The sequence below is a fragment of the Mycobacterium sp. MFM001 genome, from assembly GCF_003402475.1.
Classification (GTDB): Bacteria; Actinomycetota; Actinomycetes; order Mycobacteriales; family Mycobacteriaceae; genus Mycobacterium.
This window is the reverse complement of record NZ_BFAB01000004.1, coordinates 1-115343: the sequence shown is the minus strand read 5'-3', so window position 1 is coordinate 115343 and position 115343 is coordinate 1. Positions and strand designations below refer to the sequence as shown.

The 115343-nt window shown below is 65.8% G+C and carries 113 protein-coding genes, 1 tRNA gene, 3 pseudogenes and 2 riboswitches (1 of these 119 running past the window's edge); of the genes and pseudogenes, 59 read left to right on the top strand and 58 right to left on the bottom strand.

The annotated features are described in order from the left end of the window. From MFM001_RS08645 to MFM001_RS08625, 5 genes are all read left to right on the top strand, one after another. Positions 1-40: the 3' portion of a hypothetical protein gene (locus tag MFM001_RS08645; RefSeq protein WP_371685458.1), read on the top strand. It extends 425 nt beyond the left edge of the window; 40 of the gene's 465 nt are visible here — the last part of the coding sequence; its start codon lies off the left edge, out of view; it ends in the stop codon at positions 38-40. A gap of 7 nt (positions 41-47) precedes the next feature. After that, positions 48-581: a DUF3093 domain-containing protein gene (locus tag MFM001_RS08640; RefSeq protein WP_116374855.1), complete on the top strand. Its 534-nt coding sequence runs from the start codon at positions 48-50 to the stop codon at positions 579-581. Further along, positions 568-822 carry a hypothetical protein gene (locus MFM001_RS08635; RefSeq protein ID WP_116374854.1) on the top strand — a complete coding sequence of 85 codons (255 nt, stop codon included), beginning with the start codon at positions 568-570 and terminating at the stop codon, positions 820-822. The genes MFM001_RS08640 and MFM001_RS08635 overlap by 14 nt, the downstream gene beginning before the upstream one ends. A 9-nt stretch (positions 823-831) precedes the next feature. Further along, positions 832-2901, top strand: a complete 2070-nt coding sequence (locus tag MFM001_RS08630; RefSeq protein ID WP_116374853.1) for a cation-translocating P-type ATPase — start codon at positions 832-834, stop codon at positions 2899-2901. Positions 2902-3085: 184 nt separating this feature from the next. Next, positions 3086-3388: a hypothetical protein gene (locus MFM001_RS08625; protein WP_371685455.1), complete on the top strand. Its 303-nt coding sequence runs from the start codon at positions 3086-3088 to the stop codon at positions 3386-3388. A 67-nt stretch (positions 3389-3455) separates the two neighbouring features. Here MFM001_RS08625 and MFM001_RS08620 read toward each other — a convergent pair whose 3' ends face one another. Together MFM001_RS08620 and MFM001_RS08615 are read right to left on the bottom strand one after the other, a co-directional pair. Further along, positions 3456-4310, bottom strand: coding sequence for an alpha/beta hydrolase family protein (locus MFM001_RS08620; RefSeq protein WP_116374852.1), 855 nt, complete (start codon positions 4308-4310; stop codon positions 3456-3458). A 74-nt stretch (positions 4311-4384) separates the two neighbouring features. Then, on the bottom strand, positions 4385-5167 hold the full coding sequence (locus MFM001_RS08615; protein ID WP_116374851.1) for a class I SAM-dependent methyltransferase: 783 nt from the start codon (positions 5165-5167) through the stop codon (positions 4385-4387). A 102-nt stretch (positions 5168-5269) separates the two neighbouring features. Between MFM001_RS08615 and MFM001_RS08610 the strand changes: the two genes are divergently transcribed. The 5 genes from MFM001_RS08610 (at position 5270) to MFM001_RS08590 (ending at position 10369) form a co-directional block, all read left to right on the top strand. Then, positions 5270-6118 (top strand): oxygenase MpaB family protein, encoded by an 849-nt coding sequence (locus MFM001_RS08610; RefSeq protein WP_116374850.1) that lies wholly within the window; start codon positions 5270-5272, stop codon positions 6116-6118. Further along, entirely contained in the window at positions 6096-6698 is a 603-nt protein-coding gene (locus MFM001_RS08605; RefSeq protein ID WP_116374849.1) for a TetR/AcrR family transcriptional regulator, read from the top strand. The genes MFM001_RS08610 and MFM001_RS08605 overlap by 23 nt, the downstream gene beginning before the upstream one ends. 130 nt (positions 6699-6828) lie before the next feature. Continuing rightward, entirely contained in the window at positions 6829-7125 is a 297-nt protein-coding gene (locus tag MFM001_RS08600) for a PE family protein (protein ID WP_116374848.1), read from the top strand. Between the two features lie 13 nt (positions 7126-7138). Next, complete coding sequence (locus tag MFM001_RS08595; protein ID WP_116374847.1) at positions 7139-8530, top strand: PPE domain-containing protein; 1392 nt, start codon at positions 7139-7141, stop codon at positions 8528-8530. 33 nt (positions 8531-8563) lie between these two features. Then, positions 8564-10369, top strand: a complete 1806-nt coding sequence (locus tag MFM001_RS08590; RefSeq protein ID WP_116375073.1) for an amino acid permease — start codon at positions 8564-8566, stop codon at positions 10367-10369. A gap of 10 nt (positions 10370-10379) precedes the next feature. Here the strand turns inward: MFM001_RS08590 and car are convergent, their stop codons facing one another. The 3 genes from car to MFM001_RS08575 are packed head-to-tail and all read right to left on the bottom strand — an operon-like array spanning position 10380 to position 14733. Then, positions 10380-13919, bottom strand: a complete 3540-nt coding sequence (gene car / locus MFM001_RS08585; protein ID WP_116374846.1) for a carboxylic acid reductase — start codon at positions 13917-13919, stop codon at positions 10380-10382. Positions 13920-13949: 30 nt separating this feature from the next. Beyond that, complete coding sequence (locus tag MFM001_RS08580) at positions 13950-14336, bottom strand: nitroreductase family deazaflavin-dependent oxidoreductase (RefSeq protein WP_116374845.1); 387 nt, start codon at positions 14334-14336, stop codon at positions 13950-13952. 1 nt (position 14337) lies between these two features. Beyond that, positions 14338-14733, bottom strand: a complete 396-nt coding sequence (locus MFM001_RS08575) for a nitroreductase family deazaflavin-dependent oxidoreductase (RefSeq protein WP_116375072.1) — start codon at positions 14731-14733, stop codon at positions 14338-14340. A 100-nt stretch (positions 14734-14833) separates the two neighbouring features. On the opposite strand from MFM001_RS08575, the gene hemL reads away from it, so the two are divergent. From hemL to MFM001_RS08540, 7 genes are all read left to right on the top strand, one after another. Beyond that, on the top strand, positions 14834-16123 hold the full coding sequence (gene hemL / locus MFM001_RS08570; protein ID WP_116374844.1) for a glutamate-1-semialdehyde 2,1-aminomutase: 1290 nt from the start codon (positions 14834-14836) through the stop codon (positions 16121-16123). Then, positions 16123-16725, top strand: a complete 603-nt coding sequence (locus MFM001_RS08565; RefSeq protein WP_192886893.1) for a histidine phosphatase family protein — start codon at positions 16123-16125, stop codon at positions 16723-16725. Before hemL ends, MFM001_RS08565 begins: the two co-directional genes overlap by 1 nt. 1 nt (position 16726) lies before the next feature. After that, entirely contained in the window at positions 16727-17335 is a 609-nt protein-coding gene (locus MFM001_RS08560) for a TlpA disulfide reductase family protein (RefSeq protein WP_116374842.1), read from the top strand. Then, the gene (locus MFM001_RS08555) at positions 17332-18093 is read left to right on the top strand and encodes a cytochrome c biogenesis CcdA family protein (RefSeq protein WP_116374841.1); all 762 of its coding nucleotides are present in this window, start codon (positions 17332-17334) and stop codon (positions 18091-18093) included. Before MFM001_RS08560 ends, MFM001_RS08555 begins: the two co-directional genes overlap by 4 nt. Positions 18094-18191: 98 nt before the next feature. Continuing rightward, positions 18192-19703: a cytochrome c biogenesis protein ResB gene (locus MFM001_RS08550; protein ID WP_116375071.1), complete on the top strand. Its 1512-nt coding sequence runs from the start codon at positions 18192-18194 to the stop codon at positions 19701-19703. After that, complete coding sequence (gene ccsB, locus MFM001_RS08545; protein WP_116374840.1) at positions 19700-20650, top strand: c-type cytochrome biogenesis protein CcsB; 951 nt, start codon at positions 19700-19702, stop codon at positions 20648-20650. The genes MFM001_RS08550 and ccsB overlap by 4 nt, the downstream gene beginning before the upstream one ends. A gap of 55 nt (positions 20651-20705) precedes the next feature. Beyond that, the gene (locus MFM001_RS08540) at positions 20706-21989 is read left to right on the top strand and encodes a MinD/ParA family protein (protein ID WP_192886892.1); all 1284 of its coding nucleotides are present in this window, start codon (positions 20706-20708) and stop codon (positions 21987-21989) included. Here the strand turns inward: MFM001_RS08540 and MFM001_RS08535 are convergent. Beyond that, positions 21986-22147 carry a hypothetical protein gene (locus tag MFM001_RS08535; RefSeq protein ID WP_116374838.1) on the bottom strand — a complete coding sequence of 54 codons (162 nt, stop codon included), beginning with the start codon at positions 22145-22147 and terminating at the stop codon, positions 21986-21988. The genes MFM001_RS08540 and MFM001_RS08535 overlap by 4 nt on opposite strands. Positions 22148-22193: 46 nt before the next feature. Between MFM001_RS08535 and MFM001_RS08530 the strand changes: the two genes are divergently transcribed. After that, positions 22194-22508: a DUF4229 domain-containing protein gene (locus MFM001_RS08530; RefSeq protein WP_116374837.1), complete on the top strand. Its 315-nt coding sequence runs from the start codon at positions 22194-22196 to the stop codon at positions 22506-22508. 85 nt (positions 22509-22593) lie between these two features. On the opposite strand, the gene MFM001_RS08525 is transcribed toward MFM001_RS08530, so the two are convergent. Next, positions 22594-23466 (bottom strand): 1,4-dihydroxy-2-naphthoate polyprenyltransferase, encoded by an 873-nt coding sequence (locus MFM001_RS08525; protein WP_116374836.1) that lies wholly within the window; start codon positions 23464-23466, stop codon positions 22594-22596. Between the two features lie 87 nt (positions 23467-23553). Here MFM001_RS08525 and MFM001_RS08520 point away from each other — a divergent pair, with 87 nt between their 5' ends. Then, positions 23554-24330 carry an S-methyl-5'-thioadenosine phosphorylase gene (locus MFM001_RS08520; RefSeq protein WP_116374835.1) on the top strand — a complete coding sequence of 259 codons (777 nt, stop codon included), beginning with the start codon at positions 23554-23556 and terminating at the stop codon, positions 24328-24330. Then, positions 24327-25361 carry an NAD(P)-dependent oxidoreductase gene (locus tag MFM001_RS08515; protein ID WP_116374834.1) on the top strand — a complete coding sequence of 345 codons (1035 nt, stop codon included), beginning with the start codon at positions 24327-24329 and terminating at the stop codon, positions 25359-25361. The genes MFM001_RS08520 and MFM001_RS08515 overlap by 4 nt, the downstream gene beginning before the upstream one ends. On the opposite strand, the gene MFM001_RS08510 is transcribed toward MFM001_RS08515, so the two are convergent. Next, positions 25358-26872, bottom strand: coding sequence for a hypothetical protein (locus MFM001_RS08510; protein WP_116375070.1), 1515 nt, complete (start codon positions 26870-26872; stop codon positions 25358-25360). The two genes, MFM001_RS08515 and MFM001_RS08510, sit on opposite strands and share 4 nt — an antisense overlap. Positions 26873-27036: 164 nt before the next feature. On the opposite strand from MFM001_RS08510, the gene MFM001_RS24615 reads away from it, so the two are divergent. The 3 genes from MFM001_RS24615 (at position 27037) to MFM001_RS08490 (ending at position 30480) form a co-directional block, all read left to right on the top strand. Then, complete coding sequence (locus MFM001_RS24615) at positions 27037-28896, top strand: hypothetical protein (RefSeq protein ID WP_192886891.1); 1860 nt, start codon at positions 27037-27039, stop codon at positions 28894-28896. Between the two features lie 274 nt (positions 28897-29170). Further along, entirely contained in the window at positions 29171-29821 is a 651-nt protein-coding gene (locus MFM001_RS08495; protein ID WP_192886890.1) for a glycosyltransferase family 2 protein, read from the top strand. Beyond that, positions 29818-30480, top strand: coding sequence for a DUF2064 domain-containing protein (locus tag MFM001_RS08490; RefSeq protein WP_116374832.1), 663 nt, complete (start codon positions 29818-29820; stop codon positions 30478-30480). The genes MFM001_RS08495 and MFM001_RS08490 overlap by 4 nt, the downstream gene beginning before the upstream one ends. A gap of 5 nt (positions 30481-30485) precedes the next feature. Here the strand turns inward: MFM001_RS08490 and MFM001_RS08485 are convergent, their stop codons facing one another. After that, a complete protein-coding gene (locus MFM001_RS08485) occupies positions 30486-31838 on the bottom strand; it encodes a hypothetical protein (protein WP_116375068.1) in 1353 nt (450 codons plus the stop codon). Between the two features lie 175 nt (positions 31839-32013). On the opposite strand from MFM001_RS08485, the gene MFM001_RS08480 reads away from it, so the two are divergent. Next, complete coding sequence (locus MFM001_RS08480; RefSeq protein ID WP_142760684.1) at positions 32014-32634, top strand: hypothetical protein; 621 nt, start codon at positions 32014-32016, stop codon at positions 32632-32634. A 221-nt stretch (positions 32635-32855) separates the two neighbouring features. Then, the gene (locus tag MFM001_RS08475; RefSeq protein WP_116374830.1) at positions 32856-33341 is read left to right on the top strand and encodes a hypothetical protein; all 486 of its coding nucleotides are present in this window, start codon (positions 32856-32858) and stop codon (positions 33339-33341) included. Between the two features lie 97 nt (positions 33342-33438). On the opposite strand, the pseudogene MFM001_RS08470 reads toward MFM001_RS08475, so the two are convergent. The 10 genes and pseudogenes from MFM001_RS08470 to MFM001_RS08425 all read right to left on the bottom strand — a co-directional run bounded on the left by MFM001_RS08470 (position 33439) and on the right by MFM001_RS08425 (position 40534). Continuing rightward, a pseudogene (locus MFM001_RS08470) lies at positions 33439-33718 on the bottom strand (YbaB/EbfC family nucleoid-associated protein). Positions 33719-33763: 45 nt separating this feature from the next. Continuing rightward, complete coding sequence (gene menE, locus MFM001_RS08465; RefSeq protein WP_238159034.1) at positions 33764-34846, bottom strand: o-succinylbenzoate--CoA ligase; 1083 nt, start codon at positions 34844-34846, stop codon at positions 33764-33766. A 50-nt stretch (positions 34847-34896) separates the two neighbouring features. Then, positions 34897-35199, bottom strand: coding sequence for a DUF3349 domain-containing protein (locus MFM001_RS08460; protein ID WP_116374828.1), 303 nt, complete (start codon positions 35197-35199; stop codon positions 34897-34899). A gap of 60 nt (positions 35200-35259) precedes the next feature. After that, entirely contained in the window at positions 35260-35544 is a 285-nt protein-coding gene (locus tag MFM001_RS08455) for a hypothetical protein (RefSeq protein ID WP_116374827.1), read from the bottom strand. Continuing rightward, positions 35541-36761 (bottom strand): inorganic phosphate transporter, encoded by a 1221-nt coding sequence (locus tag MFM001_RS08450; protein ID WP_116374826.1) that lies wholly within the window; start codon positions 36759-36761, stop codon positions 35541-35543. Before MFM001_RS08450 ends, MFM001_RS08455 begins: the two co-directional genes overlap by 4 nt. Before the next feature lie 96 nt (positions 36762-36857). Further along, entirely contained in the window at positions 36858-37265 is a 408-nt protein-coding gene (locus tag MFM001_RS08445; RefSeq protein WP_116374825.1) for a VOC family protein, read from the bottom strand. Positions 37266-37278: 13 nt separating this feature from the next. Next, positions 37279-38163, bottom strand: coding sequence for an SDR family oxidoreductase (locus tag MFM001_RS08440; RefSeq protein WP_116374824.1), 885 nt, complete (start codon positions 38161-38163; stop codon positions 37279-37281). Between the two features lie 96 nt (positions 38164-38259). Continuing rightward, entirely contained in the window at positions 38260-39162 is a 903-nt protein-coding gene (locus tag MFM001_RS08435; RefSeq protein WP_116374823.1) for a 1,4-dihydroxy-2-naphthoyl-CoA synthase, read from the bottom strand. A gap of 2 nt (positions 39163-39164) precedes the next feature. Further along, positions 39165-39620 (bottom strand): nitroreductase family deazaflavin-dependent oxidoreductase, encoded by a 456-nt coding sequence (locus MFM001_RS08430; RefSeq protein WP_116374822.1) that lies wholly within the window; start codon positions 39618-39620, stop codon positions 39165-39167. A gap of 11 nt (positions 39621-39631) precedes the next feature. Next, positions 39632-40534 carry an aldo/keto reductase gene (locus MFM001_RS08425; RefSeq protein WP_116374821.1) on the bottom strand — a complete coding sequence of 301 codons (903 nt, stop codon included), beginning with the start codon at positions 40532-40534 and terminating at the stop codon, positions 39632-39634. 77 nt (positions 40535-40611) lie between these two features. On the opposite strand from MFM001_RS08425, the gene MFM001_RS08420 reads away from it, so the two are divergent. Further along, a complete protein-coding gene (locus MFM001_RS08420) occupies positions 40612-41154 on the top strand; it encodes a TetR/AcrR family transcriptional regulator (protein ID WP_192886889.1) in 543 nt (180 codons plus the stop codon). A gap of 76 nt (positions 41155-41230) precedes the next feature. Here the strand turns inward: MFM001_RS08420 and fadD8 are convergent, their stop codons facing one another. Further along, the gene (fadD8, locus tag MFM001_RS08415) at positions 41231-42832 is read right to left on the bottom strand and encodes a fatty-acid--CoA ligase FadD8 (RefSeq protein WP_116374819.1); all 1602 of its coding nucleotides are present in this window, start codon (positions 42830-42832) and stop codon (positions 41231-41233) included. 54 nt (positions 42833-42886) lie between these two features. Beyond that, positions 42887-43294 (bottom strand): YciI family protein, encoded by a 408-nt coding sequence (locus MFM001_RS08410; RefSeq protein WP_116374818.1) that lies wholly within the window; start codon positions 43292-43294, stop codon positions 42887-42889. Between the two features lie 78 nt (positions 43295-43372). On the opposite strand from MFM001_RS08410, the gene MFM001_RS08405 reads away from it, so the two are divergent. From MFM001_RS08405 to MFM001_RS08365, 9 genes are all read left to right on the top strand, one after another. Next, entirely contained in the window at positions 43373-44977 is a 1605-nt protein-coding gene (locus MFM001_RS08405) for an amidohydrolase (RefSeq protein ID WP_116374817.1), read from the top strand. Then, the gene (locus MFM001_RS08400) at positions 44974-45924 is read left to right on the top strand and encodes an o-succinylbenzoate synthase (protein WP_116374816.1); all 951 of its coding nucleotides are present in this window, start codon (positions 44974-44976) and stop codon (positions 45922-45924) included. Before MFM001_RS08405 ends, MFM001_RS08400 begins: the two co-directional genes overlap by 4 nt. Positions 45925-45970: 46 nt before the next feature. Continuing rightward, a complete protein-coding gene (locus MFM001_RS08395; RefSeq protein WP_116374815.1) occupies positions 45971-47116 on the top strand; it encodes an LLM class flavin-dependent oxidoreductase in 1146 nt (381 codons plus the stop codon). 68 nt (positions 47117-47184) lie between these two features. Then, positions 47185-48147, top strand: coding sequence for a GlxA family transcriptional regulator (locus MFM001_RS08390; RefSeq protein WP_116374814.1), 963 nt, complete (start codon positions 47185-47187; stop codon positions 48145-48147). A 10-nt stretch (positions 48148-48157) separates the two neighbouring features. Beyond that, on the top strand, positions 48158-48892 hold the full coding sequence (locus MFM001_RS08385) for a DJ-1/PfpI family protein (RefSeq protein ID WP_116374813.1): 735 nt from the start codon (positions 48158-48160) through the stop codon (positions 48890-48892). Positions 48893-48896: 4 nt separating this feature from the next. Next, positions 48897-49601, top strand: a complete 705-nt coding sequence (locus tag MFM001_RS08380) for a sensor domain-containing protein (RefSeq protein WP_116374812.1) — start codon at positions 48897-48899, stop codon at positions 49599-49601. 34 nt (positions 49602-49635) lie between these two features. Next, the gene (locus tag MFM001_RS08375) at positions 49636-50424 is read left to right on the top strand and encodes an alpha/beta fold hydrolase (protein WP_116374811.1); all 789 of its coding nucleotides are present in this window, start codon (positions 49636-49638) and stop codon (positions 50422-50424) included. Between the two features lie 23 nt (positions 50425-50447). Then, complete coding sequence (gene menD / locus MFM001_RS08370) at positions 50448-52067, top strand: 2-succinyl-5-enolpyruvyl-6-hydroxy-3-cyclohexene-1-carboxylic-acid synthase (protein WP_116374810.1); 1620 nt, start codon at positions 50448-50450, stop codon at positions 52065-52067. Continuing rightward, positions 52064-52579 (top strand): DUF3592 domain-containing protein, encoded by a 516-nt coding sequence (locus MFM001_RS08365; RefSeq protein WP_116374809.1) that lies wholly within the window; start codon positions 52064-52066, stop codon positions 52577-52579. The genes menD and MFM001_RS08365 overlap by 4 nt, the downstream gene beginning before the upstream one ends. On the opposite strand, the gene MFM001_RS08360 is transcribed toward MFM001_RS08365, so the two are convergent. Beyond that, positions 52549-53166: a thioredoxin domain-containing protein gene (locus tag MFM001_RS08360; RefSeq protein WP_238159033.1), complete on the bottom strand. Its 618-nt coding sequence runs from the start codon at positions 53164-53166 to the stop codon at positions 52549-52551. The genes MFM001_RS08365 and MFM001_RS08360 overlap by 31 nt on opposite strands. An 86-nt stretch (positions 53167-53252) precedes the next feature. Here MFM001_RS08360 and MFM001_RS08355 point away from each other — a divergent pair, with 86 nt between their 5' ends. Further along, entirely contained in the window at positions 53253-54410 is a 1158-nt protein-coding gene (locus MFM001_RS08355) for a glycosyltransferase family 1 protein (protein WP_116374808.1), read from the top strand. Here the strand turns inward: MFM001_RS08355 and MFM001_RS08350 are convergent. Then, entirely contained in the window at positions 54332-55171 is an 840-nt protein-coding gene (locus MFM001_RS08350) for an SDR family oxidoreductase (RefSeq protein ID WP_116374807.1), read from the bottom strand. The genes MFM001_RS08355 and MFM001_RS08350 overlap by 79 nt on opposite strands. Positions 55172-55239: 68 nt before the next feature. Here MFM001_RS08350 and MFM001_RS08345 point away from each other — a divergent pair, with 68 nt between their 5' ends. Next, complete coding sequence (locus tag MFM001_RS08345) at positions 55240-55926, top strand: demethylmenaquinone methyltransferase (protein ID WP_116374806.1); 687 nt, start codon at positions 55240-55242, stop codon at positions 55924-55926. Positions 55927-55991: 65 nt separating this feature from the next. Here the strand turns inward: MFM001_RS08345 and MFM001_RS08340 are convergent, their stop codons facing one another. The 4 genes from MFM001_RS08340 to menJ form a co-directional block, all read right to left on the bottom strand. Further along, a complete protein-coding gene (locus tag MFM001_RS08340) occupies positions 55992-56351 on the bottom strand; it encodes a DoxX family protein (RefSeq protein WP_116374805.1) in 360 nt (119 codons plus the stop codon). Further along, positions 56351-56794, bottom strand: coding sequence for a nitroreductase family deazaflavin-dependent oxidoreductase (locus MFM001_RS08335; protein ID WP_116374804.1), 444 nt, complete (start codon positions 56792-56794; stop codon positions 56351-56353). The genes MFM001_RS08340 and MFM001_RS08335 overlap by 1 nt, the downstream gene beginning before the upstream one ends. Before the next feature lie 4 nt (positions 56795-56798). Continuing rightward, positions 56799-57482, bottom strand: a complete 684-nt coding sequence (locus MFM001_RS08330) for a class I SAM-dependent methyltransferase (protein ID WP_116374803.1) — start codon at positions 57480-57482, stop codon at positions 56799-56801. Between the two features lie 71 nt (positions 57483-57553). Then, on the bottom strand, positions 57554-58765 hold the full coding sequence (menJ, locus tag MFM001_RS08325; protein ID WP_371685438.1) for a menaquinone reductase: 1212 nt from the start codon (positions 58763-58765) through the stop codon (positions 57554-57556). Between the two features lie 21 nt (positions 58766-58786). Between menJ and grcC1 the strand changes: the two genes are divergently transcribed. Both grcC1 and htpX read left to right on the top strand, forming a co-directional pair. Beyond that, on the top strand, positions 58787-59794 hold the full coding sequence (gene grcC1, locus MFM001_RS08320; protein ID WP_116374801.1) for a nonaprenyl/(2E,6E)-farnesyl/geranylgeranyl diphosphat synthase: 1008 nt from the start codon (positions 58787-58789) through the stop codon (positions 59792-59794). Between the two features lie 67 nt (positions 59795-59861). Then, positions 59862-60725, top strand: a complete 864-nt coding sequence (gene htpX, locus MFM001_RS08315; protein ID WP_116374800.1) for a zinc metalloprotease HtpX — start codon at positions 59862-59864, stop codon at positions 60723-60725. A gap of 1 nt (position 60726) precedes the next feature. On the opposite strand, the gene MFM001_RS08310 is transcribed toward htpX, so the two are convergent. Both MFM001_RS08310 and MFM001_RS08305 read right to left on the bottom strand, forming a co-directional pair. Next, a complete protein-coding gene (locus MFM001_RS08310) occupies positions 60727-61416 on the bottom strand; it encodes a YoaK family protein (protein ID WP_116375066.1) in 690 nt (229 codons plus the stop codon). Between the two features lie 674 nt (positions 61417-62090). Then, a complete protein-coding gene (locus MFM001_RS08305) occupies positions 62091-63113 on the bottom strand; it encodes an NAD(P)H-dependent glycerol-3-phosphate dehydrogenase (protein WP_116374799.1) in 1023 nt (340 codons plus the stop codon). Between the two features lie 129 nt (positions 63114-63242). On the opposite strand from MFM001_RS08305, the gene MFM001_RS08300 reads away from it, so the two are divergent. Next, positions 63243-65114 (top strand): alpha/beta hydrolase, encoded by a 1872-nt coding sequence (locus MFM001_RS08300; protein WP_116374798.1) that lies wholly within the window; start codon positions 63243-63245, stop codon positions 65112-65114. Between the two features lie 70 nt (positions 65115-65184). Further along, positions 65185-65643, top strand: a complete 459-nt coding sequence (locus MFM001_RS08295) for a hypothetical protein (RefSeq protein ID WP_116374797.1) — start codon at positions 65185-65187, stop codon at positions 65641-65643. Between the two features lie 2 nt (positions 65644-65645). On the opposite strand, the gene MFM001_RS08290 is transcribed toward MFM001_RS08295, so the two are convergent. The 4 genes from MFM001_RS08290 to MFM001_RS08275 all read right to left on the bottom strand — a co-directional run bounded on the left by MFM001_RS08290 (position 65646) and on the right by MFM001_RS08275 (position 68690). Further along, positions 65646-65954 (bottom strand): hypothetical protein, encoded by a 309-nt coding sequence (locus MFM001_RS08290; protein WP_192886887.1) that lies wholly within the window; start codon positions 65952-65954, stop codon positions 65646-65648. 32 nt (positions 65955-65986) lie between these two features. Then, positions 65987-67498, bottom strand: coding sequence for an NAD(P)/FAD-dependent oxidoreductase (locus MFM001_RS08285; RefSeq protein ID WP_116375065.1), 1512 nt, complete (start codon positions 67496-67498; stop codon positions 65987-65989). Positions 67499-67680: 182 nt separating this feature from the next. After that, positions 67681-68187: a hypothetical protein gene (locus MFM001_RS08280; protein WP_116374795.1), complete on the bottom strand. Its 507-nt coding sequence runs from the start codon at positions 68185-68187 to the stop codon at positions 67681-67683. Positions 68188-68198: 11 nt separating this feature from the next. Next, complete coding sequence (locus MFM001_RS08275; protein ID WP_116374794.1) at positions 68199-68690, bottom strand: YajQ family cyclic di-GMP-binding protein; 492 nt, start codon at positions 68688-68690, stop codon at positions 68199-68201. An 80-nt stretch (positions 68691-68770) separates the two neighbouring features. On the opposite strand from MFM001_RS08275, the gene MFM001_RS08270 reads away from it, so the two are divergent. After that, positions 68771-68856: transfer RNA gene (locus MFM001_RS08270), tRNA-Tyr, on the top strand. Between the two features lie 341 nt (positions 68857-69197). On the opposite strand, the gene MFM001_RS08260 is transcribed toward MFM001_RS08270, so the two are convergent. Further along, positions 69198-69683 carry a hypothetical protein gene (locus MFM001_RS08260; protein ID WP_116374792.1) on the bottom strand — a complete coding sequence of 162 codons (486 nt, stop codon included), beginning with the start codon at positions 69681-69683 and terminating at the stop codon, positions 69198-69200. An 82-nt stretch (positions 69684-69765) separates the two neighbouring features. Between MFM001_RS08260 and MFM001_RS08255 the strand changes: the two genes are divergently transcribed. The 3 genes from MFM001_RS08255 (at position 69766) to MFM001_RS08250 (ending at position 71575) form a co-directional block, all read left to right on the top strand. Then, positions 69766-70056 carry a hypothetical protein gene (locus MFM001_RS08255; protein ID WP_116374791.1) on the top strand — a complete coding sequence of 97 codons (291 nt, stop codon included), beginning with the start codon at positions 69766-69768 and terminating at the stop codon, positions 70054-70056. A 74-nt stretch (positions 70057-70130) separates the two neighbouring features. After that, positions 70131-70508, top strand: a complete 378-nt coding sequence (locus tag MFM001_RS25170; protein WP_371685518.1) for a hypothetical protein — start codon at positions 70131-70133, stop codon at positions 70506-70508. Positions 70509-70765: 257 nt separating this feature from the next. Then, positions 70766-71575 (top strand): DUF5995 family protein, encoded by an 810-nt coding sequence (locus MFM001_RS08250; RefSeq protein ID WP_142760683.1) that lies wholly within the window; start codon positions 70766-70768, stop codon positions 71573-71575. Between the two features lies 1 nt (position 71576). On the opposite strand, the gene MFM001_RS08245 is transcribed toward MFM001_RS08250, so the two are convergent. Together MFM001_RS08245 and MFM001_RS08240 are read right to left on the bottom strand one after the other, a co-directional pair. Continuing rightward, positions 71577-73280: an FAD-dependent oxidoreductase gene (locus tag MFM001_RS08245; protein WP_116374789.1), complete on the bottom strand. Its 1704-nt coding sequence runs from the start codon at positions 73278-73280 to the stop codon at positions 71577-71579. Further along, entirely contained in the window at positions 73277-76462 is a 3186-nt protein-coding gene (locus tag MFM001_RS08240) for an adenylate/guanylate cyclase domain-containing protein (protein ID WP_116374788.1), read from the bottom strand. Before MFM001_RS08240 ends, MFM001_RS08245 begins: the two co-directional genes overlap by 4 nt. A gap of 133 nt (positions 76463-76595) precedes the next feature. Between MFM001_RS08240 and MFM001_RS08235 the strand changes: the two genes are divergently transcribed. Beyond that, on the top strand, positions 76596-77396 hold the full coding sequence (locus MFM001_RS08235; protein WP_116374787.1) for a family 16 glycosylhydrolase: 801 nt from the start codon (positions 76596-76598) through the stop codon (positions 77394-77396). On the opposite strand, the gene MFM001_RS08230 is transcribed toward MFM001_RS08235, so the two are convergent. Next, positions 77371-79422 carry an FUSC family protein gene (locus MFM001_RS08230; protein ID WP_116375064.1) on the bottom strand — a complete coding sequence of 684 codons (2052 nt, stop codon included), beginning with the start codon at positions 79420-79422 and terminating at the stop codon, positions 77371-77373. The genes MFM001_RS08235 and MFM001_RS08230 overlap by 26 nt on opposite strands. A gap of 119 nt (positions 79423-79541) precedes the next feature. On the opposite strand from MFM001_RS08230, the gene galT reads away from it, so the two are divergent. From galT to MFM001_RS08210, 4 genes are all read left to right on the top strand, one after another. Beyond that, positions 79542-80618: a galactose-1-phosphate uridylyltransferase gene (gene galT / locus MFM001_RS08225; protein WP_192886886.1), complete on the top strand. Its 1077-nt coding sequence runs from the start codon at positions 79542-79544 to the stop codon at positions 80616-80618. After that, on the top strand, positions 80615-81691 hold the full coding sequence (locus tag MFM001_RS08220) for a galactokinase (protein ID WP_116374785.1): 1077 nt from the start codon (positions 80615-80617) through the stop codon (positions 81689-81691). The genes galT and MFM001_RS08220 overlap by 4 nt, the downstream gene beginning before the upstream one ends. A gap of 201 nt (positions 81692-81892) precedes the next feature. Further along, positions 81893-82258 (top strand): hypothetical protein, encoded by a 366-nt coding sequence (locus MFM001_RS08215; RefSeq protein ID WP_116374784.1) that lies wholly within the window; start codon positions 81893-81895, stop codon positions 82256-82258. Positions 82259-82399: 141 nt separating this feature from the next. Continuing rightward, entirely contained in the window at positions 82400-83176 is a 777-nt protein-coding gene (locus MFM001_RS08210; RefSeq protein ID WP_116374783.1) for a Mut7-C RNAse domain-containing protein, read from the top strand. Here MFM001_RS08210 and MFM001_RS08205 read toward each other — a convergent pair. From MFM001_RS08205 to MFM001_RS08185, 5 genes are all read right to left on the bottom strand, one after another. Continuing rightward, positions 83142-83621 (bottom strand): hypothetical protein, encoded by a 480-nt coding sequence (locus tag MFM001_RS08205; RefSeq protein ID WP_116375063.1) that lies wholly within the window; start codon positions 83619-83621, stop codon positions 83142-83144. The two genes, MFM001_RS08210 and MFM001_RS08205, sit on opposite strands and share 35 nt — an antisense overlap. 22 nt (positions 83622-83643) lie before the next feature. After that, a complete protein-coding gene (locus tag MFM001_RS08200; RefSeq protein WP_238159030.1) occupies positions 83644-84054 on the bottom strand; it encodes a type II toxin-antitoxin system VapC family toxin in 411 nt (136 codons plus the stop codon). Between the two features lie 17 nt (positions 84055-84071). Further along, entirely contained in the window at positions 84072-84341 is a 270-nt protein-coding gene (locus MFM001_RS08195; protein WP_116374781.1) for a hypothetical protein, read from the bottom strand. Positions 84342-84483: 142 nt separating this feature from the next. Then, a complete protein-coding gene (locus MFM001_RS08190) occupies positions 84484-85110 on the bottom strand; it encodes an RES domain-containing protein (RefSeq protein ID WP_116374780.1) in 627 nt (208 codons plus the stop codon). After that, the gene (locus MFM001_RS08185; protein ID WP_116374779.1) at positions 85103-85618 is read right to left on the bottom strand and encodes a hypothetical protein; all 516 of its coding nucleotides are present in this window, start codon (positions 85616-85618) and stop codon (positions 85103-85105) included. Before MFM001_RS08185 ends, MFM001_RS08190 begins: the two co-directional genes overlap by 8 nt. Before the next feature lie 69 nt (positions 85619-85687). On the opposite strand from MFM001_RS08185, the gene MFM001_RS08180 reads away from it, so the two are divergent. After that, the gene (locus tag MFM001_RS08180) at positions 85688-86626 is read left to right on the top strand and encodes a class I SAM-dependent methyltransferase (RefSeq protein WP_116374778.1); all 939 of its coding nucleotides are present in this window, start codon (positions 85688-85690) and stop codon (positions 86624-86626) included. A 3-nt stretch (positions 86627-86629) separates the two neighbouring features. Here MFM001_RS08180 and MFM001_RS08175 read toward each other — a convergent pair whose 3' ends face one another. Next, on the bottom strand, positions 86630-88996 hold the full coding sequence (locus MFM001_RS08175) for a lysylphosphatidylglycerol synthase transmembrane domain-containing protein (RefSeq protein WP_116374777.1): 2367 nt from the start codon (positions 88994-88996) through the stop codon (positions 86630-86632). 51 nt (positions 88997-89047) lie between these two features. After that, positions 89048-89542, bottom strand: a complete 495-nt coding sequence (gene tpx / locus MFM001_RS08170; RefSeq protein ID WP_116374776.1) for a thiol peroxidase — start codon at positions 89540-89542, stop codon at positions 89048-89050. A 92-nt stretch (positions 89543-89634) separates the two neighbouring features. Here tpx and MFM001_RS08165 point away from each other — a divergent pair, with 92 nt between their 5' ends. The 7 genes and pseudogenes from MFM001_RS08165 (at position 89635) to MFM001_RS08135 (ending at position 96394) form a co-directional block, all read left to right on the top strand. Continuing rightward, positions 89635-90513: a hypothetical protein gene (locus MFM001_RS08165; RefSeq protein ID WP_202864132.1), complete on the top strand. Its 879-nt coding sequence runs from the start codon at positions 89635-89637 to the stop codon at positions 90511-90513. A 39-nt stretch (positions 90514-90552) separates the two neighbouring features. Beyond that, positions 90553-92850 (top strand): annotated as a pseudogene (locus tag MFM001_RS08160) (GH92 family glycosyl hydrolase); the annotation flags it as partial. Between the two features lie 69 nt (positions 92851-92919). After that, entirely contained in the window at positions 92920-93216 is a 297-nt protein-coding gene (locus MFM001_RS08155; protein ID WP_116374774.1) for a toxin-antitoxin system HicB family antitoxin, read from the top strand. After that, positions 93213-93647, top strand: a complete 435-nt coding sequence (locus MFM001_RS08150) for a type II toxin-antitoxin system VapC family toxin (RefSeq protein ID WP_116374773.1) — start codon at positions 93213-93215, stop codon at positions 93645-93647. The genes MFM001_RS08155 and MFM001_RS08150 overlap by 4 nt, the downstream gene beginning before the upstream one ends. Positions 93648-93724: 77 nt before the next feature. After that, positions 93725-93836, top strand: a riboswitch (SAM riboswitch). Positions 93837-93869: 33 nt separating this feature from the next. Then, on the top strand, positions 93870-94652 hold the full coding sequence (locus MFM001_RS08145; RefSeq protein ID WP_116374772.1) for a hypothetical protein: 783 nt from the start codon (positions 93870-93872) through the stop codon (positions 94650-94652). Between the two features lie 45 nt (positions 94653-94697). After that, positions 94698-94810: riboswitch (SAM riboswitch) on the top strand. A 33-nt stretch (positions 94811-94843) separates the two neighbouring features. Continuing rightward, positions 94844-95434: a hypothetical protein gene (locus MFM001_RS08140; RefSeq protein WP_116374771.1), complete on the top strand. Its 591-nt coding sequence runs from the start codon at positions 94844-94846 to the stop codon at positions 95432-95434. 9 nt (positions 95435-95443) lie between these two features. Beyond that, entirely contained in the window at positions 95444-96394 is a 951-nt protein-coding gene (locus tag MFM001_RS08135; RefSeq protein ID WP_238159028.1) for an ADP-ribosylglycohydrolase family protein, read from the top strand. 176 nt (positions 96395-96570) lie between these two features. Here the strand turns inward: MFM001_RS08135 and MFM001_RS24325 are convergent, their stop codons facing one another. The 10 genes from MFM001_RS24325 to dndB form a co-directional block, all read right to left on the bottom strand. Then, complete coding sequence (locus MFM001_RS24325) at positions 96571-97485, bottom strand: hypothetical protein (RefSeq protein ID WP_142760682.1); 915 nt, start codon at positions 97483-97485, stop codon at positions 96571-96573. A gap of 115 nt (positions 97486-97600) precedes the next feature. Beyond that, positions 97601-98302: a hypothetical protein gene (locus MFM001_RS24320; RefSeq protein WP_142760681.1), complete on the bottom strand. Its 702-nt coding sequence runs from the start codon at positions 98300-98302 to the stop codon at positions 97601-97603. Further along, positions 98257-98736, bottom strand: coding sequence for a ParB/RepB/Spo0J family partition protein (locus MFM001_RS08130; RefSeq protein ID WP_116374770.1), 480 nt, complete (start codon positions 98734-98736; stop codon positions 98257-98259). The genes MFM001_RS24320 and MFM001_RS08130 overlap by 46 nt, the downstream gene beginning before the upstream one ends. 263 nt (positions 98737-98999) lie before the next feature. Further along, positions 99000-101450, bottom strand: coding sequence for an AAA family ATPase (locus tag MFM001_RS08125; protein ID WP_116374769.1), 2451 nt, complete (start codon positions 101448-101450; stop codon positions 99000-99002). Continuing rightward, a complete protein-coding gene (locus MFM001_RS24315) occupies positions 101447-101917 on the bottom strand; it encodes a hypothetical protein (RefSeq protein ID WP_142760680.1) in 471 nt (156 codons plus the stop codon). Before MFM001_RS24315 ends, MFM001_RS08125 begins: the two co-directional genes overlap by 4 nt. Before the next feature lie 71 nt (positions 101918-101988). Next, positions 101989-103434: a DNA phosphorothioation-associated putative methyltransferase gene (locus tag MFM001_RS08120; protein ID WP_116374768.1), complete on the bottom strand. Its 1446-nt coding sequence runs from the start codon at positions 103432-103434 to the stop codon at positions 101989-101991. Next, a complete protein-coding gene (dndE, locus tag MFM001_RS08115) occupies positions 103431-103823 on the bottom strand; it encodes a DNA sulfur modification protein DndE (RefSeq protein ID WP_116374767.1) in 393 nt (130 codons plus the stop codon). Before dndE ends, MFM001_RS08120 begins: the two co-directional genes overlap by 4 nt. A gap of 2 nt (positions 103824-103825) precedes the next feature. Further along, positions 103826-105799, bottom strand: a complete 1974-nt coding sequence (dndD, locus tag MFM001_RS08110) for a DNA sulfur modification protein DndD (protein ID WP_116374766.1) — start codon at positions 105797-105799, stop codon at positions 103826-103828. Further along, entirely contained in the window at positions 105796-107340 is a 1545-nt protein-coding gene (gene dndC / locus MFM001_RS08105) for a DNA phosphorothioation system sulfurtransferase DndC (RefSeq protein ID WP_116374765.1), read from the bottom strand. Before dndC ends, dndD begins: the two co-directional genes overlap by 4 nt. Then, a complete protein-coding gene (gene dndB, locus MFM001_RS08100) occupies positions 107337-108482 on the bottom strand; it encodes a DNA sulfur modification protein DndB (protein WP_116374764.1) in 1146 nt (381 codons plus the stop codon). Before dndB ends, dndC begins: the two co-directional genes overlap by 4 nt. Positions 108483-108583: 101 nt before the next feature. Between dndB and dndA the strand changes: the two genes are divergently transcribed. Then, positions 108584-109783 (top strand): cysteine desulfurase DndA, encoded by a 1200-nt coding sequence (gene dndA / locus MFM001_RS08095; RefSeq protein ID WP_116374763.1) that lies wholly within the window; start codon positions 108584-108586, stop codon positions 109781-109783. Between the two features lie 51 nt (positions 109784-109834). On the opposite strand, the gene MFM001_RS08090 is transcribed toward dndA, so the two are convergent. The 4 genes and pseudogenes from MFM001_RS08090 to MFM001_RS08075 all read right to left on the bottom strand — a co-directional run. Continuing rightward, positions 109835-110311: a DNA phosphorothioation-associated protein 4 gene (locus tag MFM001_RS08090; RefSeq protein WP_116374762.1), complete on the bottom strand. Its 477-nt coding sequence runs from the start codon at positions 110309-110311 to the stop codon at positions 109835-109837. Continuing rightward, the gene (locus MFM001_RS08085) at positions 110308-112197 is read right to left on the bottom strand and encodes a hypothetical protein (RefSeq protein ID WP_116374761.1); all 1890 of its coding nucleotides are present in this window, start codon (positions 112195-112197) and stop codon (positions 110308-110310) included. The genes MFM001_RS08090 and MFM001_RS08085 overlap by 4 nt, the downstream gene beginning before the upstream one ends. Further along, positions 112154-114295, bottom strand: a complete 2142-nt coding sequence (locus MFM001_RS08080) for a DEAD/DEAH box helicase family protein (protein ID WP_116374760.1) — start codon at positions 114293-114295, stop codon at positions 112154-112156. Before MFM001_RS08080 ends, MFM001_RS08085 begins: the two co-directional genes overlap by 44 nt. Further along, positions 114292-115343, bottom strand: a pseudogene (locus MFM001_RS08075) (winged helix-turn-helix domain-containing protein); the annotation flags it as partial. The pseudogene MFM001_RS08075 and the gene MFM001_RS08080, both read right to left, overlap by 4 nt.

The following is a 115343-nucleotide window of genomic DNA, read 5'->3' as shown; positions in this document are numbered from 1 at the left end:
GCTGCACCGCAGCGACGCCCACGCCTACTTCACCAGGTGAGCCTTCAGTGACCACAGACACCGACACCAAGCAAACTCCGTTGTTCCGCGAGCCCGGGGCCAGCTGGTACTGGGTGCTGACCGGCCCGCTCGCGGCGGGGGCCATGCTGCTGATCGAACATTCCAGCGGCTACGGCTGGCAGCCGCTGGTCCCGGGCGTCTTTCTGGTGCTGGTGTCCGGGTTCGTGGCGTTGCAGGTGAAGGCCGCACGCATCCACACCTCGGTCGAGCTGACCCCGCAGACGCTGCGCCAGGGCACCGAGACCATCAAGGTGGCCGAGATCGTGCGGGTCTTCCCGGAGGCCGGGCATCCGCAGGCCACCGAACAGGAAGCGGCGCGCTGGCAGTCGTCGCGCGCGCTCGGCGAGCTCGTCGGCGTTCCGAAGGGCCGGGTGGGCATCGGGCTGCGGCTCACCCACGGCCGCACCGCGCAGGCCTGGGCGCGGCGGCACAAGTCGCTGCGGGCGGCGCTGACCCCGCTGGTCGAGGAGCGGGTCGGGGTCGACGACGACGAGGACGGTCGCGCCGGTGAGCGCCGGTAGCCGCGCCGTCGTCGAACTCGTGCTGGCCTGCGCCGCGGTTTTCGGTTGCGTGACGGCGTGGTCGCAGGTGCGCTCCACCGTGTCGGTCGCGCCGGTGCTCGACGGTCAGCCGGTCACCACGTCGGTGGTCTATGACCCGCCGCTGCTGCTGCTGACCCTGCTGCTGGCCACGGCGGCCGGCGTGCTGGCCGTGGTCGGCGTTGCCAACCTGCGACGGGCCCGGAACAGCTCTACCCGGTAGAACCGAAGTATGCCCACCACCGACCTCGAGTTGCGCGGCATGAGCTGCGCGTCGTGCGCTGCGCGGGTCGAGCGGGGCCTCAACGAGCTCGCCGGTGTGCGCGCGACGGTGAACTTCGCGGTCGAACGCGCCCACGTCGAGCACGGTCCGGCGGTGTCGGCCCGTGACCTGATCCGCGCGGTGGAATCGGCCGGCTATCAGGCCTCGGTGAGCCGCGAGCCCGCCGCCGACGAGGCGCCCGAGGCTCGGCTGCCGGCCCGGTTGATCGGCTCTGCGGCGCTGGCGATTCCGGTCGTCGCGCTGTCGATGGTGCCGGGATGGCAGTTCCCCGGCTGGCAGTGGCTGGTCCTGGCGCTGACGACGCCGATCGTGGCCTGGGGTGGCTACCCGTTCCACCGGGCCGCGCTGGCCGGCGCCCGGCATGGCGCGTCGACGATGGACACGCTGGTGTCGCTGGGCACGCTGGCCGCCTACCTGTGGTCGGCGGTCGCGGTGCTCACCGGCAGCGGCCACCTGTACTTCGAGGTCGCCGCGGCCGTGACGGTGTTCCTGCTGGCCGGCCGGTACGCCGAGTCGCGGTCCAAGCGGGCGGCCGGCGCGGCGCTGCGGGCGCTGCTGACGCTGGGCGCCAAGGACGCCGCCGTGCTGCGCGACGGCGCCGAGGTGCGGGTGCCGGTGGCCGAGCTGCACGTCGACGACGTGTTCGTGGTCCGGCCGGGCGAACGGGTCGCCACCGACGGCATCGTCGTCGACGGGGCCTCCGCGCTGGACACCTCGGCGCTGACCGGCGAGCCGGTGCCCGTCGACGTCGGCCCGGGCGACGAAGTGCTCGGCGGCGCCGTGAACACCTACGGCCGCGTGCTGGTCCGCGCGGTCAAGGTGGGCGCCGACACACAGCTGGCCCGGATGGCCAGGCTGGTGGCCGACGCGCAAAACGGCAAGGCATCCATCCAGCGGCTCGCCGATCGGGTCTCGGCGGTGTTCGTGCCCGCCGTGCTGGCGATCGCCGCGGCGACGCTGGCCGGCTGGCTGCTGGCCGGGCAGCCCGCCGCCGCGGCGTTCACCGCGGCCGTCGCGGTGCTGATCATCGCCTGCCCGTGTGCGCTGGGCCTGGCCACTCCGACCGCCATCCTGGTCGGCACCGGGCGCGGCGCGCAGCTGGGCATCCTGATCAAGGACCCGCAGGTGCTCGAGGCCGTGCACGGCGTCGACACCGTCGTGCTGGACAAGACCGGAACCGTGACCACCGGCGTCATGACCGTCGACGCGGTCGAGCCCGCCGCGGGGGAGGACGCCGACACCGTGCTGGCCCGCGCCGCAGCGGTCGAGTCGGCCTCCGAGCATCCGGTCGCCGCGGCGATCGTCGCCGCCGCGACAGACGTGGCACCGGTCGCCAACTTCGTCAACGATCCCGGCACCGGGGTCAGCGGCGACGTCGACGGCGTGACGGTCAGCGTGGTCAAGGCCGGCCAGTCCGACGGGCGCACCAGCGTCGAGGTCATCTGGGACGATCAGGTGCGCGGTGTCATCCGGCTGGTCGACGTCGTGAAACCGACCAGCGCACAAGCGGTTTCGCAGCTGCGGGCCATGGGCATCCGGCCGGTGCTGCTCACCGGCGACAACGCCGCCGTCGCGCACCGGGTCGCCGCCGAGGTCGGCATCGACCCAGCGGACGTGATCGCCGAAGTGCTGCCGACCGACAAGGCGGACGCCGTCAAAAGCCTGCAGTCACAAGGCCTTCGGGTGGCGATGGTCGGCGACGGCGTCAACGACTCAGTGGCGCTGGCCACCGCCGACATCGGCATGGCGATGGGCACCGGCACCGACGCCGCGATCGAGGCCGGCGACCTGACGCTGGTGCGCGGCGACCTGCGCACGGTGCCGACGGCGCTGGCACTGTCGGCGCGCACGCTGCGGACCATCCGGGCCAACCTGTTCTGGGCGTTCGGCTACAACGTGGCGGCCATCCCGCTGGCGGCGCTGGGCCTGCTCAACCCGATGATCGCCGGCGCGGCAATGGCCTGCTCGTCGGTGCTGGTGGTGGCAAACAGCCTGCGGCTGCGGCGATTCGGCCGCTGACGGTTTTAGGCGGCCTTCGGCAAAGAAATTGGATTGTCGGAATTGTGCGATGCAATCGAATTGCCTGTGTATTGTCGCGGCTAATGGGCTCCAATAGCCGGGTGACGAAACGGGATTAGGGAGGAATTCAGTGAGTTCTGTACGGTTCCCTGGTGTTCGTCGCGGTGTGGCGAAGGCGGCGGTCGTGAGTACTTTGGTGGGCGCGCCTGCCATCGCGGCGGTCGTCCCTGCGGGCGCCGATCCTGCCAATCCCGACCCGTTCAACCCGGGCGATTGCATCGCGAACGCGAGTGCTGTTTGCAATATCGGTCCCTATGGCCCCAATAGCCTTACTAATCCGGCGAACATCAATAGCCCGTTGAATCCGGACAGCCCGTTGAATCCGGCCAGCCCGATGAACCCGGATAATCCGGCCAATCCGATGAGTCCGATGAACCCGATGAGTCCGATGAACCCCATCAACACCGGTGGCCCCGGCTCGATCTGATCCGGGCCGGCGACACAGCGCCCAGCGCATCGAGACTGTGCAGGCTGAGCAAGCGAGCGGCGTCCCGTCAGGAGTCCAGCCAGGCCAGCTCGTCCGGGAGGTGCTGGCGCCAGAAGTCCGCGTCGTGCCCGCCCGGGTAGAACCCGCCGGCCGGTGGCGTGGGTAACTCGTTGACGAATTGCCGGGTCGCCACATAGAAACCGTCGCCGGTGCCGCAGTCGACACGGAGCGGGATCCCCGCCAGCTGCGGCACCAGGTCCATCGCCGAGTTCTTGCGCCAATCGTCGAGGCTGTCGAAGGCGTCGTGCGGTGCACCCCAATACGTCAGGTAAATCGCCGGGCTGATCGCACAGATTGCCGCGGTGCGTGCCGGACCCAGCCGGGATCCCAGCAGCAGGGCGCCGTACCCGCCCATCGACCAGCCCATGAAGGCCACCCGTGAGGTGTCGATGTTTTTGGTGGCCAGCATCGGGATCAGCTCGTTCAACACCATCGCGCCGGAGTCCTGGCCGTTGGCTCGCCGGCGCCAGAAGTTGTTGCCGCCGTCGACGCTGATGACCGCGAACGGCGGCCGGCCGGATGCGACCAGCCGCGCCAGCGCGTCCTCCACGCCGAGGCTCATCACGCCCGCGGCGTCGCTGTCCATCCCGTGCAGGGCGATCACCGGTCGCAAGACGCCGGTCTGGCCCGGCGGGCGGGCGATGATCCATTTGGTCTCGACGCCGCCGCGGGCCGCCGAGACGAACGAGCCGGTCTCGCGCGTGGGCAGTGGGCTGGCTGCCGATGCCGGTCCGGGGTCGGGAGAGGCAGCGGGTTTCGGTGGATCGAGCAGAGCGCCCAGCGCGGTCAACCCCGCTGTACCTAAACCCACCGCCCCGGCGATTCCTAGCTGCAGCGCGTCGCGGCGGGTCAGCGATTTCACCAGCGCATCATGCCAAGCGGACGACGGCGGCAGGTCTCACCGCGTCACCTATCCGACAACAGCCTGGTAACGGCTCAGTCCTCGATGCCGTGGGTTTCCAGGAAGTCGTCGGGCAGCGGGGCGGTCAACCGGCCGACCAGCGCGTAATAGAACAGCTGGGTGCCTTCCATGGAAAGCCGGTGGCGGTAAAGCTCGAGATGATAGATGTCGAGGTATTTCGAGAAAATCAGCGCGCGCACTAATCGGGAAAATCCGGTCTGCTCGTCGGCGTCCAAAAATGACTGCTTGATATTGAACGCCAGCCAGCCGCGGGGCTGGATGAGCCGTAACGCATTGAAAAATGCGCGCGGCGGAATATCGCCGAATCCCAGCGCCGCCACACAGGTCAGGCAGTCGAAGCTCCACTCCGAGAGTTCGTCGCGCAGGCCCGGGTCGGGATCGCCGAGATCCGCGACGTAGTAGGCGTCGTACACGGTGGGCCGGTCGCGGTAGGCGGCATCACGCGCCTCCGGGACGATGTCGACGCCGACCAGCCGGGCGATGCCTTCCTGCTTCAGCTCGTCGCCCATCATGCCGTTGCCGGCGCCCAGATCCAGCACCCGCAATTCGGTGAGCGGCTCGCGGGCGGTGTGCAGGGCCCGCTCGAGCAGTTCCATCACCTTGCCGGGCGAATTGCAGCGAAGCCGGCCGTAGAACAGCTCCTCGTAGAGCCCCGGACGTTTGTAAATTTCCGCGTAATCGTGAAAGCGTAAGCGCCGCGGCTTGCCGTCTTCGATCAGTTTGAATAAGACTTCGTCTTGAGCAAGTCGTTCGGAATTCGCGGGTGGAAACTGAATTCGATAGATTTGCGAAGGCATCGCGCGATTTTAACACTCGACGTAATTGTTTCGTTATTCGGGGGCGGCTGCCCGTCGGCCCCGGGGTTGGTACAAAGGTCAGAATGTGTAACACTGTGTCACATGACTGAGCTCGCTGAGACGCAGCTGGACGCCTTGCCGCTGGGCCCGGAGTCGCTGGTGTGGCGCTACTTCGGCGACAACCGCATGTTTTTGATCGGTCCGCGGCCGGCGGTGCTGCAGAACATGCTCGCCGAGCTCGGGCAGGGCGTGCTGGATCACTCGGTGTTCTTCTCCGACACCGCAGCCCGCGTCAAACGCTCGCTGCCGCCGATCTTCATGACCGTCTACGGCTCCGACAACGACCATCCCGGCCAGCAGGTGCGCGACTTCCACCACGAGATCAAGGGCCGCATGCCGGACGGGGAGCGCTACCACGCCCTCGACCCGGAGACCTACTACTGGGCGCACGCCACCTTCGTCGAGCAGGTGCTCTACTTCGCCGACACATTCGTCAAACGCCTCAGCCGCGCCGAAAAAGAACAGATCTACCTCGAGTCGAAGACCTGGTATCGCCGTTACGGAGTCAGCGATCGGGCGATGCCGGCCGACTACGCAGAGTTCGAAAAATACTGGAACGGCATGCTCGACAACGTCGTGGTGGCGCACAAGACCGCCCAATACGGCGTCGGCTACGTCACCAAGGGCTTCCCGTGCCCGAAAGGGGTGCCGCCGCTGGTGTGGCGGCTGGTGTCGCCGGTGTTCAACCCGGTCGCGGCGTTCCTGACGACGGGCGGCCTGCCGCCGCAGGCCCGCGCCCTGCTGAACCTGCCGTGGAGCGAACGTCAGGAGCGTCGCTATCAGCGTTTCGCGGCGGTGTGGCGCTCGCGGCCGGTCAACTGGCTGTGGGAGCATCTGCCGATGCGGTTGCGCTACAACAGGTTTGCCCGTGCCGGATACTCCCGGGCCTGATCCCGCCACCCGCGCCATCCTCGACGCCGCCGTCGTCGAGTTCGAGCGGCATGGCTTCCGGCGGGTCGCGCTCGACGACGTAGCCCGCCGCGCCCGGGTCAGCCGCACCACGATCTACCGCCGCTTCGCCAACCGCGACGAGCTGGTCGCCGCCGTCATCGACCGGGAGAACGCGGTGCTGTTCGCCGACATCGCCGACGAGCTGAAAAACCGCCGCCCACAATCGAATTACTATGTGGAGGCGTTCACGCTGTCGATCATGCGGTTTCGCCAGCACAGGGTGCTGACCCGGATGCTCGCCGACGAGCCTGGGCTGATGCTCGAACTGGCGCAGCAGCATTGGGGCGCCGCGGTCGAGCGGATGGCCGCCGCCCTGCGGGTGATCTTCCCCGACGGGTTCGCGGATCGCATCGGCGAGCCGGCGGTCGACGAACTCGCGGAGACGATCCTGCGCTACGCGGCGATCGTGCTGTTATTGCCCAGCCGCCAACCGTTGGCCAGCGCCGACGACGTCCGCGCCTTTGCCGCCGAGCACTTTCTGCCCAGCCTGCCCGCCGTGTTGCGCGCCCTGCCGGTATAGATCCTTGCCGGGGCAAACCCGGCCGGTATCAGCGACACGCTCCTCAACTCCCGCGAGCGGGGTTAGCTACTAGGTGGGTACTCGACCCGTGCGCTCCGGCGCAGACCCACATTCCAGAGGAGGAGAAGACATGTCGTTCGTGACCACACAGCCCGAAATGTTGACAGCGGCGGCCGACAGCCTGGCCGGCATCGGCTCGGCAGTGGCCACCCAGAACGCGGCCGCGGCCGCTCCCACCGCGGTGGTCCCGGCCGCCGCCGATGAAGTATCGGCAGCGGTGGCGGCGCAGTTCGCGGCACATGCCGCGAACTATCAGGCTGTCAGCGCCCAGGCGGCGGCGGTTCACGACATGTTCGTTGCCACGTTGAGCGCCAGCGCGGGTGCCTATGCAGCCACCGAATCCGCCAACGCGGTAGCTGCGAGCTGACGGGGGCAAAGACATGCATTTCGCAGCGTTACCGCCGGAAATCAACTCAGCCAGAATGTATTCCGGCCCCGGTTCTGGGCCGATGCTGGCCGCCGCCGCGGCCTGGGGCGGGGTGGCCGCTGAATTGAATTCGGCCGCAACTTCTTACGACGCGGTTGTCGTCGAGTTGACGGATGGCTCTTGGCTGGGACCTGCGTCGGCATCGATGGCAGCCGCGGCTGCGACATACGTGGCATGGCTGCGCGCCACCGCGGGGCAGGCTGAGCTGTCGGCCAACCAAGCCAACGCGGCCGCGGCCGCATACGAGGCGGCGTTTGCCGCGACGGTGCCCCCACCGGTGATCGCGGCTAACCGCGCGCAACTGATGGCGCTGGTCGCGACAAACATTTTGGGCCAGAACACCTCGGCGATCGCGGCCACCGAAGCCCTCTACGACGAAATGTGGGCCCAAGATGCCGCCGCGATGTACGGCTACGCCGCCTCCTCGGCGGTCGCCTCGAGGTTGGCGCCGTTCACCCCGCCGCTGCAGAGCAGCAATCCGGCCACGCTGGCCAACCAGGCCGCGCCGGTCAGCGGGGCCGTCGGCACGTCAGCCGTGACAAATGCGCAGGCGGCCGCGTCTCAGCTGACCTCGGTGGCGCCCGCCGCGGTGCCTGCCGCGGTGCAGCCGCTGCAGGTCCTGCCACCGGGGGTCGGCGACCTTGCAAACGTGGTGACCCTGATGGAGGGCCTGGCCCTCACGCCCGGTTTCGGGGCAGTGTCGGTTGCCGGCGCAGTCCTGTCGGGCGGGGCATGGTATTCGGCATCGCTTGATTCCCAAGAAATCCTCGCCGAGCAAGACGAACTCTCCGCGGAGCACCGCGAAATACTGAACGCCGTAGGCCAGTCGCGAACGTCGACGGTGGCGGGCTCGGGTAGCGCGGTTGCCGGTGCGGCGCCGGTGTCGGGAGCCATGGGCCGGGCGGTCCCGGTCGGCGGGTTGTCGGTGCCGGCGAGCTGGGCGACGGCCGCCCCGGAGATACGCGCCGTCGGATATGCGTTGTCGGCCACCAGCGCCGCTGCCGCGCCGGCGGCACTGGCGGGCCCGGCGGGAACCGCGTTCAGCGAAATGGCCCTCGCCGGTATGGGTGGGAGCGCACTGGCCGGTGCGGTCGGCTTGGGTCGCGCGGAGCGTGTCGGGGTGGCAGCCGGCCGGCGCGCGAATTCACCGCAGACGTCACCGGCCAGTCCGGTGGCGGCAATCGCCAGCGATTTACGCGAATTCGCCGCACTCCACGACGAGGGAATCCTGACAGACGAGGAATTCAGCGAGCAGAAGCGGCGCCTTCTGGCTGCGGTTGGTGCGACGCGCGACCATAGCGGCAAGCCTGCGCGCCGCGGCGGTGTGAGCGCCGACGGGTGTTAGCGTCCGGTCATGCTGCTGACGCAGGAGGGGCGCATGAGCACGACGACGAAGCTGCGCCAAGGCCTGTCACAGCGGCAACTCAACATGATCGCGATCGGCGGGGTGATCGGCGCCGGGCTGTTCGTCGGCTCCGGCGTCGTCATCGGTGAGACCGGCCCGGCGGCATTCGTCACCTACGCGCTGTGCGGCCTGCTGATCGTTCTGGTGATGCGGATGCTGGGGGAGATGGCCGCCGCCAACCCGGCGACCGGATCCTTCGCCGACTATGCCCGCGACGCGCTCGGCGACTGGGCGGGATTCTCGGTCGGGTGGCTGTATTGGTACTTCTGGGTGATCGTCGTCGGCTTCGAGGCGGTGGCCGGCGGCCGGGTGATCACCTACTGGTTCCACGCGCCGCTGTGGGTGCTGTCGCTGATCCTGATGCTGACGATGACGGCGACGAACCTGTTCTCGGTGTCGTCGTTCGGGGAGTTCGAATTCTGGTTCGCTGGAATCAAAGTCGCCACGATCATCGTCTTTCTCGCCGTCGGGTCGCTGTTCGTGGTCGGGCTGTGGCCGCACCACGGTTCGGGTTTTGCCAACCTGGTTGCGCACGGCGGGTTCTTCCCGCACGGAGTCGCGACGATCTTCGGCGCCGTCGCCGTCGTCATCTCGGCGATGGTGGGCGCCGAGGTCGCTACGATCGCCGCCGCTGAAACCGACAACCCTGAACGCGCGGTGCGGCGGGCAACCAAGTCGGTGGTCGCCCGCATCCTGGTCTTCTACGTCGGCTCGGTGTTTTTGCTCGCGGTGATTGTGCCGTGGAACTCAACGGAACTCGGCGCGTCACCCTATGTCGCCGCGCTGAAGACGATGGGAATTCCCGGCGCCGGCCACATCATGAACGCGGTGGTGCTCACCGCGGTGCTGTCGTGTCTGAACTCCGGGCTCTACACCGCGTCGCGAATGTTGTTCGTGCTCGCGGCGCGTCACGAGGCGCCGGTTCAATTCGTGAAGGTCAGCCGCCGTGGAGTGCCCTACAACGCGATCCTGGGCGCGTCGGTGGTGGGCTTCTTGTGTGTGCTGATGGCCTGGATCGCGCCGGGAAGCGTGTTCGTCTTCCTGTTGAAGTCCTCGGGCGCGATTGTGCTGTTCGTCTACCTGCTGATCGCGTTGTCCCAGATCGTGTTACGCCGCAGGACACCGCCGGAGCGGCTGCGGGTGAAGATGTGGGGCTTTCCGGTGCTGTCGATTCTGACCCTGGCCGGGATCGTCGCCGTGCTCGTGCAGATGGTGTTCGAGCACGAGGCGCGCACCCAGCTGTTCCTGAGCCTGCTGTCGTGGGCGGTGGTGCTGGCGCTGTACTTCGTGCCCCGCTGGTGGCGTGGGCCGGCCGAACCCGGCGCCGAGCCGCGGCCGACCGGCAAGGCGACCCGGGTGTTGGTGCTGGCCAACAAAAACGTCTCCGGCAGTGAGCTTTTCGACGTGCTGCGCCGCGTCGACGCCAAGGCACGAGCGGACTATTTCGTCTGCGTGCCGGCCAGCCCCGTCGACACCGGCCAGGCCGAAAACACCGGCCCGGTCTACGTTTTCGACGCGACGCTGCAGGCCGCCCAGCAGCGGCTGGACAGCATCCTGTCCGCGATGCGAGAGATGGGCCTGCATGCCGACGGCGAGCTCGGCGACTACCGGCCGCTGCGGGCGCTGGCCCACGCGGTGCGCGATTTCCGCCCCGATCAGCTGGTGATCGCCGAAGGCCGGTCGTCCTGGCTGCGGCTCGGGCTCGTCGACAAGGCCCGCTCGACGTACCCGATCCCGGTCACCCACGTGGTCTCACGTGAACGGGTGGTGCCTGCCTAACGCGCTCTGACTACGCCACGTGGGCGCCGGCACCCTCCAGCAGACCCAGCTGACGCAGGTCGGTGACGTACTTGTCGATCAACGCCTCGGTCAAGTGCGGCACGTCGTTGTCGGCACCGATGCCCGCGGATTGCACTGCGGCGCGGAACTTCTCGGCGGGCAGATGGCTGCCGGGCGTGGGAGCCGCCGGCCGCGCGTAGGCGCTCAGCAGCGGCAGCACCGAGTTCTTCCGCTGGTTCTCGGGCAGCGCCTTCATCGCCGCCTCGAACCGCGCGAGCCACTCGGCGTAGTCGTCGATCCGCTCGATCTGCTGACCGTCGGCGATCAGCCAGTCGACGAAGGTGTCCAGCGAGATGCCGTCGTCGTGGGCGTTGAGCACGTTGTAGGTGCGGTAGCCGTCGGTGGCCTGACTGCCGAGCGTGGTGATGGCCTCGGCGGTGAAATCGGCTGGCAGCCCGTCATAGTGGGCCCGTTGCCGGTTGCCGTCGGCGTCGAGCTGATAGAACGAGCGCGGCGCGATCCCGGTAGCCAGCAGGCTCAGGATCAGCCGGGTGAACATGTCGGTGACGTTGACCTGACCCGAATAGCGGCTGTGCGCCAGAATCATGTCGGAGCGGAACACCGCGACCGGCAGACCGCACAGGTCGTTGGCCTCGCGCAGCAGCACCTCGCCGGCCCACTTGCTGGTCGCATACCCGCTGGCATAAGCGGCACCGAGCGAGCGCGACGGCGACGCCTCACGCACGTCGACGTCCTCGCCGATGAAGCTGCCGTCGGGCAGCGCCGTCACCGCCACCGTCGACAGGTACGTAACGGGCTTGAGCCGCTTGGTAATTGCCAGCTTGACGATCTCGGCGGTGCCCACCACGTTCGGGCCGAACAACTGGCTGTAGGGCAGCACGTGGTTGACCATCGCCGCGGCGTGCACAATCAGATCCACCGACTCCGCGAGCCGGTCCCACGTTTGGCTGTCGACGCCTAGGTTCGCCGCCCCGAGGTCACCGGACAGCACCTCGAGATGATCTGCGGCCAGGGCGCGGAAGTGCGCCGACACCTCGGCGTCGCCCGTGTCGATCGCGGCCTCGATGCGCTGCCGCGCGGCGACGGGGTCGGCGCCGCGCACAATGCAGATCAGCGTGCCACCGGCCTCGGCGAGCCGCTCGAGCCATTCCAGGCACAAGAAGCGGCCAAGGTAGCCGTTGGCGCCGGTCAACAGGACAGTCCTGATGGGCCCGTTCGAGACCGAAAGTGCCGGCGCCGCAGCCAAAGTGTCGGCGTCGATGAACTTCTCCAGCGACAGATCGCTGGCGCGGGCCTCCGTCGCGCCACGCCCGTGCACCGACGCGAACGTGGGCCGCGTGGAGGCCGCGTCGCGTTCGCCGTCGATGTAGCGGGCGATGGTGGCCAGCGTCGCGGTCGGGCTGACGATGGTCTGCACCGGAACGTCCACGTGGTAGATCTGCTCCAGCAGCGATCCGAACGAGAATGCCGACAGCGAATCACCGCCCAGCTCGATGAATTTCGCATCAGCGGGCATGCCCGCCTCGGAGGCCTCCAGGCCCAGGGTGGCGACGGCGGCGCGCCGTACCGTGTCGATGGTCGGCAGTTCGGCGGCCGCCGCCCGCAGCTCGTCGATCTGGTTTTCCTGCCCGGCGGCGATGTCGGCGTACAGCGCATCGAGCCGTTCGCCGTAACGGGCTCGCAGCGCCGGGCGCAGCAGCTTGCCGACCCCGGACAGCAGCCCGTTGTCGCGGGTGAACCGCTGCTGCTCGATCAGGAAGTCGCGCGGAATCTCGTAGGGCTGCAAGTGATTTTCGGCGGAGATCTGCTGCAACGAGTCGGCGATCAGGGCCCGTGCGTCGCCGTCGCCGATCGCGTCGTCGTTGGGCACCACCACCGCCAGCAGGAACGGCTGGTCGCTGCTGCCGTGCAGATAGATCTGCCGGATGTAGGGGCTGGCGGTGTAGATCGCCTCCAGCTGGGACACCGCGACGAACTCGCCCTGGGACAGCTTGATGACGTTGTTGCGCCGGTCCAGATATTTCAGGTGATCCGGCTCGAGCTCCTCCATGATGTCGCCGGTCTTGTAGAAGCCGTCATCGTCGAAGATCTGCGCCGAGAGCTCGGGATGCTTGAAGTAGCCGGGGATGACGTTGCTTGCCTTGACGTAGAGCTCGCCGCGCGGATGCGGTTTGTCGGAGGTGAAGTAGCCCAGTTCCGGGACGTCGACGAGCTTGTACTCGGTCACCGGTGGCCGGCGGATGATGCCGTTGCGCATGATCCCGCCGCCGGTTTCGGTGGCGCCGTAGCCGTCGGCGACGGTGACGTCGAGCAGCGACTCCATGAACGCGTGCATCTGCTTGGACAGCGGCGCGCTGCCGCACATCGCCGACACCACTCGGCCGCCGAGAAAGTCTTGGCGCAGTTCGGCTTTCACCTCGTCGTCAGCCTGTGCGCCGGATCGTTGGTCCAACTCTTTGCGGTAGCGCCGGTAGATCAAGTCGCACACCCGCGGCACCAGGTTCAGCGCCGTGGGCCGGACCAGCGCGATGTCGTCGAACAGCGTCGACATGTCGCTCTTGGCGGTGAAGTAGCCGATCCCGCCGGATGCCAGCGTGGCGATCAGCCATTCCAGCCCGTACACGTGGGAGAGCGGCATGTACTGCAGATGGATCGCCGGGATCTGCTTGCCGATGTCCAGCGACGGGCTGTGCGGACGCTGCCACAGCCGGGTCACCATGTCGGCGGTGTACATCGCGCCCTTCGGGGTGCCGGTGCTGCCGGACGTGTAAATCAGTGTGGCCAGCGGATTCTCGTCGGGCGGAGGGATGAACGGTGGGATCACCGGCAGCTTGCGCCCGGAGTCCAGTTCCGGCAACAGCGGCATCACGTCCAGGTCGCGGCCCGCGGCGCTAAGGCGTTCACACGCGTCCTGGTACTTGGCACGCTGCTCGTGGTCGTAGTTGAAGTAGTCGAACACCACCAGCCGCTCGACCGACGGCGTGTCGATCACCACGTCGACCGCGGTGTCCAGCGACTCGATACTGGCCGCGAAAATCCTTGGCCCCGTCTCGGCGGCAATCGGTTTCAACTGCTGCGCCGTCGAGCTGGTTTGCAGCGGCACGAATACCGCACCGAGCCGGATGCAGGTCAGGTAGATGATCGCGTAGCCGATACTGGTGAAGCCCAGGACGGCCACGAAGTCGCCGGGTTTGAAACCCCCCGGCAGGTTCGCGTCCCACACGCTGGAGAGCGCCTCCACGCGCTCCCGCAACCGTTGATAGGTGATGGTCTCGAAACCCGGCAGCAGCGTCGCCGTCGCGCGGCCGGGAGCGTCCTGGCCTATCAGCTCACGGGACCGCTGTCCCAGCACCGGCCGGTCGGCGTAACCGGTGAGGTATTCCTCGACCACCTGCCAGGGCCGCAGTCCGGTCTGATGGGCGGCAGCGGTGACCTGCGGTAACGGCGCCGCGGCGCGGAACTGCGGGTCGTTGGCGTACAGCTCCTCGATGCGGTGAGCCAGGCGTTGCTCTCGTCCCGTTTCGGTCATGGTCGCCTCCCTCTGCCGTGAGTACCCACTTCAGCCGGCGCGGGTGAGCAACAGGGTCGATTCGACCCTCGTCAACCCCAGCAACTGCCCCCAGGGCGCCTTCACCAAATCGGCGGCCTCCCCGGTCGGCACAATCCGCGGGTCGGTGACGTCAAACGTCTTGCCGTACAGCGTGACTCGGCCGCGCCCCGCCGCCAGCAGGTTCTTCACCCAGTCCCGATCCGGCCGGTAGGGCAGCAAGACGGCGACGCCGCCGTCGCGGGTGCGGAAGGCCGACACCGGCGTGCGGTAGGTCTTCCCGGAACGACGTCCCACGTGCTCGACGACCGACCACACCGGCAGCCAGCCGGAAAGCGGCAACACGATGCGGTTGGTCACCCGGCGGTTGAACCGGGCATGCGCTCGGGAGAACAGCACGCTAGTCGATCTTGGTGAGCAGAACCGCCTGCTCGAACGGCAGCCTGGCGAACAGGGCCCGCGACCGGCCGCTGATGTAAGGGGCCGCTTCTTCCTTGGTAACCGTGCGCGGCTGCACGACGCCGAACGTTTTTCCGTTGCGCCGTATCCGCCCGCCGCCAGCAGCGTTGAGATTCTTCAGCCAGTCACGGTCCGGGCCGTAGGTCAGCAGGATCGCCACGCCGGGCTTCCCGTCGACGGTGGCGCTGAACACATTCAGCGGGGTGCGGTACGGCTTGCCGGAGCGCCGCCCGACGTGCTCGAGGATCCCGAAGCCGGGGAGCCAGCCGGCCCACATTCGCTGGATCGGGTTGGTGACGTGCCGATTGAACCGGGCGAGCCGTTGCGGTAGTTGCATGTCGCTATCCAACCCGCCGCCGGCCGCCCAACTCAACCCCATCGGCCCAGAACTACACCCTGTAGTCGACGGTTTTACCGCAGCTGGGACACTGGTGGCCATGGGTACCGAGGCTTCGGGCAAGCTGTTCGACGACGCCTGCGCCGTCATCCCGGGCGGGGTGAACTCGCCGGTACGCGCGTTCAAGGCCGTGGGTGGCACACCGCGCTTCATCACCGAGGCCGGCGGCTACTGGCTCACCGACGCCGACGGCAACCGCTACGTCGATCTGGTCTGCTCGTGGGGCCCGATGATCCTGGGCCACGCCCACCCCGCGGTGGTCGACGCCGTGCAGCACGCCGCGGCCTTCGGCGTCTCGTTCGGGGCGCCGACGCCCGCGGAGACCGAGCTGGCGAGCGAGATCGTCGACCGGGTGGCACCGGTGGACCTGATCCGGCTGGTGAACTCGGGCACCGAGGCCACGATGAGCGCGGTGCGGCTGGCCCGCGGCTACACCGGTCGCGCCAAGATCGTCAAGTTCTCCGGCTGCTACCACGGCCACGTCGACGCGTTATTGGCCGACGCCGGATCCGGCGTCGCGACGCTGGGCCTGCCGTCCTCGCCGGGCGTCACCGGGGCCACCGCGGCCGACACAATCGTGTTGCCCTACAACGACATTGACGCGGTACGCGAGGCGTTCGCCCGGTTCGGCGACCAGATCGCCGCGGTGATCACCGAGGCCAGCCCCGGCAATATGGGCGTCGTCCCGCCGGCGCCCGGCTACAACGCCGCGCTGCGAACGATCACCGCCGAGCACAGCGCGCTGCTGATCGTCGACGAGGTGATGACCGGTTTCCGGGTCAGCCGAAGCGGTTGGTACGGAATCGATCCGGTGGACGCGGACCTGTTCACGTTCGGCAAGGTGATGAGCGGCGGGCTGCCGGCCGCGGCGTTCGGCGGGCGGGCCGAGGTGATGGAACGGCTGGCCCCACTCGGCCCGGTGTATCAGGCCGGCACGCTGTCCGGTAATCCGGTGGCGGTGGCCGCGGGATTGGCCACGCTGCGGGCGGCCGACGACGCCGTCTACCAAGCGCTGGACGCCAACGCCGACCGGCTGGCCGCGCTGCTCTCCGATGCGCTCACAAAGGCCGATGTGCCACACCAGATTCCGCGGGCCGGCAACATGCTGTCGGTGTTCTTCGCCGACGAGCCGGTGACCGACTTCGCGACCGCCCGCGCCAGCGACACCTGGCGCTACCCCCCGTTCTTCCATGCTCTGCTCGACGCCGGTGTCTACCCGCCGTGCAGCGCGTTCGAGGCGTGGTTCGTCTCGGCCGCGCTCGACGACGCCGCGTTCGACCGGATCGCCGACGCACTACCCGCGGCCGCGGCGGCCGCCAAGGAGCAATGATGCAGACCCGGATTCATTTGGTGCGCCACGGCGAGGTGTACAACCCCGACGGCGTCCTCTACGGCCGTCTGCCGGGATTCCGCCTGTCCGACAAGGGAATTCGGCAGGCTCAGGCGGTAGCCGACGCGCTGGCCGACCGCGACGTGGTCGCGGTGATCGCCTCGCCGCTGCAGCGCGCGCAGGAGACCGCCGCGCCCATCGCCGCCCGCCACGACCTGCCCATCGACACCGATCCCGACCTGATCGAATCGACCAACATCCTGCAGGGCCGCGGTGTTTCGCCGGGCGACGGCGCCTGGCGCGACCCGCGGGTGTGGTGGCATCTGCGCAACCCGTTCACCCCGTCCTGGGGTGAGCCGTATGCCCAGATCGCGGCCCGGATGAGCACCGCGGTCGACAAGGCGCGGGCCCGTGCCGCCGGGCATGAAGCCGTGTGCGTGAGTCACCAGTTGCCGATCTGGACGGTGCGCCTGCACCTGACCGGCCGGCGGCTCTGGCACTGGCCGACGCGGCGGCAATGCGCGGTGGGTTCGGTGACTTCGCTGGTGTTCGACGGCGACCGGCTGGTCGACGTGGAGTACTCACTGCCGGGCGGCTGTTGACGTGGCTCGCTGGCTGGCGATCCTCGGCGCGGTGCTGGCCGCGCTGCTGGCCGGCTGCTCTCACGGCGACGACGCCGTCGCACAGGGCGGCACCTTCGAGTTCGTCGCGCCGGGCGGAAAGACGGACATCTTCTACAACCCGCCCGACCACCGCGGCCGCCCCGGGCCGCTGGCCGGCCCGGACCTGATGGATCCCGCCCGCACGCTGTCCGTCGACGACTTTCCCGGCAAGGTCGTCGTGATCAACGTGTGGGGGCAGTGGTGCGGGCCGTGCCGCGCCGAAGTCGCGCAGCTGCAACAGGTTTACGACGCCACCCGCGCCGACGGGGTGGCGTTCCTCGGTATCGACGTGCGCGACAACAACCGTCAGGCCGCGCAGGACTTCGTCACCGACCGCCACGTGACGTTCCCGTCGATCTACGACCCGGCGATGCGCACGATGATCGCGTTCGGCGGCAAATACCCCACCACGGTCATCCCGTCCACGGTGGTGCTCGACCGCCGGCACCGCGTCGCCGCCGTGTTCCTGCGCGAACTGCTCGCCGAGGACCTGCAGCCGGTTGTGCAGCGAGTCGCCACCGAAGATCAGGCGCCGCCGGGACCGCAATGAGCAGCGGGTTCACCGAAATCGCCGCCGCCGGGCCGCTGCTGGTGGCGCTGGGAGTGTGCCTGCTCGCGGGACTGGTGTCGTTCGCGTCGCCGTGCGTGGTGCCGCTGGTGCCCGGCTACCTGTCGTATCTGGCGGCGGTGGTCGGCGTCGACGAACGGCAGGCCCACGCCGCGCGCTGGCGGGTCGCCGGGTCGGCGGCGTTGTTCGTGGCAGGCTTCACCGCGGTGTTCGTGCTCGGCACCGTCGCGGTGCTGGGCATGACGACCACGCTGATCACGAATCAGCTTGTGCTGCAACGGGTTGGCGGTGCGCTGACCATCGTGATGGGCCTGGTGTTCGTCGGGTTCATTCCCGCACTGCAGCGCCAGGCCCGGTTCACGCCGCGGCAGTTGTCGACGGTGGCGGGCGCGCCGCTGCTGGGCGCGGTGTTCGCGCTGGGTTGGACGCCGTGCCTGGGCCCGACGCTGACCGGGGTGATCACCGTCGCCTCGGCCACCGACGGCGCCAGCGTGGCGCGCGGCATCGTACTGGTGATCGCCTACTGCCTGGGGCTGGGAGTTCCATTCGTGCTGTTGGCTTTTGGCTCTGCGTCGGCAGTCGCCGGGCTGGGCTGGCTGCGTCGGCACACCCGCGCGCTGCAGATCGTCGGCGGCGTGCTGCTGATCGCCGTCGGGCTGGCGCTGCTCACCGGCGTGTGGAACGACTTCGTCTCGTGGCTGCGCGACGCGTTCGTCTCCGACGTGAGGCTGCCGGTCTAGTGGCGCGAGCAGACGCAGAATCGCACGCGCGGGGCCCGCGCCGTGCGATTCTGCGTCTGCTCGCCACAGCCCGCAACACCTGGCGGGCGCTGACGTCGATGGGCACCGCGCTGGTGCTGCTGTTCCTGCTGGCGCTCGGCGCGATCCCCGGCGCGCTTTTGCCGCAACGCAGCCTCAACGCCGACAAGGTCGACGACTACCTGGCCGCCCATCCGGTGATCGGGCCGTGGCTGGACGCGGTGCAGGCGTTCGACGTGTTCGGCAGCTTCTGGTTCACCGCGATCTACGTGTTGCTGTTCGTGTCGCTGGTCGGCTGCCTGACCCCGCGGATGATCGAGCACGCGAAAAGCCTGCGCGCCAAACCCGTTGCGGCGCCGCGTAACCTGGCCCGGCTGCCCAAGCACGCCACCGCCACGATTGCCGGGCAGCCCGACGACGTCGTGGCAACAATCGCGTCGCGGTTGCGTGGCTGGCGCAAGGTCATCCGCGGCAACGAAATCTCGGCCGAAAAAGGCTATCTGCGCGAATTCGGCAATCTCGCATTCCATTTCGCGTTGCTGGGCCTGCTGCTCGCGGTGGGCGTCGGGAAGATGTTCGGCTACGAGGGCAACGTGATCGTCATCGCCGACGGCGGCCCCGGGTTCTGCTCGGCGTCGCCGGCCGCGTTCGACTCCTTCCGCGCCGGCAACACCGTCGACGGCACCTCGCTGCACCCAATCTGCATCCGCGTCAACAACTTTGACGCTCACTACCTGCCGTCGGGCCAGGCCACGTCGTTCTCCGCCAACATCGACTACCAGACCGGCGGCGACCTGACGACCGACAGCTGGCGGCCCTACCGGCTGGAGGTCAACCACCCGCTGCGCACCGGCGGCGACCGGGTGTACCTGCAGGGCCACGGCTACGCCCCGACGTTCACGGTGACCTTCCCGGACGGGCAGACCCGCACGTCGACCGTGCAGTGGCGGCCCGACAACCCGCAGACCCTGCTGTCATCGGGCGTGGCCCGCATCGACCCGCCGGCCGGCAGCTATCGCAACCCAGATCAGCGTCGCAAACACCAGATCGCCATCCAGGGACTGCTCGCCCCCACCGAGCAACTCGACGGCACACTGCTGTCGTCGAGCTTTCCCGCCCTGAACGCGCCCGCGGTGGCCGTCGACATCTACCAGGGCGACACCGGGCTGGACACCGGCCGGCCGCAGTCGCTGTACACCCTGGATCCCCGGCTGATCGAGCAGCACCGGTTGACCAAGGCCAAGCGGGTGAACCTGCGCGCGGGTGAGGCGGCAAACCTTCCGGACGGCACCGTGGTGCGCTTCGACGGCGCCGTGCCGTTCGTCAACCTGCAGGTCTCCCACGACCCCGGCCAGATCTGGGTGCTGATCTCCGCATCGGTGATGATGGCCGGCTTGCTGGTATCGCTGCTGGTGCGACGACGGCGGATATGGGCGCGGATCGTGGACGCTGACGACGGTACGGTGAACGTCGAGCTGGGCGGCCTGGCCCGCACCGACAACTCCGGCTGGGGCGACGAATTCGAACGCCTGACCAGCCGCTTACTGGCCGGGTTCGACGCGGGCGACCGGAAGGAGTTGAGCGTCCGATGAACACCACCCACATCCACCTGGGGCTGGCGCGGACGTCCGACTGGGCGTTCACGTCGGCGGTGGTGGTGCTGGTGGTGGCGCTGCTGCTGCTGGCCGTCGAACTCGCCTACACCCGCAGCCGCCGCCCCGACCGGGAGCTGGTGAGCGCCGGAGTTGCCGCCGACAGCGCCACTCCGGGCGTCGTGCAGGAGACCCCGCGGCGCCCGTTTGACGAACGCGTCGGGCGGGCCGGTCTGGCGCTGGTCTACGTCGGGATCGCGATGCTGGCGGCGTGCATTGTGCTGCGCGGTCTGGCCACCGCGCGGGTGCCGTGGGGCAACATGTACGAGTTCATCAACCTGACCTGCTTCTGCGGCCTGGTCGCCGGCGCGGTCACGCTGCGCCGCCCGCAATACCGCCCGCTATGGGTGTTCCTGCTGCTGCCGGTGCTGATCTTGCTGACGGTGTCGGGGCGCTGGCTGTACGCCAACGCCGCGCCGGTGATGCCGGCACTGCAGTCCTACTGGCTGCCCATCCATGTGTCGGTGGTCAGCCTGGGCTCCGGGGTGTTCCTGGTGGCCGGCGTCGCCAGCATCCTCTTTCTGCTGAAGACTTCCCGGTGGAGCGACGCTCGCGTGGTGCAGGGGCTGCCCGACGCGCAAACCCTGGACCGCATCGCCTACCGGACGACGATCTTCGGCTTCCCGGTCTTCGGGTTCGGGGTGATATTCGGCGCGATCTGGGCCGAGGAAGCCTGGGGCCGCTACTGGGGCTGGGACCCCAAGGAAACTGTGGCGTTTATCGCCTGGGTGGTGTACGCCGCCTACCTTCATGCCAGGTCGACGGCTGGGTGGCGCGACCGCAAAGCCGCCTGGATCAACGTGGTCGGCTTCGTGGCCATGGTCTTCAACCTGTTCTTCGTTAACCTGGTGACTGTGGGCCTGCATTCATATGCGGGTGTGGGCTGACCAGGCGATCGTTCATCGACAAACGACCCGAGTACTGCAACGAGGGGAAGTGCACGTGTCTGAGCATCCGGCCCAGGGCGCTGGGGCGTCTCGAGGGCATGAAGACCATCCGACGACGGAATTGCCGCCACAGCCTCCACCTGGTGAGCCGGACGCCAGGACCAGCAACGCCGAGACCAAGGCGTTCGCCGGATTCCGTACCGAGCGCCGCTTCGCCGAGAACGAGACCGTAGGCGGGCTGGCGCCGCCGACCCGCGTCGAGCCGCGGGCCTGGGCGGCCACCCCGGCCAAGGGACTGCCCCGGGTGGTCGACTCGCCGCAGTACGGCACCGGTTTTTACGGCGGCCAGCAACCGGACACGCAGTACCGGCAGGGTCCGGTGCACCACCCGCCGTCGCCGTATCCGGAACTGTCCACCAGCACCCTGCTGCGGCAGGTCAAGCCGCCGCCGTCGGAGGGCTGGCGCAAATGGCTCTACATCCTGTCCGGTCAGCTGATCAACGTCGGGGAAAGCCCGCGGGTCAACCGCTACAACGACCTGATCATGCAGGCCAACCGGCCGCTGCGGGGCTGCTACCGCATCGCGATGCTGTCGCTGAAGGGCGGGGTCGGCAAGACCACGATCACCGCCACGCTGGGCGCCACCTTCGCGTCCATCCGCGGGGACCGGGTGATCGCCGTCGACGCCAACCCCGACCGCGGCACGCTGAGCCAGAAGGTGCCGCTCGAAACGCCGGCCACCGTGCGCCATTTGCTGCGTGACGCCGAGGGCATCCAGCGTTACAGCGACGTGCGCAGCTACACCTCGCAGGGCCCGAGCCGGCTGGAGGTGCTGGCCTCGGAGAGCGACCCGGCGATGTCGGATGCGTTCAGTGCCGAGGACTACAGCCGCACGCTCGAAATCCTGGAGCGCTATTACGGTCTGGTACTCACCGACTGCGGCACCGGGTTGCTGCACTCGGCGATGTCGGCGGTGCTGTCCAAGGCCGACACGCTGGTGGTGGTCAGCTCGGGGTCGATCGACGGCGCCCGCAGCGCCTCGGCGACGCTGGACTGGCTGGATGCGCACGGCCACGAGGAGCAGGTCCGCAATTCGATCGCGGTGATCAACGCGGTGCGGCCCCGCTCAGGCAAGGTCGACATGCAAAAGGTGGTCGATCACTTCTCGCGGCGTTGCCGCGCCGTGCGGTTGATTCCGTTCGACCCGCATCTGGAGGAGGGCGCGGAAATCAGCCTGGAGCGGTTGAGGCGGGAGACACGAGAAGCGCTGATCGAGTTGGCAGCCGTTGTGGCCGACGGGTTTCCGAGCGACGACCGGCGCAACACCGGCTTTATCTAACGCGGGTTGTTATCACCGTGGCTTAGCCGCCACAGGAACTCCGGATCGTCGTCGGGTCCGATGACGCGAGTCTTCGGGCGGTTCACCTGCGAACGCGCGGCCCGCCAGCCAAGGTAGATCAGCGTCCCCAAAACCATGACGAGGAGCAGGTAGAGCACTCGACACCTCCTGCGTCCGAATATACGCGCACCGTAGGCTCGGACCGTGCCGGTTGGTCGAAGCCCCGCTGGTCGCGCCGTGGTCGATGTTCTGGTCTACGGGGCGGCCCGGATTGCGCTGGCCGTTGCTCTGACCGCCGCGATCTACGGGGTGGCCCGGCTGCTCGGGGTGCGGGAGTTCCCGGTGGTTGTCGCCGCGTTGTTCGCTTTGGTCATCGCGATGCCGCTTGGCATCTGGTTGTTCAGCCCGCTGCGTCGCCGCGCCAACGCCGGGATTGCGGCGGCCACCGAGCGACGACGCCGCGACCGCGAGCAACTGCGCGCCCGGCTGCGCGGGGAGACTCCGCCCGACGACGAGTGACGCGTCCGCGTCGAGTGTGCATCCTGGGCGACGACACGCCGACGGGCTGCGCCGTGGCTGCACAGTGAAAGCCCTGAGTGCACACTCAGCCCGCGAAAGCCAACGCGGCGGCCACGGCGATCGACCACACCAGCATCGTCAGCCCGGTGTCCCGCAGCACCGGAATCAGCTCGGGGCCGGTGCGTCCGAACCGCACCGGCTGGGCGGCGCGCAGCGCCAACGGCGTGGCGACTAATCCCGCGGCACACCACGGCGTCGCCAACATCAGCGCCAACGTCAGCACCGCGGCGAGCGCCAGCAGCGATTGATAGAGCGTCCGCGTCCTCGCGTCGCCCAGCCGTACCGCCAGCGTGATCTTCCGGGACTGCGCGTCGGTCGGGATGTCGCGCAGGTTGTTGGCCACCAACACCGCCGACGACAGCGCTCCCGTCGTCACAGCCAGCACCAGGCCCACCCAATCGACTCGCAGAGCCTGCGTGTACTGGGTGCCCAGCACAGCGACCAAACCGAAGAACACGAACACCGCCAGTTCGCCAAAACCCGTGTAGCCGTACGGTTTTGACCCGCCGGTATACAGCCAGGCCCCGGCGATGCACGCCACTCCGACGGCAATCAGCCACGGCGCACTGGTCAGCGCCAATGCCAGCCCGGCCGCCGCGCCGACGCTCAGGCTCACCACGGCCACCGCCAGCACCGAGCGCGGGGTAGCCAGCCGCGAACCGACCAGCCTTAGTGGGCCGGCTCGGTCATCGTCGGTGCCGCGGATGCCGTCGGAGTAGTCGTTGGCGAAGTTGACCCCGATGACGAAGGCGCATGCCACCAACAGCGCCAGCAGCGCTTTCCACCAGACCGCGGCGTGCAGCCAGGCGGCGGCGCCGGTGCCCGCGACGACCGGCGCGGCCGCGTTGGGCAAAGTGCGCGGCCGGGCACCGGCGATCCACTGCTGAAAGCTGGCCATGGCTCGATCGTTCCATGCGCTGTACGAGAATGAATGAATGCCCGCCGGCGACGATGCAGAGCGGAGCGATGAGAAGGAGCGGCGTACATGCTGGGAGTGATCGGCGGCAGCGGCTTCTACACCTTCTTCGGGGCCGACGCCCGCACCATCAACCTCGACACCCCGTTCGGTGAGCCGAGCGCCCCGGTCACCGTCGGCGTCGTCGGCGAGCATGAGGTCGCGTTTCTGCCCCGTCACGGTGCGCAGCATCAGTATTCGGCGCACACCGTCCCGTACCGCGCCAACATGTGGGCGCTGCGGGCGCTGGGGGTGCGGCGGGTGTTCGGGCCGTGCGCGGTCGGCAGCCTGACGCCCGATCTCGGGCCCGGCTCGATCGTGGTGCCCGACCAGCTGGTGGACCGCACTCATGGCCGCGCCGACACCTACTTCGAATCCGGCGGGGCGCACGCCGCCTTTGCCGATCCGTACTGCCCGGCTTTGCGGGCCGCGGTCACCGGCCTGCCCGGCGTCGTCGACGGCGGCACCATGGTGGTGATTCAGGGCCCGCGGTTTTCCACCCGCGCGGAAAGCCAGTGGTACGCCGCCGCCGGGTTCACGCTGATCAACATGACGGGCTATCCCGAGGCAGTGCTCGCTCGCGAGCTCGACATGTGTTATGCCTCAATCGCTTTGGTGACCGACCTGGACGCCGGAATCGAGGCCGGCGCGGGAGTGACGGCCGTCGACGTATTCAGCGAGTTCGAGAAGAACATCGAGCCGTTCAAAAAGCTGGTGCACGAGGCCATCGGTCAGGTCGCCGCCGAGCGCACCTGCACCGACTGCCAGTCGCACACCGGCGTCAGCCTGCCGTTCGACCTACCGTGAGGGTGCTGCTGACCGGCGCGGCCGGCTTCATCGGCTCGCGGGTGCACGCCGCGTTGCAAGCCGCCGGGCATGAGGTCATTGCGATCGACGCTCTGCTGCCCGCCGCGCACGGACCAGATGCGGCGGTGCCAGCGGGATGCCAACGCGTGGACGTCCGCGACGCCGACGCACTGACCCCGCTGCTGGCCGGGGTAGACCTCGTCTGTCATCAGGCGGCCGTCGTCGGCGCCGGGGTGAACGCCGCCGACGCGCCGGCGTACGGCAGCCACAACGACTTTGGCACCACGGTGTTGCTCGCCCAGATGTTCGCCGCCGGTGTGCGCCGGCTGGTGCTGGCATCGTCGATGGTGGTTTACGGGCAGGGCCGTTACCGCTGCACCGAGCACGGACTGGCCGACCCGCCGGCGCGGAGTCGGACCGACCTGGACGCCGGGGTTTTCGAGCATCGCTGCCCGCGCTGTGGCCGTGAGGTGGACTGGCAGCTGGTCGACGAGGACGCGCCGCTGCGGCCGCGCAGCCTGTACGCGGCCAGCAAGACCGCGCAGGAGCATTACGCGCTGGCGTGGTCGGAGTCGACCGGCGGCTCGGTGGTAGCCCTGCGTTATCACAACGTCTACGGTCCGGGTATGCCTCGCGACACGCCGTATTCCGGGGTGGCCGCCATTTTCCGGTCGACGCTCGAAAAGGGTGAGCCGCCACCGGTTTTCGAGGACGGCGGCCAGATGCGCGATTTCGTACACGTCGACGACGTAGCGGCCGCCAACCTGGCCGCTGTGGACTTCGACGGCGAGGGCTTTGTCGCCGCCAATGTCTGTTCGGGCCAGCCGATTTCGATCCTGGAGGTGGCCACGGCGCTGTGCGACGCGCGCGGCAGCGGTGTGGCGCCGGTCGTCACCGGGCAGTATCGCAGCGGCGACGTGCGTCATATCGTCGCCGATCCAGCCCGGGCCGCGGAGGTATTGGGTTTTCGTGCGGCTGTCGACCCGCAAGAGGGGTTGCGCGAATTCGCGTCGGCGCCGCTGCGCGATTAGCCTTGGCCGGGCCGGTAGATCTTGGGCGTCCGGGGCAGCCGCCGCGTTGGAGCGTTATCTCCCCGAAAGATCCGGGGCCGGGCGGTGTCCAACTGCCTCGTCTCGGGTTCTGGCGGCCGGTGGTGTGCTCGTCGGCCGGTGACGATGACGACGGCGAGGATACACAGGGTCAGCCCGCACAGTACGGCGTCGAACGTGCTGGTGATCTGCTGAGCGAGATCGTTGCCGTAAACCGGATTGTTCAGCCACGAAGGCGAACTCGCATACCGCGGAGCCAGCGCGACGCCTATCACAATGCGGGAAACACTGAGTACGAACAGAACTCCGCACAGCGACGAGATCATGGGCCGGGGCAGCGACAGGTTGGCGAGGTTGAGGTACAGCCACACGGCAAGCACGGCGGTCACCAGGTCGAACGCGGCCATCGCCGCGCTGTCGTACGGCGAGTACGGCAGGTTCAGGCTCACCGAGACGACGATGTCGGTGATGCGCATCAGCACCGATCCGGCACACCATACGATGATGAGCAGCAAGCCTTTTCGCGCCGCAGGGCGCCACAAGTTCTCAGGGATATGCTCCGTCGTGGCGATGCGCAGCAACGTCAACGGCGCGAACACCGCGGCGGCCGCGGCCCACACCAGATAGCCCTCGAACCCAACGCCGGCCGTGGAGGTGTTCTGCGCGATGCCGTGGAATGCGTCAATCTCCCGGCCAATAGGTAAGCTCCAGACGATGATTCCGCCGAGCAGGGTGGACGCTCCGAGCCCGATCGTTGCGAGTCGAGATACCCTGCTGCGCTGAAGGATCCATCGGGACGCGACGACGACGGCCACCAAAGCCACAATGCCGTACACGACTGCGGTGGCGATGATCGCCACGTTCTGCTTGCCAAAACCGGACGAACCGCTAGGCAAGGCGGCCTTTATCCGCCAGAACAGGTTGAACACCACGGCGAGTGCTGCCCCGAGAATGGACGCGTATCCCAAGGCGCGGGCGGACCGCAGCCACCTTCGGAACCTGTCCTTGTCCGCGGCCGTCGCACTGATCAGGGGTTGAGCGCTCAACAACGAACCGGCGATTCCGAGCCATGCGCCAGGGCCTACGCCGCCCGGCACATTGGCACTCCCGCCGTACCGCACCGTCTGGACCGCGTCGAACACCACAAAGCCCAGCACCACGAGCAGGTACGGGATGTTGAAGATGGCACGCAGTCGACCGGCCAGCGGATCCATGCGCCACGAGCCGGCGACTGATGCCAGCGAAAGCACTGTCACCACAAGCAGTACCGTGAAGAGCCCGCCGCGGCTGTCGGGGACGCCGACGCCGAAATAAAGGTTCCACGGCAAAGCCAGCGCGACGAGCAACAAGACCGCTGCGATCACGTCGCGGCCGATGTTCCAGCGCTGAATGCTCTTGCGAGTCAGCGCGGATCGCGACGGCTGTTGATTCTCGACCTGCGGGATGGCGCCAAGGCGGACCGTACTTGTGTCGTCGCGGCTGTCGCTCACCAGATTCCCCTTGCGCTGCTCGACTGCGAACATCGTCGTACGTCCCCAGTGTGGCTTACGCTGGGCGACTCGGCACGAGGCGCGCTTCCGTAGGCTGGATCTGGATTATTCGCTGACCCTGTGTCGGCCCAATAGCTGATACTGCAGTGTCAGAGAGGAGAGCCGCGATGGACGTAACCCTGGGCGTCGCGGTCAGCGGTCCGGTGGCCCGTCTGGCGCTGGTCGGCTCGGGAGGCGACGGAAACGCGCTGATCGACGAATCAGTTGTCGACCTGGGTTCGGACGCGGTCGACAAACTGGCCGAAACGGTGGTCGGCACCCATCGGCTGCTGGCCGCAGAAGACCACCGGCTGGTCGGCACTCGGGTGTGCTGGTCGGATCAGCAGCAAGCCGATCAGCTGCGACGGGCGCTGGACGACTCGGGCGTCGAGAACGTCGCGGTGCTGCCGGAGTCAGATGCGGCAACGTCGCTGATCACCACCGCAAGTTTGCCGGCGGGCGCGCCCGACGACCCTGATCTCACGGCGGCGTGGGGGGCGGCGGTGGCCGCGGGGCCGGCGACAATGACGCAGGCGGCCATGCCTGCCCCGGATGCGACGATGGCTGCGCCGGCGGCGGCCATGACCGACGCGGCAATGCCGGTCGAAGACCCGACGATCAACGAGCCGGCGGCAGAGGTGCCAGAGGCGGAACACCAGCTGGCGTACTCGATGGCCGACGACGGTTCCGAACTGCTGCCGATGGAGTACGACGGCGACGACGAGGATTACGACGAGACCGAGGTGGTCGCGCAGCCGGTCGGCCGGGCGTTGTTGGTGGGTAGCACCGTGGGCGGGATCGTGGTCGCGGGATGCGCCGCGTTGGCTGTCGCGGTGACGATCGGTGTTCGTCCGAGCGCGGCCAGTCAACCTCCGCCTCCGCCCGTGCAACAGCCGCAGCAGCAACAGAGGCCCGTGCCGGGGAACTTCATGCCGGTGTTGCCGCCACCGAACGCGCCAAGCACCCAGGTGCAGGCTCCGGCGGTCAGCAATCCGGGTGCCCCGCAGGGCGTTTCGGGTCCCGGTCGTCAGCAGGCGCCCAGCGGGCCGCCTGCCGCGCCCCCGCCCGTCGAGCAGGCACCGCCGCCGGCCGCCCCGCCTGCGCCGGCTGCGCCGTCGGCTCCGGGCTTCAACCCGGTGCCGATCCCGATCCCGATTCCGCTCCCGATCAATGTGCCCAGTGGGCCTCTTCCCGGCACGAATCCGGGGACGAATCCCGGTACGAATCCGGGTACGAACCCCGGGACCAATCCGGGCACTAATCCTGGGACGAATCCCGGGACGAACCCGGGGACCAATCCGGGCACTAATCCTGGGACGAACCCGGGGACCAATCCTGGGACGAATCCCGGTACTAATCCTGGGACGAACCCGGGGACTAACCCCGGTACTAACCCCGGTACGAACCCTGGGACCAATCCTGGGACGAATCCGGGCACTAACCCCGGTACGAGTCCGGGAACAAATCCTGGCACCAATCCTGGGACGAATCCCGGTACTAACCCTGGGACGAATCCGGGGACGAATCCCGGTACTAATCCTGGGACGAATCCCGGTACCAACCCTGGGACGAACCCGGGTGGCACCGGTGGGCCGGGGTCGGGCAGCAGTGGCTCTAGCGGAACCGGCTCCGGTGGCGCTGGCGGCGAACCCGGCTCAGGCAGCACCGGCGGTGGCAGCGGGTCCGGTAGCGTCGGCGGCGGCTCCAGTAGCACCGGCGGTGGCGGCTCTGGTTCGGGCGGGACGAGCTCCGGCGGGTCCGGCAGCTCTGGCTCTGGCACTGGCTCTGGCGGCGGCTTTGGCTCCGGCGGTAGCGGTTCCGGTAGCAGTGGGGGTGGCGGTATCGGATCCGGTGGCGGGTCAGGCGGCTTCGGGTCCGGTGGGTCCAGCTCCGGTGGCGGCGGTTCGGGCGGCAGTGGCATCGGTGGCGGCTCTAGCTCCGGCGGCGGGGGCTCCGGTGGCGGCGGCTTGGGCGGCTTTGGCCACTGAAACGCCACCGCCATCGAGCAACCGGGTTTGGCTGGGCAAGCACGATTGGCGTTCGCGCCGTGAAAGCCGAAAGCGGGAACGAGGTGCCAAACCGTGCCTCGGCGTCACATCCGCCACAGGAGTCTCTGGTCCGAACAGCACACAATTTGCCCGCCTCTGAGCGACAAACCCCAAGGGCGATTGAATTGTCGCTATAAGCCGGAAATCTGAAGCCCACGACTGGTGACGATTTCTACAGCCATGTACACGCTCAGGCGCATTACTGTCGAAGGTCATGCCCGAGGTCACGGTGGTGCTGCCCTGTATGAATGAGGCCGAGTCGCTGCCTGACGTGCTGGCGACCATCCCCGCCGGCTACCACCCGCTGGTCGTCGACAACAACAGCACCGACGACACCGCCGAGGTCGCCCGCCGCCACGGCGCCACTGTGGTCGTCGAGTCGCGGCCCGGCTACGGATCCGCGGTCCACGCCGGGGTGGTGGCGGCGACGACGCCGATCGTGGCGGTCATCGACGCCGACGGCTCCCTGGACCCCGCCGACCTGCCCCGGCTGGTCGCCGAACTCGACTACGGCGCCGACCTTGCCGTCGGGCGTCGACGACCGGTGCCCGGATTGCACTGGCCGTGGGTCGCGCGGCTGGGCAGCGTGATGATGAGCTGGCGGCTGCGCACCCGGCACGGCTTGCCGGTGCACGACATCGCGCCGATGCGAGTATTTCGCCGCGACGCCCTGCTTGGTTTGGGCATCACGGACCGCCGGTCGGGCTATCCGCTGGAGTTGCTGGTGCGGGCGGCCGCTGCCGGCTGGCGTGTCGTCGAACACGACGTCGCCTACGGCCCCCGCACCGGAGGCAAATCCAAAGTGAGCGGCTCACTTCGGGGCAGCATGATCGCGATCCTGGACTTCTGGAAAGCGATCTCGTGAGCATCGTGCCGGTGACGCTGCTGGTGGTGGCCAAAGCGCCGGTGCCCGGCCAGGCCAAGACGCGGCTGGCTGCGACGGTGGGTGACCGGGTCGCCGCCGAGATCGCTGCCGCCGCACTGCTCGACACCCTCGATGCGGTGGCCGCTGCACCGGTCGCCGCGCGGGTGGTGGCGTTCACCGGCGAGCTCGACGAGGCGGTCGACGCCGACGAGATCCGAAGCGGGCTGACATCATTCACCGTTATTCCTCAGCGCGGCAACGACTTCGCCGACCGGTTGGCCAACGCGCACGCCGACGCAGCCGACGGCTATCCCGTGTTGCAGATCGGGATGGACACCCCGCAGGTGACCGCCCAGTTGCTGGTCGACTGCGGGCGACAGCTGTGCGAATCGCCGGCCGTCCTCGGCCTCGCCCGTGACGGTGGCTGGTGGGCGTTGGGGGTGCGCACACCGGAGAGCGCCGTGTGTCTGCGCGACGTTCCCATGTCGCAGCCGGACACCGGGATGCTTACGTTGAAAGCGTTGAATTCCAATGGAATTGAGGTGTCATTGCTGGAGGAGCTGGCCGATTTCGACGTCGTCAACGACGTGGCCGCAGTACGCGAAAGCTGCCGATCGGCCAGCCGGTTTGCTCAAGCCGCCCGCGCCGCCGGGCTGTAGTCGCCCTACCAGTTCGTGTAGATCAGGCTGTTCACCAGCAGCGCGCCAATAACATTGAGCGCCAACCAAAACCGATGTGACTGTGGCGGAAGCAGCGCAGGAGCCGCGGTCAGCCAGATGGTGAACGGCAACCAGATCCGTTCCGTCTCCGCCTTACTGAGCATGCTCAGGTCGGCGCAGACGATCGCTATCAGTACCGCCAGCATCAGCAGATGAATGCCGGATCGTCGGCGGATCGCAGCCGCGTCGAATACCCGACCCAGGCCGGCGATGCTACCCAAGCCTGTCGCGCATGCCGCGGCCGCCAGATTGGCCCAGCTCCAGTACTCGAACGGTCGATCGCTCGCGAGGCCCTGCCAATAGCGTTGCTGGACAAGGGTGTAGCCATCGAACCACCAGAAGCCTGCGGCGGCGAATACCAGGACCACCGCGACGGCCGCTATCACGGCCGGTCCGAGGGCGCGCAGCGCGGGTCGCCAATCTCTCGCGCACACCAGGACGGCCAACGCCGGTAGCGCCATCAACGTCAGCCCATAGTTGAGGAAGAGGGCCCAACCGAGCAGCAGACCCGACGCAACCGCCACCAGGCGGGGGCGTCGCACCTCGCTGTGTACCGCCACCGCCAGTAGCGCGATGCCCCAGGCCGCCACCCCGGCGAAGTATCCGTCCGCCGAGACAGCGATCCAGATCGCCGTCGGCGCCACCGCGACGAATGGCGCGGCCCGACGGGCGGTCGTCTCGTCGGCCACCGCCCGCAGCGCGATCAAGATCGCCGCTGCCGCGCTGGAGCCAACCAACAGACACAGTAGGCCGGCCCAGGCGCCGCCGCTCAAGCCGAGGCGGTCCATCCAGACGAATGTCAGCAGTGCGCCAGGCGGGTGGCCCGACACATGGGTGGTCCACGAGTGTGGTTGGAAATCAAGGATGCGGCTTGAAAAAGTGCGCACCGTCCGCGGGATGTCGGTGATGCCCGGAACCTCGTGCAAATACTCGTCTTTGGTGGTCAGCCGACCGGCGAAGCCGCGTCGCCAGCCGTCGATCATCGCCAGCGAAAACGCCCACGCGCACGCGGTCGCCCAGGCCACCCAGGTCAGCAGTCGCCACCGCAGTCGCTGGGCGACTGCAGGCCCCCAGATCAGCGCGGCCAGCCCGATCAGAATCGCCGGGACGGTGCCCCACCCGACATGGGTCTCGAACCACCCGAACAGCGGCGCGGCGCCGGCATGCGAGCCGAAGCGATCGGGCGCCGAGTGACGCCGCGACATGATCCCCAAATGGGCCCGGGGCAACACGAATGCGGCCGCAACCAGGACGAACCCGACTGCAGCCGCGATTGCCTCCCTGCGACCGATCTTCACCACCGGTCAGCCTATTGGTACGGCGCCGCACGACGGTCAGACGTTTGCACCGGTGAAGCTTCTTGACGACGCGCTGTGGGACGCTTGAGGGCATCTCCAACAGACGAGCAGGGGGGCGCCCATGCCGATTGACCCACCGGACTGGTCCGGCGCTGACCGAGGCAACCCGCCACTGATGCCGCCGCCCGCTTACCAGCCAAGATTTGATGCGCAGCCCGGATACGGTTGGCATTCACCGGTCGTGCCCCCGCCGGGTGCCTACCCGCCGTATGCGCCGGTCGGTAAGCGCGCACCAAGAAAGTACTGGTACGCCATTGGTACGGCGCTGATCGTGCTGGGCGTTGTGTTCGGCGTCGGCGCGGGCGTCAAGTTCCTCGACATCATGGGCAAGCAGCCCCCCAGCGAGCACACCTTCGGCAGCGGCGAATCCACCACCCTGCACATGAATGCGGGCGGCACAAACGTGGTTTTCATCGCGAACGCCGACACCGGCGCGCGGCACCGAGTCCATTGCGACGTAACGCCGGGAGTCGGCGTCGCGATGACGAACTACACCGGAGACATGACCGTGAATCAGTGGAAGGCATACTTCACGATCACCGCCAGCCGATCCGGCGATTACACGGTGAGCTGCACTGGATCTTCGTCTGACAAGTTCGGCGTCGGGGGCGATCTTCGTATGGGTGAGTTTGTCGGCGCCTTCCTCGCTGGTCTCGGTGGCCTAGCCCTAATGGCGGTCGGGGTTTTGACTTTGGTGTTGACTGCAGTCCTTCGTCGGCGGCGGGCACGACAATAGATGTGGTGGGGCGTACCTGCAGGCGGTCAGTAATTGCGGTCACGCCAGCCTATTGGCCAGTTGGCGGCGTAGAGAGTTGACCCCATTGGCGGCCGGAAATTGATGTCAAATTTGATGCACAGGTTGACAACAAGGCCACGAATTGAGTTGTCTCAGATCGAATGTCGGGTATCCGAGTAAGGGGAGATGGCCAACTCCCGTGCTGTGGTTGACTAGTTCGCATGGGATTTCGTGATCGTGTACGAGGCATCGCCAGGCCCAATCCTGACTTCTCGCCGGTCGACCCAGAAGAACTTCGTCTGCGGCTGCTGCGGCTGAACCAACCCGCGGAACCCTGGCTGGTGCGCGACGGTGCCGCCGAGAAAGTCGACTTGGTGGTGGAGTGGAAGACCAGCGATCCGAACTGGAAGGACCTCTTAAGCGAGGTAGGCGTCAATGACACCTTCTCGACCCGGCTGCGGTTCCATGCTCGGGCCCACGAAGTTCGGTCGACGGATCGCTGTTTCGCTGGGGATTGGTACTCGGACGAGAATGGGGGCCGCTACTACCGTGAAAGCTGGCAAAACGGTCAGTTGCACGATGTGGCCGAGCGCACGGTGAACGGTCAGAGATACCGCTTCGACTCGAAGGATTTCAAAAACATCTTGAAGCAGGCCATCACTGATGCTGGCTGGAGTTACCGGGCCGTGGTCATGCGCAAGCTATGACCACCCAATGGAAGTCATCGTTCAGCGCGAAAGTTCCCTTCCGTAAGGGCTATTGCCAGTCATTGACTCCTTCGGTAATCAGGTCGTCGAGACGTTCTTAATCGACCATAATCGATTCGGTCGCAGCGTTGTTGGCGTTGCGAACTGCTTCGTTGAGCCGTTGCTCAACTGTCTCCGCCTCCAACCGCAAGAGGCCATCGCTGATGAAGACACTGAGTAGCTGATGGTGGCCGTTCAGGGTCACTTCAACGGACTTGTATTCGTCAGTGCCCGTGAAGGTCGTGCTGCGCATCTTGTAGCTGGTCGTCCATTATCTGAATCAGCGACTGCGCGTCCTTCAGTGCCGCGGCCACCTCCGGATGCATCTCGTGCACCATGTCAGGCATCCTCGATGCAGGCCATCGGACCGGGCGGTGTTGCCGTTAGCCACCGAACTCCCGCGCCAAGGCTTGCCGGTCCACTTTGCCAATGCCGCGCATCGGCAGCGCGTCGACGATGTGCAGTTCGCGCGGTGCCGCCGTGACCTCCAGCGTGTCCGCGACATGCGCACGCAAGTCGTCCAAAGTCGGTGCAGCGCAGCCCTGAACAACTACCACAGCCGCGACTACCCGCTGACCTAACCGGTCGTCGGCGACTCCGAACACCGCACACTCGGCCACCGCGGGATGCATGCGCAGTGCAGCCTCCACCGGCTGCGGCAACACTGTCAACCCGCCGGTGCTGATCGCCTCATCGGCTCGACCCAACACGGTGAGTACACCCGAATCATCAAGAACACCAATGTCTTCGGTCCGAAACCAGCCGGGCTCCGCAAACGGATCGGGATCGACGGGATTGCGGTAGCCCTTCGCCAACGTCGCGCCGCCGATCACGATGCGCCCGTCCGCGTCCACCCGCACCTGAACCCCGGTCAAAGGCACACCGTCGTAGACGCAGCCGCCCGCTGTCTCGCTCATCCCGTAGGTGCGCACCACGGTAACGCCAGCCCCGGCAGCAGCATCCAGCACAGGACGCGGCGCCGGCCCCCCGCCGATCAACACGGCCTCCAAGGAGGCCAGCGCCGCGGCGGCAGCCGGGTCGGTCAGTGCCTTGGCCAACTGGGCAGCCACCAACGACGCATATCGTCGTCCCGAACCCAAACGCCCTACGGCAGAAGGTAACTCACTGACATCAAAGCCCGACGAGACGTCCAACTCCACCGGCACCGTCCCCGCCACCACACTGCGTACCAACACCTGTACACCCGCGATGTGATACGGCGGCAACGCCAACAGCCAACGGCCCGGCCCGCCCAAACGGTCGTGGGTGGCCGATGCGCTCGCCCGAAGCGCGTCAGCCGTCAACATCGCACCCTTGGGTGGTCCCGTGGTACCCGATGTCGTCGCCACGACCGCGACGTCGTCGTCAATCGCCTCACCAATCCGCAACGGCGGCAGCGCCGACGAGACCGGCACGGGCACTAACGCCGAATCACGGCCGGACAGAACACCTTCCAGTGCGGGCATCAGTGTGCGCACCGCAGCGCCCGGCGGGATGGCAAGTGCGCGCAGGACGGCTATTCGCGTTCCTCACCCTCGCGGACGTCGTCCAACGGCCAGCCTTTGGCGGCCAAGCGGGCCCGCACTCGCTCGACGTCTTCCGGGGCGGGCAGCTCATCGGTGAACTGCGTGATCACCACCCCGATGTCGATCTGGTCGAACTCGCCGCGCTGCATCAATTCGCGCGCCACCGATTTGACCTCGTCGTTGGTCAGCCGCCGGGACAACAGCGCAAGCAGCGGAATGTAATCGGTTTGTGGAACCCCGTCGGGATATCCTGCGCGCAACCACGCGACAATCGAGTTGAGAAATCGGTTCACACTGCGTCAACTTCCCGGCTTGGGCCTCCGTCACGCATCAAGTAGCCAACAGCGTCGATGCTACGTGGATCTGGCGCCGAGGATGAACCAGCCAGTGTGGTAGGCGATGAAGTCACGAGCGATGAACAGCACGCCGAGCACCACCGCGCCCAGCACCAGCGCGAAGATCGCCCAACTGAGCGCGGTCAGCGCCGGGCGCTTTCGGGTGACCGCGTCTCCATTGATGCCGGCACCGGCGGCGCCCAGCCGCACCCCGAGCGCAAACAGCGCCGGCAGTGCGGCGCCGACCAGTAGGCCGAAGACCAGAATCTTCAGCGTGGCAGCGTAGTTGAACCAGGTGGTCATGAAGCGTGAACGCTGGGCGCCCGGACGGCTTCGGTTGTCGGAACCCGTCCGTTGACGTGCGGGACGTGTCCGTTAGTCGAACCCAACCCGGCAGTCAGGTTGCCGGCCCATTCGTTGTTGACGTTCGTGTGATCGATGCGCACCTTGCGCGACTGCAGCCAAATCGCCAGCGCCGCTGCGGATAGCAGCGTGAAACCGACGATCACGCCGAGGTATCCGCCGATGCTGTGCACCAGCAGGTAGGTGAGGGCGCCGACGATGCCGGCCGACGGCAGCGTCACCGCCCACGCGGTCGCCATCCGGCCGGCCACGCCCCAGCGCACTTCCGCGCCGGGTTTGCCCACCCCGCTGCCCAGCACGGACCCGGTCACCACCTGGGTGGTCGACAGTGCATAGCCGAAGTGGGCGGACAACAAGATGATTGCCGCAGAGGATGATTCGGCCGACATGCCCTGGGGCGGCTTGACCTCGACCAGCCCCTTGCCCAGGGTGCGGATGATCCGCCAACCGCCGAAGTAGGTTCCGGCCGCCATCGCCACCGCGCAGCACACGATCACCCACAGCGGCGGCATGGTCGCCGTCCGGCTGACCGCGCCGTAGGACATCAACGCCAGAAAGATGACGCCCATCGTCTTCTGCGCGTCGTTGGTGCCGTGGGCCAGCGAAACCAGTCCCGCCGAGAAGATCTGGCCGCGGCGGAAGCTTTGGTCGGTGCGCTTTTCCGGAACGCCGCGGGTGAGGCGGTACACCAGCCAGGTGCCGACCGCTCCGACCGCGGTGGCCAGCCCCGCGGCCGCCACCGCCGGGATCACCACGCGTGACACCACGCCGGTCCAGATCACCCCGTGGCCGCCGACCGCGGCGATCATCGCGCCGACGATGCCGCCGATCAGGGCGTGCGACGAGCTCGACGGGATGCCGAGCAGCCAGGTCAGCAGATTCCACACGATCCCGCCGACCAGACCGGCAAACACCAGTTCCAGCGTCACCAGTTGAGCGTCCACCAGACCCTTGGCGATCGTCGCCGCGACGGCGGTGGACAGGAAGGCCCCGACCAGGTTCAGCACCGCGGACAGAGTCACCGCGGCTTTCGGGGAGAGCGCGCCGCTGGCAATCGAGGTGGCCATGGCGTTGCCGGTGTCGTGGAACCCGTTCGTGAAGTCGAACGCGAGTGCCGTGATCACGACGATGATCAGGAGGAACAACTCAAGGTTCACGGCGCCAATTCTCGTGGTAGGGGCGATCGATTGTCGAACAGACACGGATGAGAAACGCCGGTGTATCTCCACTCGTCGCCTGATGTTACCTTCCGGTTAACCTTCGGCATGGCGCCGTTCACCTCGGGTATCGCGACGCAGCGGATGGTCCGGCGGTATCTGCACGAAGATCAGAGTCACCCCGTCGGGATCGGTGACGTGCATCTCATGCAGTCCCCAGGGTTCGCGGCGGGCCTCCCGGGTGATCGGCACGCCGCGGCCCTCCAGTTCGGCCTGGGTGGCGCGGACGTCGCGCACCTGCAGCCACAGTGCTCCCGGAAACGGGCCGGCGGGATGCTCCGGCGCGCCGTGGCCTGCCAGTTCGATCAGCGACTGACCGGCGTAAAACACTGTGCCGGCACCGTATTCGCGGGCGATGGCCAGCCCGATCTGGTCCCGGTAGAAGGACAGCGACTGCTGATAGTCCGCCGGCCGGAACAGCGTCCGACTGGCCAGGATTTCCATGTGGTCGTGTCTATCACGAGGGCGGCTGAATGCGCTGACGCTTCATCAGTGCGGTCGCCCAGCCAGGGCCGACGGTGTCCAGGGCCTTGGCGGCGACCGCCATACGCGGGGCGATCCGCACCGGCCGCGTCCGTGCGGCGGTGATCATCCAGTCGGCGGCCTCGCGCGGCGTCAGTGCCGGCATGCCCTCGTAGGCCTTGGTCGGCGCAATCATCGGGGTGGCCACCAGCGGGTAGTACAGGGTGGTCGAGTGCACACCCTTTGTGCCCCATTCGGTTTCGATCACCCGGCTGACCGCCGACAGCGCGGCCTTCGACGCGTTGTACACCGAGAACAGCGGTGACGCCTCGCTGAACACGCCCCAGGTCGCGACGTTGATGATGTGGCCGTCGCCGCGCTCGAGCATCCCGGGCGCGATGCCGCGGATCAGCCGCAGCGGCGAGTAGTAGTTGAGCACCATCGTCCGCTCGACGTCATGCCAGCGTTCCAGCGACTCGGCCAGCGGCCGGCGGATCGAGCGCCCGGCGTTGTTGATCAGGATGTCCACTCCGCCGAGCCGCTGTTCGACGTCGGCGACCAGGGCGTCGACGGCGTCCATGTCGGACAGGTCGCAGGGGATGGCCAGCGCGGTGCCGCCCTGGGCTTGGATGCGGTCCACCACGGCGTTGAGCAGGTCTTCCCGGCGCGCGACGGCGACGACGGTGGCCCCGCGCCGGGCAAACTTTTCCGCGGCGCTCTCGCCGATGCCCGACGACGCGCCGGTCAGCAGGATCCGCTTGCCGTCGAGGTCGACGGGTTTGGCCGACGGGTCGTAGAGCCGCAGCTGCGGCGCGATGGGTGGCCGCATCCCGGCCAGCGCGACGGCCTCGGATAGCCGTCGAAGCGGACTTTTACTCACGTCCGGAGTCTAGGGGGCGCACTCCATGCGCCGAGCGTCACGCTGGCGTGACGCCTGCAGGCCGCAGCCGCGCTAGCGTGACGCTCGGCAGCGTCGTCAGAAATACCGCGGGAATCGGCTCCAATCGGGCGGCCTCTTTTCCAGGAACGCGTCGCGGCCTTCGACGGCCTCGTCGGTCATGTACGCCAGCCGGGTGGCCTCGCCGGCGAACAGCTGCTGGCCCACCAGGCCGTCGTCGAGCAGGTTGAACGCATACTTCAACATCCGTTGCGCCTGAGGCGATTTCGCGTTGATCTCGGTGGCCCACTGCACACCTGTGGATTCCAGCTCGGCGTGGTCGACGACGGCGTTGACCGCGCCCATCGCATGCATCTGCTCGGCGGTGTACTCACGGCCCAGGAAGAAGATCTCGCGGGCGAACTTCTGGCCCACCTGCCGCGCCAGGTACGCGCTGCCGTAGCCGCCGTCGAAGCTGCCGACGTCGGCGTCGGTCTGCTTGAACCGGGCGTGCTGGCGGCTGGCCAGGGTGAGGTCGCAGACCACGTGCAGGCTGTGCCCGCCGCCGGCCGCCCACCCGGACACCAGGCAGATGACGACCTTGGGCATGAACCGGATCAGCCGCTGCACCTCGAGGATGTGCAGCCGCCCGGCGCGGGCCGCGTCGACGGTGTCGGCGGTCTCCCCGGAGGCGTATTGGTAGCCGCTGCGGCCGCGGATCCGCTGATCGCCGCCGGAGCAGAACGCCCAGCCGCCGTCTTTGGGGGAGGGGCCATTGCCGGTCAGCAACACCACGCCGACGTCGGGGGACATCCGGGCATGATCCAGCGCGCGGTAGAGCTCGTCGACGGTGTGCGGGCGAAATGCGTTGCGCACCTCGGGCCGGTTGAACGCAACCCGAACGGTGGCGTCGGTGACGTGGCGGTGGTAGGTGATATCGGTCAGTTCGGCGAACCCGTCCACCGGCCGCCAGATGTCGGCATTAAAAGGGTTGTCGCTCAATGCTATTCGGCTCCCTCTAGGCGAAACACCGGGCATAGTCCGGCCAGCGCCTCGAATTCCTCCGGCCGGCCGTCGGTGACCAGCCCGGAGCGTTTCATGAAGCCGACACCGGTCGGCACCTGTATCGGCCACTGCCGCAATAAAGGCCGCGCCTCTTCGGCGGGGAGCTCGACAATCCGCACGCGCTCAGACCGACGTCCCCTGGCCACCGTTGCCTCCGCTGCGGCGCGAACGTTCGCCACCCAATCCGCGCCGGGAAATCCGCCGACGATGTACTCCTTGCCGTCGACGGTCATCGGGGTGACCGGTGTAGAGCGTGGTTTGCCGGATTTGCGTCCGGGCACCGTCAACACCACCGGGCCCTCGCCGCCGAAACGCATACCCAGCCGCGACATCCGGATGAATACCTTGTTCATCGGCTTGAGCCACCACGGCGGCTTGACCGGTGCACTGCCCATAGGCAGCGACGTTACCTGTGGACGGGCTGCGGTGGACTGACGGCGTCCAGACGCGCGACGGCGTCGGCGGCCAGCCGGATGGCGCCGGCGCCGAGGTTCTCCTCGAGATGCCGGATCGACCGTGTTCCCGGAATCAGCAACGTGTTCGGCGCATGAGCCAGCAGCCACGCCAAGCCAACCTGGGCACCGGTGACGCCGAGCTCGCCGGCGATCTCGGCGACCGCCGCGTCGTCGGCGACCTTCGGGTAGCCCGGGAGCGCCGAGCCGAGCGGGAAGTACGGCACCCAGGCGATGCCCTCGGCGACGCACAAGTCGAGGGTGGCCTCTTGGGAACGCTCCAGCAGGCTGTAGGGGTTCTGCACACACACGATCCCCGCGGGCAGCGCTTGCCGCACCACGTCCACCGGCACGGCGCTGATACCGATAGCGCCGATCTTGCCTTCGTCGCGCAGCGCGATCATCTCGGCGAGTTGGTCGTCCACGTCGACGATTTGGTCGCCCTCGGCCGCCAATCCTGGCCCGAGGTCGAGCCGTCGCAGATTGACCACCGGGATGCACTCGAGACCGAGTTGGCGCAGATCGTCCTCGACCGCTGCGCGCAGCTCAGCCGGCTTCTGTGCGGGGGCCAGCGGCACCGGCTTGTCGCCGGTGTAGCGCGCACCGACCTTGCTGACGATGACGAGGTCTTCGGGGTAAGGCGCCAGCGCCGCGCGGATGCGCCGGTTCACTTCGCCGGGCCCGTAGAACGAGGCGGTGTCGATGTGGTTGACGCCGAGTTCGACGGCGCGACGCAGGACAGAGGCCGCGTCGTCGACGGACACGGACTCGAACAATTGCATCGCGCCGTAGCCGACGCGGGCGACCGGCCGTCCGCCGATCGTGCCGATACCACCGGGGTGCGGTTGATCTGTCATGGTGCTCCCGTCACACTAGAGAAATGCGGAGGACCCTCCGCTTGGTTGAGCATAACAGAAACGGAGGACCCTCCGCTTTGGTAGGAAGGTCGGACGCGCGCCGCAATCGGGAGCGGCTGCTGGCGGCAGCCACCGCCGCGTTCACCGCCGCGAATGGGGGAGCGGTATCGCTGGAGTCGATCGCGCGCGACGCCGGCGTCGGGATCGGCACGCTTTATCGCCACTTCCCTAACCGCGAAGCCCTCGTCGAGGCGATCTACCGTGCCGAACTTGCCGAAGTGGCGGCGACGGCCGAACAACTGCTCAAGCAGCGGCCGGCCAAGACTGCACTGCGACGCTGGATGGACCGCTACGCCACCTTCGTGGCGGCCAAACGTGGCATGGCCGAGTCCTTGCACGCGATCTTCGACTCTGGCGCCATGCAGCGCAGCCAGACACGCGACAGCATCGTCGGCGCGGTCGACATGCTGTTACGGGCCGGGGCTCAGGACGGGAGCCTGCGCTCCGACGTGGCGGCCGACGATGTAGTGGCCAGCCTGATCGGTATTTTCTTGGCCAGCGGTTCGCGGGAGCAGACGGGCCGCATGCTCGACCTGCTGGTCGCGGGCGTCTCGCGTTGAACCCGACCCGCCGAGCGTGCGGCCCGCCGCACGTTCGGCCTCGAGTGTGCGGCTCGCCGCACGCTGGGCAAAACGTCTAGCCGACCGCGCGGCCCGCGCCCTCCCAGAACTGCGCGCGCACCGCCTTCTTGTCCGGCTTGCCCAGCCCGGTCACGGGCAGCGAGTCGGCGACCACCACCCGCTTGGGCGCCTGCACTGACCCCTTACGGTCTTTGACCGCGGCCTGGATCTCGGCGGTCATCGCCTCGATCGCAGCGTCGTCGCGCGGCGCGTCGGAGCGCAACACCACCACGGCGGTGACGGCCTCGCCCCACTTCTCGTCCGGCGCCCCGACCACGCACACCTGCGCGACGGCCGGATGCTCGGCGATCACGTCTTCCACTTCGCGCGGGAATACGTTGAAGCCGCCGGTGACGATCATGTCCTTGACCCGGTCGACGATGTAATAGAAGCCATCGGAATCCTCGCGGGCCATGTCGCCGGTGTGCAGCCAGCCGTCGCGGAACGTTTCCGCGGTGGCGTCGGGCAGATTCCAATAGCCGCCTGCCAAAAGCGGTCCGCTGACGCAAATTTCACCGACTTCGCCCTGCGGAACCGGCTTGCCGTCGAGGTCCAGCAGCGCGACCCGCGCGAACAGAGTCGGGCGCCCACACGACGTCAGCCGCTTCTCGTCGTGATCCTTCTTCCCGAGGTAGGTGATGGCCATCGGCGCCTCGGACTGCCCGTAGTTCTGCGCGAAGATCTGGCCGAACCGCCGGATCGCCTCGGCCAGCCGCACCGGGTTGATCGCCGACGCGCCGTAGTAGACCGTCTCCAGCGACGACAGGTCGCGGGTATGCGAATCCGGGTGGTCCATCAGCGCATAGAGCATCGACGGCACCACGAACGTCGCCGTAATCCGCTTCTCCTCAATAGTTTTCAGAACCTCAGCCGGGTCGAATTTGGGCAGCACGTACATTTCGCCGCCCTTGACCAACGTCGGCAGGAAATACGCGGCGCCGGCATGCGACAGCGGAGTGATCATCAAAAACCGCGGCTGCTCCGGCCATTCCCATTCCGCCAGCTGGATCATCGTCATCGTTGAGATCGACTGGGCGGTGCCGATCACGCCTTTGGGCTTGCCCGTCGTGCCGCCGGTGTAGGTCAACCCGATGATCTGGTCCGGCGATAGATCGGCCGCCGTCAACGGCTGCGGCGCGTACTTGGCAGCCTCGGCCGACAGGTCGTGGCCGACATCCTTCAACGCATCGGGCACCGGGCCGATCGTCAGGATCTGTTTGAGCGACGGCACCTTGTCCAACAGCCCCAGCGCCCGCTCGACGAACATCGGGTTGGGGTCGATGATCAGCGAGCTGATCCCGGCGTCGGACAGCACATAGGCGTGGTCGTCGAGCGAACCCAGCGGATGCAGCGCGGTACGCCGATACCCCTGGGTCTGGCCGGCGCCGATGATCATCAGCACCTCGGGCCGGTTCAGCGACAGCAACCCGACGGCTGCACCGGTGCCGGCCCCGAGCGCTTCGAACGCCTGGATGTACTGGCTGATCCGGTCGGCCATCTGACCGCCGGTCAGCGTGGTGTCGCCGAGGAACAGCACCGGCTTGTCGCGGTGACGCTTCAAAGCGCCGACCAGAAGGTGACCGTTATGGGTGGGATTGCGCAGCAGCTCGTCACTCATGCGCTCAAGACTAGAACGTGTTACAGAAATAGCCGAGCCCCTCCCGAAAATCGGCTATTTTGCCAGCTCAGCGCGCCACTGGATTTCCTTCTGGACGTACTCGTTATCCTGCGGAAAGTCCTCGATCTCCTGGATGCGACGGACCTCGAGCGTCACGCCCGGCCCCAGCGGGCAGCGGGTCGCCCAGTCGACAGCTTCCTCGCGGGACGCCACGCCAATGATCCAGAACCCGTTGAACAGCTCACCGGCATACGGATCGTCCGAGACGCTCGGCGGCGTCGAGCTGAAGTCGACGACGAAGCCTTCCTCCTGCCCGGCCAGCCCCTCGCCGGCCAGCAGCACCCCGGCCTCGATGAGTGACTCGTTGTAGCGGCCCATCGCGGTGAGGATCTCGTCGAACGGGACGTCCTTGGCGGCTTCCTGTGCCTCGGGGGTGGATCGCATGATCATCATGTAGCGCATTGCTAATTCCTTTCGTCTCGTCTACATCGACTCCCGGAAGCGTCTTTTCTCATCGCAGAGGGTCATTAGGATTCGCAGATGGCCGACGCTGACCTCGTGATCACCGGCACCGTGCTGACCGTCGACGACGCGCGCCCCACCGCCGAGGCGCTTGCCGTTGCCGACGGGCGGATCGTCGCTGTCGGCACCCGCTCTGACGTCGGCATGTTCATCGGCCCCAACACTCAGACCCTCGATATCGGCGACGGCTGTGTGATGCCGGGATTCGTTGAGGCACATGGTCATCCGCTGATGGAGGCGGTCGCGCTATCGGACCGGATCGTTGACATCCGCCCCGTCACCATGCGCGACGCCGACGACGTCGTCGCCGCCATCCGCCGCGAAGCCGCGAAACGCGGGTCCGACGGCGCCTACCTCAACGGCTGGGATCCTCTGCTGCAGCAGGGACTTCCGGAGCCAACGCTGAGTTGGCTCGACGACATCGCGCCTGACGGCCCATTGGTCATCCTGCACAACTCCGGGCACAAGGCGTTTTTCAACTCGCACGCCGCCCGCAACGCCGGCCTGACCCGCGACACTCCCGACCCCAAGGGCGCCCGATACGGCCGCGACCCGGACGGCGAACTCGACGGCACCGCCGAGGAAACCGGCGCTGTGTTCCCGCTCGTCGGCCCGGCGATCCAGCCCGGCGACTATCCGGCCATGCTGCTCGCCGAGTGCGGCCGGCTCAACCGCGCCGGGCTCACCACCTGCTCGGAGATGGCCTTCGACCCGGCGTTCCGGCCACTGGTCGAGCAGCTGCGCGACGCGCTGACCGTGCGGCTGCGCACCTACGAAATCTCCAACCCGCAGATGCATACCGACGCCAAACCCGGCGACGGCGACGACATCCTGCGCCAGGTCGGCATCAAGATCTGGGTGGACGGGTCGCCGTGGATCGGCAACATCGATCTGTCGTTTCCGTATCTGGACACCGCCGCCACCCGCACCATCGGAGTCGAACCGGGATCCTGCGGGCACGCCAACTACACCCGCGAACAGCTCACCGAAATCGTCGACGCGTACTTCCCGCTGGGCTGGCCGATGGCTTGCCACGTGCAGGGCGACGCCGGCGTCGACACCATCCTCGACGTCTACGAACAAGCGCTGCAACGCAATCCGCGCGACGACCATCGGCTGCGGCTCGAACACGTCGGCGCCATCCGCCCCGACCAACTCCGACGAGCCGCCGAACTCGGCGTCACCTGCAGCATCTTCGTCGACCAGATCCACTACTGGGGCGACGTCATTGTCGACGGGCTGTTCGGGCCGGAACGCGGATCTCGTTGGATGCCAGCAGGTTCCGCGGTCGCGACGGGTATGCGCATTTCGCTGCACAACGATCCGCCGGTCACGCCGGAGGAGCCGCTGCGCAACATCAGCGTGGCCGTCACCAGGACCGCGCCCAGCGGTCGGGTGCTGGCGCCGGAGGAGCGGTTGACGGTCGAACAGGCCATCCGCGCGCAGACCATCGACGCCGCCTGGCAGCTGTTCGCCGACGACGTGATCGGCTCGCTGGAGGTCGGCAAGTACGCGGACCTGGTGGTGCTGTCGGCGGACCCGCGCACCGTGCCGCCCGAAGACATCGCCGACCTCGACGTGCGCGCAACCTTTTTGGCGGGCCGGCAGGTGTACGGCGAGTGACGCCGCCGCTCGACGACATCCTGGACCGGCTGCATGTCGTCGCGTTGCCGATGCGGGTTCGCTTCCGCGGCATCACCACCCGCGAGTTGGCGCTGATCGACGGCCCGGCCGGCTGGGGCGAATTCGGCGCCTTCCTGGAATACGACGACGCCGAGGCCGCGCACTGGCTGGCGTCCGGACTCGAATCCGCCTACCGCACACCACCATCCGCACGGCGTGACCGCATTCCCATCAACGCCACTGTGCCCGCCGTGCCCGCCGCGCAGGTGCCCGATGTGCTCCAGCGATTCCCCGGCGCCCGCGCCGCCAAAGTCAAAGTAGCCGAGCCCGGGCAATCGCTCGACGACGACGTCGCCCGCGTCGAGGCGGTGCGTGCGCTGGTTCCGACGGTGCGTGCCGACGCGAACGGCGGCTGGACGGTGACGCAGGCCGTCGAGGCCGCGCGAGCGCTCGGGCCGTTGGAGTACATCGAGCAGCCTTGCAAGACAGTCGAAGAGCTCGCCGAACTCAGGCGCCGCGTCGAGGTGCCGGTCGCCGCCGACGAAAGCATCCGCAAGGCGAGCGACCCGTTGAACGTTGTCCGCAAGAAAGCCGCCGACATCGCCGTCCTGAAAGTTGCTCCACTGGGCGGTATTTCGTCATTGCTGGAAATCGCGGAGCAGATCGACATCCCGGTGGTGATCTCCAGCGCGCTGGATTCGGCGGTCGGGATCGGGGCCGGACTCACCGCGGCGGCGGCACTGCCCGAGCTGAAACATGCCTGCGGGTTGGGCACCGGTGGGCTGTTTGTCGAGGATGTCGCCGACCCGACAACGCCGCACGACGGCTATCTCCCGGTCGCGCCACGGAAACCAGACCCCGCGCGGCTGCAAGCGCTGGCTGCGCCGCCCGAGCGACGGCAGTGGTGGATCGACCGGGTCAAGGCCTGCTACCGGCATTTGGGGTAGCCGGCTACTCTAGGCCGCCGCGTACCGCGGCATGACGCTGAGATCCATGACTGGATTTCGCGTGGGCATCATGGACCCGATCGTTGCCGCTCGCCCGGCGGCAGACACCTTCACCCGAGCCAGCTACCTCGGCGCGCTGGCCAGCCGGGTCGACTCGTTCTGGGTGCCCGACCATCTGAACGCGCTGTTCCCGCGGAGCCTGTGGCAGCCGAAGTACGCCGGCGTAGCCAAGATCATGCCGTCAGCGGATGCGTTCCTCGAACCATGGACCATGCTCGGGCATATCGCCGCCCGCAATCGCATCGGCCGCATGCGCCTGGGCGTCGGCGTGACGGACACCGGGCGGCGCAATCCGGCGGTCACCGCCCAGGCCGCCGCCACCGTGCATCTGCTCACCCGCGGCCGGGCCATTCTGGGGATCGGCACCGGCGAACGAGAAGGCAACGAGCCCTACGGCGTGGACTGGTCCAAGCCGGTCGCCCGGTTCGAAGAGGCGATGGCGACGATCCGGGCGTTGTGGGACTCGAATGGCCAACTGGTCAACCGGGATTCGCCGTACTTCCCGCTGCGCAATGCGCTCTTCGACCTCCCGCCCTATCGCGGCAAGTGGCCGGAGATCTGGGTCGCCGCACACGGGCCCCGCATGCTGCGCGCCGCCGGCCGTTACGCCGACGGCTATTTCCCCGGGTTCCCGCACACTCCCCAGGACTACGCAACGCGTCTGGACGCCGTGCGCACAGCCGCCTCCGACGCGGGCCGTGACCCGATGTCGATCATTCCGGCCGTGTGGCTGATCGTTATCACCGGCCGGAGCACGGCGGAGGTGGATGAGGCGCTCGAATCCGAAGTGCTCAAGGCGGGTGCGCTCAACGCATCCGACGAGTACTTCGCCCAACACGGCGCGCAGCATCCGCTGGGTATCGGGTTCGCCGGCGCACAGGATCTGCTGCCCCAGGACTGGGACGAGCAGACGGCGCTGTCGTACATCAAGGGGATACGACCGGACCTTCTGCGCGACGCGGGTCTCGTCGGCACACCCGACCAGGTCATCGATCGCGCCGCCGAATGGCGCGACCACGGTGTTCGGTATGTCGTTCTGGCGAACTTCAGCATGATGCAGCGCAGCCTGCGCAATGGCCTGGCCGCCACCGGGTCGTTCCTCAAGATCGTTCGAGGACTCAAGAAGCTCTAGCAGGCATGTCCTAATCTATGGGGTACGTGTCGTAGACGCCATCGCCTCGGTGCCCGAGACTGACAGCTATGACCCGCACTGTGATGTTTTTCAGCTTCTCCGGGATGCAGACGCTGGACCTGGTGGGGCCACTGGAGGTGTTCGCGACGGCGACGTGGGTCCTGGCGGCCAAAGGCAGCGACGGCTATGAGTCGGTGGTCGTGTCGGTCGATGGTCAACCCGCGACGACAAGTTCCGGACTGACGCTGGCGACCGCCGAACTGCCGGACCCCGGCCAACCGGTCGACACCGTCGTGCTGCCCGGTGGTAGGGGCGTACATGCCGCCCGCGCCGACACCCAGGTCGTCGATTGGATCCGAGCCGTCGCAACGCAGAGTCGGCGGATGGCCAGCGTGTGTACCGGCGCATTCCTGGCCGCGCAAGCCGGGCTGTTGGATGGCTGCATAGCGACCACGCACTGGGGGTCGGCCGACCAACTGGCAAGCGAATTCCCAAACGTCACAGTCGATCCTGAGCCGATCTTCCTGCGCAGCTCCGACAAGGTGTGGACCGCCGCGGGCGTCACCGCCGGCATCGACCTCGCGCTGTCGTTGGTCGAAGACGACCACGGCACCGACGTCGCGCAGACGGTGGCCCGCTGGCTGGTGCTGTACCTGCGCCGCCCCGGCGGCCAGACCCAGTTCGCGGCCCCGGTGTGGATGCCTCGCGCCAAACGCGAACCGATCCGCGACGTGCAGCACGTCATCGAATCCGAACCCGGCCAAGCACACAGCATCACCGACATGGCCCGCCGCGCCGGGATGAGCCCGCGGCATTTCACCCGGGTCTTCACCGACGAAGTCGGCGAGCCACCCGGCGCCTACGTCGAACGCATTCGCATCGACGCCGCGCGCCGTCAACTCGAAGAGACCGACGACACGGTGGTGGCGATCGCCGCCCGCTGCGGCTTCGGCACGTCGGAAACCATGCGGCGCAACTTCGTTCGAAGGATCGGCATCTCTCCCGACCAATACCGCAAGACCTTCGCCTAAAGGAGAACCCATGCAGATCGCCATCGTCTTGTATCCCGGCTTCACCGCACTGGATTTCATCGGGCCCTACGAGGTGTTGCGCTGGCTGCCGAAAGCCGAAGTCCGCTTCGTCTGGCACCAGCCGGGCCCGATCACCGCCGACTCCGGTGTGCTCGTCGTCGGCGCAACCCACTCTTTCGACGAAACGCCTTCTCCTGACCTGATTTTGGTGCCGGGCGGAATGACGTCCATCGAACACGCCCGCGACGAGAAGCTGCTGGACTGGGTGCGCCGGGCCCACGAGACGGCGACGTGGACGACGTCAGTGTGCTCCGGTTCGGTGATCCTAGCCGCCGCCGGGCTGCTGGACGGCAAGCGCGCCACGTCGCACTGGTTGGCGCTCAGCGTCCTGAAGACGTTGGGCGCCAACCCTGTTGGCGACGAGCGCATCGTCCAAGCTGGCGACATCGTCACCTGCGCCGGAGTGTCCGCGGGCATCGATCTGGGATTGTGGCTGGCCGGTCAGATCGGCGGCGAAAACCGCGCCAAAGCGATCCAACTGGGCATGGAGTACGACCCCCAGCCCCCGTTCGACTCCGGCCACATGTCGAAGGCGTCGGCGACGACGAAGGCGGCCGCGACCGCGCTGATGGCCCGCGACGTGGTGAAACCGGCTCAGCTCAAGGCCGCGACGTTGCTGGCGTGGGAGCAAACGCTGCGTACCGTGCGTTCCCGACGCGAAAGGTTCGCCCGCTCCGTAAGCTGACAGCGTGCTGCGACTCGGTATCAAAGCGGTCGGCGTCTGGGCAGTGAGCCTGAGTGTCGCCGGCTGCGTGTCCACCGTCGGCGGAACGGCCGTGCCCTCCGGCGGGCGGGGCCCCGGGACAACGCCGGCCAAACCCGCAGTGACCGCGGCGGATCTACCCAAACTGTTGGCCACCGTCGACGAAATCAAAGACATCATGAAGTCGCCGAACATCGGCACCCAGCAGACCTGGAACAAGCCGGACGACAGCGCCGACGCCAAGGTTGAACCCGTCGAGTGCACGAGCGCCGCGTTCGGCGGTGAGGCGTCGACGTATAACGGCACCGGCTTCACGGCGATTTACATTCTGCGGCAGGCAGATCCGGAGGGTCTGCCCGATGTCGACGAGGGAGTGGCGGCTTTCGACAACGCAGCGGCCGCAACGAACTTCGTGTCGAAAGAGGCCGCACAGTGGCGCCAATGTGCGGGCAAGCAGCTCGTCTGGATGTGGTCCGACGGCCGTTCCGTGCCGTGGACAGTCGGTGACCCGGCTGAATCCGGCGGTATGACCACCGTCCGCAACACTGCGATTCTCCAGCCGGATCTGGGCTTGGCGCGAGTGCTGGCCGCCAAGTCCAACGTCGTCATCGACCTCCAGGTCCTCGGGATGAACCTGAACGACGAAGCCACCGTGATCGCAAAGCGGATCCTGGACCGCATCCCGGGCTGAGGCGCGTCGCGTCGCGTCCCGTAGGTTCACACGGGTGATCAACCTTGCTTATGACGACCGCGGGACCGGTGAGCCCGTCGTTTTCATTTCCGGCAGCGGTGGTGCCGGACGCGGGTGGCATTTGCACCAGGTCCCCGCTTTCCTGGCGGCCGGATACCGGACCATCACGTTCGACAACCGCGGGATCGGCGCCACCGAGAACGCGTCCGGTTTCACGACGAAAACCATGGTCGCCGACACCGCAGCGCTGATCGAAGAGCGGGGTGCCGCGCCCGCGCGCGTCGTCGCCGCGTCGATGGGCGCGTTCATCGCGCAAGAGCTCATGGTCGCGCACCCGCATCTGGTCAGCAAAGCCGTGCTGATGGCAACTCGCGGCCGGTTGGACCGCGCCCGGCAGTTCTTCCACACCGCCGAGGCCGACCTAGCAGCTTCGGAAACCCGCCTGCCCGCCGCCTACGACGCGAAAGTCCGTCTGCTGGAAAGCTTTTCACCCAAGACCCTGAACGACGACGCCGCCGTCGCCGAGTGGATCGACATCTTCACCATGTGGCCGAACAAGATGACACCGGGGCTGCGCTGCCAGCTCGATGTCTCGCCGCAAAACAACCGGCTGCCCGCTTACCAGGCCATCACCGCGTCGGTGATGGTGATCGGATTCGCCGACGACCTGGTGACCCCGCCGCATCTGAGCCGTGAGGTCGCCGACGCCATACCCAACGGCCGCTACCTGCAGATCGCCGACGCCGGGCATCTCGGTTTCCTCGAGCGGCCGGACGCGGTGAACGCCGCGATCCTGCAGTTCTTCGCCGGCATGGCGGCCTGAGGCCACGCAACTAAGCTGAACTGGTGAATCCTTCGACGGCACAGGCCCGCGTCGTCGTCGACGAACTGATCCGCGGCGGGGTCCGCGACGTGGTGCTGTGCCCGGGCTCGCGCAACGCGCCGCTCGCCTTCGCGATGCAGGACGCCGACCGGGCCGGGCGGCTGCGCCTGCATGTGCGCATCGACGAACGCACCGCCGGATACCTGGCCATCGGACTGGCCGTCGGCGCCGGGGCGCCGGTGTGCGTGGCGATGACGTCGGGCACCGCGGTGGCCAACCTCGGCCCGGCGGTGGTGGAGGCCAACTACGCGCGGGTGCCGCTGATCGTGCTGAGCGCCAACCGGCCTTACGAGCTACTGGGCACCGGCGCCAACCAGACCATGGAACAGCTGGGCTACTTCGGCACCCAGGTGCGCGCCGCGATCAGCCTGGGCCTGGCCGAGGACGCGCCCGAGCGGATGGACGCCCTGAATGCGACGTGGCGATCGGCCACCTGCCGGGTGCTGGTGGCAGCAACCGGTGCCCGCACCGCCAACGCCGGGCCGGTGCAGTTCGACATCCCGCTGCGAGAACCGCTGGTGCCGGACCCGGAAAACGCGCCCACCCCGCCGGGCCGCCCCGGAGGCAAGCCGTGGACGTACACGCCGCCGGTCAGCTTCGACCAGCCGCTGGACATCGACCTGAGCCGCGACACCGTCGTCATCGCGGGCCACGGCGCCGGCACGCACCCCAACCTGGCCGCGTTGCCGACCGTCGCCGAGCCCACCGCGCCGGCACCGGCCAACCCGCTGCACCCGTTGGCGTTGAGGCTGCTGCACCCGCAGCAGGTGATCATGCTGGGCCGCCCCACCCTGCACCGGCCGGTGTCGGCGCTGCTGGCCGATCCGTCGGTGCCCGTCTATGCGCTGACCACCGGCCCACGCTGGCCCGACGTGTCGGGCAACTCGCAAGCCACCGGCACCCGCGCCGTCACCACCGGCGAGCCCAGCCCGGCCTGGCTGCGCCGCTGCTCTCAGGTGAATCGGCAGGCGGTCGACGCGGTGCGTGGGCAGCTTGCAGTGCACCCCTTGACCACCGGCCTGCACGTGGCCGCGGCCGTCGCCGACGCGCTGCGGCCCGGCGACCAGCTGGTGCTGGGGGCGTCCAACCCGGTGCGCGACGCGGCACTGGTCGGCCTGAACGCGCATGACGTGAAGGTGCGCTCCAACCGCGGCGTGGCGGGCATCGACGGCACGGTGTCGACGGCGATCGGCGCCGCGCTGGCACACGACGGCCGCACTGTCGCGCTGATCGGCGACTTGACCTTCGTGCACGACAGTTCCGGGCTGCTGATCGGGCCGACGGAGCCGGTGCCGCGAGACCTGACCATCGTGGTGTCCAACGACAACGGCGGCGGCATCTTCGAGCTGCTCGAGCAGGGCGATCCGCGGTTCTCCGACGTGTCGTCGCGGGTGTTCGGCACTCCGCACGACGTCGACGTCGGCGCGCTGTGCCGTGCCTACCACGTGGAGAGCCGCCAAATCGAGGTCGACGAGCTCGGCGCCGCCTTGCAGGAACCCGGTGCCGGCATGCGAGTGCTGGAAGTCAAGGCCGACCGGTCTTCGCTGCGTCAGCTGCACGCCGCCATCAAGGCCGCGCTGTGAACCGTCTGAAACTGTTGGCGCGCATCCTGATTCACGGCCGCGCCGACGATCTTCCCGACACCCCGGCGCGACGGATCCTGCGCTGGACGCGGATCGGGGTGCTGATCGCGGCCGGTCTGGTCACGTTGCAGTCGGTGCTGTTGGTGGCCGGTGCCTGGCGCAACGACTTGTCGATCGAAAACAACATGGGAGTTGCGCAGGCCGAGGTGCTCAGCGCTGGGCCGCGGCGCTCGACGATCGAGTTCGTCACACCCGACCGGGTCACCTACCGCCCGGAGCTCGGTGTGCTGTATCCGTCCGAATTGGCCACGGGGATGCGGATTTACGTCGAATACGACAAGAAGAATCCCAACCTGGTTCGCGTGCAGCACCGCACCGCCCGGCTGGCGATTATCCCGGCGGGTTCGATCATGGTGGTCGGCTGGTTGGTCGCCGCCGCGGCGCTGGCTGGTCTGGCGCTACTGGAAAAGCGCGTGGGCCGTCACAGCTTGGCGAGCCAGTCCGAGTCCTGAGTGTCTACAACGGTTTTCGTGTTGAGGTCGTACACCGTCGGGGTGCCGGGGTTTTCCGGGTTTTCCTCTTTGAGGCGGGCCCGGTTGGCGTCGTTCATTGCGGCGGTGTCGACGGCGTAGTCGCCGGCCGCGATCCGATCGGCCACCGCGCCGGGTATCCCGCTTTCGCGAGCCATCGACGCGATGGCGGCGTTGTCGGGCCCGGTTTGATTGCGGTAGAGGTCTTGCACGAAAGCCTGATACGCCGCCGACGGGGTCGACGGGTCGGCCGCGAGGAACAGCGCATTGCTGATGCGGGCGGACACGTCGTTGTGCTTGCGGTCGCCCAGAAACGTCAGCGGGCGATATGTCACCGCCAGCCGGCCATCGGCGATGTCGCGCGCGATGGCGTCGCCGTCGGCCGCCTCCAACTCGGCGACGTGCGGGCATTGCGGTTCGATGAAGATCTCCAGTTGCACCGGGGCGTTCGCCGAGCCGACGACCACGCCATTGCCGCCGCTGCTGCGCGGCACGTCGGCATGCGCCGTCGCGGTGCCTAGTGTGATGTAACCCACCGCGATCGTTAACGCCGCCAGCCAGGACCGCATGGTTCTCCTTATCTGCTCGCGCATTGGTCGCACGCCGTATGCCCGTCGGCAACCTTATCGACAGCCGACGCTGCCACCGTGAAGGCGTGCGCGTAGCCATCGTCGCGGAATCCTTCCTCCCGCACGTCAACGGCGTCAGCAACTCGGTGGTCCGCATCCTCGAGCACTTGCGCCGCACCGGCCACGAAGCCCTCGTCATCGCGCCCGACACCCCGCCTGGCGAGCCCCGTGCGGATCGCATTCACGACGGCATCCGCGTGCACCGCGTGCCGTCGCGGATGTTCCCCAAGGTGACGACGCTTCCGCTGGGCGTGCCGCTCCCGCGACTGCTGCGAGTGCTGCGTGGCTTCGAGCCCGACGTCGTGCATCTGGCGTCACCGGCGCTGCTCGGCTACGGCGGGCTGCGGGCCGCCCGCCGCCTCGGCGTGCCGACCGTGGCGGTATTCCAAACGGACGTCGCGGGATTCGCGGCCAGTTACGGCATCGGGGGACTCTCACGGGCGGCGTGGGCGTGGACCCGCCACCTGCACCGGCTCGCCGACCGCACACTGGCGCCGTCCACCTCGGCGATGGAAAGCCTTGCCGCCCACCGTATCCCGCGGGTGCATCACTGGGCGCGCGGCGTCGACATCACCGGGTTCGTGCCGTCGGCACGCGACGAGGGGTTGCGACGCCAATGGTCACCGGACGGCAAGCCGATCGTCGGCTACGTGGGCCGGCTGGCGCCGGAGAAACACGTCGAGCGGCTGGCGGTGCTGGGCGAGGCGGTGCAGCTCGTCGTCGTCGGCGACGGAATCGACCGGGCCAAGCTCCAATCCGCAATGCCCACAGCCATTTTCACCGGCGCACTGTACGGCGACGAACTCGCCGCGGCGTACGCCAGCATGGACGTCTTCGTGCACCCCGGCGAGCACGAGACGTTTTGCCAAACCGTGCAGGAAGCGCTGGCGTCGGGGCTGCCGGTCATCGCCCCCGACGCCGGCGGCCCGCGCGACCTGGTTACCCCGTGCCGCACCGGATTGCTGTTGCCGGTCAACGAATTCGAAGCCGAGCTGCCCACCGCCGTCGCGCATCTGGTCGACGAGCGGTCGCGCTATTCGCAGGCCGCCCGTCGCAGCGTGCTGGAGCGTTCGTGGCCGGCGATCTGCGACCAGCTGCTGGAGCACTACGAGGCGGTGCTGCCCCCTTGCGCCTCGACCGACACCGGCTGCCACTCTTCCCAAGTGCGCAACCGGCTTTCGTAGTCGGCGCGAGCCGTTTCCAGCGGCGATGCGCCGAAGAATACTCGCAGTGGCGGCTTCTCGGCATCGACCACCTTTAACAGCGCGGCCGCCGTCGCGGCGGGATCGCCCGGAGCAGCCCACCGCCGTTTGCGCTCGGCCTCGACCGCGGTACGCACGTCGTCGTAGGCCGCCAACCGCTCGGCATGCTTGGCCGACGATCCGCCCCAGTCGGTGTCGAAGCCGCCCGGTTCGATCAGGGTGACCTTGATGCCGAACGGCGCCACCTCCTGGGCCAGTGCCTGCGAGAAGCCCTCCAGCGCCCACTTCGAGGCGTGGTAGATGCCGACCAACGGGAACGCGACAATTCCGCCGATCGACGACACCTGAACAATGTGCCCGCTGCGCTGCTCGCGCAGATACGGCAACGCGGCCTGGGTGATCCACAGCGCGCCGAACACATTGGTCTCGATCTGGTCGCGCGCCTCCTGTTCGGACAGCTCCTCGATGAAGCCGAACTGCCCGTAGCCCGCGTTGTTGACGACGACGTCCAGCCGCCCGAAATGCTCGTGGGCCCGCTTGACGGCAGCGAAATCAGCGTCGCGATCAGTGACGTCCAACTCGATGGGCAGTATCGCGTCGCCATACCTGGCGGCCAGGTCGGCCAGCGTCGCGGTGTTTCGTGCGGTCGCGGCGACCTTGTCGCCCCGCTCGAGCGCGGCGATCGCCCATTCCCGTCCGAAGCCGCGCGATGTCCCGGTGATGAACCAAACTTTTTCACTCACGCCGGTGTGCAACGTCGGAGTTGGCGCCGCATTCCCGTTCCGCGAAGTTCACAGGTAGCGTCGTCGAGGTGAGCCGCGCGACCCTGGACAAAGACCCGCGTGAGGTGGCGTCGATGTTCGACGGCGTTGCCCGCCGCTACGACCTGACCAACACGGTGCTCTCCCTGGGCCAGGACCGGTACTGGCGGCGCGCCACCCGGTCGGCGCTGCGGCTGTCCGCGGGGGAGAAGGTGCTGGACCTGGCCGCCGGCACCGCGGTGTCGACGGTGGAGCTGGTGCGCTCCGGAGCGTGGTGTGTGGCGGCGGACTTCTCGGTCGGGATGCTCGCGGCGGGCAGAGGCAGGCGAGTACCCAAGGTCGCCGCGGACGCGACTCGACTTCCGTTCGGCGACAACATGTTCGACGCGGTGACGATCAGCTTCGGGCTGCGCAACATCGCCGACCGCGAGGCGGCGCTGCGGGAAATGGCGCGGGTCACCCGCCCCGGCGGTCGGCTGGTGGTGTGCGAATTCGCCACTCCCACAAACGCAGTCTTCGCCACGGTGTACAAGGAATACCTGATGCAAGCGCTGCCGCGGGTCGCCCGCGCGGTGTCGAGCAACCCGGAGGCGTATGTCTACCTCGCCGAATCGATCCGGGCCTGGCCCGACCAGCCGACGCTCGCGCGCCAGATTTCCCGCACCGGTTGGTCAGCGGTGCGCTGGCGCAACCTGACTGGCGGCATCGTCGCGCTTCACGCGGCTTTCAAAGCGTGAGCACTCCCGCCGAGCGTGGGCCTTATGCACACGATTTCGCGGTTTTCCGTCCATAACCCCCACGCTCAGCGCATTACAGCAAGCGTCAACGCGAACGTCGCCGCGTTGAGCCCCAGGAACAGCGACGCCAGCCCGAATTGCGCGGAGATATCGTTAGCTAGCACGTGGGTGTACATCGCGCAGACGAAAAAGACGATCAACCCGCCAGCGGCAGCTAGGCCGATCGCCGGAACCCACAGGCCCACAACAAGTCCCAGTGCGCCAAGCGTTTTGAGCGTGCCGATCGGAAACGTCAGCCAGGACAGCGGCACGCCTGCTGCTTCCATACCGGGAATGATCGGCGCGAAGTGGGCCAGCGCGGCCACGCCGGAAAACCCGTTGGCCACGATCGCGATCAGCGTCACGACCAGGTAGGCGGTGTGCATCAGAGCGCCGGATCGAGGCGGAATACCGCAATCCGGCCGGCCAACGCCTCGACTTCGTCCGGGGTGCCTTCGCGAACCAGGCCGGCGCGCTTGAGGAAGCTGACACCGATCGGCACCTCGACCGGAAACGCTCGCAACACCGGCCGGGCCTGCTCTGGCGGCAGCTCGACGATGTTGACGCGCCGCGACTTTCGGCCTTTGGCAAGGATTCCCGAGCCGGCGGCTCGGGCGTTGCGCACCCAGTCGGCGCCCGGATATCCCGCGACGGTGTACAGGTGGCCGTCCAACGTGAACGGTGTCATCGGCGTGCTGCGCGGCTGACCGGTCTTGCGTCCGGGCACAGTCAACACCATCGGCGGACCCGTTGGGATGCCGAGCTTTTGCATCGCGATCATGACCCTGTTGGTCAGCTTCAGCCAGCGTGGGGGCTTCGGATCGGTCATCGGATCACCCCAGGTGCGCCGACAACAGCCAGCCGGCTACCGACATGCGGCCGTTGGGTTCGGGTCGAAAGTCGGCGCCCATCAACGCCGACAAGTCGGTCGAGCCTTCGGGCGCGTTGGCGTAGAGGCGGGCCGGCTTGATCTCGTCGATCACCCAGTACTTCGAGACCACCGCCCGCAGTTCGTCGGCGGTGACGGCGTTGGCCGGACCATTGGGCATCGCCGCCTTGTCGAAGACCAGCACGAAATACGACGCCCCGGGCGCGGCGGCGCGCACGATCGATTGCTGGTAACCGTCGCGCGCCTCGACCGGAATCGAGTGGAACAGCGTGGAGTCGACGATGGTGTCGAACCTGCCGTCATAGCCGCTGAACGAGCTGATGTCGGCCACGTCGAAACTGGCGTTGGTCAGGCCGCGGTTACGGGCCTCCCGCCAGGCCAACTCGATTGCGGTGGGGGACAGGTCGATACCCACGGTGGTGTAGCCGCGCTCGGCGAGGTGAAGCGAGATGGCGGCCTCGCCGCACCCGACGTCGAGCACCTCGCCGTGGAACTTGCCGGCCTCGATCAGCGCGGCCAGTTCGGGTTGTGGTTCGCCGATGCTCCAGGGCGGTTTAGCGCCCGGGCCGAATTGCGCGGATTCGCCGCGGTAGGCCGATTCGAATTCGAAGTCCAGGGGTTCAGTCATCACCCATGCATATCAAGCGGACTGATATATGTCAATAGGATTGATATGGGCACGCTCGCGGCGAAGGTGACTCAACCAAAAGGCTTGCGGCGGTCCGCCAACCGCGACGCCCGCCCGCCGGCGCGCCATGCCCGCGCGACAAAGTCGGCGTCGTCGTCGGTGACCAGGTTGCCCATCACCCGCACGGCGATGCTCATCAGCCGCGCAGAGCGCATCGCAAACGGCCCCGTCGACGGCAGGAACCGCGGGAACGTCAACAACAACGCCAGCCTGCGCGCCACCGAAAACCCGCGTCCGTAATGCGACTGCAGCACCGACGGCCACCGCTCAGCTGAACCCAGCAGGTCGACCGCCAGCCGCCCGGTTTCCAGCCCGTAATCGATGCCCTCGCCGTTCAACGGGTTGACGCACGCCGCGGCGTCGCCGATCAGCATCCAGTTCGGCCCGGCCACCCCCGACACCGCACCGCCCATGGGCAGCAGCGCCGACGAGATGGCCCGCGGCTGCCCGACAAAGCCCCACTCGTCGCGGCGCAGATCGGTGTAATAGGACATCAGCGGTTTCAACGCCAGGTCGGCCGGCCGCTTCGAGGTCGACAGCGCGCCGACGCCGATGTTCACCTCGCCGTTGCCCAGCGGGAAAATCCAGCCGTAGCCGGGCAGTACCGCGCCGTCGGGGGAGCGCAGCTCCAGATGCGACGTCAGCCACGGCTCGTCGCTGCGTGGCGTGGCCAGATACCCGCGAGCGGCAATGCCGTACACCGTCTCCTGATGCCAGCGCCGCCCCAGCACGCGGCCCAGCGGAGAACGGGCGCCGTCGGCCACGATCAACGAACGGCAGTCCACCGTAGAACCGTCAGCCAACACCACCGACGCCACCCGGCCAGCTGAATCATGGTGCACCCCAACGGCTTTGACGCCCAGCAACATCCGCGCGCCGGAATCCTCGGCGACCTTGCGCACACGGTCGTCCAGCTCGACCCGCGCCACCGCGCTGCCCGTCGACGGAAACGACGGCCCGGGCCAGTCCACCTCTACCGCGCCGCCGAAACCGCTCATCCGCAAGCCGCGATGCCTGATCCGCGCATCCAGCCACTCGCCCAGCCCAAGCCGCTCCAGTTCGGCGACCGCCCGCGGGGTCAGCCCGTCGCCGCAGGCCTTGTCGCGGGGGAAGCTCGCCGCGTCGATCACCAGCACGTCGCGGCCCGCCCGGGCGGCCCAGGCCGCCGCCGCCGATCCGGCCGGTCCGGCGCCGACGACCACCACGTCCGCCCTGGTCCCCATGCTCACCAGTATGTTGGTTGGGTGAGAACTCCGGCGACTGTGGTGGCGGGCGTGGACTTGGGCGACGCCGAATTCGCCGCCGACGTGCGTGACGGTGTGGATCGCATCGAGCGCCTGATGGAGACCGAACTGCGCGGCGCCGACGACCTGATGACCGAGGCCGTGCTGCATCTGTTCGAGGCCGGCGGCAAGCGGTTCCGCCCCCTGTTCACCGTGCTGTCCGCGCAGTTGGGCCCCCACCCGGACGCCCAAGAGGTGACCATCGCCGGCGCGGTCATCGAGCTGGTGCACCTGGCGACGCTCTACCACGACGACGTGATGGACGAGGCGCAGGTCCGCCGCGGCGCGCAGAGCGCCAACGCGCGCTGGAGCAACAACGTCGCAATCCTGGCCGGCGACTACCTGTTTGCGACGGCCTCGCGGCTGGTATCACGGCTGGGCCCGCAAGCGGTGCGGGTCATCGCCGAGACGTTCGCCCAACTGGTCACTGGGCAGATGCGCGAGACGCGCGGCGCCGCCAACAGCGCCGACCCGATCGAGCACTACCTGAAGGTCGTGCACGAAAAGACGGCCTGCCTGATCGGCGCGGCCGGGCGGTTCGGCGCCATGTTCTCCGGCGCCGACGAGGACCAGATCGAGCGGCTGGACCGGCTCGGCGGCATCGTCGGCACCGCCTTCCAGATCTCCGACGACATCATCGACATCGACAGCGACCCCGACGAGTCCGGCAAGCTGCCCGGCACCGACCTGCGCGAAGGGGTGCACACACTGCCGGTGCTCTACGCGCTGCGCGAGACCGGGCCGGACGCCGACCGGCTGCGCGAGTTGCTGGCCGGCCCCGTTACCGACGACGCGGTGCTGGCCGAGGCGTTGACGCTTCTGCGGGCGTCGTCGGGCATGGCGAAGGCCAAGGACACCGTGGCGCGGTACGCGGCGCAGGCCCGCGACGAGCTGGCCGCCCTGCCCGACCTGCCCGGACGGCACGCGCTGGCCACGCTGGTCGACTACACCATCAACCGGCACGGCTGATCCGGAACCTCTCGGGTCCACGCCGGCGTTTAATCAGCAAGAACCCCGTGTTCCGAGGAGGAAGCTGATGACCTGGCATCCGCACGCCAACAGGTTCAAGACGTTCGCGCTGTTGGTGGGTATGTCGGCGCTGATCGTGTTCGTCGGTGCGCTGTTCGGGAAGACGATGATGTGGCTGGCGGTGCTCTTCGCCGTCGGGATGAACGCCTACACGTATTTCAACAGCGACAAGTTGGCTTTGCGGGCCATGCACGCCCAGCCGGTGTCGGAGGTGCAGGCGCCAGCGATGTACCGGATCGTGCGCGAGCTGGCCACCGGCGCGCACCAGCCGATGCCGCGCCTGTTCATCAGCGACACTGCGGCGCCCAACGCGTTCGCCACCGGTCGCAACCCGCGCAATGCCGCGGTGTGCTGTACCACCGGAATCCTGCGCCTGCTCGACGAGCGCGAGCTGCGGGCTGTACTGGGCCACGAGCTCTCGCACGTCTACAACCGCGACATCTTGATCTCGTGTGTGGCCGGCGCGCTGGCGTCGGTGATCACCGCGCTGGCCAACATGGCGATGTTCGCCGGAATGTTCGGCGGCGGTAACCGCGACGGCGGCAATCCCTTTGCGATCCTGTTGGTTTCGTTGTTGGGTCCGATCGCGGCGACGGTGGTGCGGCTGGCCGTGTCCCGCTCGCGCGAGTACCAGGCCGACGAGTCCGGTGCGGTGCTGACCGGCGACCCGCTGGCGTTGGCGTCGGCACTGCGCAAGATCTCCGGCGGCGTGCAGGCGGCCCCGCTGCCGCCGGAGCCCCAGCTGGCCAGCCAGGCTCACCTGATGATCGCCAACCCGTTCCGGGCGGGCGAGCGGATCGGCTCGCTGTTCTCCACGCACCCGCCGATCGAGGACCGCATTCGCCGGCTCGAGGCAATGGCGCGCGGTTGAGTCAGGCGGTGTTCACGTAACTGCGCTGTTGCTTGACGCGCCGGTCGGCGTAAAACCAGGCGTACCCGGTGGTCAAAGCACACACCACCGCGGCCACGGCGAGCATCTGTGAACCGCTGACCACCAGGCTGATGCACCCGCCCGTCGCGGCGCCGGTGAGAAAACTGGCGTACAGCAGAAAATGCCCCAACCAGTCGGCCGCCGAGCCTCCGCTGAGGTGGCGCTCGATGCCCTGGCCCAGTTTCACCACCGTCCCGGTCACGTAGCTCAGCGCGATCGACACCTCGCCGTTCTTGACGAACGTCGTGTTCAATGCGCCAATACCGAAGGCAATCAACAGGATTGGCACAAAGGAGACTCCACCGGTCGACCACCCGTCCAGCATGGCGTCGACGAACGTGGCGGCCAGCAGGCAGACCGTCGTCAGCACGGTCGGGCCGTGCGGGTGTGCGCCCCAGATGTGTCGGCGGCACAACGACCCGACGATCACGCCGCTGAGGAAGCACATCAGCAACAGCCCCGCGGATATCGACAGCCAGGGTTCGTCGATGAAGAACCCGACCATGGCGCGTTCGGTGTTGCCGGTCATGAATGTCACGAAGTATCCAGCGGAGTGGGTGAACGCCACCGCCCCCACCAGGCCGGCAAGCCAGGCCAGCACCCAGGACAGTCGCACCTCGCCGTCGAACATGGGCTTGGGTTGACCTGAGTTGACTTGTCGCATCGCATTTTTGGCGCGCTGAATCATAAAGTGTGAAATGTCCTTGCCGTTCGGTTGGCGGGCGATGTCTGGCGTGCGACGACGATCAGTGTCTGGCTACGCAGAACTGGGCCAACCGTTCTCGACCCGCAAGAGATGTGACCGGCTGACAGAAGCTGGTCACACCAAACCGATACAGGGAGGAGGGCAAGGAAACCGGCGACGGCGACAACGGCAGCGGTGGCAGCCATGTCGCCAGCCGGCTACGGCGGAGCGCCGAAACGTGGAACTGTTTGTGAATTGTGGACGACGACGCGTGAGCAACGTCATGGTCGGGAAGCTGGTGTGATGTCAGCGGGGGCTGCGGTGTGTCGGCCACTGCCCGGCCCAATCCGCATCCGATGACACCCGCGAGCAGGCAGACAACGACGGCGAGCACGCTCACTGACCGCATCGTTGACGCCTCAACTTCCTTATCCGGCACAATCATTCGTGTAGGTGGAGCGTAACGACGCGCGGGTTAACACTTCTGGTTCGAAGGTTGCGACGACGTAAAACTTGACGCACAACGTCCAATTGCCAAGCGCAAGAATACTTACCGAGCGATCAATGTCTCAACCGCACAGCCCGACACATAGAGAACACAAAACTTTGCAGGCGGCGCCTTAGAACCCGGCGCCGTGCACCTCGTGTCCGGGTTTTTCGGCGGTCAGCCCGCGGTAGGCCTGCTCGACGCTGGAGCCGTGGTTGATCACCGCGTCGACCTCGCGGGCGATCGGCATGTTCAGCCCGTACTTGTCGGCGAACTCCATGATCACGCTGGCCGCTTTGACGCCCTCGGCCACCTGGTTCATCGACGAGATGATCTCGTCGATCGGCTTGCCCGCGCCGAGCTGCTCGCCGACGTGGCGGTTACGGCTGCGCTGGCTGGTGCAGGTGACGATCAGATCGCCCATGCCGGCCAGGCCGGAGAAGGTGTCGCGCTGCCCGCCCATCGCCTCGCCCAGTTTGGACATCTCGCGCACGGACCGGGCCATCACCAGTGCGCGGGTGTTCTCGCCGATGCCCAGCGAGTAACCCATGCCGACGGCGATCGCGTAGACGTTCTTCAGCGCACCCGCCATCTCGACACCGATCACGTCGTCGGTGGTGTACACCCGAAAACGCCTGGTGCGGAACAACTCTGCGAGCCGGGCGGCCAGGTGGTGATCGGGCATCGCCAAGACAGCCGCCGCCGCGTACCCCTCGCCCACCTCGCGCGCGATGTTCGGGCCGGCCAGGATGCCGGCCGGATGGCCGGGCAGCACCTCGTCGATGATCTGCGACATCCGCATGTTCGTGCCCTGCTCGAGGCCCTTGACCAGCGACACCACCGGCACCCACGGCCGCAGCTCGGCGGCCAGTTCGGTCAGCACCCCGCGGAACCCGTGCGACGGCACTCCCATCACGACGACGTCGGCGGCGTTGGCGGCCTCGGAGAAGTCGGTGGTGGCGCGCAGGGTGTCGCTGAGCACCGCGTCGTCGCCCAGGTAGCGGGTGTTGCGGTGGTTGTCGTTGATGTCCTTGGCGGTCTCCTCCGAGCGCACCCACTGCAGCGTCGGTCCGCGACGGGCGCAGATGGACGCGACGGTGGTGCCCCAGGAACCGCCGCCCAGGACGACGACCTTCGGTTCGCGCAAAGCTGCCATGGCGATGAGCGTATTGCCGGGATCGCCGCGTTGGTGCCAGTCGCGGAAATTGCTGCGTCGGCACCCGCCAAACCAGTGGTAACTTCAGAAAACCTGCAGTTCGACGCCGGGCCGGGGAGATCTAGCGACGTGAGCGTATCGGTTTCGACCGTGAGGGCGTCGCACCCCGAGAAGCTGCTCGATGCTGCCAGTGCCTTGGGCGGCAAGATCACCCAGCTGGAAACCATCATGGCCGGCGAGCGCGAAGAGCTGTCCTATCTTCAGCAATCCTGGCAGGGCGACGCCGCGCAGGCCGCGATCGCAAAGGGTCTGCAGATCCTGGGCAAGCAGGAGCGGTTCCACACCAGGCTGCAGGAACTGCAGTCGGCGCTGCAAAACGGCGGAGACCAACTGTCGGCCCTGCGCAAAGCCATCCTCGACTTGGTCGAGAGCCTGCAGATGATGGGTTTCTCGGTCAGCGATGACGGTGTCGTGAAGCCACACCAGTGGCTGGTGGGCAGGTTCTTGAACGGGCTGGCGGAGAAGTTCACGAAGTTTCTTCAGAAGCTCCTGCAGGTGTTCGATGAGACCGACCAATCCACCGCGGCGGCTATTGCGGAGGCGTGCGGCTCGTCGATTCCCAATCCACCGGTCAAGGTGTCGGGGCAGGACATTCAGATCCCTTCGCAGGACACCAGCCCGGAGGGCGTCAAGAAGTGGTGGGATTCGCTGACCGACGGGCAGCGGCAAGCGCTGATCGCTCAGCATCCGCCGATCCTGGGCAACCTCAACGGTATTCCGGCCGATGTGCGCGACAAGGTCAACGTGCAGGTGATGGACGACGATCTCAACCGGGTCGAACACACCGCACAACAGCATGGGGTGTCGCCGGCCGATGTTGTGAAAGACCCAGGGCGCTATGGGCTTTCGGCCAACGACATCACCCGCTATCAGAATGCGCAGAAGACGCAAGAGGGCCTGCTGCACGATCTCGGCATCGACACCAGCAAGGACCACCGCCGCTACAGCGAGATCAGCGACGAGGAGAAGGCGGCGCGGCACCTTCGGCCCACCATGCTGTGGGCGTACGACCCCACCGCGTTCAACGGTAAAGGCAAGGCGGCGATCGCGATCGGCAATCCTGACAAATCGCCGAACACCGCGGTGATCGTGCCGGGTACCAGCAGCAGTGTGAAGGGCGGTTGGCTCTCCGACGGTCACAACGATGCGATCAACCTATGGAAGCAGTCCTACTACGCGGATCCGGACCATCCCACCGCGGTGATCGCGTGGATGGGCTATGACACTCCCGCCGACTTCACCGATCCCAACATTGCCAACCCGGGACTGGCGAGAGCGGGTGGCGATCTGCTGGCCTGGGACGTCAACAGTTTGGGGGTGACACACGACAGTGGAATTCCGCAGCATGTCACCGTGATTGGACATTCCTACGGCTCGACAACGGTGGCCGACGCTTTCGCAAACAGCGGCATGCGCGCCAACGACGCCGTGCTATTGGGTTGCCCCGGAACCGATATGGCGCACAGCGCCGCCGATTTCCATCTCAACGGCGGCAAGCTCTACGTCGGCGACGCCTCCACCGATCCCGTCGGCTGGATCGGCGAAGGCCACAGCTTGACGAACCCGCTCAACGACATGTTGGGCCACCCACTCGGATCCTCGGCCGGGTTGGGCGCGGACCCCGCGCATGACGGTTTCGGAGCAACGCGCTTCCAGGCCGAAGTCCCGGGCACCACCCACCTCAACCCGAGCGACCATTCGTTCTACTACCACATGGGCAGCGAATCGCTGCGCAGCATGACCGACATCGCCACCGGTCACGGCGACAACCTGGGAAACGAAGGACTGCTGGCCAAACCGCGGGTCGACGTACCGCCCGTCACCACGGGCCAGGTGCATACTCCGTTCGGCAACATCCCCGTACCGAAACTCGAATCACCGATCTACGACCCCGAATGGGACCGACCCGGAACGCTTGGTCATGACTACAAACCGAATTAGCCACCTTCGGCGGCAGTGGCCGCTGCTGGTTGCCTTTACCCTGGTCCTAGTCCTAGGAGGATGCTCGCAGATGTTTCCATCCCGGCACCGCGCCTCACCCGACGTCGCGCCGCTTTCCGACGAGCAGGCCCGAGCCCAGGTAGTCGACCCGGCCAAGGAAATCGTCAAAGCCACCGGCTTGCACGTCACCTATGCGACGTTCGCCTGGGAGTGGTGCAACGACCAGGGTGACCCGCCCTACCACGGTCGCGTCGACATGACGTTCGACATTCCAGAAGGTACTGATCGCAACGCCTTTTTCCGGCAAATCAGCTCGACGATGTCCAAGCAGCCCGGCTGGGCTAGTGGTGCTGCGCCCGGCATGCAGCCGCATGGGGAGAATCTGCACAAAGGCAACATCACGATCACGATGGGGCCAGCCCCCTCCAACGGCGGCAGTATCGAGCTGTTCGGGGAGTGCCGCAATATGAACGACCACCGCAACGACAGCGGTTGGCACGACATCACCGACGAGATCGCCGGCGGCTGAGTTTAGAGGTGGCCCCAGCCGCGCTGGCCGTCCCAGCCACCGCACACTCCGTTGGAGCAGCCGTTGAACGTGCCGCCCTGGAAGGGGTTCCAGCCGCCGCAGCCGTTCCAGCCCGGACCGCTGCCGCAGCCGCCGCCACCGCCCTGACCGTCGGGGCCGCCGCCGCCCTGCGTACCGCCAGGATCGGCAACGACGACCTGGTCGGAAACCGGTGCAGTTGAAGACAACACGGCCATCGGTCCGGCCGCGATCGCTGTCGCGGCAGCAGCCGCAACGACCATCGATCTGACGAACTTCCGTGTGCTTAGCATTCCTTAATAATGCCCAACCAACGGTGTCGGTTTCAAGCAACTTGTGACTGTCGACACCGACCAAACACCATCGCCTCGTCGATCCGGTCGAACCGGTAGTCGATGGCATCGGCGAAGTAGTTCTGCCGCACATTCCACGGCCGCTTGGTGCCCGACTTCGGCAGGGCGTGCAGCGACCGCAGTACGTAGCCGGCCTGGATGTCCCAGGACGGCTTTTCGGGCATCGGCTCGCCGCCGAGATGCGGGTAGGCGTGCGTGTAGCCGCGAGTCCGCATGTACTCCAACAGTTTTGCCGTCGCGCGGGCAGTGATGTCGGCGCGCAGCGTCCACGACGCGTTGGTGTAGCCCACACACCAGAACAGGTTGGGCACGTCCTCGAGCATGTGAGCCTTGTAGACGAAGCGGTCTTGCGGCTTGATCTCTGCGCCGTCCAGCGACACCGTCACGCCGCCGAGCGCCTGCAACTGCAAACCGGTAGCGGTGACGACGATGTCGGCGTCGAGGTGCCCGCCAGATTTCAGCGCGATGCCGGTGGCGTCGAAGTGGTCGATGTGGTCGGTAACCACCTCGGCGCGGCCTTCGCTGATCGCGACATAGAGGTCGGCGTCGGGGATCAGGCACAGCCGCTGATCCCACGGGTTGTACCGCGGCTTGAAATGCGTGTCGACGTCATAACCCTTGGGCAGGTTGCGAACTGCGATCTGGCGGATCCACCACTTCATAAACGCCGGTGTCTTGCGCGCCAAAAACCAGATCGCGCCTTCGAACAGCGCATTGCGCAGCCGGATAATTGGGTGGGCAAACTTGCGGGGCAACAGCTTTCGCAGCCCGTCGGCAAACCAGCTGTACCTCGACGCCGAGAACATGTACGTCGGGGAGCGTTGCAGCATGGTGACTTTCGAGGCTTTCTCGGTCAGCGACGGGATCAGCGAAATCGCCGTCGCGCCACTACCGATCACCACCATCTTCTTGCCGGTGTAGTCGAGGTCCTCCGGCCAGTGCTGCGGATGCACGACGGTGCCGCCGAACTTTTCGATGCCCGGAAATTCCGGGGTGTAGCCCTCGTCGTAGTTGTAGTAGCCGGAACCGAAGAACACGAAGCGCCCGCGGTAGGTCTTCTCAGCGCCGTCCTGTTCGACCGTGACGGTCCAGGTGTCAGTCGAGGAGTCCCAGTCCGCCGCGCGCACATGGCTGTTGAACCGGATGTGCTTGTCGATGCCGTACTTGTGCGCGGTCTCGGTCAGGTACTCGCGGATGTGCACGCCGTCGGCCACGCCTTCTTTGCGGGTCCACGGCTCGTAGGGGAAGCACAGCGTGAAGATGCTGCTGTCGGAGCGGACGCCGGGGTAGCGGAAGAGGTCCCAGGTGCCGCCGATCTGCTCGCGACGCTCCAGGATCACGTAGTTCAGCCCGGGGTTGCGCTCGGTGAGCCGATACGCCGCGCCCAGCCCGGAGATGCCGGCGCCGATGATGACGACGTCGTAGTGTCCGCCGTCGGTGGGCGCGGTGGCGGTCTCGGGGGCCTCCTGGGGCGTCACGGTCATCGCGAACCTCGCTTCCGGCGACGGTGTGGTCGTGGTCACCAGACTAGGCACCCACCGGTTGATTGGGCCAGAGCGTCACGAGGGTTGCGGGCAGGTCTGGGACGACCGCCGTGAAACGCCATGCAGCAGGTGTCCCGCGGGCAGTTTCTCGATGGCTGGCTCGAACGGAGTGGGTGGCGCCTTTACCACTCGACGGCCATGTCGTCCGCTGCCACTGCGGCGACGCCGTCTGGATCCTCGGTGAGGTGGTCGACGGGCCGGTCGCCGTCGAAGTACGTCGTCGGCGAGCACAACCACTGCACCAAGCCCGTCTCCGACCAGTCGTTGGTTTCCGCGATTTTGCGCAGCCGACCAATCACGGCAAGGGGCTGTCCGTCCGGTCCAAACTGAAACCCCGGGTAGGCCAGATGGTTGCCCCGACGTATGGCGACCAGTTGGTTGTTGCGGCGCGCGCTGGCAGCAAGATTGCGCGGGGCACGCGACCGCGAACCCATCCGTTTACCGGCTTCGGTGCTGGTCAGCAAGCCGAACTCCGCCTCGATGCGTGCGTAGAGGTTGAGTTCGGCTTGGACGGCCCGAGCGATCGCGGGCTCGCTGTACGCCGCCACCGAGGACAGGGCGGCGCGTACGGCTTGCGCGCTCTGGCGAACGCGTTGCGTCGCGACGGCCAAGTCCTCGACAGTGGTCATAGCTACCAGTCCTACCGGTAGTTGACGAACTGTAAAGCTACGTCGAGGTCGGCGTTCTTGAGCATCGCGATGACGGCCTGGAGGTCGTCGCGCTTCTTGCTGGACACCCGCACCTCGTCGCCCTGGATCTGGCTCTTGACGTTCTTGGGGCCCTCGTCGCGGATCAGCTTGGTGATCTTCTTGGCGTTCTCGCTGGAAATGCCCTGCTTGAGCGTCCCGGTCACCTTGTAAGTCTTGCCGGAGGCCTGCGGCTCGCCGGCCTCGAAGGCCTTTAACGAGATGTCGCGGCGGATCAGCTTCTCCTTGAACACCTCGACGGCGGCCTTGACGCGCTCCTCGGTCGAACTGGTCAGCTCGATTGCCTCGTCGCCTTTCCAGGCGATCTTGGTGTCGGTGCCGCGGAAGTCGAACCGGGTGGCCAGCTCCTTGGCGGCCTGATTGAGGGCGTTGTCGACTTCCTGGCGATCGACCTTGCTGACGATGTCGAACGATGAATCCGCCATTGGATCCGTCCCTTCTCGATTGGTTGCTTGGTCGTTTGTATCCTGAGTACATCCTCGTTGTAGGGTGCTAGTCGCACCAAGGCAGGTTGCCCGAGCGGCCAATGGGAGCGGACTGTAAATCCGTCGGCGTATGCCTACCCAGGTTCGAATCCTGGACCTGCCACCAATGTCAGAGGCTATTTCACACCGGTGCAACCGGTTTGAGTCCTCGGCCAGTCCTCAGCCAGTCCCCAGTAGTTTGAGCGGAGGCGTCGAAAGGGGTCGCGATCGCGTCAAATCGTCGGGGTAAAGGTGCCAGCAGCGGTCCAGCGTCAGCGTCGCCGTCTTGTGCCCGAGCAGCTTTTGAATCACCTTCACGTTGGCGCCGGCGCCGGGACAGCAGCCGCGGGGATCATGCTCCCCGTGCGTCGGCGGCCTGCGGGCGAAAAGTCGTGTCGTAGCGGCCTCGAACGGCATGCTGCGTCATAGGACTGATAGGCGAAAGCGTGCCGCTTGATCTTTCGCTAGTTATCGCATGAGCGGCGGCATAGGCCCACCTGGCGTCAATGTCATCCCCGGCTGCGCAGCCACGCGGTAGTGCAAACGCTGCATCTCGGTCCCGTCAATACTGACGGCGAAGATGTATTGCCCCAATTCGTCGATCGTCAGTCCGACAACGTTGATGGCCAGCGAAACGGACTGACTCTGCCCGGGTTCGAGGTGCGGTGGCCGGCCAACATTGAACGCGATTTCACCCTCGAACGGACCCCGCTGATCCGGTCCTTGTTGTACTTCAACCGGGTGCCCGTCGGCGTCTTGGAATACCACTTTGACGGTGTGCTGCTGGTTGGTGGCAGTCCAGGGGACATCCACGATCAGGCCGATGCCGACATTGATCGTGTACGGCCCGGGCGCCCCGGGGGGGACGATGGCGGCGTTAATACCGCCGCCCGTGAGAAAGAGCAGGTTGTCGTGGGCCTCGGCGTAATTGCACAAGACTGCGGTCAGTTCCATGTGGCTTCATCCTATGCGAGCAGGTATGGTAATGGTCATACCATAGCAGGAAGGGCGGTATGACCGCCACCGAGGGAGAGTGATGAGGTCGCCGGAGGACGCAGAGTTCATCGACTTCGGTGACGAGGACAATCAGATGCACATCACCAACAAGGGCGTATCGCTGGTCGAGCTTGAGCAGGTGTTTTTCGACGAGCGTCGTTTCGTCCCCAACAAGAAGCCGGGACGCAACGCCCCGTTTCTGATGGTCGGCCGAACGAAAGCGAACCGGCCTATCACTGCCGCGGTACTTTATGACGAGATTAGGTTGGCGGTCATACCAATCTCGGCCCGCAATAGCGAAGACTGGGAGATCAACAAGTGGAAGTTCTGACAGAGGAGTTAAAGGTGAGCGACAGCGATGGGCGTTCCGCGCGCGAAACACTCCGCGATCAAGTCGAAGCGGCAATGGACGACCCGAATCAGTGGGCAGATGAGCCGCTACCAGTTCCGGCGCGACGGTCAGAGAAGCGCCAGCGCGCCGCCATGATTAGCATCCGACTTTCCTCAGAGGAGTTAGAGACTGTCCAGGCAGAGGCCGCCGCTCGCGGTCTGACCGTCAGCCGTTATGTGCGTGATCGTGCGCTAGAACCTGCGCAATCGGAGTCAGTACGCAAAGCGCATTACGTGGTGGCGGTCAACAAAACCTCACACAGCCTCATAAACGTGGTCATCGGTCAGCAGACGGGGACTCCCGTAGTTCGGAATGTGCTCGGACCGCGGCTGGAGGGTAGCCGGGGTCTCGTAGGAAGCTGGGCGCCCAGTGCGCAGCCAGTCCGCGGTTGATTCCGATCGTTCCTGGAAGTTGGTCAAAACTGGATGCGCTGACCTGAGCGTCTTCAGGGTGCCATCGCAACCTGAAGAAACAAACGCCAATGGGACCGGACTGTAAATCCGTCGGCGTATGCCTACCCAGGTTCGAATCCTGGACCTGTCACTTTGCTCGCCACAGTTCGGGTAGCCGACTACCCTAGCCCGCTCTCGCGCGCGTGGTGACAATCCCTCACATGGCTGTTCCCCTGACCACGCCCCCGCCGGGGCCATTGCCGCGCCTGCCGGAACCCAGAAGCGTCGACGACGTCGCGCGCAATCTCGATCGGATCATCGACTGGTCGATCAAGGCCGATAGCACCATCGGCTACTTCGCCGTGCTGTACAAACGGGCGACCTTCGCCGTTCGTCACGGCCTCGACACCGGAGCGTTCAAGGATCCGAAACGGATGGAGCGGTTCGACCTGATTTTCGCCAAGCGCTACTTCGACGCTCTGAACGCCTATTTCCATCCGCGCACCTATCACAAGCTGACGGCGCCGTGGGAGGTCTCGTTCGTCGGGCAGGCGGACAGCGACGCAACCATGATTCAGCAGATGATGACCGGCCTGAACGCCCACATCTGCTTCGATTTGGGCGTCAGCGCCGCGACCGTCGCGCCCCATAACCTGCAAGATCTGGAGCCGGATTTCTTCCGCGTCAACGCTTTGCTCGGCAGCCAGGTCCCCGGCTTGCTCGACATCGTCGAGAAGCTGTCGCCGGAGTTCCGCAAGATCCGCTGGTTGGTGCCGAACGAGATCTTTTGGGTCCGACGGCTGATCGTCAAATTCCGTACGGGCGCTTGGTGGTTCGCCGTTGCTCTGGCCAAGTATCCACACCAGGCGAAGCAGAAGACGGTCAACCAGGCGGCGTGGACGTCGGCGCTGGGCGCCTGGTACCTGGACCCGCCCGAAAAATGGAAGCCGTTTCACCACATCGTCAACGTGATCAGCAAGCGGGAAAGCCACGACGTGGGCGCCAACGTGGCCGCGCTCGCGGACATCACCGAAAAGCCGCAGCCGCTGATCAAAAAGCTGCTCTGACCTATCGCCGCCCGCGGCGCATGACAGCCAGCAGCACGCGGGCAAGCGGGCCGCTGTGCCGCGGTTTGCCGTCGGGCTTGACCCGGATCGGCGGCTTGACGACCTGCCGGCCGAGCCGCCAACGCAGCTGGTCCAGCTTGCGAAATGGCGCCAGCACAGCCGGTTCGCGCAGCTTCCAGATCGCACAGCGCGACGCCGGCGAACCCGCCGCGTCCAGGATGCCGTTGACCGCGCGGCGCGCCGCTTCGTTCGCGGCCTCCATCGTCGCCAAATCGGTGTAGGTGCGGACGAAGTCGGCGGCCAGGAAGAAGTTGGGTATCGCGGTGACCGCGTCGGGCCGGTCCGCCCACGAGCCGGCGGTGTTGACCAGCAGCGGCTCCAAATTGGTGGCCCCGGTCGGGTTCGGCTGCTGGATCGCGGGATCCAGGAACCAGCTGTGCACGTTGGCCGGGTCCAGAGAGCCGTCGTCGATGGCGTCGACGAGCTCGCCCCACACTTCCTCGCGGATCTCGGCCGGGGTGCAATTCATCGCGATCTTCTTGACGTGCCCGCCCTTGCGTTTCCACTCCGAGATGTCGACCGACAGGATTCCGTTGACCAGCCCGTCGCCGCGCTTCTCCAGGTCGACGCCGGGCCAGAACTGGGCTTGCGAGATCGCGGTCAGCGCCCACTGCGAGTCGATGAAAATCGCATGCCCGTGGACCAGCGGCACATCGCGGTACAGGTAGAACATGGCGCCGTTCATCCAGCGCACCACCAGTGCCGGCAGCGCAGCTAGCCGCGGCTCCGCGGCGCGCAGCGCGGGTGACACCAGCATGCGCAGCCGCTCGACCGGCAGCGCCGACACGTAATAGTCGGCATGCACCCGCTCCAAACCGCCGGGACCGGAGATGGTCACACCGGTGATGTGGTGTCCCTTGCAGTCGATTTCGTCGACCTCGCAGCCGCCACGCAGCGTGACGCCCATGCCCCGCAGGTAGCTGATCCACGGGTCGATCCACACCTCGCTGGTCGGTCCGTCCAGCACCCGGTCCATCCGCCCGTCGCCACGCACCAGGTCGAACATCAGCTGGCATAGGATCAATCCGCCTGTGCGAGCCGACATTTCGCGCGCGCGTGCGGCGACCAGGGTTCGGGTCATCCCGTCGGCCAGGAACTTCTGAAACGCGGGGGAGCGCTGTTCGGCACCCATGAATTGCCACCAGCTGACCTGCTCCCACTCCTCGAAGCGGCGTTCGTCGCAGGAACACATCAGCGTCAGCAGCCGATCGAAGAACCAGGCCAGTTCGCCCGGCGGAATGCCGAGGCCGACACCGGTTTGCCACATGAACCGGATCATCACCTCGACGTCCTCCAGCGACGACGGCCGCTCGGCAATCCCGACGATCTCGTTGTGAGGGCCGTCCTGCGCCAGCAACATTCGCGTCGACGGAGTGAGATGCGTTGCGACCGTACCGTTCACGCCGGGGATGCGCGCCATCGTGTCGGGGATGTGCCGGTAGAAGCCGGGGAAGAACCGGAATCCGTGCTCGGCCGGCAGGTCCTCGCGGTGACCCGTTCCCGAACCCGGCACCGGCATCGAGCGCGCCTTGCCGCCGAACGCGTCGCGCAGCTCGTAGACGGTGACGTCGAATCCGCGTTCGGCGAGTTCGTGTGCGGCGGTCAGCCCGCCGACTCCGCCGCCCAGCACCGCCACCGATGTCACGAGAGGATCTTTTCCGCCCGCGCGTATTCGGGCCAGCGCGCATCACCGGGGAAGCGGCTGACGACGTCGGCCAGCGCCGACCTGTCGCCGTCGCCGTGCAACTCGAAACCATCTAGCACGCAACGCAATTCGAACAGGGTCGCGCCCTGCTTGCGGGCGAACGCGAGCGCGGTATTCAGCGCCTCGCGTTGCTGCGAGGGGTCCGGGAACGTGTGGGCTCGCACGCGCATCAGCTCGGCGTCGTGGAAGTGCATCCCCGTCTCGTGGGCATGCTGCAACGCCCAGTCCAACCGTTTGCGTGCCAATTCCGGCTGGGCCGCGGCAATCAAGAGCCGGCCGATCACCGAGTCGTGGAAAGTGAGGTAGACGTTGAGGTGCAGATGCCGCGAGGCATCCACCCACCCCGCGATTTTGCCCGCCCGGGTCATCAGAGTGTCCGGGTCGGCGCCGGCGCTCAACGCGGCGAGCCCCTTGACGGTGGCATGTTGGGTGGCGGCAACTCCTTGCCACATGTCCAGTCCCGACTGCTCGCTCAGCCGGCGAAGGTCGGCGATCACGGCGGCCGCCTGTTCGAACTGGCCCGCTTCCGAGCACAGCCAAATCGTCGCGAAGTCGAGATGTGCTCTGTTGTAGACGTTTTGCGGGAATGCCAGGGCGTCGCAGCGCCGCGCCGCTTCGGCCAGCTCCGCGTAGGCGCGGTCCAGGTCGCCGCACACCATATGCGTTCGTGCCAAGTAGATGTGCGCCGCGGCAATGGGGTCGTCGGCAATCCACCACGCCGCGCCCAATTCGCCCGGGTCGGCGGCGGAGCGGTCGGCCAGTGCGCGCAGCAGATGTTCGCGAGCGGCCGGGAAGTCGCCCTCGAGCCAAATGACCCCGCCCAGTGAGGATTCGATCGCCGGATAACTCCACAGCCGGTCCGGCGGAATCCTGCTGGACAGCGAGTCGATCAGTTCCCGCAGCCGCCGCAGCTCGGCTCTGTTGTAGTAGTAGGCGATCATCGCGGTCAAGGTCAGGAATAGTTCATCCTGGTACATGCCGCTGCTGGCCAATTGCAGGCAGCGTTCGACCTCGGCGGGACCCTCGCCGCTCATGCTGCCCTGCACGGCGCCGGCCAAAAAACCGCGCTCGAGCCTTATTGCGATCTCTTTGCGGTCGCGCTCCGGCCCTTCGGCGCAATGGGCGAGCTGGTTGACAGCGTCGGTCAGACACGCGCGGGCCTCGGCGATGGCGCCGCGTCGACGGGCATCGACCGACGCTTTCTGGTAGGCGGCGACGGCGTCGTCGTACAGGTGGGCCTGCTCGAAATGGTCTGCAACCACACGCCAATCCGGTTCGACGGTGGTCGCCGCGTCGACCAGCGCGCGGGCGGTGCGGGCATGTAGGTCGCGGCGCAGCGACGGCGGTGCCAGTTCGGCGGCCACCTCGCGCAGCAGCTCGTGGCGAAATCGCCAGCCGTCGTTTCCGCTGAGTTCGAGCACCCGCGCGCGTACGAGTTCGGCGGCAATGTCGTCGACGTCCTTGGCGTCGCGGCCGACCACGGCGCGAAGCAAGGCGATGTCGCCGGAGCGCCCGATGACGGCCGCCGCCTCCGCGACGGGCACCGCATCGGCGTGTGGACGATGCAGCCTGGCGAACAGCGGCTCGTATAACGCTTCGGGCACCCCGAATTTGGCGTCGAGTTCGCCGACGACGTGTTCGAGGTAGAACGGCACACCGTCGCACCGGCGGCGCACCGCGGCCCGCTGCGTGTCGCTCAGCGCCGGGTCCAGCGCGTCGATCAATGCGTCGGACTGCTCGTCGGTCAACGGCGCGAGGTCGAAAAGCGTTACCGGCCAATCGGATTGCATCCAGCCGTCCTCGCGTCCGGTCAGCACCACCAGCAGGCGGCCGTCGGCGGCGCCCAGCAACGCGGTGAGCAGTTCCAGGGTGGACGGGTCGAACCAGTGCAGATCCTCGGCGACCACCAAGCCCGCCCGATCGCCGATGCAGGCCAAGACGTACTGCCGCACGGCCGCACCGATCGACTGATACAGCGCGTGGCCCTCGACGGCGGCCGGCTGGTAGCCGTGCTTTGGGCCGACGCCCAGCACCGGCGCCAGCAGCGGCACCATGCTCTCGGGATCCATTGCGCGGGCAACTATTTCGTCCTCCAACAGCCGAAGCCGCTCCGGGCCGCCGGTAAGCCGGGTGATGCCGCAGCGCCGCTCCAACAGCATGCGCACCGGGTGCAGGCCGGTGTCGGTGTGCAGCGGCGACCCGATCAGTTCGACGACCGGTGCGCCCGCGCCCCGGGCCAATGCGGTGGCCTCGCCGGCCAGCCGGGTCTTGCCGATTCCAGGCTCGCCGCGAAGGGCGACACCGGGAATGGTCAGCGTGCCGTCGCATGCCCGCTGCCAACTCTGGTGCAGCCAGTCGCGTTCCCGGTCCCGCCCGATCAGCGGCAGCGGGCGCAGCGGCGGGGCGGTCGGCCGCTCGGTGACCACTCGGTGATGCGGGATCAGCCCGTCGACGCCCTTCACCGCAGCCGGGGGCCGGGCGCTGAGCTCGAACGCGTCGCGCACCAACGGCGCGACGGCGTCGGACACCGCGACGGTGCCCGGTTCGGCCAGCCCGGAGATGCGCGCCGTCAGGTTGGCGGCGAATCCGTAGACGTCGTCCTGGTCGGTGTCGAGGTAGACCAGCCCGCGGTGGATGCCGACCCGCACGTTGATCGGCGCGCCGAACCTGCGGCTGGCCTGCTCGCTGAGCCGCGCCACCGCCCGGGTGATGTCCAACCCGGCCGCGATCGCGCGGCGCAGGTCGTCCTCGTGTGCCTTGGGGTGGCCGAATACGGCCAGCAGCCCGTCGCCCTTGATCGAGCAGATATGGCCCTCGTAGCGGTCGATGAGCCGCGACACCTCGTCGCGGTAGCGGCCCACCAGCGTGCGGTAGGTCTCCGGTTCCAACCGGGTGGACAGCACCGTCGAATCCACCAAATCGGCGAACATGATTGTGAGGCGGCGGATTTCGCCGTACTGGGCAGGAGCGGCGAGTAGGTCCTCGGCCTCCGGATTGCCGCGGTCGACCGAAAGGACCTGTCCGGCAAGGGTGGTCGCGGTCGCGCGGTCGCCCGCATTGATGGCCCGCACCGCGCGGTCCAGCAACTCGTTGATCGTCGTATTGGGTTGGTCAGGGCTCACGTATGCCTCCGGCCCCCGAAGGCTCCCCCGGAGAGGCTAACGATACGCGTGTGACCAGGGATGTTCAGCAAATCGACACAAGTAGAGTAGGTGATTACTCGCGTCGGACGCGGTCGGTACTCGCATCGGTACTCTGCATGAGATGGACCGACGCAGCATGATGTTGATGACGGGATTCGGCGTGCTGACCGCCGCGATGCCCGTTTCCACAGCTAACGCCGCGCCACCCGCGGCATCCGGGAACTACCTGTTCCACGACGAGTTCGACGGCCCCGCTGGCTCGGCGCCCGACCGGTCGAAGTGGATGGTGGCGCGGGCCCGCGAGACCATGAAGGACCCGACGTACTGGGAACGGCCGGAAAACGTCGGCCAATACCGCGACGACCGCAAGAACGTCTTCCTCGACGGCAATTCGAATTTGGTGCTGCGCGCGGCGAAAGAGGGCAACACCTATTACAGCGGCAAAGTGCAAAGCTCGTGGCGCGGCGGCATCGGCCACACCTGGGAAGCCCGGATCAAACTCAACTGCCTCACGGCCGGATGCTGGCCCGCGTTTTGGCTCGGCAACGACAACAACGGCGAAATCGACGTCATGGAGTGGTACGGCAACGGCAACTGGCCGTCGGCCACCACCGTGCACACCAAGGCCAACGGCGCCGAATGGGCGACGCACAACATCGCCCTGGACAGCGCCTGGCACACCTGGCGATGCCAATGGGACGACGCCGGCATGCGGTTCTGGCAGGACTACACGGACGGCGCAGCGCCGTACTTCACGGTTCCGGCGCGCTCGATCGCGGACTGGCCTTTCAACGACCCTGGCTACCAGGTGTTTCCGGTGCTCAACCTGGCCGTTGCCGGGTCGGGCGGCGGCGATCCCGGCCCGGGAACCTATCCGGCCGAGATGCTCATCGACTGGATACGGGTCTGGTAGCGGCGTCGTCGGCGCCGAGTTCGACGGCGGCGGTGACGACGGCGCGGTCGATCTGACGCAGCGCGTGCAGGGCGGCCAGCAGCCTGGGGTTCTGGCCGGCCCTTGTTTCGGCGGCGTCGAGGTGGTCGGTGGCGGGGGCGACGCTCACGCCGGTGCCGTCGCGGGCGGCGTCCAGCGCGTCGATGTTGCGGCGAACCTGCGCGGCCGCGGCGGCGACGGCGTCGGCCAGCTCAGGCGGGGCGTCGTAGCGACCGCTGTTGCGGGCCAGGGTCCGCCCGTAGTGGTCGCAGGCGGCGAGCATCCGTAGCCCGCGCCGGATGCTGCGCCGCCCGGACAGCCCGGCGACCCCGGCCATCAGCGGCTTGGCCGTGACTCGGTACTGCTGCAGGTCGCGGTCGAGTTGACGCGCCAACTCGGTGGGGCGGCCAGTGTCAGCGAACATCGACGTCGCCGACGCGTCGATCAGGTTCGACAGCGTCGTCAAGAAGGTGTGGGCGTCGTCGCGGATGGCTTTGCGGGTGTCGGTCGGCAGCACCAGGATCGCGACCGCAGCGCCGATCACCGCGCCGATCGCGGTCTCCTCGATGCGCAGCAACAGCAGGTGGACGGTGAATTGGCCGAGCAGGCCGTACAGCAACGCCAGCATCGTGGTGATCCAGAAGATCATCATGCTGTAGGCGACTTTCATGACATAGAAGGCGCAGAACAGGCACACGAAGATCAGCACCAGCGACGCGACGCGGTCGCCGGAGACCAGCGTGGCGATCAGCACACCGCTCGGCACACCGAGCGCGGTCCCGAGCAGCCGCTGCCAGCCCTTGGTGAGGGTTTCGCCCCAGGAGTTGGTGCCGGCGAAGATCACGAACGCGGCGATCACCGCCCAGTACCAGCGCGCCGGGGACACCAGTTCGCCGACGACGATCGCCAGCGACGCGGCGACGGCCACCTGGATGGCTTGCCGGGTGGTCGGCCGCAGACCGGATTCGGGTTCGGTGTCGGCTGGCGGCGGCGCCGGTGGCGTGCTTTCGGGCTGCTCGACTCGTGCGCGGACCTCGGAAGTGGCTGTGGCCGTGGCGATTATCGCCATCGCGAGGCGCCTTGTCGGCTCCGTTGGCCGCTGATCGAGTAGCCGTTGAGCCGTGGCCGCGGCCTGCTCGAGCCCGCCGCGGTCCGGCTGCCTTAGGGCGCTGCCTAGCTGGGTGAGCGCCGCGGCCAATTCGGCGCGGTCGGCGGCCGGAATGTCCGCCATGGCGGCTCGCGCCCCGGCGGTGGCGACCCGCTCGACGGTGAGTTCGGCGTCGAACAGCCACAGCGCCAATTGCTCGCCGGTGATGCCGGGCAGCGTCGCCGGGTTGACCTTGTCTTCGAGCTGGCTCTGGACCATCAGCGCGGTCTCGTTGAGCCGGGCGATCCGCGCCCGCAGCCGGCGGCGCCGTCGCTCGTCGAGACGGCCGGCCCGGAGCGCCTCAGCGGTGGTGTCGACGACGATCGCCATCCGCGCCCGCAGTGAGCGCAGGCTCGCCGACAGCACGCGTTCGGGCTTGTCCGGCAGCACATAGGTGGCGAACACAAAGCTGCACAGCGTGCCCACCAGCACGGCGCCGAAGAGCCAGGGCAGCTCCGCGGTCGTGGCCCGCAGAAACAACGTGAAGAAGTAGGCCATGAACATGACCATGCCCAGCGCCCGCCCGCGCGGCCCGAACCGGCGGATATAAACCGCGACGAACACCACCGCGACGAACACGACGTCGCTGACCAGCTTGTGCGGCGCCAGCAGCGTGCCGGCAGAGATAGCCAGCGCCGCGGGCAGCGGCAGCAGCGCCATCGTGAGCTTCTGCTGGCGGGGATCGGGCTCGTTGACCGATCGCGCCGCGACCATCGTGATCAGCACGCCGAGCAGCGCGACGGTCACCGGCTGGCCGGTGGCCTTGGTCAGCAGAAACAGGATGCCCAGCGCGCACGCCAGCGCGGCCGTCGTCCGCGTGGCCGTCCGCAGCCGCAGCCCGCCGGGGTCGGAGCCGATCAGCCAGTTCAGCGCCCGCTCGAATCGACCGCGCACTCCTGACCGCCTCCTTCTGCCTTCCTCATGGTTACTGCACTGTGGCGCCGTGGCCCAAATGCGGCGGTCGATTAGTCTTCGACATCGTGACGGCGCCGACCCGGGCGAAGCTGGCCGACGGCCGCGACCTGCTGTTCTTCTCGCTGCCCGGTCATGAGGCCGCGCCGGTGCCGGACCGTCGGCCGCTGCCCGAGCGTGACCCCGCCCAGTCGCAGCTGCGGTTCGACCAAACCACCGGGCAATGGGTGATCATCGCGGCGCGGCGCCAGGACCGCACCTACAAACCGCCCGCCGACCAGTGTCCGCTGTGCCCCGGCCCGACGGGGCTGACCAGCGAGGTGCCCGCCCCCGACTACGACGTCGTCGTTTTCGAGAACCGGTTCCCGAGCTTGTGCGGCAGTGGTCCGACGCTGGCGGTGCCCGACGGGTTCGCGCCGGTGCCCGGTTATGGCCGCTGCGAGGTGATCTGCTTTTCGTCGGATCACACCGGTTCGTTTTGCGACCTGTCGGTGCCGCACGCCCGGCTGGTGGTGGACGCGTGGCGGCATCGCACGGCGGACTTGATGGCGGTTGCCGGCGTCGAGCAGGTGTTCTGCTTCGAGAACCGCGGCGAGGAAATCGGGGTGACACTGAGCCATCCGCACGGTCAGATCTACGGCTACCCGTACCTGACGCCACGGACCGCTGTCATGCTGCAGCAGGCTCGCGAGTATCGAAACCGGTCTGGCCGCAACCTGTTCGGCGATCTGCTTGCGTCCGAGGTTGCCGACGGCAGCCGCGTGGTTGCGCGCACTGCTTCGTTTACGGCGTTTGTGCCGTTCGCCGCGCGCTGGCCGGTGGAGGTGCACATCTATCCGAACCGGTTCGTGCACAACCTCATTGATCTCTCTGACGGCGAACTGGACGACTTCGCGCAGATCTATCTTGACCTGCTGCGGCGATTCGACCGGATGTATTCCGCTCCGCTGCCGTACATGTCGGCGCTGCACCAGTACGCCGACACCGACGCGCAGCGGGAGGGCTATTTTCACGTCGAGTTGATGTCGATTCGGCGTAGCGCGGTTGCGTTGAAGTATCTGGCGGCCTCCGAGTCGGCGATGGACGCGTTCATCAGTGACGTGATGCCGGAGGCCGTGGCCGAGCGGCTGCGAGAACTCGGGTGACAATCCTTTACGCCGCGCCGGGGCGGATCAACCTGATCGGCGAACACACCGACTACAACCTCGGTTTCGCGTTGCCGATCGCGCTGCCGCAGCGCACCACGGTGACGTTCGAGCCGTCGGATGCCGGTGTGCTTACCGTGCGCAGCGATCGTATGGACGGCGTGGTGCGGATTCCGCTGGACACCACTCCCGGGGACGTGACGGGCTGGGCGGCCTATGTGGCGGGGGTGGTGTGGGCTCTTCGTCGCGCCGGTTACGCGGCGCCGGGTGGTTCAATGTCGGTGAGCAGCGACGTGGAGATCGGGTCGGGTTTGTCGTCGTCGGCGGCGCTTTCGTGCGCGGTGCTCGGCGCGCTGGCGTGTGGTGTGAATATCGACCGGCTGGAGCAGGCGCGGCTGGCGCAGCGTGCCGAGAACGAATATGTCGGCGCGCCAACGGGTTTGCTCGACCAGTTGGCGGCGTTGTTCGGGGAGCCGTCGACGGCGCTGCTGATCGACTTTCGTGAGCTGACGGTGCGGCCGGTGCGGTTCGATCCTGAGGCGGCGGGGGTTGCGTTGCTGTTGATCGACTCGCGGGCGCGGCACACCCATGCCGGCGGCGAGTACGCGGCCCGTCGCGCGTCGTGCGAACGGGCGGCCGCAGCGCTGGGGGTGTCGTCGCTGCGCGAGGTTGACGACGTCGGCGCGGTGAGCGACCCGGTCGATGCCCGTCGTGCCCGGCACGTGCTGACGGAGAACCAGCGGGTGTTGGATTTCGTTGCAGCGCTTAGTGACTCGGACTTCGCTTCGGCGGGCCGCATCTTCACCGCGTCGCATGCCTCGATGCGCGACGACTTCGAAATCACCACGGAGCACATCGATGTGATCGCCGATGCGGCGGTGGGAGCGGGTGCTTTCGGTGCGCGGATGACCGGCGGCGGGTTCGGGGGCTGTGTGATCGCATTGGTGCCGGCTGAGCGGGTGGATGCCGTCGCTGCTGCGGTGCGAGGGGCGGTGCACGAAGCGGGGTACGAGCAGCCGGTGATTACCCGGACGTACGCCGCACAGGGCGCCGGAGTCCCACGGGCCACATGAGTCACCGGCCAGAAGGGGTACACAATGTGCCCTCCTCTTAGCGACAAACCGGGTTTGACGGGCTCAGCCGGTGACCCAATCGTCACACCAGGCACTCAAAGCTGTTGAGCCACACGTGTTGCCGCGGATTTAGGTATTTCGGGGTGCCCGGCTATCAGCGACAACGACGGGCTTGTCGGTGGCAGGTGCGACCGTCGGAGAATGAATGAACCACTGCAGCTGCGGGGTACCGAACTCCGCTATGTACTGACATGGCATTTGGCCCTGCACGGGCCGGCGACCATCACCGAGTTGGCCGAGGCGCTCACGTGGCACGGCTTTGCCGTGCGCGGGCGTGCGTCGAAGGCCATCTCGGACGCCTTGCGCTGGGAGATGGGATACGACCGGGTGCGCCGGCTCCGCCGCGGTCGCTACGGCCCCGGCTGGATGCCCCGTGGCACTGAGCACCGAATCCACACGCGGGTGCTGGCGTTGCGTGACAAAGCCAAGTTGTCGCGGATAGCCGGGCAGGCAGAAACCGCCGTATTCGGGACGACCGGTGTGGCTGGCGAGCCACCCGTGGCGTAGGTGAACAATTCGCGCGTGTCAATGAGCGTCGCACCGGTGGTTGTCGCTGCGAGGCGGGCACATCGACGTCCACCGATCCTTTGTGACCGCTGGGAACCCTGGGACTTGTGCCGCGCGATCCCGCGGCGAGAGCATGGGGGCGTGGCCGGCTACGTAGACGTTCGGGCATACGCCGAGCTCAACGAGTTCCTGGGGCCAGAGTCGCGCGGCGTGACCGTGCGCCGCCCGTTCCGGTCGCACCAGACGGTCAAGGACATCCTCGAGGCAATGGGTGTTCCGCACACCGAGGTCGACCTCATCCTTGTCAACGGCGATCCGGTCGGCTTCGCGCACCGCCCGACGACTGGCGACCGCATCGCGGCCTACCCGATGTTCGAAGCGCTCGACGTCGGGTCGACCGCCAGGCTGCGGCCGGTGCCGCTGCGTGACCCGCACTTCGTCATCGACGTCAACCTCGGCCGGCTGGCGCGGCTGATGCGCGTACTCGGCTTCGACGTGTGGTGGTCGAATGACGCCGACGACCAGACGTTGGCCGATATCAGCCTGAGCCAGCAGCGGATTCTGCTGACTCGCGACCGCGGTCTGCTGAAGCGACGGGCGATCACTCATGGTCTGTTCGTGCACTCCGAGCACGCCGAGGAGCAGACGCTGGAGGTGATCCGGCGGTTGGACCTGGCGCAACGGGTGGCGCCGCTCACCCGATGCCTGCGATGCAACGGCCCGCTGGCGGTAGTTAGCAAGGACGAGGTGATCGAAGACCTGGAGCCACTAACAAGGCGCTATTACAACGACTTTCGTCGCTGCACAGAATGCGGGCGGATCTACTGGCCCGGCTCACACCACACCGGCTTGGTCCGCCTGGTCGAGCGGCTTTGCGAGCAGCTCAAGCCGGAGTCAGCCGAATCGCGGCCAAATTAAGCCGGTCGACCGCCTCGGCGAAGGCCTCGACCGACGGAATCTCGCCATCACGAAACTTCAATCCCATTGTGCGCTGCGGGTCTTTGCCGGGGTACAACTGCGCGCAGCGCCGGTAAAGATCCGCGATCACCACCGGGTCTTCGACGAGCTCTCCGCGCATGGCGCTGGTCTTGCCGTCGTGGAAAACCTGCGCAGCAGCACCGCCGCGAAAGTTCCACTTCCACTGTGAGTCGGTCAGTGCATACAGCTCATTGCCAAGCTGGTGCGCAGTCAAGGGAATTGAATACTGACGTCCGGTCTTTCGTCCGGTGAAGCTCAACAACATCAGCTGCTTGCGAGCCCTGCCGATCGGAAGACGCAGCAGGAATCGGACGATCGGGTTGATGACACGCAGCAGTGCCGCCGGGTGGTGAGAGATCGTGATCGCGGGTGACTGGTCTGTCATGTGATTACCGTAGAGGACAGCTTCATCCATCATGGTCCGGTTGGACCGTGATGATCGGGCAGCGGATCGGCGCACCGGATCGTTCGATGCGGGTGTCGCTCGTAATCAATGCGGTGGCAAGGCGTTCGGCGCTGGCGATGTAGATGGCATCGGGGTAGCGGAGTGAGGTCTGAGCGAGGGTCCAGGCGCGACGGACGTCGGCCCAAGGCGTGGCATCGATGCTGATTTCGAACGCTTCGGCATCCATGAGTGCCTGGTCGATCTGATCGGCCTGCAGTGGATGTGTCGGCCGGTTCGCGGCTGCCACGAGACCGGACAGGATTTCCACTGCGAAATGGCCGGGCGCTACGAGAGGTTCGGAGGCTGGATGCTCTGCAAGAGCCCGGCGGGCAGCCTGGCCTCTAGGACCGGAGTCGACGATGGCGTCAATCACTACCGAAGCGTCGACGATCACGGTTTCCGGCCGAGCCGAGCGCCGCGTTCAGCATGCACGCCGTCGATTGCCTCGAGCACGGCCTGGCGGTCCTGTTCCTCCACCGCCGGCTGGCGGCGAAGCCGAGCCGCGGTGCGGTTCAATGCTCCGCGCCTCCGTAAATGTGCCGCTTGCGCTTGCATAGCTTCACGGAGGTAAGCCTGCAGCGACATTCCGCGCGCCGCAGCCTCCGACCGAATCTGGTCGAGGTCTTTGGCTGGCACATCGCGGATCAGAACGTTCGGCATGCAGGTATGCTATCAATAGTGATAGCGCAAAAACAAGCGTTGGGCCGCGTCTCCATGGCGCGTCGAGCGTGGGGGGTATGCACACAACCCGACTACTTTTCGTCCATATCCCCCACGTTCGGCGAGCCGAGGCGGCGCAGTGCTAGCTGCCGAGATCCCAGCCGACGGTAAAGCCGTGGCGCAGCACGAGTTCGGTGAGGACGTCGGTGCGCTCGGCCAGCGGCCAGGATTCGGTGGTGAACGCGTCGAGGCCGAAGAAGGCGTAGTTGATCGACGTCTCCGGCGTGGTGCGCGGCCGGTACACGATGGCATCGAGAGCGTCGGGCCCGGTCCACCAGCGCCGCACGGCGTCGGCCAGCCGATGGCAGGTGTCCCACACGTCGGGATGCTGGCCGGTGTTGATCTGGTCGTCGACGTGCAGGACGTCGAGGTTGGTCTCGGTGCGCAGGTCGAGCACCCGCAGATGCCGGGCGGCGACCAGCCGAACCAGATAGTGCCCGGCGTGGTCGGCGGGGATCATCAGCCCGGTGGGCCGGTATCGCTCCCGGAAGGCGCCGACGAGTGTGCTTGCGGCATAACGGGTTCGGAACGCACCGGATTCGGGGTCGAAGCGAAACCGTGGGGTCGGGAAGCCGTCCCATGTCCACTCGGCCGGCGGGGCAGCCTCCACGCGCCACAGTTCGGTGCCCGCCTCGACGCGGCGACGGCGCAGTCCGACGGGCCGGGCCTCGGGCAGCGGCGCCCGGTAGCCGTCAGGAAGGTCAGGCACCGACGGCGGCGAGCATCCGCCACGCGGTCTCGGCGGTCTTCGGGCGGCGCAGCGCCTCGGCGATCGACGAACCGCCCAGTTCGTCGTGTTTCAGCCGCATCACACGATCGGCAGCCAGCGGGTCCGACGTGAACCGCGTGAGCAACTCGAGGATCCGCGGCAGGTCCGTGCGCAGCCGGTCGTCGTCGAATTGCCAAGCCGGGAACCATGTTTGGTTGCCGACAGCAGAGCCGATGAGTTTTCCGCGGCTGCGCATCCGGTGCACCGCCTGCGGCGATTTCAGCCCCAGCCGGGCTTGCACGGCCGGCGTCGGTAGCGAGCCGTCGACGAACTCGCGCACCAAAGCGCCGCGGCGCTCGTCGTTCAGGCTGCGCGCGGCGATGCGCTCCAGCGTCCCCTGGGGGGCGGTCGGCGCCTCGAGGATGGCGTCCAGCACCTCGGCGAACCCGGAATCCTTCCGGGCCCGCTCGGCGACTTGGCGAACCAGCGGGGCAACGGCAGTGGGCATGCCCCTATCCTATCAACCGATTGAAACAATTGAAACACACTCACAGGAAGCTCGCGTACCGTCGAGGCCATGGCACGAACCGACAATGACACCTGGGACATCACCGAAAGCGTCGGCGCGACGGCGCTGGGCGTGGCGGCGGCCCGCGCCGCTGACACCGAGAGCGAGGACCCGCTGATCCAAGACCCGTTCGCCCGGGTCTTCCTCGACGCCGCCGGCGAGGGTATGTGGAATTGGTTCGCGGGTCCCGAGCTTCCGCCCGAGATCGTCGAGGCTGAGCCGGACCTGCCGCTGCGGATGCGGTCGATGCGCAACTACATGGCTTCCCGCACAGCGTTTTTCGACGAGTTCTTCCTTGCGGCCACCAAAGCTGGAGCGCGCCAGGCGGTGATCTTGGCGGCCGGCCTGGATTCGCGGGCGTGGCGCCTGGCGTGGCCGGACGGGACGACGGTGTACGAACTCGACCAGCCCAAGGTGCTGGAGTTCAAGTCGTCGACGCTGAGAGAACACGGGGCGGAGCCGACGGCCAACCTGGTCAATGTCGCCGTCGACCTGCGTCAGGATTGGCCGAAGGCCTTGCAGGAGGCGGGCTTTGACCCGTCGGCGCCAAGCGTCTGGTCGGCCGAGGGGCTGCTGCCGTTTTTGCCGGCGGCCGCCCAGGACCTGCTCTTCGAGCGGGTGACCGCGCTCAGCGCACCTGGCAGCCGCATTGCCGTGGAGGCGCATGGCCCCGGTTTCAACGACCCCGAGGTTCACGCGCGCCAGCGTGAGCAGATGCAGCGCATCCGCGATCTGGCGGCCAAGCTGGGCGAGCAGCGCGACATCCCCGACGTGCAGGACCTGTGGTACTTCGAGGATCGCGCCGACGTCGGCGACTGGCTGCGCGACCATGGTTGGGAGGTGTCGGTGATCCCGGCCGAGGAGTTGATGGCGAGTTACCGCCGCCCGCCTGCCGACGTCGAGGACTCCTCGCCGCGCAGTCTGTTTGTGTCCGCGCAACGGGTGTAGGCGTTAGATCATCTCGTTGTTGGTCAGCCAACGCATCACCGGCCAGCCGATGAAAACCGGTAGCCAGCAGGTCAATACCCGGTAGAGCAGCACCGACGGGACGCCGACGGCCGCGGGGACGCCGAAGGCGGCCAGCCCACCGATCAGCGCGGCCTCGACGGCGCCGACGCCGCCGGGCGTGGGGGCGGCCGAGGCGAGGGTTCCGCCGACCATCGTCACCACGGTGACGGTGACGAACGTCGTGCTGCCGCCGAACGCCCCGACGCTGGCCCACAGCGCCAACGCCGCGCCGAGAGTTGTTCCGGCACAACCGAGTACGATCAGGCCCAGTCGCCAGGGTTCGCGGGCCAGCTCGACGAGGTCGCGGGAGACTTCGGCAAGCTTCGGGCGCACCGCGGTCGCCAGCCAGCGTCGCAGCGTGGGCACGAACAAGAACGTGCCGATGATGCCCAGCGCCACACCGGCGATCAGATACAGCACCGTGGCTCGTGGGACGAAGTGCGACAGGTCGGTGCCCGCGCCCGCGGCGGTGGTGAAGATGATCAGCAACACGACGTGCACGATCACCTGCACCGATTGCTGCAGCGCGACCGCGGTGGTGGCGCGGATAGCGCTCAGGCCGCCCTTCTGTAAAAACCGCGTGCTCAGCGCCAGCCCGCCGACGCCGGCCGGGGTTGTGGTGGCGGCAAAGGTGTTGGCCACCTGCATGATTGACAGCTTGACAAAGCTCACCGATCCGTCGGTGCAGGCCCACAACGCGGCCGCCGCGCCCACATACGTCAGCGCCGAGACCGCCAGCCCCAGCAGCGCCCACCACCAGTTCGCGGTCTTCAGCTCGGAGAAGAACGTCGGCACCGTGCTGATGAACGGGTAGGCGACATAGACCAGCGCGACGAGCAGCACCAGCTGGATGAGCTGGCTGCGGGTGAACCGCGTGATCGTCTCGGCCTGGATCTGATCGGCCCCGGTTTGGCGCTTCACCTCCGCGCGGCTGTCGGCGATGACGGCCTTCGCGTCGGGCACAGAGTCCCGGATTTGTTTGGGTACAGCGGTTTTGGTGAGCCGGCGCGACGCGGTCAGCACGGTGTCCTTGCCGAACGTGTCGATCGCCGCGGCCACCGCGGACTGCGGGTCGTAGAGCGACGACGTCGTCACCAGCAGCTGGGCGATGTCGGATTGCAGCTGCGCGTCGGTGGCGCCGTATTCGGCGCTGCCGTAACCGCCGAACAGCACGGCGCCGTCGTCGACCGTGATCTCCTTGCTGCGCAAGTCGCCGTGGGAGATCTGCTGATCATGCAGGCGCCGCAACGATTCCCAGACAGAGGTGACCGGCGTCGTCGTCGCGCATTCGGTGATCGGCTTACCGCGAACAGGCTTGTGCGCGTAGAGCGTCCAGCCGCGCTCGAGCGAGGCGACGGCAACCGTCGAGGTATTCGCCACATCCGCCTCGCCGATCGCAATCGCCATCAACGCGCGGTGCTCGACGGCGCGGCTCATCGAGGCGTGCAGCGGAGCGGTCTCAGTTCCGCGCAGCCGCAGCTTGCGCCACAGCTGGCGCAGCGCCCCGCCGCTGCGTTGGTGCGGGCCGTACAACTCGATGACTGCGAAATCGTCCGATTGCGCCGAAAGCACCAGCGGCCCAGGCCCGGCCGGCCGGATCACCGTCAGCGAGGACACGAGGAATCCGCGCCGGGCCAGCGCGCGGACCGCCCCGTCGAGCGGCACCTCCAGCGCCGGCGTGCCCACCACCAGGACCACCAACGCGCCGACGAACCACCCCACCGCCAGCCCCAGCAGCGCGCGGGCCGGCACGATGGCGCTGACCACCAGGTGGATCGGCACGAACGCCAGCAGCAACGCCCACCACCAGCGCCGCCAGCGCGCGGGCAGCCACGGACCCGACACGGTGAGCACCGCGGCGAGCATCCCGATCCAGCGCGGGTCGTCGAGAAACTGGGACAGGGTGGTGGCGAGCCGGTCGGAGAGGTCGAAGTGCCAGCGCGGCGCGGCGATGCCCTTACCGCTGATCGACAGGCAGAGCACCGCGAGGATGCCCGCGGCCGCGTAGGCGCCGAGCAGCTTCCACTGCCGGGCGACGATCAGCCCGATCAGGATCACGAACGGCAACGCCAGGATCGCGATGCCGTAGATCAGGTACACCAGATTGGACTGGGTAGGGGAGAGCACCCCGACGATCTGCGAGACGGACTTCTCCAGCGCGACCCACTGGGTGCGGGTGATCAGCGAGCTGGTGATCACGACCGCGAGGAACAGCCCCGCCAGCACGAGCCGCAGGATGTCGTTGGTGCGACGGGTCAGCGGTTGCAGCAGGCTGCCGGAAACGGCGACCTCGCGCCCGTCGACTCGCATGTAGCAACGATCCCTGGCGTAGCGCCGCGTCGCTTCGCGGCGCGCCGAGAGCTAAGCGGAGGAGCTCAGCGCCGCGTCGTAGTTGGGCTCCTGGGCGATCTCGGGCACCAGCTCGGTGTATGCGACCTTGCCGTCCGCGCCGATCACGACGACGGCCCGGCCCAGCAGCCCGGCCATCGGGCCGTCGGTGAGGGTGAGGCCGTAGTCGTCGCCGAAGCTGCCGCGGAACGCCGATGCGGTGGTGACGTTCTCGATGCCCTCGGCGCCGCAGAACCGCTGCTGGGCAAACGGCAGGTCCTTGGATACGCACAGCACGGTCAGACCGCTGCCGGCGGCGCGCTCGTTGAAGGTGCGCACGCTGGTCGCGCAGACCGGGGTGTCGATGGACGGAAAGATGTTGAGCAGCAAAGGCTTACCGCGGAACTGGTCGCTGCTGACCGCGCCGAGGTCGGTGCCGGTCAGCGTGAAGTCCGGCGCCGGGGATCCGACGGCCGGCAGTTCGCCGACGGTGTTGATGGGGTTTCCGCGCAACGTGATCTGTGCCATGGCGCCTAGTCTGCCAAGCGGCGCGGGCCACCCCGGGAGGCGGGTGGTCGTTCGACGGAACTGGCCTTGGTCGCATCTCGTAAGGTCGGTGTGTGCTGATCGGGTTGCTGCTCGCTCTGGGCTGCTCGGTGTGTTACGGCACGGCGACGGTGTTGCAGGCTGTGGCGACGCGATCGGTGGAAGCCGGCAGCGGCTCGGGCGTCGACGCTGTACTGCTGTTGCGCGCCGTTCGGCATTGGCGCTACCTCGCAGGCTTCGGTCTTGACGGCCTCGGCTTTCTGTTGCAAGTGGTGGCGCTGCGCTTGGTTCCGATCTACGTCGTCGCCGCGGCGATAGCGGCCTCGCTGGCAGTCACGGCCATCGTGGCTGCGTGGTTGCTGTCGGCGCGGCTGTCATCAACCGAGTGGGCGGCCGTCGGTGTCGTCTGTGTGGGGCTCGCGATGCTCGGACTCGCGGCCGGACCGGAGGGTTCCCGTCACGGCCCGGCCGGACTCGCTTGGGGACTGTGGGGCGTGGTCGTCGCGATATTTGTCGCCGGCGTCGCGGGAGGCCGATTGGGCGATCGCTCGCGCGCGTTGGCCTTGGGACTCGGCGCCGGATGCGGTTTCGGTGTCGTCGAGGTCGGCGTGCGCCTGATCGATCCCATCGATCCCACCAAAGCGACGTTCTACAGCAATCCGGCGCTGTACGCGGTACTCGCCGGCGGGGCGGCAGGGTTTCTCTTGCTGACGTCTGCCCTGGGCCGCGGATCTGTGACGACGGCGGTCGCCGGAATGGTCGTGGGAGAAACGATCGGACCTGCACTGGTCGGAGTGGCTTGGCTGGGTGACCGCACTCGCGGTGGTCTCGGCTGGATGGTTTTCGCTGGATTCGCCATAGCAGTCGCCGGCGCACTGGTACTGGCCCGATTCGGTGAAGCGCCTGATTCTGAACCTGCGAAAAAGCAGCCGGCGCAGCCGAATACTGCCTGAAAACCCCCGGTGGTGACAGGTATGCAGTAAGAGACAGCTATGCGGTCACGACGGCAGCTCGCCATGTGGGTCGCTGTCTGCATGACGTTGTGGCCGGCGCCAAGCGCGCACGCCGAAGAGGCCGCCTTCGTCGCCAACCCGGTCGAGCACGTCGACACGCTCAACGGCACCGGGACGGGCAACGAGACGTGGGGCGAGATCAACAACTTCCCGGGCGCTGCCGTGCCGTTCGGGATGGTGCAGTACTCGCCGGACACCACCGACACCTACGCCGGCTATGATCACGACAACGACCGCTCGACCGGCTTTTCCATGACCCACGCCTCGGTGGGCTGCGCCGCGTTCGGCGACATCCCGATGCTGCCGACGACGACGCCAATCAGCGAGCAGCCCTGGTACGCCTGGGAGAGGATCGCCCACGACGACACCGAGGTCGGCGTGCCCGGCTACTACACGGTGCGGTTCCCCGACACCGGCGTGAAAGCGGAACTGACCGCCACCACCCGCACCGGCGTCGGCCGGTTCAGCTATCCCGACGACGGCCGGCCCGCGGTGTTCCACGTGCGGCCCGGCGGGTCGCTCGCGGGCAATTACGCCGCGACCATCCAGATCGGCGAGGATAACGCCACGATCACCGGATCGGCGACCACCGGGGGATTCTGCGGTAAGGACAACGTCTACACGGCCTATTTCGCGATGAGGTTCAGCCAGCCGTTCAAATCGGTCGGCACTTTCGAAGGGAACTCGGTGTATCCCGGTGCACGCCAGGCAGATTCGCCGTGGGCCGGAGGATGGGTGGAGTTTGCGCCGGGCTCGGTGGTCGAGGTGCGGACCGCGCTGTCGTATGTGAGCGTCAACGGGGCGCTGGCGAACCTGGCGGCCGAAGGAGGTGCGGGTTTCGACGATGTGCGCGCGGCCGCATCGGCCGAATGGAACGCCGCGCTGTCGCGGGTGGCGGTGGCGGGCAGCATCGGCGGCGACATCGAGACGTTCTATACCTCGCTGTATCGGTCGTTGTTGCACCCCAACACGTTCAACGACGCCGACGGACGCTACATCGGGTTCGACGGCGCGATTCATTCGGTGGCGACGGGGCACACGCAGTACGCGAACTTCTCCGATTGGGACACCTACCGCTGCCTGGCGGCGCTGCAGGCGCTGTTGTTTCCGGAGCGGGCCAGCGACATGGCGCAGTCGCTGGTGAACGACGCCGAGCAGAGCGGGTCGTTGCCGCGGTGGGCGCTGGCGAATGCGGCGACGGGGGAGATGACCGGCGACAACGTGGTGCCACTAATCGCGAGCCTGTATGCGTTCGGCGCCAAGGACTTCGACACCAAACGGGCGCTCTATTACATGGTGAAGGGCGCGACGGAGGGCGGCACGGGGCGGGACGGCTATGTGGAGCGGCCGGGGATCGGTAGCTATCTGGAGCATGGGTATGCGCCGCAGATCGAGGAGTTCCGCGGCGATCACGGGATCGACGGCGCGTCGATCACCATGGAGTGGTCGGTCGACGACTTCGCGATCTCGAGATTCGCGGACGCGTTGGGCGAGAACGTGATTGGCGCTGAGCTCCTGCGGCGGGCGCAGTTCTGGCAGAACCTGTTGAACCCGGTGACTCGCCGCATCACACCGCGGGGCGCCGACGGTGCTTACCTGGTGTGGCCGGGGTTCACGGGGCCGACGTCGGACCTAGGGGAGGACGGGTTCGACGAGGGCAACTCGGAGCAGTACCTGTGGATGGTGCCGCAGAACGTCGCCGGGCTGGTGGCCGCTTTGGGGGGCCGAGAGGCGGTGGCCGAGCGGCTGGACCGGTTCACGACGCAGCTCAACGCGGGCCCCGACGAGCCGTACCTATGGGTGGGCAACGAGCCAAACTTCGGGGTGCCGTGGCTGTACAACTACGTCGGGCAACCGTGGAAGACCCAGGAGACGGTCGATCGGGTGCGCCGTGAACTGTTCGCCCCGACGCCCAACGGCGAGCCGGGCAACGACGACCTGGGCGCAATGTCGAGTTGGTACGTCTGGGCGGCATTGGGTCTGTACCCGGCGACGCCTGGGACATCGATCCTGACGGTGAACACGCCGCTGTTCGATCGCATCGAGATCAGGCTTCCTGCTGGACAATTCATCCGGATTGCGGCGCCCGGCGCCTCGAGCGGTCTGAAGTACATCAGCGGGCTGAGCGTCGACGGGCAGCCCACCGATCAGACGTTTCTGCCGGAGTCGATCGTGCGTACCGGCGGCGACGTCGGGTTCTCGCTCGCCGCGGTCCCTAATACGACGTGGGGAACTAGCGAATCATCCGCGCCGCCGTCGTTCGGTGGGGGCAACGCGGTGCCTTTGCCGTCCTAGTACGCGGAGAATGGGTGCTATCATCACCCGTGACCTGATAGCATTGGCAGCATGCGGCAGCTCCTACTCCGGGTATCCGATGACATACACCGGCGATTGGTCGCTCGTGCGGCGCGCGAGGGTCGCAGCCTGAATGCCGTCGCAACCGAGATCCTCGACGCGGCTGCCGATGCCGACGGCGGCGATCGGCGTGCGCAGGTGCGGGCCGCGGCGGCGGCGGCAGGCACATTGCGTACCGTGAAAACCCGGCCGGCGAGTGCGGCGCGACGGCAGCGGATCCTTGAGTCGACTCGCGGCCTCGGTCCACAAATCGATGATTTGCTCGCGCAAGAGCGCGAGCGCCCGTGATCGCGTATCTGGACTCCTCTGTCCTTGCCCGCGCTTACCTTGTCGACGGAGACGGGCACCAGCAGGCAACCGCACTGCTCGCCGACCCGGAGATTGCCACCGTCACCGGCACATGGACAAGAATCGAGGTCTCCGGTGCGCTGGTTCGCGCCGCGCGAGCAGGCCGCGGTGATGAAAAAGGGTTGCTCGCACTGCTGGACGCGGACCTTGCCGGTCCGGTGATTGTGCTCGGCGCGCCGCAAGAGCAGGTCGAGGAGCATGCGCTGGAGCTGGTACGGCGGCATGCGCTGCGGGCGATGGATGCCTGGCATTTGGCGGTCGCCGCGCTAGTTGTTCCGCCTTTATTGGAGCCGGGCGAGCCGCAGGCATTCGCCTCCCGCGACCAGGCACAACGGCAGGTTGCCGAACGGCTCGGGTTCGTCGCGATCTGATCGACATCTGTCCTGGTCGTGGGACGGAAGGCTTGAGCATCAAGGCTTGTCGGTGCCCCGCGATACCTTTGGGTCAGCTTCATGAGACGCCGTCGCCAAGCTCCGACTGGACGGCGCGCCAACCCCACGCTCGTGGGTGGCTCGGATGACGAAGCGACCGGCACCGACCGGCGCCGGTAAGAGCGCCTCCACCACGGAGGCTTGGGACATCGGGAGGTATCCATGGCGCATTCTGCAGAACACGTACCGGCGGAATCCCGCGTCATCCTGCTCGGCGACCACGACACCGTGCAGCACCGCGACGACTTGTCCGCAGATGCGGCCCGCCATAACTGCACCGTCGCCGAGGCGTTCGGGTTCGAGCAGGGCGCGGCGGCATTGACCGAGGACCTGACCGACGTCGATGCGATTGTGTCGGCGCTGGGTTGCGCGATCGCAGGCCGCATGCACGTCTGGGTGCCCTTCCTCGCGCCGGATCTCGGGCGTGAGCAGCACTGGCGGCGGCTGAGTCTGGTACTGCAACGCCACGGTCTCAACCTCCGCTACGGACGGGAGCTCGAGCCGTTCCCGACCACCGGCGGGTACAGCGAAATCGACTTCGCACTGCGACGCGAGGTCCAAGTCGTCGACGAGCTCGACCACGCGGCTTTGGCAGCTGCCGGCACCAAGACCCTGGGGCGGGAGATCGAACGGGCCCTTGCGACGGCCAGCGCCGCCCCAACGTCAGCGCGGTCGCTGCGACGAGCTGCAGCAGAGGCCGATCAGTTCGAAAGCGCCTCGGCGCCAATGCTTCCGGCGCCGACGACGCCGTGGTCGCAGCGTCAGCCGATGCTGAAGCGCTATGTGCGCTGGCTTGTGCATGGGTGCGGTGTCACGCAGGTGGCTACGGCACGGGTGCTGAACTCGACGGGCCAGCGCACGCCGAAAGGCCGGCTGTGGCAACCGTCGACGGTGTCGGCCCTGCTCAATGGTCGCTACGACCACGGGGCGAAGGCCAGCAGATGAGTAAAGCGTGGCGGCCTGTCGGTACGCCGCGTTATCCTGAAAATGCTTCACGAGATGCCGTCGCCAAGCTCCGACTGGACGGCACGCCAACCCCACGCTCGTGGGTGGCTCGGATGACGAAGCGGCTGACACCAACCGGTGTTCGGCAAGAGCGCCTCCGTCAGCGGAGGCCTGGCAACAGGAGTTCTGCCATGGCCAAGCGGAATCTGAGTGCAGCGGATGCGGCGCTGCGCGCACGCATTCATGAGTTGTCCGTCCACATCCCATGCGGAATACTCCGCGGCCCTATCGATGGTCGGTGGCAGTCGTGCCGCGACGAGGATTTGCCCGAGCAGTGGAAGGGCTGCGACGTGTCCCGCGCGAAAGACTTGTGCATCATCTGCTTTCGGGCGACAGCCGGCGGCACTACTCGTTGGTCATGGCTGGCATGCGAAAACTGCCGGCGGGTCAACAAGGCGATCGCGGAGCTGGAACCGGAATATGGCGACCGTCTCTTTGCTCTGGGCCGGCACAGCCTGATGAACGGGATCGGCGTCAGCGGCGGCGCGCCTCCCGAGGTGCAAGAGAAGCAGATCGACCGGCTACTGGAGTTCGCCAAGGGCGACGGCCGACTGCGCGAGTGGGAGGCGCGGGAGTACCGGCGATTGGCCAGCCGGTTCGACCCGCTTGCCGACATCCCGCTGCGGGTCTGGCAAGCCGAGTGGCCGCCCAGCCTGGAGGCGTCGGTGGACGCCTTCAAGCGCCTACTCGGGCGTGCGCCAGACCCCACGGCGTCTAACTGAATTGAGGAGTTGAAGGAGGTAACGAATGAATTGACTGCAGCACAACTGGATCGTGCGTGTGGAGTTCTGCTGGGAACCGCAGCCGGCGATACACTAGGCGCGCCGTTCGAGTTCGGACCCCCGTTGGGCGCCGACGTCAAGGTCGACATCGACGACGACGTGAGTAGTCGTTCGATGTGGGAGACCGGCGAATGGACCGACGACACGTCGATGGCGATCGCAACCGCCGAGGTGGTGGCCAGCTGGGCGGATCTGCGCGATGAGACCGCCCAGGACGCGATCATGCTCCGGTGGCATCAGTGGGCGCACGAGCCTGACGCTAAGAAGCGACGCCGCCGTATGCGCCACAGCATATGGCCCGGCTTCGCGGCCTCACGCGTCAGCTTGGCATCGAGCCCTTCATACGACACGGTGTCTGCTTCCTCGGCGCGCTCGACGGGATCGCTGATACCGCAGATCCCGTCGTGCATAAACGGTCCTGGCAGGCCGCATCCGGGCCGTCCTCGAACGGATTTCCGATCCGCCGTGCCCAGGTCGAGAACGGCTCACCGTCGCGGCATGGCGGAACCTTCAGAATTGACTTACCGCGCCGTCGATAGTCCGCTGGGCATTCCCGCTCGTGGTCCAAACCCTCTTGCATCAGTAGTAGAGGAACGATCCAAACGGCGGTTGGGGCTCAACCAGAGCGTCGGTGTCGACCTGGTGACGCAAAGCCGGGTAATGGGGGGCAGTCTAGCCACACGAACGACCTCAAAGGCGCCATTACCCTTTGCCTCGGTGGCCCGCGTCGTCATCGCGTCGTCCTTCCGCTCTACGGTGACTATATTCGGATGGCCCGAACAACTTAGCGTAGCGATCGCCAAGCAGATATTCGGTGGCCAGCTCATTTTTGGCCTGCTGCTGGGCCAGGAGGGTCTATCAACGAACGCTTCCAAAATCCTTGAGCCCTCAAATTTTTAAGTTATCCCGGATGCGGACCATCTCCAATTGCCGGAACCCCGCCCGCGGGAAATCTAAATTGGTAACCAGGAACGGTTCCGGCAACGCGCAAATTCTCTTCCGTCTACTACGCACCGTGGCGCGGTCGGTGAGAGCACGTCGATAACGGTCTTTGGGAAGAGCGTCCTTGCCGAATGCTATACGCCCCAGCGGAAATCGGTAACAACTTCAGAGGCCGCAGCCGCGATACCTAGGTCCGTGCGGATGGCATCTGCCAGCTCAATGGCGTTGCCGTGCCGCGAATTATCCACCAGCACGAACGACGCTCCGGTGGCGGCGACATATTCGAGGGTGCCTGTAAAATCGGCGTGATTGGACAAAGCAATGCGGTATGACCGAGGTCCATAAGTGACAATTGGACCCTGGTCGCCGGGGACCATCATGGCACTCAAGACAATATTGTTCGCGTTGGGCGGAATCTCTAACTTCTGTGGGTCTCCACGACCGTATATGCGTATATAGCGGCTGCTTTGACACACTAATCGCCCCTCAGGCGACTCAATGTCAATCACTGGCCCAATGGCAAAGCCATTTGCGCGGTGTACCTTGATGTCAGCGATAGTCATTCGATTTGTCACTACTGGAGCGTCTACATCACCCTCAAGCACGCTTAGCGCGCGCTCTACCGTACCGCGATGGCACTTGAGAAATACCGGGCCTGATTTCAGGCTGTCGCAGACCAGCTGCAGCAACGAATCATCAGCATCCCCTTGTGAGTAATAACGTACGGAATTTCGCGAGCCATACGTACAGTCCAAGACCAATTGTTCGGCTGCAATAGGGCTATTCATCGGCCAACTAAAGTCGCCAGAGTAGCCAATTCGCCGACCGGAAGGGAGTGTGACCGACACTTGAGCGGCTCCAAGCATGTGCTCGCTGGGCATTAAAACGACAGAAGTCCCATCTGGGAGTACGTACGGCTCAAACCATTCCACTCCTACAATATTTGTTCGCCAAGGTAAGTCGGCATCGAACTGATTAACGAGCAAATCGACCGTCGGCTTGGACATCAGCAATGTCTGAAATGCTTTGCTGCTGTTGAAGCCATTCAAATGGTCAGAATGTACATGAGTCTGAACCCGGATTTCTGAACTACGGTGAAATCCGTCCGCTGAGACAGCTGGACCGAGAAGTATGGCCCCGGACGGGCTAACGGCGATCGAAATGTCATGCATTAAAGTGTCGGGTGAGTCGATTGGCGACGTAATCGTCAAGCTTGCTAAGGAGTTCGCCTGGCAAGGGTGTTTCGGAACTGATCGTATAATGTTGAGGTGTCATCCGAACATTCGCGTGGATAGGTATCACCTCGTTCAATTGTCGCGATAGAAGACCGTCACGCTCTGACTGCGTTAATTCAGCGACCCGAGACCTCAAATGCTTTGGCACTGCTCCAATAAAGACATCTACTTGAAGCACTTGCTTTCGCCTCGCGAGTACGGCGCTAATTGCCTCGCCGATTGGTGCTGCAGCACGCCGATGAACTTGCACGGCCTGCCGAACTTCATCCTTGGTCAGTTTGTGGCGTAACGCAAGCCGAGCGGCCTCTTCCTGATCAGCACTGGATCCAAGGGATGCGAGTTCGCTCGCTACCGAGAACGACAGAGTCGTGGCTGATGTACCCCACTCAACAAGAGACTGCACTGACGAAGGCAGCGATAGCAGGCGCAAGAAACGGCTGGCTGTTGAGGTCTCCAGCCCGATCTGTTTTGAGATCGCTTTTAATGAACTAGCGGACGCAAAGTAATCTAATGCGTGTGCGACCTCGATGGGACTAAGTGCGCGATCTGCCCGATGAGTTCCAACCGACCGGATCAATTGTGATTTTAGCTCTGCGTCGTGAACATCGATCTGACTTTGTTGCTTAGGCATAGGACGTAGTCTTTAACTTCTTTTTCTGGTATACCTGTCTTAGCCACCACATCTTTTACACTTCCATACTTGCGGTACAAGTCAGTACAGGCGTCAATTTTGTCTACCCGAGCTAGATCCGCGCGCAGCAAGTTCTCTGTGAGGGAGATGGCTTTGGCGGCAGATTCATCAGTGGGCGCTTGTTGCACAATGGCGTCGATTTCAGTCCAACCCAGCCTTTGGCAGGCTAGGAGGCGGCGCTGGCCAGCCAAAACTTCATACTTGCCTTCTTGGACTGCCGAGGGACAGACCACAATTGGCTCCAGGAGTCCCTGCACACGGATGCTGTGCGCAAGCTCGTTGATACCCTTGTCGACGTTTGTTACGCGAATCTGTCCAAGACCAATGACGAGGGAATCAAGGGGTATACGCGTGAGCTTCTTGTCTTCGGGCATGTTTGTACTCCTGGGATCATTCGATCGAAGTCACAACGTCCTCACCGACCCAATGTACCGAACACGCTCACGCGTCGACGGCAGTTGTGCCACCCTCGCGTCGCTAACATGCCAGCGAAGTCTCAAGGGCGGGGCGCCGGCAGCCGGACGGCGGATAAACCGCTGGGCATTAGTTGGGCGATCGACTCAAGGTCAAGACCACGAAGTCGAGCTCAACCCGTGTAGGTATGCGCGGATCGGTTTGCCTGGCGCGATCAGAAAGGTCATTTCGAGCGCAGATTCAAGTTCAGCGTTCCGCATCCGCAGCGCAGAGCGTCTTCTCCACCCGGCCCTTCTACCACGTAAATCCACCCGTCACACGTGGGGTTGCTGCAAGTGAACAGGTCGAGGAATTTTTTGCAGGTCGTGACGACTGGCGCGAAATCGGCCTTGCTCATCGTGGCCCAGTCGTTGTTGTGCACTAGGGCGTTGATCGCCCAGTTTTCTCCGTCCTGGGCGCCCACGACTTCGAGTCGGGCGGCATCGAGGTCCATGACCTGTTGCTTGACGGGTTGGTTGTTCCATGAGTTCGCCGATGCCGCAGCCTTTTTCAGCAAGCCTTTGTAGCGGCTCTTCACTCCGTCCAGGAATGCGCCGAGCTCGTAATTGTTGTCGGCGCGATAGATCACCTTGGCGTGAAGTGAGGCTGCGATGTCAGCCATCAACGCCTCCAAATTGCGGCGAAGCTTGTGAGCGGCGCCGGGCACGTCGTCGTTTGCCAGGTCGGCATCGATTTGTGCCCAGAGATCCTGCCCCTGCACATACATGGGTCCGCGGTCGACATTCCAGCCCTGAAACTGCGCCTTGGCTCGCCGGTGGACGAGCCCCGAGGATTGCATCTGCCGGGCCCACACTTCATCATGTGTGGTGATGATGAACTGGACGTCGGGAAACACGTCCTTGAGCAGGGCGCAGAACTGGCGGCGGTGGTTGGTATCGACCGAGGTGACCACGTCGTCGAGCACGGCAAATCGGAAATCGTCCTGCAGCAGCTGCCGAATCAATGCGAGATACAAGCAGAGGCCCATACCGTCCTGGTGGCCTTCGCTGTGATAGGCCGTCGGCGGGAACATACCCAAGCCGTAGAAATCGACTTCCAGATCGAGCTTGCCAGCCGATGGCGCTAAGCCGGCCTTGAAAGAAGACTCATCGTCGGCGTTGATCTGACGATAGTAGTCGCTGAAGTCATCCTCGACGCTCTTGTAGAGCGTCGTTAGCGCGGTATCGGCCACATCGTTGTAGCTCTCGTAGATGGCCTTCGCCGTATTGTGTGCCGCGACCGCTTTCCTGCGCGTTGCGCGTGCTTGGCCAAGCCTATTCCAGCGTTCTTGGGCGATCGTGAGTGCCGTGCGCGCATTGGCGGTCGCGCTCTGGTCGGGCAGCGCGTCGACTGCCTCGCCAATGCCGGTGAGGATCGCCGCCAACGTCGGAGGCCGCGCCAGCGGATCGCTGCTTACACGAGCCGCCTGCTCACGGATTGTCTCCAGGGTGCTCATGTTCGCCTCGAAGCCCGCCAGATCAGCCAGCCAGTCAACCAGCACCGACTGTTGGCCGCTGCGCCCCACCGCCACGGCATGCGGCTGCGCGGCCTGGATCAGGCCTCGGGCACGTTGCACCTGGCTCCGTACTCTTGCGGCTGCCTGTTGCACCCGGCGTTGGAGGGCCGCAGCAGCTTCCGAGCGCACCAGCTTGGACTCAAGATGAGCACGCAGCGTCTGCACGTCATCCCATGGGTGGTCACACAGCGGACATGCGGCATCGGTGACCAGCGGCAGACCGGTCTCCATCAGCGCGCGATGCTTGAGGGCATCCAGGATAGTCGGATCGGCCTCCAGATCCGTGAGGGCTGAGGACAGATCCTCAGCGGCAGTGGACAGTTCGCCGTGATCCCGGACGTAATCGGACAGCGCCTTAATGTCCTGCAGCGCAGAGCTCTTGTTAAAGCCAGACTGTTCCCCGGGTTCCGCGGCTCCTGCGCTCAAATCGGTTTCTGGGGTGACCGACTGCAGCGGGTCGAGACCCAGCACGTCGCGATGCCTGTTGATCGCACCGAGCACCTCGGTCTCCAAGAGCGACGCCAGATCGAGATGGCGCCGGAAGCCATCTTCGGCGCTGGAAACTTCTGTGCCTGTGCGCTTCTCCTCGGTTGAGGCTTTGGACATCGCGGTGCGCAGAAGCCGGCGCGTCTCGTCGATACGGTCCAGTTTGAGGAGCGCCTGCACCTCCTGGGCACGCTTACCCGGTTCGGTGCTGACGTACTTGATGACCTCCCGCCGGGACAGCGTCAGCTCGGGGTGCTCGGCCGCCCACTGCACCGCAGCAACCAACTCGGGTGTATTGGGCTCGAGGGTGTGCTGTCCGGGTGTCTTGACACACCGAGTCAACACGCCGCTCTGGCCGCTGGCCGTGTCCACGATCGTTAACGCGACTTTCGCCGCTGCTGGGTTGTCGCGCTGGTGCACATGTGGACCGTGCTTGAGCAAGGTGACACCACCGGTGCCGGAGCCGCTGAGCCTAGCGACGTTACCCGTAAGCGCGAAGTCGATTGCGTCGACCACACCGCTCTTGCCTGAGCCGTTCGGCCCCACCACAACGAACGATGTGCAATCCAGGCTCAGGTCCAACCGCCGGATGCCGCGGAACTCCTCGATATGGATGGCCTTGAGCTGAATCATGTGAGGCGGTCCCCACTTTGGGCGTTGTACAGCGCGACCAGCACCTCGGGCTTGGGGAGCTTGTCGCCGGCGAGCAGGGTACGCAACTGGTCGACCACGGCCGCCGGCACAGCGTCGGAATCTTCCAGCCGCGCAGTGAAGTCATCCAATACATCTGATTCAAGCCGAGCCACTGACACCCTTCCACCACAGTCGCCATCACCACGACCACTGTGCAAACCGTACTCCCGGCACAGGCACATAATCGGTGGTCTTCGCTTAGTGTCGGTCCGACACGCGTGCCGGTTCGATGCAATCACCTCGGACATGGCGATCGAATCGTCCAGCGGCTCAACCCAGCCCGACCGGCAGCCGAACTCGCGGCGGGTCCTTCGATAACCAACGGTAATGAGCACCCCTGGATGCAACACCCGTGCCGTTATCCGCGACGGCATCAATCGGCGCATCAAATAGCTGGCCGCCGACATAGCCAATCAGCCACGACATTGAATTTCTTCAGATCCAAGGAAGAACGGAGACGTAGGTCCCTAGCTAACTACTATCCAACTACGAGACGATGGCCTTTATGGCGAGCATTCACGGCGGCCAAAGTGCTTGACCATCCACGAGCGGTGCCAATAAGTTCCGGATTTTGGTAGAGGCCGGCCTTGATCTCTGCGCGCGTCAGTCGCGAATAAAGTTCGCGACGCGGGTCGTCACAGCCAACAAATTCTTCCTTGCGGTGCAGTAACGGCGGGTTTTCCGAAGCGCTGTAGTCCCGCCAATCGACTGTCAGTTTTCGTAGGTTGACAGTCACCGAAGAAGAGAGCAACGGGTGCGCATCACGATCAAAAGTGGGATAACTCAGATATGAGACCTGAGGTTGGGTCACAGACAGTTTGATAATGTTGGCGCTGGCAACCGTTCCAGAAAGTACGCGGGCGCAGCCCTCATAGACTTGCATCAAGGGCGGGAGTTCTCCAAGCGCGCTGCGGTGAACATACAGTGAGGTAGGAGTCTGCTTTCCCACGGCTGAGCTGCGTGCGGTTACGAGGATCATCGCGGGATCACCGCATGCAAGAAGTAACCGATCCGCTTTGAGACAGGCTGTGTTGTAAGTGCCAAAGAGGGTTTTGATGTCTGTTGCAAGGGTCTTACTTAACTGGCTAATTCGTGGTCGGCCTCTGAACCGTGACAGGGCGATGTAGACCAGGAGCTCAGCCTGCCTCTGGATGCTCACTCGTTCCCAATACGCATCGCCCGTCACGTGACGAATAAGGTGGTTCCCACGGGCAACGCTGCCGACTGCATCGTTTATCGCGGAGAGTTCGTCGGCACTAAGTTCGCCGGCGCGCGGCGGGCGCGCATGGTCACTTAGGAAGCGGAAGAGGGGAGCGAGTACTTCCTGGTTGGCTTCATACAGGGCATGCGGGTCAATGCGGACACGTGGTCGGTAGGTATAAACCCGCGTCGACAGAAACTGCAGGGCGTCCGCCTGGTTGCGGAAGACGTAGAAGATCCCAGGCGCCGCAGCGTACGGTCGCGTTCCCAGAGTGTTCTCTATCCACGTGGCGAGTTCCTGTTGCTCGTATAGCTTTTGGAAGGTGCCTGACCGCGTTAGGATTCCGTCGCCGAACGGCTGGCCCGCGAGATCACGTGCGTCCCAAGTCAATCGCGAAGACACGACAAGGAGATGGCGCGCTAGCGCCCATGCAGATCGTAAAGTTTGAGCTCGCTCATCCAGGTTCTCGATGACGTTGATGACGTAGCCCAGATTCACGATGTCGGATTCGCGGCGGCACGAGCTTGAGCGGTGCGTCGGATCCCAACCCTCAACGTCGTAGCCCAGCGCTTTGAGGTGGCGCAAGTCGTCGCCCCTTCCGCAGCCATAATCGAAGATCGACCGCGAGCGGTCGAGCAGCTGATCTGCTTCCGCGACGGCAAACGGCCGTGATAGTGCTGAGCGGCTCAACGCCGTTCGATGGCGTTTAACCGGCGTTGTCATGCAGCCGACGTCACTGTGTGAGCTAATTCGGCTAGCCCCACGGCGTTCGTCACACGCGGGTCGCCAACGAGATAGCCGATGCCACGATGCAGGTGCAGGCGGAATTGATTTGCAAGTGTTTCATCGTCGAGAGGCAAACCATCTCGGTGGCACCTGAACCGTAGAAGGGCCCAGAGGATATCACCTAGATCGCCTGAGAACACCCGCCAGGACATCTCGACGTTGCTATCGAGGACCAACTTGACTGTTGGAGGCGGTGCCGGCTCTGCAAGAGAACGACAAAACGCCCAGCGGCACAACACATTCCAGTGTGCAATGCCCGTCCTGCGCTTGAGTGTCACGAGTTGATCGCGTGCAGTTTGAGAAAGGCGTATGTGTTCGATGGCCATTTCTACCCCCCAAAGTATCCGTTTTGGATGGACGTTGAGTTTTCGGTGGGATCGAACACAAGCTGATATGAGCGACCAACATGCTTGGCAATCCGCTTGTACGCTTCGTCATCGATTTCCGTATCAGTCGACAAGAGGATCACTTGATGACTCGCGTACGGAAAGTACCGCTCGATCAGATGACCGCGGTGAGAGCCGTCGAGCCGGCCTAGCGGGGTGTCGATGACAACCGGGAGCGGCTGGCCTGATGCACGAGCTAGCCCCCACAGCAGAGCTACTGCCAGCAGCTGGCGTTCACCCGCTGACAGGTCCTGCGCTGCCAGCGGACGTGAGTCGCGGCCAGTCAGTTGGATTACGAAGGTATCTGGATCGATGTGTACCTCCGTAATCAGCTTTTCCTTACGGAGAAGGTGGTTTAGCGCTTCAAGGATCAGTTGTGAAATCCGTCCAACATGCCGGCGACTGGCCGCAGCGCGCAGCGCTTCGAGGGTTGTGCGGACACGGTCGACGTGCTCTACGAGGCGACGTTCGTCATCAACGGCAAGGTTGGCTTGAGCAGCATTGTTGAGCGCTGCTTCGTATGCGCCGTCAGCGGCGGTCCGCTCTTCCCGCAAAGCCTTCAAGCGCTCCTCCGCATGAGCCAGCTCCGCACGCTTTTGCACCAACTTTGCCGAGGCATCCTCGCGTGCACTGAACAATGGGGCCAATGCTTCCGGGTCCGGCATGGCCGCGAGCACGCGCTCAGCGTCGTCGAGGCGAGACTGAAGCGCAGCGATTTGTTCGATGAGAACATCCAATCGCTTCTGCGCATCGGGCAGGCCCGCCTCCAGAAGATGTCCTATCGCTCCGGCGTCTGGCATGCCAACGACTTCGGCGACATTCGTGGAAGCGTGTCGCTGTTCGCGATCTGCTGCCATAAAAGATTCAACTGTCTTAACCAGTGAGACTTTTGCTTTCGCGTCGCGAAGAAGGTTGAGGATGTCCAAGTCTCGTTCGGCGAACGTTTCGGCTAGGAGCCGATTGCGTGCCGCTTCTGCCTCGTCACAGGCTTGCACCGACATATCCGCTAGCACATCGCGTACTTGAAGTAACGGCGCGCTGCCGCCGAGCTCTTCTCGAAGAGATTCACTGGCGCGGATCAAGTCATCACGTAGCTGGAGGACAGTTGCTTCAGCTGCTTCTCGTCGATCAACAAGATCACCGCCTGCTGATCGATAGCGCTCGCTCACTTCAAAGTGGGACTTCTCTGCCCTCTCAACTTCTACATGGAGAGCGGCCACTCTTTGCGATGCGGACTCTTCCTCGCGTCGCGCAGCCGTCACTGCACGTTGGCACTCTTCGATCGTCGCCCGGAGTTCGCTCGGTACCCGTGCTCCTTGGTGGCGTCGACGCAGGACTGCAAGGTCTGTTGAGAGCTGGTCGACCAACTCGATGCCTAGGAGCGCGGCTAGTGCGGACGCAAGCACTTCCTTTGAGCGCTCCATGTCAGCGAGGGCTTCGATCTGTTCGCCATCGAAGAAGAAGAGGCCCGCAATGCCCCGGGGGAGAAAGGAATTGACGTGTTCATTCCAAGTGGCCGTCAAGGCGCCATCGTGTCGACCGTCGACCGACACCAGTAGTATCTCGCGAATAGAGGCTCCAGTGCTTCGCCAACTGCGTCGCACCCAGTACTCACGCTCGGCGCCCTCCTGATAGGCGTGAAAAGTCAGCTCGATCGCAGCGCCTTCACTATGCGGCACCCCATTGTGGATAAGACCCCGCAGATAGCTCTCGTAGCCGCCGACCCGGCGGCCAGAAACCTGCGCCAGCGACCCATACAACACGAGATGTATGGCTTCCAGGACAGTGGTTTTGCCGGCTCCGTTTAGACCCCCAATCAGAACGACCGGTTTGGTTGGAGTGGGTGGTGCGAGTTCGATGGTGTGTCGCCCGCCGAACGTGCCCACGTTGTGCAGTACTAGTCGGTCAAGGATCATTTTTCGCCTCGGCGACTTGTCGACTGCCGGACGAAGCCGTCCAGCAGGTCGAGTGGATCCGGCTCGTCGTCGCCACGCCTCGGTGGGCCGGCCAGTGCGGATCTCCGATTAAGTGCACGCGCCGTGGCGTCAGACTCATCTTCGTAGAAGCCGCGGCGGAGTGCCTTCTCCAAAGATTCGAACAGGCCAGATCTGCGCGCACGCGAGCGATGTCGTTGCTCAATATCAAGCAACTCCCTCACGAGCTCGAAGTGCAACTGGTCTTCGCCAGTTACTTCCTTTAGTACTTCGATGGCTTCAGATCCGAGCGGAAGGTGCTCATCCAATGGCCTGCCAGGATAGGGCTCATTAAGTGCTTGCTGGTACAGACGCGGTAGATTGTCTTCGAACTCGTGCTTCTCGACGACCCAGATCCGTCTGATTTCTTCCAGCTCGGCGAGCGTGATGAGTTCAAGGGAACGGACATACGATGGCCCGTTCTGCCTGATCCACGACTGTGCTTCAAGCAGACGGGTGAGCCAGCGCTCGCGGGCCTCTTGCGTATAGGGTCCGGGGATCGGCTTATCGTGGAACAGTTGCACGGAGCCATTCATCCGGCGAAAATCGCGCAGGTGCCGGTCATCAGCAAGGTCGAGATCATTCCGAAGCTCTAGGAGCGGCAGCATCCACTCCTTCTCTTCATCGTTCTGGATCATCGCGGACATTGACTTGTCTTTGTCGACCAAAGTGCATGTCCAGCAACCGAATCGGCTGTCGCCGCAGCTTGGGGTGGTAGTGTCAACCACCAGCGGGCACTCTCCGTCAGGCGATGCGCCCTGATACATGGTGAGCAGTTCCTTGTTCGAGTAGCCCCAAGGGTTTGCCGCTTGCATTAAGAATGTCCACACATCGTCATTTGACCAGTTCTCAATTGGCGAGTACACCAAGCAGTTTGGCAAGGAATCGTTGGGGCTCAGCAGATCACGAACTCGCCGGGACTCTAGAGCTGTCATACGGTGCGATCGACCGCTGCTCTCCGCTTTGCGTGTGCCGAGGACAAGGATGGCTTCCCCATGTGAGCGAACCATTCCTCGAATGAATGTGTTCGAAGGCTTGATCTTCAAGCGTTCTGTACACCATCGAAATTTCGGCCGGGGAGCTGGATAACCTTTGCCGATGAGGTTGACCCAGAATGTGTCTGACACCGCAGGTGTCAAGCGATGTGGAGAGATTGGCAGGCCTTGGTTGCGTGCTTGCTCTTCAAGCACTTCCAAAGAGTGCGTTACCCACGCTGCTACTACCGGGTTTTCAACGAGTGTGTCTGTACTGATGACGTGTACTGGCTTGACGCGCTGTGTCTCGGGCAACGCTGCGATTGCCATCCAAACCAACTGGAGGACGGCCGTCGAGTCTTTACCGCCCGAGTAGCCGACCACCCACGGGACGGAATCGGCTCGATAGAGACGCTGCGTCTGTTCGACAACGGCGTCGATGGCGCCCGCGTAACCTAGCTCATCGAAGGCGGAATAGGTGCGGGGCTGAATCGGCAACTGACGCTTCATTTTTCACCCCTGTTAAAGCCATCCTCTGCCTGCTGCTCGTCGGGCGGTAACGGCAATCCGAGGCACTGGCGGATGCGCGCAGCGGTCAGTAGGACGTTCGCCGCACCCTTGCTGACCTTTCCACCGACCGTTGCGCGGCCTTCCCACAAGGCGGCGTTGGAGCGATGCCAGTCAATGTTCCTTAGCTTCTTGAGGATGTCCGGCCATTCGAGCGGATCTGTGCTTTCGCGCAGCAGTGCATTCCCGACCTTGCCTAATGACTGAAGAACGATCCCATGGCTATGGATGAAGTCTCGCCGGACTTCGCCGGCGCTGACTTCCCGCGCGCGTACTTGCTGCCACTCGGGGAACTGCTGGGAGACAGCTTCCCAATAAGCGGTGGCGAGGTCGACCCGCCGCTCTAGTGACCCGGGCTCGATGCCATCCAGTAGTGCTTTGATCGCGTTGTACAGCGCGGAAAGGGTAAAGAGTTTCCGTGAACGTGTTGAGAGGTTGCTCGTTTCCATCTCCGTGAGGTCGCTGAAGAATGAGGAGCGGACGACCACGAGCTTGGCGATGGTCGACATCTCGTCTCGGTGGTCGTAGAGGACACCGATCGACTTGGACGGTCGGACTGCGTGCCGATTCAGATCAGCGAACATCTGCTGGCACCTCTCGAGCCCCACATCGAGGAACAGGACGATCGCAATACTTTCGTCGCCCAGCTCCGGGCTCTCCATAAGTGCATGCTGGATTGCTGCTCGACGATGCTGGCCGTCGTTGATAACGAACCGCGCAGACATCGGGATCGACAACGTTCCAACCCGTTCGCCGGATCCCGTGGCACCGTCGATGGGCTCGAACTGGACGTCTGTGTTCACAGATGCTGTAAGTGCCGAGAAGATGTAACTGTCGGGGTTCTCGATGATGTACCGCGACATCTCAGGCACACGACCCTTGTTGAGGGTGCGTTGCGCGCGCATCTCGGGTGGAAGTTCCTCCTCGTCGAACAGGAACAGACGTGGAATCAGGCGTAGTGGACACATCGTGACGTAGTACTCGCGACCTGCCTGGACCCCTCGGATCGCGGGAAAGACGTATTCGTATGGGCTTGAACGGCGGTTGGCTGCGCCGCGGGGAACTTCCAGCTGAGCTGTGGGCATGATTCTGATCCTCTCGTCTGGCGGTGTACGGAAGTTGTGATCCGTATTCGACGCCGTGTTGTTCCGTACTTGTGTCGCAACCTACACGTACGATTTGACAGATGACCGTAACCGCGCCCACCGACACGCCAGCGGAGTTGGAACTTTCTGACCCTTCGCGGCCGGTATACCTCGACTGCAATGCAACGACGCCCGCCGAACCACGAGTGGCCAAGGAGGTCCTGAAGTGGACTTGCGAGGAGTTCGGCAACGCGGGGAGCCGGACCCATACGTATGGGCAAGTCGCCAAAGAACGGGTGGTACTCGCCCGTAGGCAAGTAGCGGAGGTGGTTGACGCTCACCCTGATGAGGTGGTCTTCACAAGCGGTGCTACTGAGAGCAATAACCTTGCTCTCCTAGGCCTGGCGCTGTTTGGCGAACGCAATGGGCGCAAGCACATCATCTCTACACAGATTGAGCACAAGGCTGTGCTTGAACCCCTCGAACAGTTATCGCATCGCGGATTCGAGGTGTCGCTAGTGCCGCCCACCCGCGGTGGGTGGGTTAAACCGGATCACATCCGCGCGGCTCTCCGTCCCGATACGCTCGTCGTCTCCGTCATGGGTGTCAATAACGAGACTGGAGTTATTCAACCCATCGAGGAAATCGCCAGCTGCCTATCCGGTCACGAGGCTTTCCTCCACGTAGATGCTGCGCAAGCATTCGGCAAGACAATCGATCTACTCCGTAATCCTCGTATCGACCTGACATCTGTCTCGGGCCACAAGATCTATGGTCCTAAGGGAATTGGTGCTCTCATCGCACGTCGACGAAAGTTCAACCGAATACCTATTGAGCCGTTGATGTTCGGCGGTGGGCAAGAGCGTGGGCTTCGGCCGGGCACTCTTCCGGTCGCGCTCATCGCGGGATTGGGTATGGCCTCGGCTCTCGCGATAGATGAGAAGGTCAGCCGTAGGAAGCGTTGCCAGGCGATGCAGGCACAGGCTTTAGCCGCACTAAAGCCGTTGGGCATAGCGGTCAATGGAGACATTGACCGGACCATCGCCCACACCCTGAACATTTCTGTGCCGGGAGTGGATTCGGAGGCAGCGATTGTGGCACTCAAGGATGTGGCTGCTGTTTCTAATGGATCCGCGTGCACATCGCAGAGCTACGAGCCCAGCCATGTATTGAAGGCCGCGAAGCTGCCTGCCGAGCAGATTTCTGGCGCGCTGCGGTTCTCCTGGAGTCATCTGACGCCCGAAATTGATTGGGAGGGAATCTCAGAACGACTATGTGGCCTTATGCCGGCACCGAAGTAGCCGGCTGACGTTTTGAGTCGGTGCTCGAGACTTCGATGCCGTGCCATCTGACTAACCCCAGGTGACTCCACCCAGCAACTCATCGACCGACGCTGGTTTGGCGCCACCATCGTCGGCAAACGCTTCGGTCACTAGATCTACGACTACTAGATCGGCTGGCTTATGCCGGACGTTGATTTGTTCTTGGAGGTATTCCAGACCCCCGTTTGCGTACTCTTCGAAGATTCGGACGCGTTCCTCGAGACGTGTGACGTCCATGATCTCCGGATCGTCAGCGACTTCGTTTGCAGCGATCATATTAATAAGCGTGTCGCTGAAGGGTGGTGCCGTCATGGTTGGCTCGTACCGGATCGGGTCACCGCCTGCATTACTGAATGGGACTCGGCGCTCCTGGCGGTAGCCGACCGCCGCCGCGAACAGCAAGATGTCGCGGTATGTGGGGAACTTGGCGTCATTCTGAAGCTCCTGCATCAGCGCCTCGTGCTGCTGTGGCCGGCGTACGCGAACTTCGGAGGGCGCGATGCTCATTTGATTACCTCCAGTTGGGAGTGGTCTGATTCGGCGGAGCGAATGTATGGATACGACATGCCCCCAAGCTCGATATCGTCGGCCGCGTTTCCTGGGGCGGTTGAGTGAGTCACGATCACGCCGAGGTGGCTTACATAGGGCATGAGTTCAGTCACGACCTTGCCGAGACCTTGGCTTTTACTTACCAGCACCACGAGCTGTGGAGCCATCTTGGCCAGTGCTCGCGAGACTGCCTCTTGGTAATCCTCGTCAAGCGACCCAAACGCCGCATCCATCACGATGGGATACGTCCCTGAATCATGGGCGGATTCACCCTCAGCGCGTCGCTCCTTGCGAATTTCGCGGGCAAGCTTCGAGACAGCCGCCACAAAGCTGAGGCTCAAGATTTGGTTCTCACCAGTCGACTTCGGTACCTGCAGTTGTACGCCGCCCACATCCTTGTGCAGCGTCAGCTCGAACCCCGCGCTTAGGGTCGGGATGTGGTTCTGGTGAGTGATGCTCTTGAACACCGCCTTGAGTTCGGCGTCGAGGCGCCTGCGCATCTCTTCCTCCCGGATCGAGAGGATTTCCTCAAGCGCGCGCTTAACGGATTGCACAAGATCCGAGCGCGAGCGCGCCTTGGCCGCCAACTCATCCGTGACCTCTGCGCGTGAGCGATCCTTGGTTTTTTGGTCGATCTCTTTCGCGATCGTCCGTAGGTCGTTTTCGATGGCACCCTTGCGTTGGTTCTTGATGCCGATCCGGTTCTCCAAATCCATGCGTTTGGTTTCCAGATCTTGAACGTCCTCCATCCGGCTATCCTTCAACTTGCCATCAAGCTCGGACTTGCGCTCTTCCAAACGGGTCACTCGGTCACGTTCGGCTCCAATGCGTTTCATTAGTTGGGCGAGGGATTCACGCAGCTCGTCTCGTGCGCCAGATAGAGGAGCGATCTGGCCGCTGAGCTGCTGCCAGGCAGTCTCGACGGCCTGTAATCCGGCACGCTGACGCCATTCCCTGACGTGGTCCCAGGACGCTGAGTGTTCCTCAAGCGAGGTACCGCAGATGCACGTTCCGTCCTCCAGCAGTTGGTCGACAAATTCTCGCTTGAGAGGCGCTGGGAGAGCGCCTTTCTGATAAAGGTTCTCTGCCATCGCTTGTGTTGCTTCGCCCAAAGTGTCGGTGAAGGCCTGGAACCCACGGGTCGCGACTAGCAGAGCTCGTTCGGCGAGCGCTGCGTCACGTGCCGCTCGGGCCTCACTCAGCTCATTCGTGACCGCATCCCGTTCGGCTTGGATCGGTGCAGCCTCAGCGTGTTGGCGAAGTAGGTCCGTGATGCGGTCGCGCTCCTCCGCCAAGATCGCTAAGTCGCCTTCGATGAGCTTGAGCTCTTCTCGCTCCTTTGCTTGCTGCTCAGTCAGTGCGTCGATCGCTTCCTGGATCTTGCTGACGGTGTCACCCCCTTGCTTAAGCTTGGCAGTTAACTTGCGGTCAACCTTGGGCAGGTGGGCAATTGCGCGTTCGACTTGCTCCAAGTCCAGCAGTACCTTGATGTCCTTCTGGACCTCGGCGTATGCGCCCTTTTTAACAAGATTTTCGATGCGCTCGCCGTTGAAGAAAAAGAAACGGCTCACGCCGCGAGGAAGGATGCTGTAAATAGTCTCTTGTGGTGCGTGACTGATCTCCGAGGAACCGTCTGGCCGCGTCACCCAGAGTTGCACCTCAGGTGAAATGGGCCCTTGAGCGTCGGATTCCTTACGGAGGCACGCGCGTCGAAGTAGGCGGTAGTCCTGTCCCTCGTGGTCGAAGCGCAATTCTGTTGCAACTTCGATAGAGTCACCCATTGGTAGAGCGCGCCACACGCTATCGGTGACCATCCGCTCCTGCTGCTCGACGTCGTCGGACATCGTGCCGTAAAGCGCCCAGGTGAACGCATTGAGCAGGGTCGTTGGCGCGCTGTAATTCCCGGATAAGTAGCGATCGCTCGATGTCGAAGTTGATGGGTGTCCCGGCCGGCGGGACCGCTAAGTAGTCGATGATCTCGGCGCAGTTTTTGCCCTCGGCTCGGCGCAGCAAGCGGCCACGCCGCTGGATGAATTGACGAGGATTAGAACTACTGGCGAGCAGGTAACCTGTTCGGGCATCAGGGATATCGACGCCCTCGTCAAGGCAGCGCATCGCCACCAGGACTCGTAGGTCATCACCAGTGCCGAATCGGCGAAGTAAAACCTTGCGTTCCGCTCGGGGGGTTCCGGCGACGTAGGAGTGCGCCGAGAGATGCAGCTCGTTGCCTACTGCATGCATCACTTCCTGAAGCTGGTTTGGGCCGAGCGGCTCCCCTGGCCCAGCTGGGCGACGCCCCTCCGCGCAGTAAACAAGTTGGAACCAAGACTCTCGCCGTGCGTTCAGATCGGCGCGTAGTGCAGCTAGCTTGCCCTGAGCATGGCCGAGGATGCCGGCCCGCTGGCGCAGCAGGAATCCAAGAGGCGAGGTAGGGTCGGCGTTCTGCAGGTCGTCGCCCGCTGCGATCCGTGTCGCGATCTGACTCGTGAGGTCGACGTAGAGACTGCTCTCGGCTTCGTCGAGTTCAACAAGCCGAGGGATATAGAGATAACGGGTGAGCGCCCCAATTTCGATGGCCTTACCGAGTCCGAGTTCGAACACGATGGGGCCGAAGTAGTCAATAAGGGCATCGGTGCCCTCCTCATCAAACCAGCGCTCCGGGGTTGCGGAGAGAGCTAGTCGGTATGTCGCGTTTGGGGGCAACGTCGCACGGTACGTCAGTGAACCGAGGTTGTGGGCTTCGTCCGCAATCACAAGCAGCGGCTGTGTGATCCGCGACAGAACTGACTGGAACTTGGCGCCAGCGAACGAGGAGTTTGTGGCGACCATCGCAGTTACAGGGCGTTGGCCCATGCGGGCCTCATTGAGTTGATCCTCAACAATAGGGAGCCACTTGTGGCTCGACTCATAGACAGCCACTGGCCGTACGCCGAAGTGTTGGATTTCCGTGACCCACTGGTCAACAAGGTGTTGCAGTGGGGCGAGGACAACGATAATCAGCGGTTGTTCGCGTGGTCGTAGCGCGTTGCCAAGTTGGGTGGCGGCCATCATCGCGGTCTTTGTCTTGCCAGTTCCAGTGGCCATCTTTAGCACGCCGCGCCCCTGGTTCCCCAGCCATGATTCAACTGCATGACGTTGGTAGTCGCGGACTGTAAGCCAGCCCGGGAACGCCAAGCGATTAGGTTCGTAGACCTCTATCACAGGAGGGGCCAATGCGTCATCCCGGCCCGGTAGCGGCTTGTGCAGGCGATCGTGGGCAATCCGTATAAGCCGCTCCCGTGCTATCTCGGGAAAGCGCTCCACCCTAAGGTGCGGCGTTTGGTTCGACCAAAGCGCATTCAAATCCGCTTCTAAACGGAGCGCGCGGCTGCCGTCGCCTGCGATCCAGCCGCGATAAACCTCGACTGACTCAAAATTAGCCATCAGCCCGCCGTAGGTTTCGTTGCTGCTGCCGGTGAAGCCGACGAGATCGCCGACATCGTCGCGAAAGACGCCGATCTTCTCGTGGTAAATGCCTACGCGCCCTTCGCGTTCCACGAATGCCAGCTTTATGTCCAGCCGTCCCTCGGCAATCAGTCGACCGAGCATGCCGAGCCCGTCGAGCACCTTTTCGAACTGGTCCGGATTCTCTAAATCCAATTCGCGGATCGTTGCACGCTCAATTACCGCCCGCGTGTCATAGCCGCGCTCGATGTCGAGGATGTCGTCTTCATTGAGGTGGGGAGAGGCGATGAGTCGCATAGAACCACCACGCTTGACGAAAGTCTCGATGCCGCGGGCACACAACGCCAAACTCGTAGACGTGAAGTAGCCGACGGCGCGGGTGTAACTTGAGGCGGCCCCAAACGCTGGCACATAGAAGTTCGCAACAACATCTTCTTGGTCGCTGCGATATCGCTCGTTCAGGTTAAGGGAGCGTAGCCCGGTTGGAGCTGGGGTCACAGGAGGTCCAGTATCTCGTCGACTTCAGCGCTGTGTTTGTGCTGCTCGAAGGTATTACCGGTCTCTAGGTACCCGCGGACGCTCGTAAGCAGGTCTGCAACGTCGCCATCTCCACGCTCCCGGTAGGTCCCGATAACGCTTGTGACTGGCGCCGTCTCTGGCAGCCCTACAGCCGTCGCTACCGCTATGCGTGCAGTGTGGCGGTCGGTGGTAATGGGTGCGCCGATGAGGCTAAGGACGTCGACTAGAGGATTGCCGGTGAGCTCCCGTGCAGGTTCAAAGCTGAACTTGCCGTCATCGTGGATCACCAGAAATGCGTCGGTATCAGCTGCTATGTCGCCTTTCATCAAGAAGCGGCGGACAGTTCCAAATGACGGCTGGGTGCCTGTCCAAGCGATCGTTTGCGGACCGAGCGGCGACTCAAGCTGTCGGGTCTCACCAAATTTGAGATTGAGGATGGTTGCGATGGCCATCGGTGCGACAGAGCCACTTCCACGCAGGTGGTCTTTCGTAACTCGGATCCTGTAGGCCCATGCGCCCGCATGGCGGAAGAGGCGGCGCGTCCGCTGCGGAGACTTGCGAACCTCATGGCCAGTACCAGCGAGCCGCACGACTCCGTCACGGTGCTCAAACGGCGGTGAGCTGGCGTACGTGATGACACTATTGGCGCTCACGCTATAGCGGCCGGTGATGTACTCGATCAGCTCATTGAGATTGATGCGGCCACCCTTTCGAGTTACCTGCTCCCGAATCAAAGAGCGGATCCCGGAGTACGCCTCCATGCCCCACTCCTTCAGCGCCCAGCGATCACGGTCGACGCGCTCGAAGCGCTCGTCGGTGGCCATCGCATTTCGGACTGAGCCGACGCTGCGGTCGTAAACGAAACGGTCGATGATCTCTTGAGCGCTGAGCGGCGTCCCAGCCATCGATAGAACTGCCGCGGCGTAATCGCCGACGGATTGGGTGCGAGTGAGGACGTAGCCACCATCCACCACATATCCGCAGTGGGATAGCCACGATACCGTCACCTCAGTGTCAGGGTGAGGTG

Bases quoted from the DNA above. Each gene is read 5' to 3' on its own strand.
- MFM001_RS08090 (WP_116374762.1), bottom strand. From the start codon at position 110,311: ATGAGCATCGCGCCCTCCGAAGTTCGCGTACGCCGGCCACAGCAGCAC.
- MFM001_RS08195 (WP_116374781.1), bottom strand. From the start codon at position 84,341: ATGCCGAACGTTCTGATCCGCGATGTGCCAGCCAAAGACCTCGACCAG.
- dndA (WP_116374763.1), top strand. From the start codon at position 108,584: ATGACCGTAACCGCGCCCACCGACACGCCAGCGGAGTTGGAACTTTCT.
- MFM001_RS08275 (WP_116374794.1), bottom strand. From the start codon at position 68,690: ATGGCGGATTCATCGTTCGACATCGTCAGCAAGGTCGATCGCCAGGAA.
- MFM001_RS24320 (WP_142760681.1), bottom strand. From the start codon at position 98,302: ATGCCTAAGCAACAAAGTCAGATCGATGTTCACGACGCAGAGCTAAAA.
- MFM001_RS08445 (WP_116374825.1), bottom strand. From the start codon at position 37,265: ATGGAAATCCTGGCCAGTCGGACGCTGTTCCGGCCGGCGGACTATCAG.
- MFM001_RS08155 (WP_116374774.1), top strand. From the start codon at position 92,920: ATGCGGCAGCTCCTACTCCGGGTATCCGATGACATACACCGGCGATTG.
- tpx (WP_116374776.1), bottom strand. From the start codon at position 89,542: ATGGCACAGATCACGTTGCGCGGAAACCCCATCAACACCGTCGGCGAA.
- MFM001_RS08180 (WP_116374778.1), top strand. From the start codon at position 85,688: ATGGCACGAACCGACAATGACACCTGGGACATCACCGAAAGCGTCGGC.
- MFM001_RS08575 (WP_116375072.1), bottom strand. From the start codon at position 14,733: ATGCAACTACCGCAACGGCTCGCCCGGTTCAATCGGCACGTCACCAAC.
- MFM001_RS08475 (WP_116374830.1), top strand. From the start codon at position 32,856: ATGGGATTTCGTGATCGTGTACGAGGCATCGCCAGGCCCAATCCTGAC.
- MFM001_RS08555 (WP_116374841.1), top strand. From the start codon at position 17,332: ATGAGCAGCGGGTTCACCGAAATCGCCGCCGCCGGGCCGCTGCTGGTG.
- dndD (WP_116374766.1), bottom strand. From the start codon at position 105,799: ATGATCCTTGACCGACTAGTACTGCACAACGTGGGCACGTTCGGCGGG.
- MFM001_RS08405 (WP_116374817.1), top strand. From the start codon at position 43,373: ATGGCCGACGCTGACCTCGTGATCACCGGCACCGTGCTGACCGTCGAC.
- MFM001_RS08285 (WP_116375065.1), bottom strand. From the start codon at position 67,498: ATGACCGTGACGCCCCAGGAGGCCCCCGAGACCGCCACCGCGCCCACC.
- MFM001_RS08215 (WP_116374784.1), top strand. From the start codon at position 81,893: ATGAATGAACCACTGCAGCTGCGGGGTACCGAACTCCGCTATGTACTG.
- MFM001_RS08255 (WP_116374791.1), top strand. From the start codon at position 69,766: ATGAGGTCGCCGGAGGACGCAGAGTTCATCGACTTCGGTGACGAGGAC.
- MFM001_RS08175 (WP_116374777.1), bottom strand. From the start codon at position 88,996: ATGCGAGTCGACGGGCGCGAGGTCGCCGTTTCCGGCAGCCTGCTGCAA.
- MFM001_RS08610 (WP_116374850.1), top strand. From the start codon at position 5,270: ATGACTGAGCTCGCTGAGACGCAGCTGGACGCCTTGCCGCTGGGCCCG.
- dndC (WP_116374765.1), bottom strand. From the start codon at position 107,340: ATGAAGCGTCAGTTGCCGATTCAGCCCCGCACCTATTCCGCCTTCGAT.
- dndE (WP_116374767.1), bottom strand. From the start codon at position 103,823: ATGGCCATCGAACACATACGCCTTTCTCAAACTGCACGCGATCAACTC.
- MFM001_RS08290 (WP_192886887.1), bottom strand. From the start codon at position 65,954: ATGCTAAGCACACGGAAGTTCGTCAGATCGATGGTCGTTGCGGCTGCT.
- MFM001_RS08140 (WP_116374771.1), top strand. From the start codon at position 94,844: ATGGCCAAGCGGAATCTGAGTGCAGCGGATGCGGCGCTGCGCGCACGC.
- MFM001_RS08385 (WP_116374813.1), top strand. From the start codon at position 48,158: ATGCAGATCGCCATCGTCTTGTATCCCGGCTTCACCGCACTGGATTTC.
- MFM001_RS08085 (WP_116374761.1), bottom strand. From the start codon at position 112,197: ATGTCCGACGACGTCGAGCAGCAGGAGCGGATGGTCACCGATAGCGTG.
- MFM001_RS25170 (WP_371685518.1), top strand. From the start codon at position 70,131: ATGGACGACCCGAATCAGTGGGCAGATGAGCCGCTACCAGTTCCGGCG.
- MFM001_RS08330 (WP_116374803.1), bottom strand. From the start codon at position 57,482: ATGACTGAACCCCTGGACTTCGAATTCGAATCGGCCTACCGCGGCGAA.
- fadD8 (WP_116374819.1), bottom strand. From the start codon at position 42,832: ATGAGTGACGAGCTGCTGCGCAATCCCACCCATAACGGTCACCTTCTG.
- MFM001_RS08595 (WP_116374847.1), top strand. From the start codon at position 7,139: ATGCATTTCGCAGCGTTACCGCCGGAAATCAACTCAGCCAGAATGTAT.
- MFM001_RS08205 (WP_116375063.1), bottom strand. From the start codon at position 83,621: ATGACAGACCAGTCACCCGCGATCACGATCTCTCACCACCCGGCGGCA.
- MFM001_RS08410 (WP_116374818.1), bottom strand. From the start codon at position 43,294: ATGCGCTACATGATGATCATGCGATCCACCCCCGAGGCACAGGAAGCC.
- MFM001_RS08590 (WP_116375073.1), top strand. From the start codon at position 8,564: ATGAGCACGACGACGAAGCTGCGCCAAGGCCTGTCACAGCGGCAACTC.
- MFM001_RS08395 (WP_116374815.1), top strand. From the start codon at position 45,971: ATGACTGGATTTCGCGTGGGCATCATGGACCCGATCGTTGCCGCTCGC.
- MFM001_RS08305 (WP_116374799.1), bottom strand. From the start codon at position 63,113: ATGGCAGCTTTGCGCGAACCGAAGGTCGTCGTCCTGGGCGGCGGTTCC.
- MFM001_RS08185 (WP_116374779.1), bottom strand. From the start codon at position 85,618: ATGCCCACTGCCGTTGCCCCGCTGGTTCGCCAAGTCGCCGAGCGGGCC.
- menE (WP_238159034.1), bottom strand. From the start codon at position 34,846: ATGCCCGCACTGGAAGGTGTTCTGTCCGGCCGTGATTCGGCGTTAGTG.
- MFM001_RS08310 (WP_116375066.1), bottom strand. From the start codon at position 61,416: ATGTTCGACGGCGAGGTGCGACTGTCCTGGGTGCTGGCCTGGCTTGCC.
- MFM001_RS08280 (WP_116374795.1), bottom strand. From the start codon at position 68,187: ATGACCACTGTCGAGGACTTGGCCGTCGCGACGCAACGCGTTCGCCAG.
- MFM001_RS08525 (WP_116374836.1), bottom strand. From the start codon at position 23,466: ATGGCCAGCTTTCAGCAGTGGATCGCCGGTGCCCGGCCGCGCACTTTG.
- MFM001_RS08495 (WP_192886890.1), top strand. From the start codon at position 29,171: ATGCCCGAGGTCACGGTGGTGCTGCCCTGTATGAATGAGGCCGAGTCG.
- hemL (WP_116374844.1), top strand. From the start codon at position 14,834: ATGGGTACCGAGGCTTCGGGCAAGCTGTTCGACGACGCCTGCGCCGTC.
- MFM001_RS08480 (WP_142760684.1), top strand. From the start codon at position 32,014: ATGCCGCCGCCCGCTTACCAGCCAAGATTTGATGCGCAGCCCGGATAC.
- MFM001_RS08130 (WP_116374770.1), bottom strand. From the start codon at position 98,736: ATGCCCGAAGACAAGAAGCTCACGCGTATACCCCTTGATTCCCTCGTC.
- MFM001_RS08600 (WP_116374848.1), top strand. From the start codon at position 6,829: ATGTCGTTCGTGACCACACAGCCCGAAATGTTGACAGCGGCGGCCGAC.
- MFM001_RS08390 (WP_116374814.1), top strand. From the start codon at position 47,185: ATGACCCGCACTGTGATGTTTTTCAGCTTCTCCGGGATGCAGACGCTG.
- MFM001_RS08335 (WP_116374804.1), bottom strand. From the start codon at position 56,794: ATGACCGATCCGAAGCCCCCACGCTGGCTGAAGCTGACCAACAGGGTC.
- MFM001_RS08125 (WP_116374769.1), bottom strand. From the start codon at position 101,450: ATGATTCAGCTCAAGGCCATCCATATCGAGGAGTTCCGCGGCATCCGG.
- MFM001_RS08615 (WP_116374851.1), bottom strand. From the start codon at position 5,167: ATGCCTTCGCAAATCTATCGAATTCAGTTTCCACCCGCGAATTCCGAA.
- MFM001_RS08260 (WP_116374792.1), bottom strand. From the start codon at position 69,683: ATGGAACTGACCGCAGTCTTGTGCAATTACGCCGAGGCCCACGACAAC.
- htpX (WP_116374800.1), top strand. From the start codon at position 59,862: ATGACCTGGCATCCGCACGCCAACAGGTTCAAGACGTTCGCGCTGTTG.
- MFM001_RS08430 (WP_116374822.1), bottom strand. From the start codon at position 39,620: ATGGGCAGTGCACCGGTCAAGCCGCCGTGGTGGCTCAAGCCGATGAAC.
- MFM001_RS08565 (WP_192886893.1), top strand. From the start codon at position 16,123: ATGCAGACCCGGATTCATTTGGTGCGCCACGGCGAGGTGTACAACCCC.
- MFM001_RS08145 (WP_116374772.1), top strand. From the start codon at position 93,870: ATGGCGCATTCTGCAGAACACGTACCGGCGGAATCCCGCGTCATCCTG.
- MFM001_RS24315 (WP_142760680.1), bottom strand. From the start codon at position 101,917: ATGTCGGCGGCCAGCTATTTGATGCGCCGATTGATGCCGTCGCGGATA.
- MFM001_RS08520 (WP_116374835.1), top strand. From the start codon at position 23,554: ATGCTGGGAGTGATCGGCGGCAGCGGCTTCTACACCTTCTTCGGGGCC.
- MFM001_RS08550 (WP_116375071.1), top strand. From the start codon at position 18,192: ATGGGCACCGCGCTGGTGCTGCTGTTCCTGCTGGCGCTCGGCGCGATC.
- MFM001_RS08630 (WP_116374853.1), top strand. From the start codon at position 832: ATGCCCACCACCGACCTCGAGTTGCGCGGCATGAGCTGCGCGTCGTGC.
- menJ (WP_371685438.1), bottom strand. From the start codon at position 58,765: ATGGGGACCAGGGCGGACGTGGTGGTCGTCGGCGCCGGACCGGCCGGA.
- ccsB (WP_116374840.1), top strand. From the start codon at position 19,700: ATGAACACCACCCACATCCACCTGGGGCTGGCGCGGACGTCCGACTGG.
- car (WP_116374846.1), bottom strand. From the start codon at position 13,919: ATGACCGAAACGGGACGAGAGCAACGCCTGGCTCACCGCATCGAGGAG.
- MFM001_RS08340 (WP_116374805.1), bottom strand. From the start codon at position 56,351: ATGCACACCGCCTACCTGGTCGTGACGCTGATCGCGATCGTGGCCAAC.
- MFM001_RS24615 (WP_192886891.1), top strand. From the start codon at position 27,037: ATGGACGTAACCCTGGGCGTCGCGGTCAGCGGTCCGGTGGCCCGTCTG.
- dndB (WP_116374764.1), bottom strand. From the start codon at position 108,482: ATGCCCACAGCTCAGCTGGAAGTTCCCCGCGGCGCAGCCAACCGCCGT.
- MFM001_RS08360 (WP_238159033.1), bottom strand. From the start codon at position 53,166: ATGCGGTCCTGGCTGGCGGCGTTAACGATCGCGGTGGGTTACATCACA.
- MFM001_RS08295 (WP_116374797.1), top strand. From the start codon at position 65,185: ATGTTTCCATCCCGGCACCGCGCCTCACCCGACGTCGCGCCGCTTTCC.
- MFM001_RS08455 (WP_116374827.1), bottom strand. From the start codon at position 35,544: ATGACCACCTGGTTCAACTACGCTGCCACGCTGAAGATTCTGGTCTTC.
- MFM001_RS08120 (WP_116374768.1), bottom strand. From the start codon at position 103,434: ATGACAACGCCGGTTAAACGCCATCGAACGGCGTTGAGCCGCTCAGCA.
- MFM001_RS08425 (WP_116374821.1), bottom strand. From the start codon at position 40,534: ATGACAGATCAACCGCACCCCGGTGGTATCGGCACGATCGGCGGACGG.